The organism is Aquihabitans sp. McL0605 (assembly GCF_049993875.1).
In the GTDB taxonomy this organism is placed as follows: Bacteria; Actinomycetota; Acidimicrobiia; order Acidimicrobiales; family Iamiaceae; genus Aquihabitans.
The window spans coordinates 4,655,854-4,770,274 of the sequence record NZ_CP188252.1 but is presented as its reverse complement, the minus strand read 5'-3'; the positions used below and the strand labels follow the sequence as shown (position 1 = coordinate 4,770,274).

At 71.6% G+C, this 114,421-nt stretch carries 111 protein-coding genes (2 of these 111 running past the window's edge); 28 read left to right on the top strand and 83 right to left on the bottom strand.

Annotated features, from left to right (window positions below; translation table 11 throughout):
* The 5 genes from pyrF to ACPPVX_RS22155 all read right to left on the bottom strand — a co-directional run.
* A protein-coding gene (gene pyrF, locus ACPPVX_RS22175) for an orotidine-5'-phosphate decarboxylase (RefSeq protein ID WP_426572760.1) crosses the window boundary here: on the bottom strand, positions 1–41 show its start. The gene continues 685 nt to the left of window position 1, outside the view; only the first 41 of its 726 coding nucleotides appear in the window; the start codon lies at positions 39–41; the stop codon falls past the left edge of the window.
* Positions 19–972 carry a dihydroorotate dehydrogenase gene (locus ACPPVX_RS22170; protein WP_426572759.1) on the bottom strand — a complete coding sequence of 318 codons (954 nt, stop codon included), beginning with the start codon at positions 970–972 and terminating at the stop codon, positions 19–21. The genes pyrF and ACPPVX_RS22170 overlap by 23 nt, the downstream gene beginning before the upstream one ends.
* Before the next feature lie 2 nt (positions 973–974).
* A complete protein-coding gene (gene carB, locus ACPPVX_RS22165) occupies positions 975–4,295 on the bottom strand; it encodes a carbamoyl-phosphate synthase large subunit (protein ID WP_426572758.1) in 3,321 nt (1,106 codons plus the stop codon).
* Positions 4,295–5,416, bottom strand: coding sequence for a glutamine-hydrolyzing carbamoyl-phosphate synthase small subunit (gene carA, locus ACPPVX_RS22160; RefSeq protein ID WP_426572757.1), 1,122 nt, complete (start codon positions 5,414–5,416; stop codon positions 4,295–4,297). Before carA ends, carB begins: the two co-directional genes overlap by 1 nt.
* A gap of 294 nt (positions 5,417–5,710) precedes the next feature.
* Entirely contained in the window at positions 5,711–7,216 is a 1,506-nt protein-coding gene (locus tag ACPPVX_RS22155; RefSeq protein WP_426572756.1) for a DUF222 domain-containing protein, read from the bottom strand.
* Between the two features lie 150 nt (positions 7,217–7,366).
* Here ACPPVX_RS22155 and ACPPVX_RS22150 point away from each other — a divergent pair, with 150 nt between their 5' ends.
* Positions 7,367–8,176, top strand: coding sequence for an SDR family NAD(P)-dependent oxidoreductase (locus tag ACPPVX_RS22150; RefSeq protein WP_426572755.1), 810 nt, complete (start codon positions 7,367–7,369; stop codon positions 8,174–8,176).
* Positions 8,177–8,376: 200 nt separating this feature from the next.
* Here ACPPVX_RS22150 and ACPPVX_RS22145 read toward each other — a convergent pair whose 3' ends face one another.
* The 40 genes from ACPPVX_RS22145 to ACPPVX_RS21950 all read right to left on the bottom strand — a co-directional run bounded on the left by ACPPVX_RS22145 (position 8,377) and on the right by ACPPVX_RS21950 (position 52,995).
* Positions 8,377–9,960, bottom strand: coding sequence for a hypothetical protein (locus ACPPVX_RS22145; RefSeq protein WP_426572754.1), 1,584 nt, complete (start codon positions 9,958–9,960; stop codon positions 8,377–8,379).
* Positions 9,957–10,427: an RNA polymerase sigma factor gene (locus ACPPVX_RS22140; RefSeq protein WP_426572753.1), complete on the bottom strand. Its 471-nt coding sequence runs from the start codon at positions 10,425–10,427 to the stop codon at positions 9,957–9,959. Before ACPPVX_RS22140 ends, ACPPVX_RS22145 begins: the two co-directional genes overlap by 4 nt.
* A 160-nt stretch (positions 10,428–10,587) precedes the next feature.
* Positions 10,588–12,642 (bottom strand): DUF4185 domain-containing protein, encoded by a 2,055-nt coding sequence (locus ACPPVX_RS22135; RefSeq protein ID WP_426572752.1) that lies wholly within the window; start codon positions 12,640–12,642, stop codon positions 10,588–10,590.
* A gap of 162 nt (positions 12,643–12,804) precedes the next feature.
* Positions 12,805–14,094, bottom strand: coding sequence for a dihydroorotase (locus ACPPVX_RS22130; protein ID WP_426575071.1), 1,290 nt, complete (start codon positions 14,092–14,094; stop codon positions 12,805–12,807).
* Positions 14,081–15,109 carry an aspartate carbamoyltransferase catalytic subunit gene (locus ACPPVX_RS22125; RefSeq protein WP_426572751.1) on the bottom strand — a complete coding sequence of 343 codons (1,029 nt, stop codon included), beginning with the start codon at positions 15,107–15,109 and terminating at the stop codon, positions 14,081–14,083. Before ACPPVX_RS22125 ends, ACPPVX_RS22130 begins: the two co-directional genes overlap by 14 nt.
* On the bottom strand, positions 15,106–15,606 hold the full coding sequence (gene pyrR, locus ACPPVX_RS22120) for a bifunctional pyr operon transcriptional regulator/uracil phosphoribosyltransferase PyrR (RefSeq protein ID WP_426572750.1): 501 nt from the start codon (positions 15,604–15,606) through the stop codon (positions 15,106–15,108). The genes ACPPVX_RS22125 and pyrR overlap by 4 nt, the downstream gene beginning before the upstream one ends.
* 146 nt (positions 15,607–15,752) lie before the next feature.
* Positions 15,753–16,274, bottom strand: coding sequence for a GNAT family N-acetyltransferase (locus tag ACPPVX_RS22115; RefSeq protein WP_426572749.1), 522 nt, complete (start codon positions 16,272–16,274; stop codon positions 15,753–15,755).
* Between the two features lie 47 nt (positions 16,275–16,321).
* Positions 16,322–16,912 carry a transcription antitermination factor NusB gene (gene nusB / locus ACPPVX_RS22110; protein ID WP_426572748.1) on the bottom strand — a complete coding sequence of 197 codons (591 nt, stop codon included), beginning with the start codon at positions 16,910–16,912 and terminating at the stop codon, positions 16,322–16,324.
* 13 nt (positions 16,913–16,925) lie between these two features.
* Positions 16,926–17,486: an elongation factor P gene (efp, locus tag ACPPVX_RS22105; RefSeq protein ID WP_426572747.1), complete on the bottom strand. Its 561-nt coding sequence runs from the start codon at positions 17,484–17,486 to the stop codon at positions 16,926–16,928.
* 35 nt (positions 17,487–17,521) lie between these two features.
* Positions 17,522–18,628 (bottom strand): M24 family metallopeptidase, encoded by a 1,107-nt coding sequence (locus ACPPVX_RS22100; RefSeq protein ID WP_426572746.1) that lies wholly within the window; start codon positions 18,626–18,628, stop codon positions 17,522–17,524.
* Positions 18,625–19,071 carry a type II 3-dehydroquinate dehydratase gene (locus tag ACPPVX_RS22095; RefSeq protein WP_426572745.1) on the bottom strand — a complete coding sequence of 149 codons (447 nt, stop codon included), beginning with the start codon at positions 19,069–19,071 and terminating at the stop codon, positions 18,625–18,627. The genes ACPPVX_RS22100 and ACPPVX_RS22095 overlap by 4 nt, the downstream gene beginning before the upstream one ends.
* A 60-nt stretch (positions 19,072–19,131) precedes the next feature.
* Positions 19,132–20,133, bottom strand: coding sequence for a 3-dehydroquinate synthase family protein (locus ACPPVX_RS22090; protein ID WP_426572744.1), 1,002 nt, complete (start codon positions 20,131–20,133; stop codon positions 19,132–19,134).
* Positions 20,130–20,726, bottom strand: coding sequence for a shikimate kinase (locus ACPPVX_RS22085; RefSeq protein WP_426572743.1), 597 nt, complete (start codon positions 20,724–20,726; stop codon positions 20,130–20,132). Before ACPPVX_RS22085 ends, ACPPVX_RS22090 begins: the two co-directional genes overlap by 4 nt.
* Positions 20,719–21,903, bottom strand: a complete 1,185-nt coding sequence (gene aroC, locus ACPPVX_RS22080) for a chorismate synthase (RefSeq protein WP_426572742.1) — start codon at positions 21,901–21,903, stop codon at positions 20,719–20,721. The genes ACPPVX_RS22085 and aroC overlap by 8 nt, the downstream gene beginning before the upstream one ends.
* A gap of 10 nt (positions 21,904–21,913) precedes the next feature.
* Positions 21,914–22,768: a prepilin peptidase gene (locus ACPPVX_RS22075; RefSeq protein ID WP_426572741.1), complete on the bottom strand. Its 855-nt coding sequence runs from the start codon at positions 22,766–22,768 to the stop codon at positions 21,914–21,916.
* A 55-nt stretch (positions 22,769–22,823) separates the two neighbouring features.
* A complete protein-coding gene (locus tag ACPPVX_RS22070) occupies positions 22,824–23,954 on the bottom strand; it encodes a DUF4388 domain-containing protein (RefSeq protein WP_426572740.1) in 1,131 nt (376 codons plus the stop codon).
* A 77-nt stretch (positions 23,955–24,031) separates the two neighbouring features.
* The gene (gene aroE, locus ACPPVX_RS22065; protein ID WP_426572739.1) at positions 24,032–24,835 is read right to left on the bottom strand and encodes a shikimate dehydrogenase; all 804 of its coding nucleotides are present in this window, start codon (positions 24,833–24,835) and stop codon (positions 24,032–24,034) included.
* Positions 24,836–24,878: 43 nt separating this feature from the next.
* Positions 24,879–26,183 (bottom strand): endolytic transglycosylase MltG, encoded by a 1,305-nt coding sequence (mltG, locus tag ACPPVX_RS22060; protein WP_426572738.1) that lies wholly within the window; start codon positions 26,181–26,183, stop codon positions 24,879–24,881.
* Entirely contained in the window at positions 26,180–26,629 is a 450-nt protein-coding gene (gene ruvX, locus ACPPVX_RS22055; RefSeq protein WP_426572737.1) for a Holliday junction resolvase RuvX, read from the bottom strand. Before ruvX ends, mltG begins: the two co-directional genes overlap by 4 nt.
* A 6-nt stretch (positions 26,630–26,635) precedes the next feature.
* Complete coding sequence (alaS, locus tag ACPPVX_RS22050) at positions 26,636–29,233, bottom strand: alanine--tRNA ligase (RefSeq protein WP_426572736.1); 2,598 nt, start codon at positions 29,231–29,233, stop codon at positions 26,636–26,638.
* Positions 29,234–29,382: 149 nt separating this feature from the next.
* On the bottom strand, positions 29,383–29,586 hold the full coding sequence (locus tag ACPPVX_RS22045; RefSeq protein WP_426572735.1) for a hypothetical protein: 204 nt from the start codon (positions 29,584–29,586) through the stop codon (positions 29,383–29,385).
* 43 nt (positions 29,587–29,629) lie between these two features.
* Positions 29,630–29,998 (bottom strand): hypothetical protein, encoded by a 369-nt coding sequence (locus ACPPVX_RS22040; protein ID WP_426572734.1) that lies wholly within the window; start codon positions 29,996–29,998, stop codon positions 29,630–29,632.
* 3 nt (positions 29,999–30,001) lie between these two features.
* Entirely contained in the window at positions 30,002–30,379 is a 378-nt protein-coding gene (locus ACPPVX_RS22035) for a hypothetical protein (RefSeq protein ID WP_426572733.1), read from the bottom strand.
* Entirely contained in the window at positions 30,376–31,698 is a 1,323-nt protein-coding gene (locus tag ACPPVX_RS22030; RefSeq protein WP_426572732.1) for a replication-associated recombination protein A, read from the bottom strand. Before ACPPVX_RS22030 ends, ACPPVX_RS22035 begins: the two co-directional genes overlap by 4 nt.
* Positions 31,699–31,701: 3 nt before the next feature.
* Entirely contained in the window at positions 31,702–32,214 is a 513-nt protein-coding gene (locus tag ACPPVX_RS22025; protein ID WP_426572731.1) for a DUF1003 domain-containing protein, read from the bottom strand.
* Positions 32,215–32,326: 112 nt separating this feature from the next.
* Positions 32,327–32,725, bottom strand: coding sequence for a DUF4234 domain-containing protein (locus tag ACPPVX_RS22020; RefSeq protein WP_426572730.1), 399 nt, complete (start codon positions 32,723–32,725; stop codon positions 32,327–32,329).
* Between the two features lie 82 nt (positions 32,726–32,807).
* Positions 32,808–34,616 carry an aspartate--tRNA ligase gene (gene aspS, locus ACPPVX_RS22015; protein WP_426572729.1) on the bottom strand — a complete coding sequence of 603 codons (1,809 nt, stop codon included), beginning with the start codon at positions 34,614–34,616 and terminating at the stop codon, positions 32,808–32,810.
* Positions 34,613–35,890 carry a histidine--tRNA ligase gene (gene hisS / locus ACPPVX_RS22010; protein WP_426572728.1) on the bottom strand — a complete coding sequence of 426 codons (1,278 nt, stop codon included), beginning with the start codon at positions 35,888–35,890 and terminating at the stop codon, positions 34,613–34,615. The genes aspS and hisS overlap by 4 nt, the downstream gene beginning before the upstream one ends.
* Positions 35,891–35,940: 50 nt before the next feature.
* On the bottom strand, positions 35,941–36,858 hold the full coding sequence (locus tag ACPPVX_RS22005) for an alpha/beta fold hydrolase (protein ID WP_426572727.1): 918 nt from the start codon (positions 36,856–36,858) through the stop codon (positions 35,941–35,943).
* 67 nt (positions 36,859–36,925) lie between these two features.
* Entirely contained in the window at positions 36,926–39,151 is a 2,226-nt protein-coding gene (locus tag ACPPVX_RS22000) for a RelA/SpoT family protein (RefSeq protein WP_426572726.1), read from the bottom strand.
* 47 nt (positions 39,152–39,198) lie between these two features.
* Entirely contained in the window at positions 39,199–39,729 is a 531-nt protein-coding gene (locus ACPPVX_RS21995) for an adenine phosphoribosyltransferase (RefSeq protein ID WP_426572725.1), read from the bottom strand.
* On the bottom strand, positions 39,729–41,252 hold the full coding sequence (secF, locus tag ACPPVX_RS21990) for a protein translocase subunit SecF (RefSeq protein WP_426572724.1): 1,524 nt from the start codon (positions 41,250–41,252) through the stop codon (positions 39,729–39,731). Before secF ends, ACPPVX_RS21995 begins: the two co-directional genes overlap by 1 nt.
* On the bottom strand, positions 41,249–43,003 hold the full coding sequence (secD, locus tag ACPPVX_RS21985; RefSeq protein WP_426572723.1) for a protein translocase subunit SecD: 1,755 nt from the start codon (positions 43,001–43,003) through the stop codon (positions 41,249–41,251). The genes secF and secD overlap by 4 nt, the downstream gene beginning before the upstream one ends.
* Positions 43,000–43,362, bottom strand: a complete 363-nt coding sequence (gene yajC / locus ACPPVX_RS21980; protein ID WP_426572722.1) for a preprotein translocase subunit YajC — start codon at positions 43,360–43,362, stop codon at positions 43,000–43,002. Before yajC ends, secD begins: the two co-directional genes overlap by 4 nt.
* Before the next feature lie 68 nt (positions 43,363–43,430).
* Positions 43,431–44,552 carry a tRNA guanosine(34) transglycosylase Tgt gene (gene tgt / locus ACPPVX_RS21975; RefSeq protein ID WP_426572721.1) on the bottom strand — a complete coding sequence of 374 codons (1,122 nt, stop codon included), beginning with the start codon at positions 44,550–44,552 and terminating at the stop codon, positions 43,431–43,433.
* On the bottom strand, positions 44,549–45,580 hold the full coding sequence (gene queA / locus ACPPVX_RS21970) for a tRNA preQ1(34) S-adenosylmethionine ribosyltransferase-isomerase QueA (RefSeq protein WP_426572720.1): 1,032 nt from the start codon (positions 45,578–45,580) through the stop codon (positions 44,549–44,551). Before queA ends, tgt begins: the two co-directional genes overlap by 4 nt.
* Positions 45,581–45,614: 34 nt before the next feature.
* A complete protein-coding gene (locus tag ACPPVX_RS21965) occupies positions 45,615–46,808 on the bottom strand; it encodes an amidohydrolase (RefSeq protein WP_426572719.1) in 1,194 nt (397 codons plus the stop codon).
* Complete coding sequence (locus ACPPVX_RS21960) at positions 46,805–47,944, bottom strand: glutamate--cysteine ligase (RefSeq protein ID WP_426572718.1); 1,140 nt, start codon at positions 47,942–47,944, stop codon at positions 46,805–46,807. The genes ACPPVX_RS21965 and ACPPVX_RS21960 overlap by 4 nt, the downstream gene beginning before the upstream one ends.
* A 333-nt stretch (positions 47,945–48,277) precedes the next feature.
* Complete coding sequence (locus ACPPVX_RS21955; RefSeq protein WP_426572717.1) at positions 48,278–50,077, bottom strand: hypothetical protein; 1,800 nt, start codon at positions 50,075–50,077, stop codon at positions 48,278–48,280.
* Between the two features lie 35 nt (positions 50,078–50,112).
* The gene (locus tag ACPPVX_RS21950; RefSeq protein ID WP_426572716.1) at positions 50,113–52,995 is read right to left on the bottom strand and encodes a collagen-like triple helix repeat-containing protein; all 2,883 of its coding nucleotides are present in this window, start codon (positions 52,993–52,995) and stop codon (positions 50,113–50,115) included.
* 367 nt (positions 52,996–53,362) lie between these two features.
* Here ACPPVX_RS21950 and ACPPVX_RS21945 point away from each other — a divergent pair, with 367 nt between their 5' ends.
* The gene (locus tag ACPPVX_RS21945; RefSeq protein ID WP_426572715.1) at positions 53,363–53,665 is read left to right on the top strand and encodes a hypothetical protein; all 303 of its coding nucleotides are present in this window, start codon (positions 53,363–53,365) and stop codon (positions 53,663–53,665) included.
* A 56-nt stretch (positions 53,666–53,721) separates the two neighbouring features.
* On the opposite strand, the gene ruvB is transcribed toward ACPPVX_RS21945, so the two are convergent.
* Genes ruvB through ruvC form a run of 3 tightly spaced genes read right to left on the bottom strand, consistent with a single transcriptional unit; the run spans position 53,722 to position 55,879 of the window.
* The gene (gene ruvB / locus ACPPVX_RS21940) at positions 53,722–54,765 is read right to left on the bottom strand and encodes a Holliday junction branch migration DNA helicase RuvB (RefSeq protein WP_426575070.1); all 1,044 of its coding nucleotides are present in this window, start codon (positions 54,763–54,765) and stop codon (positions 53,722–53,724) included.
* On the bottom strand, positions 54,765–55,376 hold the full coding sequence (gene ruvA / locus ACPPVX_RS21935) for a Holliday junction branch migration protein RuvA (protein ID WP_426572714.1): 612 nt from the start codon (positions 55,374–55,376) through the stop codon (positions 54,765–54,767). Before ruvA ends, ruvB begins: the two co-directional genes overlap by 1 nt.
* Positions 55,373–55,879 (bottom strand): crossover junction endodeoxyribonuclease RuvC, encoded by a 507-nt coding sequence (gene ruvC / locus ACPPVX_RS21930; RefSeq protein WP_426572713.1) that lies wholly within the window; start codon positions 55,877–55,879, stop codon positions 55,373–55,375. The genes ruvA and ruvC overlap by 4 nt, the downstream gene beginning before the upstream one ends.
* Before the next feature lie 141 nt (positions 55,880–56,020).
* On the opposite strand from ruvC, the gene ACPPVX_RS21925 reads away from it, so the two are divergent.
* Genes ACPPVX_RS21925 through ACPPVX_RS21915 form a run of 3 tightly spaced genes read left to right on the top strand, consistent with a single transcriptional unit; the run spans position 56,021 to position 58,841 of the window.
* The gene (locus ACPPVX_RS21925; protein ID WP_426572712.1) at positions 56,021–57,118 is read left to right on the top strand and encodes an ABC transporter ATP-binding protein; all 1,098 of its coding nucleotides are present in this window, start codon (positions 56,021–56,023) and stop codon (positions 57,116–57,118) included.
* Entirely contained in the window at positions 57,115–58,008 is an 894-nt protein-coding gene (locus tag ACPPVX_RS21920; RefSeq protein ID WP_426572711.1) for an ABC transporter permease subunit, read from the top strand. Before ACPPVX_RS21925 ends, ACPPVX_RS21920 begins: the two co-directional genes overlap by 4 nt.
* Positions 58,009–58,034: 26 nt before the next feature.
* Positions 58,035–58,841 (top strand): hypothetical protein, encoded by an 807-nt coding sequence (locus tag ACPPVX_RS21915; protein WP_426572710.1) that lies wholly within the window; start codon positions 58,035–58,037, stop codon positions 58,839–58,841.
* 46 nt (positions 58,842–58,887) lie between these two features.
* On the opposite strand, the gene ACPPVX_RS21910 is transcribed toward ACPPVX_RS21915, so the two are convergent.
* Genes ACPPVX_RS21910 through ACPPVX_RS21900 form a run of 3 tightly spaced genes read right to left on the bottom strand, consistent with a single transcriptional unit; the run spans position 58,888 to position 60,501 of the window.
* A complete protein-coding gene (locus tag ACPPVX_RS21910) occupies positions 58,888–59,538 on the bottom strand; it encodes a hypothetical protein (protein ID WP_426572709.1) in 651 nt (216 codons plus the stop codon).
* On the bottom strand, positions 59,535–60,011 hold the full coding sequence (locus tag ACPPVX_RS21905; RefSeq protein ID WP_426572708.1) for a hypothetical protein: 477 nt from the start codon (positions 60,009–60,011) through the stop codon (positions 59,535–59,537). Before ACPPVX_RS21905 ends, ACPPVX_RS21910 begins: the two co-directional genes overlap by 4 nt.
* Positions 60,012–60,021: 10 nt before the next feature.
* Positions 60,022–60,501, bottom strand: coding sequence for a peroxiredoxin (locus ACPPVX_RS21900; protein ID WP_426572707.1), 480 nt, complete (start codon positions 60,499–60,501; stop codon positions 60,022–60,024).
* Between the two features lie 70 nt (positions 60,502–60,571).
* Between ACPPVX_RS21900 and ACPPVX_RS21895 the strand changes: the two genes are divergently transcribed.
* Positions 60,572–61,579 (top strand): aldo/keto reductase, encoded by a 1,008-nt coding sequence (locus tag ACPPVX_RS21895; RefSeq protein WP_426572706.1) that lies wholly within the window; start codon positions 60,572–60,574, stop codon positions 61,577–61,579.
* A 12-nt stretch (positions 61,580–61,591) separates the two neighbouring features.
* On the opposite strand, the gene ACPPVX_RS21890 is transcribed toward ACPPVX_RS21895, so the two are convergent.
* From ACPPVX_RS21890 to npdG, 15 genes are all read right to left on the bottom strand, one after another.
* Positions 61,592–62,338 (bottom strand): YebC/PmpR family DNA-binding transcriptional regulator, encoded by a 747-nt coding sequence (locus ACPPVX_RS21890; protein ID WP_426572705.1) that lies wholly within the window; start codon positions 62,336–62,338, stop codon positions 61,592–61,594.
* Positions 62,339–62,506: 168 nt separating this feature from the next.
* The gene (gene pdxT, locus ACPPVX_RS21885; RefSeq protein WP_426572704.1) at positions 62,507–63,073 is read right to left on the bottom strand and encodes a pyridoxal 5'-phosphate synthase glutaminase subunit PdxT; all 567 of its coding nucleotides are present in this window, start codon (positions 63,071–63,073) and stop codon (positions 62,507–62,509) included.
* A gap of 2 nt (positions 63,074–63,075) precedes the next feature.
* A complete protein-coding gene (gene pdxS, locus ACPPVX_RS21880) occupies positions 63,076–63,987 on the bottom strand; it encodes a pyridoxal 5'-phosphate synthase lyase subunit PdxS (RefSeq protein WP_426572703.1) in 912 nt (303 codons plus the stop codon).
* Between the two features lie 65 nt (positions 63,988–64,052).
* A complete protein-coding gene (locus ACPPVX_RS21875; protein ID WP_426572702.1) occupies positions 64,053–65,177 on the bottom strand; it encodes a DUF3048 domain-containing protein in 1,125 nt (374 codons plus the stop codon).
* 103 nt (positions 65,178–65,280) lie between these two features.
* Positions 65,281–66,189, bottom strand: coding sequence for a M48 family metallopeptidase (locus ACPPVX_RS21870; RefSeq protein WP_426572701.1), 909 nt, complete (start codon positions 66,187–66,189; stop codon positions 65,281–65,283).
* 13 nt (positions 66,190–66,202) lie between these two features.
* Positions 66,203–66,754: a LemA family protein gene (locus tag ACPPVX_RS21865; RefSeq protein ID WP_426572700.1), complete on the bottom strand. Its 552-nt coding sequence runs from the start codon at positions 66,752–66,754 to the stop codon at positions 66,203–66,205.
* A gap of 10 nt (positions 66,755–66,764) precedes the next feature.
* Positions 66,765–67,889, bottom strand: a complete 1,125-nt coding sequence (locus tag ACPPVX_RS21860; protein WP_426572699.1) for a glycosyltransferase family 4 protein — start codon at positions 67,887–67,889, stop codon at positions 66,765–66,767.
* A 2-nt stretch (positions 67,890–67,891) separates the two neighbouring features.
* A complete protein-coding gene (locus tag ACPPVX_RS21855; RefSeq protein WP_426572698.1) occupies positions 67,892–68,788 on the bottom strand; it encodes a phosphatidylinositol mannoside acyltransferase in 897 nt (298 codons plus the stop codon).
* A gap of 7 nt (positions 68,789–68,795) precedes the next feature.
* A complete protein-coding gene (locus ACPPVX_RS21850) occupies positions 68,796–69,497 on the bottom strand; it encodes a CDP-alcohol phosphatidyltransferase family protein (protein WP_426572697.1) in 702 nt (233 codons plus the stop codon).
* A gap of 135 nt (positions 69,498–69,632) precedes the next feature.
* The gene (locus ACPPVX_RS21845) at positions 69,633–70,226 is read right to left on the bottom strand and encodes a hypothetical protein (protein WP_426572696.1); all 594 of its coding nucleotides are present in this window, start codon (positions 70,224–70,226) and stop codon (positions 69,633–69,635) included.
* A gap of 55 nt (positions 70,227–70,281) precedes the next feature.
* Positions 70,282–70,836 (bottom strand): HIT family protein, encoded by a 555-nt coding sequence (locus ACPPVX_RS21840; protein ID WP_426572695.1) that lies wholly within the window; start codon positions 70,834–70,836, stop codon positions 70,282–70,284.
* On the bottom strand, positions 70,833–72,848 hold the full coding sequence (gene thrS / locus ACPPVX_RS21835) for a threonine--tRNA ligase (protein ID WP_426572694.1): 2,016 nt from the start codon (positions 72,846–72,848) through the stop codon (positions 70,833–70,835). Before thrS ends, ACPPVX_RS21840 begins: the two co-directional genes overlap by 4 nt.
* Before the next feature lie 24 nt (positions 72,849–72,872).
* Complete coding sequence (locus tag ACPPVX_RS21830) at positions 72,873–73,820, bottom strand: lysophospholipid acyltransferase family protein (protein ID WP_426572693.1); 948 nt, start codon at positions 73,818–73,820, stop codon at positions 72,873–72,875.
* Positions 73,821–73,871: 51 nt separating this feature from the next.
* Entirely contained in the window at positions 73,872–75,032 is a 1,161-nt protein-coding gene (locus tag ACPPVX_RS21825; protein ID WP_426572692.1) for a cysteine--tRNA ligase, read from the bottom strand.
* Positions 75,025–75,732 carry an NADPH-dependent F420 reductase gene (gene npdG / locus ACPPVX_RS21820; protein WP_426572691.1) on the bottom strand — a complete coding sequence of 236 codons (708 nt, stop codon included), beginning with the start codon at positions 75,730–75,732 and terminating at the stop codon, positions 75,025–75,027. The genes ACPPVX_RS21825 and npdG overlap by 8 nt, the downstream gene beginning before the upstream one ends.
* 100 nt (positions 75,733–75,832) lie before the next feature.
* Here npdG and ACPPVX_RS21815 point away from each other — a divergent pair, with 100 nt between their 5' ends.
* The gene (locus tag ACPPVX_RS21815; RefSeq protein WP_426572690.1) at positions 75,833–76,477 is read left to right on the top strand and encodes an ankyrin repeat domain-containing protein; all 645 of its coding nucleotides are present in this window, start codon (positions 75,833–75,835) and stop codon (positions 76,475–76,477) included.
* A gap of 14 nt (positions 76,478–76,491) precedes the next feature.
* Here the strand turns inward: ACPPVX_RS21815 and ACPPVX_RS21810 are convergent, their stop codons facing one another.
* From ACPPVX_RS21810 to ACPPVX_RS21780, 7 genes are read right to left on the bottom strand one after another with little or no spacing between them, the layout of a single operon-like run.
* Complete coding sequence (locus ACPPVX_RS21810) at positions 76,492–78,519, bottom strand: glycogen debranching protein (protein WP_426572689.1); 2,028 nt, start codon at positions 78,517–78,519, stop codon at positions 76,492–76,494.
* A gap of 8 nt (positions 78,520–78,527) precedes the next feature.
* A complete protein-coding gene (locus ACPPVX_RS21805) occupies positions 78,528–78,959 on the bottom strand; it encodes an SRPBCC family protein (RefSeq protein WP_426572688.1) in 432 nt (143 codons plus the stop codon).
* A gap of 42 nt (positions 78,960–79,001) precedes the next feature.
* A complete protein-coding gene (locus tag ACPPVX_RS21800) occupies positions 79,002–79,808 on the bottom strand; it encodes an ABC transporter ATP-binding protein (RefSeq protein WP_426572687.1) in 807 nt (268 codons plus the stop codon).
* 1 nt (position 79,809) lies between these two features.
* Positions 79,810–80,847, bottom strand: coding sequence for an ABC transporter substrate-binding protein (locus ACPPVX_RS21795; RefSeq protein ID WP_426572686.1), 1,038 nt, complete (start codon positions 80,845–80,847; stop codon positions 79,810–79,812).
* Positions 80,844–81,659, bottom strand: a complete 816-nt coding sequence (locus ACPPVX_RS21790) for an ABC transporter permease (RefSeq protein WP_426572685.1) — start codon at positions 81,657–81,659, stop codon at positions 80,844–80,846. The genes ACPPVX_RS21795 and ACPPVX_RS21790 overlap by 4 nt, the downstream gene beginning before the upstream one ends.
* Positions 81,660–81,672: 13 nt before the next feature.
* Positions 81,673–81,966 carry a thiamine-binding protein gene (locus tag ACPPVX_RS21785; RefSeq protein ID WP_426572684.1) on the bottom strand — a complete coding sequence of 98 codons (294 nt, stop codon included), beginning with the start codon at positions 81,964–81,966 and terminating at the stop codon, positions 81,673–81,675.
* Complete coding sequence (locus ACPPVX_RS21780; RefSeq protein WP_426572683.1) at positions 81,966–82,685, bottom strand: thiamine diphosphokinase; 720 nt, start codon at positions 82,683–82,685, stop codon at positions 81,966–81,968. Before ACPPVX_RS21780 ends, ACPPVX_RS21785 begins: the two co-directional genes overlap by 1 nt.
* Before the next feature lie 279 nt (positions 82,686–82,964).
* Between ACPPVX_RS21780 and ACPPVX_RS21775 the strand changes: the two genes are divergently transcribed.
* A complete protein-coding gene (locus ACPPVX_RS21775) occupies positions 82,965–84,269 on the top strand; it encodes an NAD(P)/FAD-dependent oxidoreductase (protein WP_426572682.1) in 1,305 nt (434 codons plus the stop codon).
* A gap of 17 nt (positions 84,270–84,286) precedes the next feature.
* Here ACPPVX_RS21775 and ACPPVX_RS21770 read toward each other — a convergent pair whose 3' ends face one another.
* Positions 84,287–85,714, bottom strand: coding sequence for a gamma-aminobutyraldehyde dehydrogenase (locus ACPPVX_RS21770; protein WP_426572681.1), 1,428 nt, complete (start codon positions 85,712–85,714; stop codon positions 84,287–84,289).
* Positions 85,715–85,916: 202 nt separating this feature from the next.
* Between ACPPVX_RS21770 and ACPPVX_RS21765 the strand changes: the two genes are divergently transcribed.
* The 8 genes from ACPPVX_RS21765 (at position 85,917) to ACPPVX_RS21730 (ending at position 94,178) form a co-directional block, all read left to right on the top strand.
* Complete coding sequence (locus ACPPVX_RS21765; protein ID WP_426572680.1) at positions 85,917–87,092, top strand: ABC transporter ATP-binding protein; 1,176 nt, start codon at positions 85,917–85,919, stop codon at positions 87,090–87,092.
* A gap of 25 nt (positions 87,093–87,117) precedes the next feature.
* Entirely contained in the window at positions 87,118–88,341 is a 1,224-nt protein-coding gene (locus ACPPVX_RS21760) for an ABC transporter substrate-binding protein (RefSeq protein WP_426572679.1), read from the top strand.
* A gap of 4 nt (positions 88,342–88,345) precedes the next feature.
* On the top strand, positions 88,346–89,236 hold the full coding sequence (locus tag ACPPVX_RS21755; RefSeq protein WP_426572678.1) for an ABC transporter permease: 891 nt from the start codon (positions 88,346–88,348) through the stop codon (positions 89,234–89,236).
* Positions 89,233–90,102, top strand: coding sequence for an ABC transporter permease (locus ACPPVX_RS21750; RefSeq protein WP_426572677.1), 870 nt, complete (start codon positions 89,233–89,235; stop codon positions 90,100–90,102). The genes ACPPVX_RS21755 and ACPPVX_RS21750 overlap by 4 nt, the downstream gene beginning before the upstream one ends.
* A gap of 140 nt (positions 90,103–90,242) precedes the next feature.
* Positions 90,243–91,631 carry an aspartate aminotransferase family protein gene (locus tag ACPPVX_RS21745; RefSeq protein WP_426575069.1) on the top strand — a complete coding sequence of 463 codons (1,389 nt, stop codon included), beginning with the start codon at positions 90,243–90,245 and terminating at the stop codon, positions 91,629–91,631.
* On the top strand, positions 91,631–92,773 hold the full coding sequence (gene ald, locus ACPPVX_RS21740; RefSeq protein ID WP_426572676.1) for an alanine dehydrogenase: 1,143 nt from the start codon (positions 91,631–91,633) through the stop codon (positions 92,771–92,773). Before ACPPVX_RS21745 ends, ald begins: the two co-directional genes overlap by 1 nt.
* A 2-nt stretch (positions 92,774–92,775) precedes the next feature.
* Entirely contained in the window at positions 92,776–93,276 is a 501-nt protein-coding gene (locus tag ACPPVX_RS21735) for an Lrp/AsnC family transcriptional regulator (RefSeq protein ID WP_426572675.1), read from the top strand.
* 125 nt (positions 93,277–93,401) lie between these two features.
* Positions 93,402–94,178: a YqjF family protein gene (locus ACPPVX_RS21730; RefSeq protein WP_426572674.1), complete on the top strand. Its 777-nt coding sequence runs from the start codon at positions 93,402–93,404 to the stop codon at positions 94,176–94,178.
* 22 nt (positions 94,179–94,200) lie between these two features.
* Here ACPPVX_RS21730 and ACPPVX_RS21725 read toward each other — a convergent pair whose 3' ends face one another.
* A complete protein-coding gene (locus tag ACPPVX_RS21725; protein WP_426572673.1) occupies positions 94,201–94,644 on the bottom strand; it encodes an N-acetyltransferase family protein in 444 nt (147 codons plus the stop codon).
* Between the two features lie 51 nt (positions 94,645–94,695).
* On the opposite strand from ACPPVX_RS21725, the gene ACPPVX_RS21720 reads away from it, so the two are divergent.
* Both ACPPVX_RS21720 and ACPPVX_RS21715 read left to right on the top strand, forming a co-directional pair.
* The gene (locus ACPPVX_RS21720; RefSeq protein WP_426572672.1) at positions 94,696–95,844 is read left to right on the top strand and encodes an acyl-CoA dehydrogenase family protein; all 1,149 of its coding nucleotides are present in this window, start codon (positions 94,696–94,698) and stop codon (positions 95,842–95,844) included.
* 74 nt (positions 95,845–95,918) lie between these two features.
* A complete protein-coding gene (locus ACPPVX_RS21715) occupies positions 95,919–97,253 on the top strand; it encodes a hypothetical protein (protein ID WP_426572671.1) in 1,335 nt (444 codons plus the stop codon).
* Positions 97,254–97,277: 24 nt separating this feature from the next.
* Here the strand turns inward: ACPPVX_RS21715 and ACPPVX_RS21710 are convergent, their stop codons facing one another.
* Positions 97,278–98,519 carry an acyl-CoA dehydrogenase family protein gene (locus ACPPVX_RS21710; RefSeq protein WP_426572670.1) on the bottom strand — a complete coding sequence of 414 codons (1,242 nt, stop codon included), beginning with the start codon at positions 98,517–98,519 and terminating at the stop codon, positions 97,278–97,280.
* A 223-nt stretch (positions 98,520–98,742) separates the two neighbouring features.
* On the opposite strand from ACPPVX_RS21710, the gene ACPPVX_RS21705 reads away from it, so the two are divergent.
* Positions 98,743–99,300, top strand: coding sequence for a hypothetical protein (locus tag ACPPVX_RS21705; protein ID WP_426572669.1), 558 nt, complete (start codon positions 98,743–98,745; stop codon positions 99,298–99,300).
* A gap of 128 nt (positions 99,301–99,428) precedes the next feature.
* On the opposite strand, the gene ACPPVX_RS21700 is transcribed toward ACPPVX_RS21705, so the two are convergent.
* Together ACPPVX_RS21700 and ACPPVX_RS21695 are read right to left on the bottom strand one after the other, a co-directional pair.
* Complete coding sequence (locus tag ACPPVX_RS21700; RefSeq protein ID WP_426572668.1) at positions 99,429–99,893, bottom strand: SRPBCC family protein; 465 nt, start codon at positions 99,891–99,893, stop codon at positions 99,429–99,431.
* A complete protein-coding gene (locus tag ACPPVX_RS21695; RefSeq protein WP_426572667.1) occupies positions 99,890–100,282 on the bottom strand; it encodes an ArsR/SmtB family transcription factor in 393 nt (130 codons plus the stop codon). The genes ACPPVX_RS21700 and ACPPVX_RS21695 overlap by 4 nt, the downstream gene beginning before the upstream one ends.
* Before the next feature lie 126 nt (positions 100,283–100,408).
* On the opposite strand from ACPPVX_RS21695, the gene ACPPVX_RS21690 reads away from it, so the two are divergent.
* The 3 genes from ACPPVX_RS21690 to ACPPVX_RS21680 are packed head-to-tail and all read left to right on the top strand — an operon-like array spanning position 100,409 to position 103,522.
* Positions 100,409–101,497, top strand: coding sequence for an HpcH/HpaI aldolase/citrate lyase family protein (locus ACPPVX_RS21690; protein WP_426572666.1), 1,089 nt, complete (start codon positions 100,409–100,411; stop codon positions 101,495–101,497).
* 2 nt (positions 101,498–101,499) lie between these two features.
* Entirely contained in the window at positions 101,500–102,375 is an 876-nt protein-coding gene (locus tag ACPPVX_RS21685; protein WP_426572665.1) for an HpcH/HpaI aldolase/citrate lyase family protein, read from the top strand.
* A gap of 25 nt (positions 102,376–102,400) precedes the next feature.
* Positions 102,401–103,522, top strand: a complete 1,122-nt coding sequence (locus tag ACPPVX_RS21680; protein WP_426572664.1) for a pyridoxal phosphate-dependent aminotransferase — start codon at positions 102,401–102,403, stop codon at positions 103,520–103,522.
* Positions 103,523–103,526: 4 nt separating this feature from the next.
* Here ACPPVX_RS21680 and ACPPVX_RS21675 read toward each other — a convergent pair whose 3' ends face one another.
* The gene (locus ACPPVX_RS21675; RefSeq protein ID WP_426572663.1) at positions 103,527–104,117 is read right to left on the bottom strand and encodes a DUF421 domain-containing protein; all 591 of its coding nucleotides are present in this window, start codon (positions 104,115–104,117) and stop codon (positions 103,527–103,529) included.
* A gap of 68 nt (positions 104,118–104,185) precedes the next feature.
* Between ACPPVX_RS21675 and ACPPVX_RS21670 the strand changes: the two genes are divergently transcribed.
* Both ACPPVX_RS21670 and ACPPVX_RS21665 read left to right on the top strand, forming a co-directional pair.
* Positions 104,186–104,656 (top strand): winged helix-turn-helix transcriptional regulator, encoded by a 471-nt coding sequence (locus ACPPVX_RS21670; RefSeq protein WP_426572662.1) that lies wholly within the window; start codon positions 104,186–104,188, stop codon positions 104,654–104,656.
* Positions 104,653–105,114, top strand: a complete 462-nt coding sequence (locus ACPPVX_RS21665) for a PaaI family thioesterase (RefSeq protein WP_426572661.1) — start codon at positions 104,653–104,655, stop codon at positions 105,112–105,114. Before ACPPVX_RS21670 ends, ACPPVX_RS21665 begins: the two co-directional genes overlap by 4 nt.
* 214 nt (positions 105,115–105,328) lie before the next feature.
* Here the strand turns inward: ACPPVX_RS21665 and ACPPVX_RS21660 are convergent, their stop codons facing one another.
* The 4 genes from ACPPVX_RS21660 to ACPPVX_RS21645 form a co-directional block, all read right to left on the bottom strand.
* The gene (locus ACPPVX_RS21660) at positions 105,329–107,428 is read right to left on the bottom strand and encodes an alpha-ketoacid dehydrogenase subunit alpha/beta (protein ID WP_426572660.1); all 2,100 of its coding nucleotides are present in this window, start codon (positions 107,426–107,428) and stop codon (positions 105,329–105,331) included.
* Positions 107,425–108,705 (bottom strand): dihydrolipoamide acetyltransferase family protein, encoded by a 1,281-nt coding sequence (locus ACPPVX_RS21655; RefSeq protein WP_426572659.1) that lies wholly within the window; start codon positions 108,703–108,705, stop codon positions 107,425–107,427. Before ACPPVX_RS21655 ends, ACPPVX_RS21660 begins: the two co-directional genes overlap by 4 nt.
* Before the next feature lie 62 nt (positions 108,706–108,767).
* On the bottom strand, positions 108,768–109,331 hold the full coding sequence (locus ACPPVX_RS21650) for an HdeD family acid-resistance protein (protein WP_426572658.1): 564 nt from the start codon (positions 109,329–109,331) through the stop codon (positions 108,768–108,770).
* A gap of 86 nt (positions 109,332–109,417) precedes the next feature.
* Positions 109,418–111,358 (bottom strand): alkyl/aryl-sulfatase, encoded by a 1,941-nt coding sequence (locus ACPPVX_RS21645; RefSeq protein WP_426572657.1) that lies wholly within the window; start codon positions 111,356–111,358, stop codon positions 109,418–109,420.
* 106 nt (positions 111,359–111,464) lie between these two features.
* On the opposite strand from ACPPVX_RS21645, the gene ACPPVX_RS21640 reads away from it, so the two are divergent.
* From ACPPVX_RS21640 to ACPPVX_RS21625, 4 genes are all read left to right on the top strand, one after another.
* Positions 111,465–112,433 (top strand): metal ABC transporter substrate-binding protein, encoded by a 969-nt coding sequence (locus ACPPVX_RS21640; RefSeq protein WP_426572656.1) that lies wholly within the window; start codon positions 111,465–111,467, stop codon positions 112,431–112,433.
* A complete protein-coding gene (locus ACPPVX_RS21635; protein ID WP_426572655.1) occupies positions 112,424–113,215 on the top strand; it encodes a metal ABC transporter ATP-binding protein in 792 nt (263 codons plus the stop codon). Before ACPPVX_RS21640 ends, ACPPVX_RS21635 begins: the two co-directional genes overlap by 10 nt.
* Positions 113,216–113,222: 7 nt before the next feature.
* Positions 113,223–114,056: a metal ABC transporter permease gene (locus tag ACPPVX_RS21630; RefSeq protein ID WP_426572654.1), complete on the top strand. Its 834-nt coding sequence runs from the start codon at positions 113,223–113,225 to the stop codon at positions 114,054–114,056.
* 61 nt (positions 114,057–114,117) lie between these two features.
* Positions 114,118–114,421: the 5' portion of a metal-dependent hydrolase gene (locus tag ACPPVX_RS21625; protein WP_426572653.1), read on the top strand. The gene runs 524 nt beyond the window's last position; the window shows 304 of its 828 coding nt (coding positions 1–304); the start codon lies at positions 114,118–114,120; the stop codon falls past the right edge of the window.

Sequence of the window (114,421 nt, the reverse complement as noted above, 5' to 3'; positions counted from 1 at the left end):
GCGTCGACCAGGGGCGCCTCAGCGTTGGCGGTCGTGTCCATGGATCGCTCCGATCAGTTCGCCCACGTCATCGATGCGATGGCGGCGGCACCAGTCAACCAGTCCTACTGCAACCTGTCCCGGGGCCCGCGGATCCGCGAACGTGGCCGTCCCGACCTGCACCGCGGATGCTCCGGCCACCAGCAGCTCGGCGGCCGTCTCGGCATCGGTGACCCCGCCTGCACCGACGATGGGCACGTGCGGCCGGGCCGCGGCGACGTCGTGGACCGCCCGCACCGCCACCGGGTGGATGGCCGGACCGGACAGGCCGCCGCCGCCGTTGCCGAGCCGGTACGTGCGGGTGGCCGGGTCGATGGCCATGCCAATGACCGTGTTCACCAGCGTGACCGCCTCGGCCCCGCCCGCCACGGCCGCGTCGACGATGGGGATCAGGTCGCCCACGTTGGGGCTGAGCTTGGCCCAGCGGGGCCGGCCGCACGCCTCCGTGACCGCCATGGCGGCCTCGGTGGCCTCGGCCGAGTGGGCGAACATGCCCGACCGGTCCTCGACGTTGGGGCAGCTGAGGTTGACCTCGACGGCCACCACCTGCGCCGGCGCCGCCGCCATGGCCTCCGCGGCCCGCCGGTAGTCGTCGACCGACCGGCCCCAGATCGACGCCACGACGGTGGCGCCGGTGGCGAGCAGGGCGGGCAGGTCGTCGGCGATCCAGGCGGCCACGCCGGGCCCCTGGAGCCCGACGGCGTTGAGCATCCCTGCTGTCGCCTCGTGGACCCGCGGCGCGGGGTTGCCCGGCCAGGGGTCGGCCGAGACCGACTTGGTGACCACGGCGCCCAGGCCGGCCAGATCGACGTAGGAGGCCAGCTCGGCGCCGTGGCCGGCGGTCCCCGATGCGGTGAGCACGGGATTGCGGAGCTCGATCGATCCGACCCGGGTGGGCAGGGCGGCGATGCGAGCGATCCGCGTGCGGGCCACGGTCAGTGGAACTCCTGCAGCGGCTTCACCTGGAGGTCGTGGGTGGCCCAGTCGGCCATGCCCTCCGCAGCGGCCAGGGCCGCGGCCGCCGTGGTGAGGCACGGGATCCCGGCCACCCCCGCGGCGGCCCGGATGTAGCCGCCGTCGGCCCGGGGGCCTCGACCCCTCGGGCTGTTGACCACCATCTGGATGTCGCCGTCGCGGATGAGGTCGACCGCGGTCTCCCCTCCCCCGTCGTCGCCCAGCTTGGCCACCCGGCGGGCCACGTCGACCCCGGCGGCCTCGAACGCGGCGGCGGTGCCCTCGGTGGCCACCACCTCGAAGCCCAGCTCCAGGAAGCCGCGGGCGGCGGTGACGCCGTTCGCCTTGTCCCGGTCGGCCAGCGAGAAGAACACCCGGCCCGACTCGGGCAGGCGGTCCCCGGCCGCGATCTGGCTCTTGGCGAACGCCAGGCCGAACGACCGGTCGATGCCCATGACCTCGCCGGTGGAGCGCATCTCCGGGCCGAGCACCCGGTCGGCGTCGGGGAAGCGGTTGAACGGGAGGACGGCCTCCTTAACGGCGACGTGGCCGTCGGTGGAGCCCGGGCGCATCAGGCCCTCGGCCCGCAGCTCGTCGAGCGTGGCGCCGACCATCACCCGGCTGGCCACCTTCACGAGCGGGACGCCGGTGGCCTTGGCCACGAACGGGACCGTGCGGCTGGCGCGCGGGTTGGCCTCGATCACGTAGACCTCGCCGTCGCGGACCGCGAACTGCACGTTGATCAGCCCGATGACGCCGAGCGCCTCGGCGATGGCCCGGGTGTGGCCCTCGATCACGCCGATGGTCTCGGGGGTGAGCGAGTAGGGCGGGATGGCGCAGGCGGAGTCGCCCGAGTGCACCCCGGCCTCCTCGACGTGCTCCATGACCCCGCCGATGATGACCTCGCCGGTGCGGTCGCGGATGGCATCGACGTCGACCTCGGTGGCGTCCTCGAGGAACCGGTCGACCAGCACCGGGCGGGAGGCCGAGAGGCCGCCCTCCTTGCCCAGGGAGCCGAACCCGGCCAGCTGGGCCATGGCGGTCTCGAGCTGGGCGTCGTCGTAGACGATCTCCATGGCCCGGCCGCCGAGCACGTACGACGGGCGCACCAGGACCGGGTACTGGATCTCGTCGGCGATGGCCTTGGCGGCCTCGTAGCTGGTGGCGGTGCCGCCGGGAGGCTGCGGGATGCCCATCTCGGTGCACAGGGCGTTCCAGCCTTCGCGGTCCTCGGCCAGGTCGATGGAGGCGGCCGAGGTGCCGAGCACCAGGCCGTCGGGCAGCAGGCCGGAGAGCTTGAGCGGCGTCTGGCCACCGAGCGACACGATCACGCCGACGAGCTCGCCCGACGCCTGCTCGCCCTCGATGACGTTCATCACGTCTTCGTAGGTGAGCGGCTCGAAGTACAGCCGGTCGGAGGTGTCGTAGTCGGTGGACACCGTCTCGGGGTTGCAGTTGACCATGATCGTCTCGAAGCCGGCGTCTCGCAGAGAGAAGCTGGCGTGGACGCAGCAGTAGTCGAACTCGATGCCCTGGCCGATGCGGTTGGGGCCCGACCCGAGGATCATGACCTTCTTGCGGTCGCTCGGCCGGACCTCGTCCTCGTCCTCGTAGGTGGAGTAGTGGTACGGGGTCTCGGCGTCGAACTCGGCGCCGCAGGTGTCGACCGTCTTGAAGGTGGCGCGCACGCCGGCGGCGAGGCGAGCGCTGCGCACCTCGGCCTCGTCGGCACCCCAGAGGTGGGCGAGCTGGGCGTCACCGAAGCCGAGCCGCTTGGCCCGCTTCCACGCCCGGGCGGTCATGGCCGCCAGGCCGGTGGCCTCGAGCTCCGCGCGCTCCTCGGTGATGAGGCTCATCTGGTCGAGGAACCACGGATCGACCCGGGTCTCGTCGTAGATGCGCTCGAGCGGGATCCCCCGCCGGATGGCGGCCTCGAGCTGGAACGGGCGCTCGGGGGTGCCGATGGACGCCGCCGCCACCAGGTCGTCGTCGCTCAGGTCGTCGTAGGCGGCCTCGGCGGGGTCGCCGTTGAGGCCCAGGCGGCCGTGCTCGAGCGAGCGCAGCGCCTTCTGGAGCGACTCGGGGAAGGTGCGGCCGATGGCCATCGCCTCTCCGACGGACTGCATCTGGGTGCCCAGGACCGCCTTCTGGCCCGGGAACTTCTCGAACGCCCAGCGGGGCACCTTGGTCACCACGTAGTCGATGACGGGCTCGAAGCTCGCCGGCGTCTTCTTGGTGATGTCGTTCGGGATCTCGTCGAGCGTGTAGCCGACGGCCAGGCGGGCGGCGATCTTGGCGATCGGGAAGCCGGTGGCCTTGGACGCCAGGGCCGACGAGCGCGAGACCCGGGGGTTCATCTCGATCACGACCATGTCGCCGTTCTCGGGGTTCAGCGCGAACTGGACGTTGGAGCCGCCGGTCTCGACGCCGACGCGGCGCAGGCAGGCGAAGGCGGCATCGCGCATCTTCTGGTACTCGACGTCGGACAGCGTCTGGGCCGGGGCGACGGTGATGGAGTCGCCGGTGTGGACGCCCATCGGGTCGACGTTCTCGATCGAGCAGATGATCACGCAGTTGTCGGCCGTGTCGCGCATGACCTCCAGCTCGTACTCCTTCCACCCCGCGATGCTCTTCTCGATGAGGATCTCGGTGATGGGGCTGGCGTCGAGGCCGTCGTGCGCCACCTTCTCGAACTCCTCGAGCGTGCTGGCGATGCCGGTGCCCTTGCCGCCCAGGATGTAGGCGGGACGGATCACGATCGGCAGGCCGATCTCGTCGACCACCTGGCGGGCCACCGTCATGGCGGCGGCGACCTGCTCGGCCTTGGGCGCCTTCTTGAGCTCGACCGGCGGAGCGGCGGTGCCCGACGACGGCACGTCGAGGCCGATGCCGATCATCGCCTCCTTGAACAGCCCGCGATCCTCGGCGGTGGCGATGGCCTCGGCGTCGGCGCCGATCAGCTCGACGTCGTAGCGGTCGAGGACCCCGGCCTCGACCAGCTCCATGGCCAGGTTGAGGGCCGTCTGGCCGCCCAGGGTGGGGAGCAGCGCGTCGGGCCGCTCCTTCTCGATGATCTTGGTGAGGATCTCGACGTCGAGCGGCTCCACGTAGGTGGCATCCGCGAAGTCGGGGTCGGTCATGATCGTGGCCGGGTTGGAGTTGGCCAGGATCACCCGGTAGCCCTCCTGCCGCAGGACGCGGCAGGCCTGGGTGCCCGAGTAGTCGAACTCGCAGGCCTGGCCGATCACGATCGGGCCGGACCCGATGAGCAGGATCGAGGAGATGTCGGTGCGCTTGGGCATCAGGCCTTGCCTCCGGCGTTGACGCTGGCCATCAGCGCCGCGAAGTCGTCGAACAGGTAGGCGGAGTCGTGGGGACCCGGCCCCGCTTCGGGATGGTGCTGCACCGAGAAGGCGGGCACGTCGAGGGCGCTGATGCCCTCGATCACGCCGTCGTTGAGGTTGACGTGGGTCACCTCGGCCCGGGCGACCGAGCCCTCGGCGACCGCGAAGTTGTGGTTCTGGCTGGTGATCTCGACCGCGCCGTCGCGCAGGCGGCGCACCGGGTGGTTCCCGCCGTGGTGGCCGAACGGCAGCTTGGTGATCGAGCCGCCGAGCGCCGTGGCCAGCAGCTGGTGCCCGAGGCAGATGCCGAAGACCGGCACCTGCCCGAGCAGCTCGCCGATGGCGTCGACGGCGTAGGGCACGGTGGCCGGGTCGCCCGGGCCGTTGGAGAGGAAGACCCCGTCGGGGCCCAGCGCCAGCACCTCGTCCGCCGTGGTGGAGGCAGGCACGACCTCGACCGTGGCCAGCCCGGAGAGGTGGCGGAGGATCGTGGTCTTGATGCCGAAGTCGTACGCGACGACCCGGTAGGGACCGCCGTCGACCGTGTAGCGGGCGTCGGTGGTGACCTGCGAGACCAGGTCGATGCCGTCGGTGCCGGGCTCGGCGACCGCCGCGGCGACCAGGGCCGCCTCGTCGACGAGCGTGCCGTCGGCGGCGGGGCCGAGCGCCCCGAACGCTCCCGGGGTGGCCCCCGAGTCGCGGATGTGGCGGGTGAGGCGACGGGTGTCGACGCCGCCGATGCCGGGCACGCCGTGGCGGGTCAGCCAGGCGTCGAGGTCTTCGGTGGCGCGCCAGTTGGACCGGCGCCGGGCCAGCTCCCGCACGACCACACCGCGGCAGAACGGGCGCCGGGACTCCTCGTCGGCGGCGTTGACGCCGTAGTTGCCGATGTGCGGGTAGGTGAAGGTGACGATCTGCCCGGCGTAGGACGGGTCCGAGAGGACCTCCTGGTAGCCGGAGAGCACCGTGTTGAACACCACCTCACCGGTGGCGATCCCACCGCTGGGCTCGGCGCCGAGCGCCTCGCCCTCGAAGATGGTGCCGTCGGAGAGCACCAGGAGCGCGTCGCGGACGGTCATCGGACCGGCCCGCCGAGGGAACCCCGGGCAAAAAGAAAGCCCCCGTCTGGGGGCTCGGGCGACGAAGTGGGTTGTGCCATTGCGTTCTCCTGTCCGTGTGGGCCTCGCTGAACCCACTTCACGGTCAGGAGGACAACGTATCAGCCGAACCAGGTGGTCTCCGACTTCGCTTTCGGTGACGGAGCCACCACGAGCCCGCGGCCCGGACGCGCGGCAGCGCCCCGCCCAAGCGGGGTGACGCCGAGCTGGGAGCGGACCGGCGATGGTCGGCTGGGGCGCCCGGGCGGACGGAGATCAGGCCGCGTCGGGGCCGGCCCGGGTGGGATCGATGGGCGTGCCCTCGGTGGGGCTGGTCGGTGCGGGTGGCACCCCTGGGGGCCGTTGCCCGGTGACGTCGGGTGGAGGTGGGACGGCATCGGGCGGCGGCTGCTCACCGGCTGAGACCTCGTCTTCGGGGCCGGGGATCAGGGGGTCGGGGTGGAGGTGGAAGCCCGAGCGATCGAGGCGTTCGCCGGTCGGTGGGACGTAGCGGTGCGGTGCGATGCCCGCCTCGGCCGCCGAGCGCTCCACGTGGGCGCTGGGGTCGGTGCCGGGTGCAGGTGGGGTGGGGACGATCGGCCGGCCGACGGCGTCGAGGGGTTGGTTCCAGGCGTTGGTGAACACGACACCGGGGACCGTGTGGCGTGGGAGGTCGGCGTTGCCTTCGATGCCCAGCGAGCCTTGGTGGTGGCTGGTGTGGTGGTGCGAGCAGAGGGTGATGAGGTTCCAGGTCTCGGTGGGCCCACCGTCTTCCCAGTGCCAGAGGTGGTGGATCTCCAGCCCGGTGGTGCGACCGCAACCCGGCACCGTGCAGCAACCGCGGTCGCGGTGCTCGATGGCGCGGCGCAGCCGCCGGTTGATGACCCGGGTCACGCGCCCTGCCCCCAACGGGGCCAGCCCGTCGCGGACGATCCCACGCAAGGAGGCGTCGCACAGGAGGTGTCGGCGCTGTCCGTCGGGGATCACGATCCCCAGGTGCGTGGCCAGCTCGAGGCCGTCGGCCCCCGCTTCGAGGTGCACGTGCACCAGGTAGCGGTCGGTCCCTGGCCGTGGTGCCTCTCCAGCTCGGAGGGCACCCTCGGCCATGGCCACGAGCGCATCGGCGGCGTACACCGGCTGCAGATCGGAACCGGTGGCGCTGGCGTCGGCCTTCGCTTGGCGCTTGAGATCCTCGTGCATCGCCTTCAAGGCTCGGTCGACGATCGCCCCGCGCGCCTCGGGCAACCGGATGTGAGCGAAGTAGCCGCGCTCGTCGTAGCCCGTGGACACGCTCCCCTGCGCCTCCAGGTCTTCGTCAGATCCAGGCTTGGGCCGGCTCGGGCTACGGGGGTCGCGGTACCACGGCAGGGCTTGGCGCAGCTGACGGACCGTGCAGCACTGCGCCACCCGCGCCGCCGACTCGTCGTAACGGGCCGGGACGTATCGGGCCACCTCGGCAACCTGGTCCAAGGTGAGCTCCCCCAACGCCAGCGCAGCCATCGTGTGCGGGAGCTCCCCGCGGCGCTTCGCCACCCGCACGATGTCCGCTGCCCGCCCCGGCGCGATCCCCGCGCGCCACTCCATCCACCTCTCCGCCGTCAGGTTCGTCCCACCCGACACCCCGATCGCGATCGCATCCGCAGCCAGCTCCATCATCCGCGCCTCGGCCACGTTGATCAGCCCTTGGGTGGCGGCCAGCTCCTCGCAGATGGCGTCGTACTCCTCGACCGACGGCCGCGGTGCTCCCGACGATGCGGGGTCGAAGCTGCGAGGCGGGGCCATGCACCTCACCCTACGGGCGATCCAGCAGCGAAGCGAACATCTGTTCGATCATTTCGATGGTTTCTGATGATCACCGAAGTCCTCCCCATCGCTCCCCGAAATACCGGACATCGACGGCCCGGCCGATCGGGGACGCATAGCGTGCAGGCCATGACCCTGCCCACCCCTGCTCCCGACCGCACCGCCGTCGTCACCGGCGCCTCCTCCGGCATCGGTGAAGCCATCGCCCGTGACCTCGCCGCCCGCGGGCACGGCGTCACGCTCGTCGCCCGCCGCGCCGACAAGCTCGCGGCCCTGGCCGCCGAGCTGCGGGGCAAGGGGGTCCGGGCCGAGGTGCTGGCCACCGACCTCACCGATCGGGCGGCCCGGGCGGCGCTGCTCGACCAGGTCACCGAGCTGGGCCTCACCCCCGACATCCTGGTCAACAACGCCGGGCTCTCCACGGTGGGGCCCGTCGCCAACGCCGATCCCGATGCCGAGATGCACATGATCGAGCTCGACGTGGTGGCCCTCGTCGACCTGTGCGTGCGCTTCCTGCCCGGCATGGTCGAGCGCGGGCGCGGCGGCATCTTGAACGTGGCATCCACGGCCGCCTTCCAGCCCCTGCCCGGCCAGGCCGGGTACGGCGGTTGCAAGGCGTTCGTCCTCTCGTACACGCGCAGCCTCGGCGGCGAGCTCAGGGGCACCGGGGTCGCCACCACCGCGCTGTGCCCCGGACCGGTCGACACGGGCTTCGTCGAGGCAGCCGGCTTCGACAAGGAGGCCGCCGAGGCGGCTCTCCCCGGCTTCATGTGGGAGCGCCCCGAGGCCGTGGCCAGGTGCGGCCTCGATGCCCTCGACAAGGGCCACCCCGTCGCCATCCCCGGCACCGCCAACCGGATCGGCGCCACGTTCGCCCACCTCGCGCCCAAGCGGCTCCTGGTCCCGCTCCTCGCGTCGAGGCACCCCACCCTCAAGTAGCCGCACCCCCCCAAGGCGAACTTGTTGCACGCAGCGCTCTCCTGAGCATCCGCTGCAACAAGTTCCCAGGGAGGGTCACCCAGCACGCATCGTCACCCCGACCCGACCCCGGAACTTGTTGCACGCAGTGCTCACCTCGACACTGGCTGCAACAAGTTCCGGGGGTGGGGGGGGTGGCAGCGGCTGCAGGTTCAGCTGCTTCAGCCGTAGGCCTGGGTGCCGTAGGCCTGTCCGGTCAGAGCGTCGGTCGTCTGCATGACCATGGCGCACGGTGCGGGGCCGAGGGTGGTCGTCGTCGCGTTCGGGGAGATCGGCCCGCCCAGGCCGGGCGACGGCGCCTCCGGGTAGAAGGTGGCCCAGACCAGACGCCCGTCGCCCGTCCACGTGCGGTGCTGGGGATCGGTCAGCACGGCCAGCTTGGTGACCGACGCCCCCATCCCGCGGTCGAGGCTCACCGCCGATCGCGGCACGGTGGCCCGGTCAGCCATCGACGGCGGGTCGAGGACGAACAGGTTCCCCCACGAGATCTGGTGGGCGAGGCGCTCGCCACCGCCGGCGGCGGGCACCGCCAGCTCCCCCGCCGTCGGCCGCTGCACCTCGGTGCACACAGGGGCCCCGCTGTCGGCGGTGGCGTTCGAGGTCGTGGTGGTCGGGGCGGCGGTGTCGAGGTCGGAGCTGCGGCTGAGGACGCTGCCGTCGGCGGCGTAGGCGACGACGTCCCACGCCGCCACCCCCGCCGGGACCACCCCGGAGAACGCCTGCGCGGCACCGAGATCCGCGGCGCCGGCGTGCCGGGCGAGCTCCACCGTCAGCCCGGAGCCTGACGGCACGTAGCTGAGCCGGACCGCCAGATCGGAGACCACGCCGAACACCACGTCCTCGTCGCCCAGCGACGCCTTGGCCGCCACCACCTGGTCGGGCCGCTCCGCGTCGAGGTCGACGGCTTCGGTGGGCTTGTTGGCCCCGCCGCTCGTGACCGACTCGAAGTCGAGGCGCTCGTGGCCGTCGGGTCCCTCCCAGGTCAGCCGGTACGAGCCGGTGGAGATCCGGTCCTGGAACACGACGGCCCCGTCGGGCGACGCGAACGGGGCGTCGCTCGCCTTGTACGTGAGCACCCGGCCGTCGGGCCCGTGCAGCACGAGGGTGTCGCCGGTGACGGCGAAGGTGGTAGCGCCCTGCTCCGACGCGCCCCGGGGCTCCGGGACGAACGGTGCCACCGTGAGGCCGCGGCACCCCACAACGGTGACCACGCCTCCGACGCCCCACATCTCGTCGCCGTCGACCCGCAGGTCGCCACCGCCCGAGTTGCACCCGTCGTAGAGCTCGAACCCGGGATGGCCCTGCCGGTCGCACTGCTCTCGGCAGTCGGTGGCCTCGTCGAAGGCGACGGTGGGCGGGTGCCGGAGGAGGCCCGAGAGGTCGACGGGACCGCCCTTCTCGGTCAGGGCCGACAGGGTCCACAGGGTGCCGTAGAGGGGACGGTCCGAGACCGCTGCGGCCGGGCCGGCGGTCGTGGTGGTGGCGTCACCGACGCGCAGGCGCTCGTCGCGCCCCGACCGGTGGAGGTGGGTGGCGCTGACGACGACGAGGACGAGCACGGCTGCGGCGGCCAGCCCGATCAGGATCGGCCGCCGACGCCCAGCGGGCCTCGTGGCGCGCACCGGGGTGGCCGCGGGACTGCCGGTCGGCAGCTCGGGGGCGGCGGGCGCTTCGCGCACCAGGGCATCGAGGCCGGCTCGGATCCGATCATCGAGCGCATCGTCAGGCGGTGGGGTCTCGGTCATGACAGCTCCCTTCGGAGGGTCTGGCGGGCGCGGGCGAGGTGCTTGCGCACGGCGCCTTCGCTGATCCCCAGCTCGTCGGCGACGGCACCGGGGGTCAGGTCCGCCCAGTAGGTGAGGAACACCGCGGCGCGCTGGCGGACCGGAAGCGCGGCGAGCGCCGCCATGATCTCGGGCACCGGATCGGCCTCGGCGGGCTCGCGGGCCGGTCCGGCGAGGCTGCGGCGCTCCCGTGCGGCCCGGCGCAGCGCCGTCCGGTGCGAGGTGCGGACCTCGTTCACCACCGCCCGGGTCAGGTACGCACCCTTGTTGGTCACCGCCGGCCAGTGGGGCGATGCCAGCACCTTGACCACCGCCGCCGCGACCACGTCGTCGGCGGCCGACGGACCGGCCAGCGCGGTGGCGAGCGCGACGAGCCGCGACGCGTGGAGCGCGTAGATCGCCGCGTCGTCCACCACCGGTTCGGTCATCACACCCATCAGACCCCACCGCGGCGCCTTCTGGGTGACAACGCGCCCCAGACGGCAGGTGCGCTGGGCCGCGAACCCACGAGGGTCCCGGCCGATCGCTCGCGCCAGCCATCGGCGGGGTGGGATCCGGCCGACCGGCCGGATCCCACCCCGCCTCAGGTCACGACACCGAGAAGCCCGAGAACGTCCCCTTGTTGAACTCGTCGCCTGACGCCTTGCTCGACGTGAACATGCCCGCATCCTGGGGATCCGCAGCGTTCGTCAGGGTCACCGAGCCGAACGGGCTGAAGGTGCCCGCAGCCCCGCTCACATCGGGTGCCCACGAGGCCACGTACGTGGATCCCGTTCGCTCCAGCCGCAACCACACCACGCCGTTGACCGCGGTGCTGCTGGCCACCGAGGCCCCCGATGTGCCGTCGAGGTCGTGATCCCCGTCAAGGTCCGCGCGGAGGACCAAGCCGCCGCCCGCCCGCTGGGCGAGGACCACATAGCCACGCCCGGGTGGGCCGTCGTAGTGGTTGTGAGCGCCGGTGAGATCATTGCGGATCACCAGGCCCGACAGTGCCGCGTCAGCTCCGGTGCCGGTGGCGGTCTGACCCTGGAGCCGCACCTGCACCGTGACCTTGTTCGGCCCGTTCACCGCGTCGGGGCTGTAGATCACCCCGTTGCGGTCCCACGCTGCGGTGGTGGCCGAGTAGGCCGGGCCGTCCTCGTACGGGCCGACGCCTTGGATGCCCGCCACATGGTTGATGTCGGTGAAGCCCTTGCTGTTGATGCGCAGCGTGGCCGTGGGGCTGTACGGGGTGTCCTGCCCGAAATAGGTCTCCGCGGAGGTGGTCCGGTACAGCGCATCGTCGTCGGAGGCGAGCGCGGCCTTCACCACGCGGAGCTCGGCGACCTTCGAGGATCCCGCAGGGATCTCCTCGGCCGAGAGCACGTGGTAGTAGGTGATGTACTGCGTCAGGCCGCCGTCCTTCGAGAACTCCGGGTGGGCGTAGGCGGCGTACGCGTTGCCGTCTTTCATCTGGGCGATCACATCGCTGCGCGACCACGGCCCTTCCAGCTGATCGGCCACGCGGTAGCGGATCTGTGCGCCTGCCGCGTAGACCTGCACCCACTTGTTGAGCGCCGGGTCCTTGAACACCGACATGCCCCCGGCGCCGCCCGTGAGCGATCCGCCGGCGTCACCGCTGCGCACCGTGCTCGCACAGCCGATCTCGGTCGTCCACCCGGGGACGACCGGGCAGCCGACGAGCACGTTGGGGTCGCTGGTGGGCGCGGCCGCCGGGGAGTTCCCGTCGCTCCAGTACCGCCACGAGTTCCGGTTGTAGATCGACCCCGCGTTGACGGCGCCGACCCTTGCGATGGTGCAACCTGCCGCGAAGCCGCCGGCGCAGCTGTACCCGTAGAAGTAGTCGTCGTCTCCGCGGACCAGACCGGACGCGAAGGCCGGGAACCCGGTCGTGTTCTGCGGATCGGTGCTCGGGTTGTACCAGAGGAGGTACGGGTTGGTGCTCAGCGAGGCGTTGGAGATCTGCTGCGGGACGAACTTGGAGCCAGGCACCGACATGTCGCGGATGGCGATGCCGTATCCCTTGTCGACCACATCGGCGTCGTGGTAGTGCTGATCCGTCTTCGGGAGCGATGGATACGGAGGCTTCACGTTCCGTCCGATGATGTGGTACATCATCACGATCCGGTGGTTCGCCGGATCGGCGACCATCATGCCGCCCCAGTTCTTGTAGCAGGTGTCGCAGTTGAGGGTGACGTTGCGGCTGGGGTACGGCGCCGGGAGGTCGACCGCCTCGATCGGCACCTGCGTCGGATTGGGCACGGTCGAGGTCGGCGAGGGCGTCACCATGTTGTCGTAGATCCACGTCGTGATGTTGTCGTCGAGATCGAAGTCGTTGGTGGCGGCGACGGAGTTCGAGATCAGGTCGTCGTGGGCGGTGCTGTGCGTCCCCGTGTCGCCGAACGACCACACGTCGACATCCGTGCTCCCACTCGTGTAGCGCACGCTCTGGCCCCGGTCGTGGCCCTTGATGTACGACGGATCCCCGAGCGCGAACTTGTCGCCCACCGACTTCACCGCCACCAGCGCCGGGGGTGGCGTCGGAGGTGGAGGGTTGACGGTGGCCGACGAGGTCGACCCGATCAGGATCACCAGGGTGGCGGTGAGGGCGATGCCCGCGTGGATCCGACGTGTGCGCTGCACAGCTGCTCCTTGGGTTCGGTGCGGAGCGCGGGTCCGCTTCGAAACCGAGGCGGCGCGCTCGTTCCCCCCGGTCGGCACCTCTCGGTGCCGACCCCGCCTCGCGAGCAGGACCCTAGCGAGCTGTCACCATCCGTGCCCGGATGACCACGGACGGCGAGCAGATCAGCGCTGGGCTTCGCCGCCGACCACGACCGGCTCGCCGGCGAGGAGGGTGTGGCGGACCCTCCCCTTCAGCTCGCGGCCCTGGTACGGGGTGTTGGTGCTGCGGCTGGCCATGGCGGCGCCGTCGACGGTCCAAGCCGCCTCGGGATCGATGACGCAGAGGTTGGCCGGGTTGCCCTCGGCCACCGGGAGGCCGTGGGTGTCGCCCACGCCGATGACCCGGGCCGGGTTCCACGACAGGGCGGCCAGGACCTGCTGGACCGGCAGGTCGAGCTCGGTCAGCGCCAGGGCCAGGGCCGTCTCGAGGCCGAGCATGCCAGGGGGCGCCTGGTCGAAGGGGAGCTCCTTCGTCTCGGCGGCGTGGGGCGCGTGGTCGGTGGCGATGATGCCGATGGTGCCGTCGGCCAGGCCGGCCTTCACGGCGGCCACGTCGTCGGCGGTGCGCAGCGGCGGGTTCACCTTGTAGAGCGGGTCGTACGAGGCGCACTCGGCGTGGGTGAGCGTGAAGTGGTGCGTGGTGGCCTCGGCGGTGACCGGGAGGCCAGCGGCGATGGCCTCGCGGATCATGGCGACCGAGCGGGTGGTGCTCATGTGCTGGAAGTGGACGCGGCACCCGGTGAGGCGGGCCAGGGCGATGTCGCGCATCACCATGAGCTCCTCGGCCTCGGCGGGCTGGCCGGGGATCCCGAGACGGGCCGACCACTCCCCCTCGTGCATGTGGCCGCCGCCGCAGAGGGCGTCGTCCTCGCAGTGCTGGGCGAGCGTGACGCCCAGGCCGGTGGCGTACTCCATGGCCCGGCGCATCATGGCGTTGCTCTGGACACCGGCGCCGTCGTCGGTGAAGAGGCGGACGCCGAGCGCGGCCATCTCGGCCATCGGCGCCAGCTGCTCCCCCGCCCGGCCCACGGTGATGGCGCCCGAGGCGTACACGTCGCACGGGGCGGTGCGGCCGAGGTCGAGGACCTGCTGCACGACCGCGGCGCTGTCCATGGCGGGCGTGGTGTTGGGCATGGCGAGGATGGCGGTGTAGCCGCCGAGGGCGGCACCGCGGGCGCCGGTCTCGACCGTCTCGGCCTCCTCCTTGCCGGGCTCGCGGAGGTGGGTGTGGATGTCGACGAGGCCGGGGGCGACGATGCAGCCGGAGGCGTCGAGGGTGCGGTCGGCGCTCAGGTCGGCGCCGACGGCGGTGATGCGCCCGTCGACGACCACCACGTCGGCCGTGCGCTCCCCGGTGGCATCGATGACGCGTCCACCCTTGATGACGATGGACGGGGACTCAGGCACGGGCAGGTTCTTCCTCGGTGACAGGGGCAAGGGCGGGGTCGGGGGCGTCGCTCGGTTCGCCGTCGGGCGCAGGCGGGGCCACCAGGCCGGTGCCCGAGCCGAGCAGGAGGTACAGCACGGCCATGCGCACGGCCACGCCGTTGCGCACCTGGTCGAGGATCACCGACCGCGGCAGGTCGGCCACCTCGGCGGCGATCTCGACCCCGCGGTTCATCGGCCCGGGGTGCATGACCAGGGCGTCGTCGCGGAGCAGCTCGACGCGGCGGTTGGTGAGCCCGTAGGTGGCCGTGTACTCGCGCAGCGACGGCAGCAGCGCCTCGCTCATGCGCTCCCGCTGCATGCGCAGCAGGTACACCACGTCGACGGTGGGCAGCACCTGGTCGATGTCGTGGCTGACCTTGACCGGCCAGCCCTCGAGGCTCGGCGGCAGCAGGGTGGGGGGCGCCACCAGCGTGACCTCGGCCCCCATGGCCGTGAACGCCGCCACGTCGGAGCGGGCGACCCGGCTGTGCTTGATGTCGCCGACGATCGCGATGTGCTGGCCGCGGAGGTCGCCGCGGTGCTGGCGGATCGTGTAGCAGTCGAGCAGGGCCTGGGTGGGGTGGGCGTGCCAGCCGTCGCCGGCGTTGATGACCGACGCGTCGACCCACTCGGCGATGCGGTGCGGGGCGCCGGCCGAGGCGTGGCGCACGACGATGGCGTCGATCCCCATGGCCTCGATGGTCCTGGCGGTGTCGCGAAGCGACTCACCCTTCTTGACCGACGAGGAGCTGACCGAGAAGTTCATGGTGTCGGCCGAGAGCCGCTTGGCCGCGGTCTCGAACGACAGCCGCGTCCGGGTGGAGTCCTCGTAGAACAGCCACGCCACCGTCTTGCCCCGCAGCGCGGGGACGCGGGCGATGGGCCGCTGCGACACCTCGACGAACGAGTCGGTGAGGCGCATGACCTCATCGATGCCCGCCCGGCCTCCGAGGTCTTCGATGTCGAGCAGGTGGCGCACGTGGGGGGACGGGGCGCTCACCTCATCATCTCCCCGAGGTCGACGCCGTCGACGTGGACGTCGACCACCTCGTCTCGTCTCGTCGGCAGGTTCTTGCCGACGTAGTCGGGGCGGATCGGGAGCTCGCGGTGCCCGCGGTCGATCATCACCGCCAGCTGCACCGCCCGGGGCCGGCCGTAGTCGGACAGCGCGTTGAGCGCGGCCCGGATGGTGCGCCCGGTGAACAGCACGTCGTCGCACAGCACGACCGTGCGCCCGTCGAGCGACCACGGGATGTGGGTGACCGCCTCGGGCAGCACGGGCCGCAGCCCGATGTCGTCGCGGTAGAACGCGACGTCGAGCGTGCCGACGGGCACCTCGACGCTGGCGATGGCGTTCAGCGCGCCGGCCAGCGCGTCGGCCATCGACACCCCGCCGGTCTGCAGGCCGATCAGGATCACGTCCTCGATGCCCTGGTTGGCCTCGATGACCTCGTGGGCCATGCGCCACACGGCCCGCTGCACGTCGGCGCTGTCCATCACGCGGGTCCGTGCCGCGAAGACGCCCCCGTAGGGGGGCGCCTGCCTGCGTTCTCTCTCAGCCATCCTGGCTCGCTTCCTGTCCGTCTGGGCCTCGCCGGACCCGCTTCACGGTCAGAGGTGGACGGTACCAGCCCGGCGGAGCGCTAGCCGGGGCGGTCGCGGACCCACACCACGGTGCCGGTCTCGAGCGCCCCCGCCTCGGTGAGCCCGCCGGCCGCGGCCACCGCGCCCGCCTTGGGGTTGTCGGGGTTGGTCCGGGCGAAGAGCCGGTTCACGGGCAGCTCGCGGAGCACCCAGTCGGCGAAGAGCAGGGCGGCGGCCCCGGCCCGGCCGGCGCCGCGGGACCCGTCGGCCAGCCAGTAGCCCATCTCGGCCCAGCGCTGCTCGGGCTCGACCATGATCAGGCCGATCTCGCCGTGGATCGTGCGGGGCTCGTCGAGCTCGGCGATCACCAGGTCCATGGCCAGCCCGCGCGAGCGGCGGATCTCCTCGCCGCGGATCCAGTTGCGGGCCGCCTCCTCGCTGGCGTCGGCGGGGACCGACGTCCAGCGGATCACCTCGGGGTCGGCCCAGCCCCGGGCCAGCGCCGCGGGATCGTCGTCGGCGGCCCCCCAGGGGCGCAGGCCGATCTTGGTGTCCAGGTCCGCGAGCGGAGGCCAGGGCAAGGGGAACACCCAGGGTTCTGCCCATCCCTCGCCGGCCATCGGTGCTCCTAGCGCAGCTCGGCGGCCAGCCGGGACAGCAGGCCGTTGACGAACGTGTGGGACTCGTCGGTGGAGTAGCGCTTGGCCAGCTCGACCGCCTCGGAGATGCACGCGCCGACCGGCACGTCGGTGTGGGCCAGCTCGAAGGTGGCGAGCCGCAGCAGCGTGCGGTCGACCGCCGGCATGCGCACGACCGTCCAGCCCACCGAGTAGCGGCCGATCAGCTCGTCGATCTCGGCGAGGTGGTCGCTGACGCCCACGACCAGCACGGCGGCGTAGGCCTCGGGGGCGACGGGCAGGTCGTCGAGGACCGCGGCGGGCGGGTCGATGCCCTTCTGCTCGGCCTCGTAGAGCAGGGCCAGGGCCCGCTCGCGCGACTCGCGCCGCGTGCCGACGCCATCGAAGCCCGAGACGCGCGGCGCGTCGGCCTCGACCACCTCGATCTCGCCGTCGTCGACGATCTCGTCGTCGGCGTCGACCGGCTCGAGGTCGGTGGTCTCGTCGATCTCGACCTCGAGCTCTTCGACGTGCTCGATGACGTCGTCGTCTCCGAGGCTGAGGCCTGGGGGGAGGAAGGGGAGTTCAGGGCTGTCGGTCACCGGGGGCACGGATCTAGGCGCGGGTGATGTAGTCGCCGGAACGGGTGTCGACCTTGAGCTTGTCGCCCACGTTGACGAACAGCGGGACCTGGATGACCTTGCCGGTCTGAAGGGTGGCGGGCTTGCGGGCACCCGACACGCGATCGCCCTGGACGCCCGGCTCGGTCTCCGAGACGGTGAGCTCCACCGAGGCCGGGAGGTCGACGCCGACGATCTCGTCGCCGTACATCTGCAGGACGGCGTTGGCCGACTCGAGCAGGTAGTCGGCGGCGCCGCCGAGCGAGGCCGGGGCCACGTGGAGCTGCTCGTAGGACTCCGTGTCCATGAACACGTAGTCGGTGCCGTCGTTGTAGAGGTACTGCATCTCCCGCTTGTCGATCATGGCCTGCTCGACCTTCTCACCGGCCCGGAAGGTCTTCTCGAGCTGGTTGCCCGTGCGCACGTTGCGCAGCGTGGTGCGCACGAAGGCGCCGCCCTTGCCCGGCTTCACGTGCTGGAACTCGACCACCTGGTAGAGGCCCTCGGAGAGGTTGAGGCTCATGCCGTTCTTCAGGTCGTTGGTGGTGATGGCCATGTGTGTTCCTTCGGGTGCAAGGTGCGAGCGCCGCGTCAGACCGCGGCAAGCTTGGGGGTGAGCGTGATGGGCGAGCAGCCGTCGGGAGTGACGACCACCGTGTCCTCGATGCGCACACCGCCGTGCTCGGGGAGGTAGACGCCCGGCTCGACGGTGACCACGCAGCGATCGACGAGCGTAGCAGTGGAGGTCTGCCCGACCCGAGGGTCCTCGTGGATGTCGAGGCCCACACCGTGGCCGGTGCCGTGGAGGAAGGCGTCGGCCCAGCCGGCCTCGGCGATGACGGCGCGGCACGCCTGGTCGACGGCCTTGGCCTCGATGCCGGCCGTGACGGCCTGCACCCCGGCGGCCTGTGATGCCAGGACCACGTCGTACATGCGCTGCTGGGTGGCCGACAGGTCGCCCACCGCCACGGTGCGGGTCATGTCGGAGTGGTATCCGTCGACGAGGGCCCCGAAGTCGATGACGACCAGGTCGCCGTCGATCACGGTGCGGTGGCCGGGACGGTGGTGGGGCATGGCGCCGTTGGGGCCCGAGGCGACGATGGTCTCGAAGCTCACGTCGTCGGCGCCCAGCCGGCGCATGGTGGCATCGAGCTCCAGGCCGAACTCGATCTCGGTGGGCCCATCGGCCAGGCGGGGGCGGACCTCGGCCAGCGCCGCGTCGGCGATGGCGGCCGCGGCGGTGAGCCGGTCGATCTCGCCCTGGTCCTTCACCAGCCGGAGCCCGGTGACGAGGCCGGTGGTGGGCACCAGCTCCAGCCCCGGGAACCAGTGCTCGGCGTAGGTGCGCTGGGCGGCCCACGTGACGGCGTCGGCCTCGAGCCCCACGGCCCCCACGCCGGCAGAGGCGACCGCCCCGGCGACCGCCTCCTTCTGCTTCGCGGAGCTGACCTCGATGGCGGCCTCGACGCCGGCCGCGCCGAGCTGGTCGGCGGCCTGCTGGCCGTACCGGCCGTCGGTCACGAACGTGAGCCGGTCGGCGGTGACCACGAGCAGGGCGGCGGAGCCGGTGAACCCGGTGAGGTACCGGATGTTGGTCAGGTTGGTGACGAGCAGCGCCGGGACCTCGGCCGTGGCCATCGCCACCTGGAGCCGCTCGGCCCGTCCCGCCACGTCCATCGGGGTCAGCTCGGGGTTCATGCCCCCAGCCTGGCCGCCACGGCCTCGATCGCCAAGCGGTACCCGTCGCCCCCCTTGCCGGCGATGGTCTCGGTGGCCACCGGCTCCACCACCGAGAGGTGGCGCCAGGGCTCCCGGGCCTTCGGGTCGGACAGGTGCAGCTCGATGATGGGCCCGGCGAACGCGTCGAGCGCATCGTGCAGCGACCAGGCGTAGTGGGTGAAGGCGCCGGGGTTGATGACGATGGCGGCGCACCGGCCCCGGGCGCCCTGGATGGCGTCGACCAGCACGCCCTCGTGGTTGGTCTGCAGGTGCTCGAGCGCCAGCCCGTGGGCGTGGGCGGCCGCGGTGGCGGTGGCGACGTGGTCGGCCAGCGTGGCCGTCCCGTAGACCGCCGGGTCGCGCTCGCCGAGCAGGTTCAGGTTGACGCCCGAGAGCAGGAGGACGAGCGGCCGTTCGGACATCGCACCATCGTGGCCGATGGCCGGGCCGCGCCCGCGGAGGCTTCTTGGCGCTGGGCGGGCTCAGGTGACGGCGTCGAAGGCGCCGAGGAGGAGCTTGCGGTCGTCGATGCGGAGGGGCTCGACGCCGTCAGGCCCGTCGAGCACGAAGGTGATGCCGTCGACGGCCTTCTTGTCGCGGGTGAACAGGTCGACGAGCTGCTCGGGGTCGAGGCCCGGCGGCACGGTCATCGGCAGGTCGTAGCCGCCCACCACCTTGCGGTGCTCGGCCACCCGTGCGGCGTCGATGCGGCCCAGGCGGCGGGCCAGCTCGGCGGCGTAGATGAGGCCGATGGCGACGGCCTCGCCGTGGCGGAGGTCGTACTGGCCGGCCGTCTCGAGGGCGTGGCCGAGGGTGTGGCCGTAGTTGAGGATGGCCCGACGGCCGGACTCGCGCTCGTCGGAGCCGACCACCTCGGCCTTGCAGCGGACGCACGCGGCCACCGCCTCGTCGAGGGGGAGGTCGGCCAGGTCCTCGACGCCCAGGAAGGCGTACTTGGCCATCTCCCCCAAGCCGTTGCGGTACTCCCGCGGCGGCAGGGTGCCCAGGACCTCGGTGTCGCACAGCACGGCCGAGGGCTGCCAGAACGACCCCACCAGGTTCTTGCCCTCGGGCAGGTTGACGCCGGTCTTGCCGCCGATGGCCGCATCGATCTGGGCCAGCAGCGTGGTGGCGACGTGCACCACGGGGATGCCCCGGTGGTAGACGGCCGCGGCGAACCCAGCGGTGTCGGTGACCACACCGCCGCCGACGGCAACCACGCAGTCGCCGCGGTTGAGGCCCCACTGCGCCCAGTCCCGGCAGAGGTCCTCGATGGTGCCGAGGTCCTTGCCGTGCTCGCCCTCGCCCATGGTGAAGACGCGGTGGTCGACACCGGGGTCGACCGTGACCGGGATCGACGCCTGGGTGACCACGGCGACCCGCTTCACGCCGACGGGGAGCAGCTCGAGCAGCCGGTGACGGGCACCGGACCCGACGAGCACCGGGTAGGAGCGGTCGCCCAGGGGGACCTCGAGCTCGATCACGGGGACACCTCGACTGTGCTCACGCGTGCGGGATCGACGACGCCGAGCTCGATCAGGTGCTCGACCGTCTGCTCGGCGAGGCGCCACTTGGGCTTCTCGCCGGCCTGGTGCGCGGGGAGCACCTCGACGACCGCATCGGCCACCTCGCGGTACCACGGGTCCCGCTCGGCGTACATCGGCGTGAGCACGCCCAGGGCGTCGTCGCCCAGCAGCGGCCGGTGGGGCTTGGCCTGCACGCGCGACGCCAGGAACTCCGGGGTGCCGTGCAGGTAGATGACCGTGACGTCGTGCTCCTGGAGGCGCTGACGGCTCGCCTCGGTGACGACCACGCCGCCACCGGCCCCGATCACCAGGGCATCGGGCCCCGAGAGCAGATCGGTGAGCAGCAGCGCCTCCTGGGTGCGGAAGGCAGCCTCGCCGTCGGTGAACCAGTCGGCCACGGAACGCCCGGTGCGGGCCTCGAGCTCGACGTCGGCGTCGACGAAGCGGTGCCCGATGAGCTTGGCCACCTTCTTGCCCACCGTGGTCTTGCCCGAGCCCATCAGCCCGACGAGGACGACGTGCGTGGGGCGGGCCACCTGCTGGTCAGGCACCGACCGGGCCCTGGCCGAGGGCCTCGACGAAGGTGCGGTGGTTGCGCGCCATCTCGTCGACGGAGTCGCCGCCGAACTTGCGGGTGGCCTCGTTGGCCAAGACCAGGGCGACCATGTGCTCGACCACCACCCCGAGCGCCGGGACCGCGGTGACGTCGGTGCGCTCCTTGAACGACACGCCGGCCTCCTTGGTGGCCGTGTCGACGGTGGCCAGCGTGGGCCGGTTGAGCGTGGCCAGCGGCTTCATGGCGGCTCGCACCACGACCGGCTCGCCGGTGGACATGCCGCCCTCGACGCCGCCCGAGAGGTTGGACGTGCGCTCGTAGCCCTGGGCATCGCTCCAGGTGACCGGATCGTGCGCTGCGCTCCCCCGCCGGCCGGCGACCTCGAAGCCGTCGCCGATCTCGACGCCCTTGACCGCCTGGATGCTCATGACCGCCTGAGCCAGGGCGCTGTCGAGCTTGCGGTCCCAGTGGACGTGGCTGCCGAGGCCGATCGGCACGCCGTAGGCGATGGCCTCGACCACGCCGCCCAGCGAGTCGCCCTCCTTGGACGCCTCCTTGATCTCGGTGACCATGGCGGCGGCGGCATCGAGGTCGAGGCAGCGGACCTCGTTCTCGTCGACGCGCGGCAGGTCGGCCGGACCGGGACGCTCGCCGTGCGAGCGGACGGGGCCCATCTGGATGACGTGCGACACGATCTCGACGCCGAGGGCGGCGAGGAGCTTCTTGGCCAGCGTGCCCGCGGCGACCCGCGCCGCCGTCTCTCGGGCCGAGGCCCGCTCGAGCACGTCTCGGGCATCGGTGAACCCGTACTTCTGCATGCCGGCGAGGTCGGCGTGGCCGGGCCGGATCTGGGTGAGGGGCGCCTCGGTGGGCCCATCGGCCGCCTCGGGGGACATCTCCCGCTGCCACTTGTCGGGGTTGCGCTCCCACTCGGTGTTGGCGATCTCGATGGCCACCGGCGAGCCGAGCGTGCGCCCGTGGCGGACGCCGCCGACGAGCGTGACCTGGTCCTGCTCGAAGCGCATCCGAGGGCCGCGGCCGTAGCCCAGGCGCCGGCGGCTGAGCTCGGCGCTCACGTCGTCGGCCGACACCTCGAGCCCGGCGGGCAGTCCCTCGATGACGACGATGAGGGCCTTGCCATGGGATTCACCGGCGGTGAGGAAGCGGATCACGTGGGCAAACCTACTGGCCTGCCACCGCCCGGAACGAAGTGCTTGCGGCGACGCCGAGCGACAGCGTGAGGTCGTCGTCGAACCCGTAGAAGCGCATGATCGGGCCCGAGAACAAGATCACGAGGATCGATCCGAGGGCGAGCCACGGGCCGAACGGGAAGGGCCGGCTCTCGCGCCGCACCACCATCACGACCACGCCGACGAGCAGGCCGATGACGCTCGACGCGATGAGCGCGATCAGCACCAGCACGGGGTCGAGCCAGCCCACCCAGAGGCCGAGGAGGACGGCGAGCTTCACGTCGCCCATCCCCATGCCCTCCTTGCGCATGATCAGCTCCCAGGCGAGCAGGACGATCAGCAAGAAGCCGGCGAAGCCGAGGCCGCCCACGACGGCGTTGCGGATGGCCAGCCCCGGGTTGTCGGCCAGCGCGAAGGACATGACCGGGATGACCACCAGCGAGGCGACGATCGATGGGTAGGTGATCCGGTTGGGGAGGATGTAGAGCTCGAGGTCGATGACCGACAGCACCAGCAGCACCGAGAACAGCACCGCGTACGGGATCACCAGGGCGGTGTCGCCGAACCGGAGCCCGGCCACCACCCAGAGCACGGCGTTCGTGAGCTCGACCAGCGGGTAGCCCACCGGGATCGGCTCCCCGCACGATCGGCACTTGCCCTTGAGGAGCAGCCAGGAGACGACCGGGATGTTGTCGCGGGTGCGGATCGGGGTCTCGCACAGCGGGCACTTCGACGGCGGCGAGACGAGCGATTCCCCGGACGGGACCCGCACGATCACGACGTTGAGGAACGAACCGATCGCCAGGCCGAAGATGGCCAAGAGCACGAGCAGCAGTGCGGTCGACATGGGCGGGGACGCTACCGGTCAGCCACGGCCGGGCGGGCCATGGCCGCGCGGGGCGTCAGGGCTTGACGCTGGAGAGGAACTTGAGCAGCGAGCCGCGCTCGCTGTCGGTCTCCGGCTGGTCGCCGAAGCCGTCGACCTCGTCGTCCTTGGTGCCGCCGGCCATCGGCTGGGCCCACGAGTCGGCCATGGGGTCGACCTCGGGCTCGCTGTCGTCGTCGTGCTCGTCGTGCTCGTCGTCGACCGCGTCGAGCTGGTCGACGGTCCCGGGGTCGGTGGGGTCGACGGCGGAGTACGGGTTCACCGATCCGAAGTGCTCGATCGTGCCCGGCTCGCCGGCCAGATCGCTCATGGCCGCTTCCTGCTCGAACGACGCCAGCGACTCGTACGGCTCGAACCGCTCGAACTCCTCGGGCGCATCGGGTGCATCGCCGACGCGGCCGTCGACGAAGCCGGTGATGGTCTCGCCCTCGTAGGCCACGCCCTCACCGGGCAGGGGCTCGGGGAGCAGCGCGTCCTCGCGCTCCTCCATGACGACCGAGCGGTCGTCGCCGTTGAGGTCTTCGAAATCGGTCATCGGCGCGGTGAACCCGGGCTCGAAGTGATCGAAGTCGTCGAGCTGGACCGCCGGGGGGACGTAGGCGTGCGATTCGCGCACCTCGACCAGCTCGAACTCCACCAGGCTCTTCACCTGACGGGAGGCGTCGAGGTCGGTGAGCTCGAGCGCAGCGGCGAGGTCGTGGACGTTGCCGCCGCCACCGATGGCGGCCAGGGCCTTCCACTCGCGGGCGGTGAGGGTGACGGTGTCGCCGTCGATCTCCGCCGCGAGCGAGATCCAGGCATCCATGCTGGGCACCACGGTCTCGACGTCGGCCCACTCGGCCACGAGGGCCTCGGCCGCGGTGATGGTCGCCTCGACGTCGGCGCCGGCGCCGGGATCGGCCACCTCGCCCTCGTCGAACACGAACGAGCCGTCCTCGAACCGGAGCAGGTCGAAGATCACGTCGGCCGGGTCGGTGGCCCGGGGGGCCGTCGACGTCGACGCGGCGCTGATCGTGCCCGCGGCGAGCATGACCTCGCCGGTGCCGCCGTCGCCCACGATCTCGAGGCGGCCGGACTTCGCGGTGCCCGCGAGCAACCGGAGGACGTCTGGAAGGGCAAAGGACTTGAGGTCACCCTGAAGGGCCACGACATCCTCCTCAGGATGAACGACGCTGATGGTCCTCCCAAGATCGGCAGGGCCCCGGGAAACTGAAGGTTTCGAGGTCAGGCCCGGGCCGCTGCGGCCATCGCCGCCACATCGGGCGCCTGGCCCGTCCAGAGCGCGATCGCCCGGGCGGCCTGGTGCACGAGCATCCCGAGCCCGTCGACCGGCCGGGCGCCGGCCGCGGCGGCCGCCACGAGCAGCGGGGTCTCCAGCGGGAGGTACACGAGGTCGACGACGGTCTGGCCCGGGCGGAGCAGCTCAGGCGGGACGGGGGTGGCTGAGGCATCGGCCGGATCGGCACCCATGCCCACCGACGTGGCGTTGATGACCAGGTCGGCGCGCTCGACGTCGGCGATCGATCCCACGCGGCCGGCCGGTCCCGCCAGCGCCGCCGCGGCCTCGGCCCGCTCGGCGGTGCGGTTCACGACCGCCACGTCGGCGGCACCGCCGCCACCGAGGGCCCGCACGACGGACCGCGCCGCGCCGCCCGCGCCGAGGACCACGCACGCGAGCCCCTCGGGCACGATCCCCTGGTCGAGCGCCAGCGCGTCGAGGAGCCCGGCGCCGTCGGTGTTGTGCCCCACCAGCGCGTCGCCGTCCCAGGCGATGCAGTTCACCGCGCCCAGCGCCTCGGCATCGGGCGCCAGCCGGTCGAGCGCCGCGATCACGTCGTACTTGTGCGGCATGGTGACCGACAGGCCGCCGAGGCCCAGGGTGCGCATGGCGTCGACCGCCGCCGCGCCCTGGCCCGGGGCCACCTCCAGGGCGACGTACGCCCAATCGAGGCCCGACGCGGCGAAGGCGGCGTTGGCCAGGGCCGGGGACCGGGAGTGGCGGACCGGCGACCCGATGACCGCCGCCACGCGCGTGGATCCCGCGATGGGGACCCGGGGCGGCGGGCCCGGCTCAGCCACAGCCGAGGCCCTGGTCGATGCACTGCTGCTTGTCCTGGAGGAACTGGTCGTAGCTCTCCGAGAAGCTGACCACCTTGGGGGCGGTCAGCACGAAGTACAGCCACGGTCCATCGGCCGGGTGCATGGCCCCTTCGAGGGCGTACTCCCCCGGCGACGAGATGGGCGTGGGCGGGAGGCCGGTGTTGGTCCGGGTGTTGTACGGCGTGTCGACCGTGTAGTCGATCGTCTCGGGCCCCTGGCCGCTCAGCCCCGCGTAGTAGATCGACGTGGAGTCGTACTGGAGGGGCATGCCCTTCTCGAGGCGGTTGTAGGTGACCGCGCCGATCTTGGGGGCGTCGGCGGGGATCGCGGCCTCGTACTGGATCATCGACGCCACCTTGACCAGGTCGTAGGGCGTCAGGTCGAGACCCCACTGCTGCTTGATGTGGGCGAGCGATGCGGCCGGGTCGAGGGCCTGGACGCGGGACTCCATCTCGGTGCTCATCTGGCTCAGCACGTCGACCGCGGTGTCGTCGGCGCCGACCCCGTAGGTGGCCGGGAACAGCAGGCCCTCGTAGGACTTCTGGTCGGCGGGCTTGATGGACGACGGCACCTGGCCGGAGTCGAGCGCGGCCTGGAGGTCGGCCACGGTGAGCCGCGGGACCTTGGCGTGGATGCGCTCGAGGATCTGGTGGACGGTGTAGCCCTCGGGGATCGTGACCTTGGTGACCTGAGCGGCCACCGGCGTCTTCGGCCCGGCGTTCAGCACGGCGATGGCCTGGTCGAAGCTCGAGTTCTTCCGGAACACGTAGTTGCCGGCCTGGACCGAGGTGAGGTCCTTGCCACCCACGTAGAAGTTGAAGACCGTCGCGCTGGAGATGACGTCCTTCTCCGCCAGGATGTCGGCGACCCCGCTGGTGGAGGCGCCCTCGGGGATCTGGACGGCCACGGCGGCGCCCTGGCCACCCGACGGGTTCACCTGGTGGCGGTACCACCACACGGCGCCGCCCCCGATGGCGACCACGAGCAGCACGATCACGAGCAGCGCGGCCAGCCACCGCGGCATCCGGCTCTCGTGGGGCATCTCGAAGTACTCGTCCTCGTCGGCGGGGCGCCGGGGACGGCGCGGCGGCGCGGTGGCCCCGGCCGCGGGGGCGCGCCCGGGCCGGCGGGGACCGGAGCGGTCTCGCCCGGGAGCAGGACGGGGGCCGGACGGACGGTCCTGCCGGTCCGAAGGAGGTGCCGATGGGGTGGGCGATCCGGCGGGGGCCTCGGACCAGACGTCCGGGTCGAGGGTGGGATCGTCTTCGTGGGTCACGTGGTCGCCCCTCCATGCGGCGCACCCGGCGCGGTGCCGTGGTCGAGCCAATCCTGCAGGATCACCGCCGCCGCCACCTGATCGACCAGGTCACGGCGGGCCCGGCTGTCGAGATCGCCCCGTTCGCGCAGCTTGCCATCGGCGATCCGGGTGGTCATGCGCTCGTCGTGCACCTCGATCGGCACCCCGACGACCGCAGCCAGCTCGTCGCGCTCGGCCAGCACGGCCGTGGCCGCGGGACCGATCGAGCCGTCGAGGGCGATGGGCAGGCCCAGGAGCAGCAGCCCGGCGTCCCACTCGGCCACCAGCTCGGCGATCTCGCGGTGGAGCCGCGGCCGGTCGCCGTGGCGCGCCAGGGTGGCGATGGGCGTGGCGACGGTGCCGCCGTCGTCGGACACGGCGACGCCGATCCGCTTCGATCCCAGGTCGAGGGCCAACACGCGCATGGGCCGCTAGGCGATGCCGGCGGCGGTGCGGGCCTGATCGAGCGCCTCGTCGATCTTCGACGCATCCTTGCCGCCGGCGACGGCCAGCTCCGGGTGCTTGCCTCCGCCGCCGCCCACCGTGCGCGCCGCGACCGAGATGAGCTCGCCTGCGTCGAGGCCGCCGTCGGCGGTGGTGGCCGACACGAGGGCCACCCCGCCGGCGTCGGGGGCACCGATCAGCACGACGCCGCGGATGCCCGGCTGGTCGCGCACCGCGACGCCGAGGCTGCGCAGGTCGTCCCGGCCCAGGCCGTCGACCCGGGCGACCACGACGCCGTCGACGGCCGCCGAGGCCAGGTCGGAGGCGCCGCCCGAAGCCAGCTTGGAGCGCAGGGACTTCACCTCGGCCCGCAGGTCGCGCAGCTCGGCGAGGCGCTTGTCGATGCCGTCGAGCAGCTCGGACTGGGGCACGCCGATCCGGTCGGCCACGGCGGCCAGCTCGGCCTCCTCCTTGCGGAGGCGATCGATGGGCCCGGTGCCGGTGACCGCCTCGAGGCGGCGGAGGTTGGAGCCGATGGACGACTCCGACACGATCTTGACCGGACCGATGTCACCGGTGCGGCGCACGTGGGTGCCGCCGCACAGCTCGGTGGAGTGCGGCCCGGCTTCGAGCACGCGCACGATCTCGCCGTACTTCTCGCCGAAGAAGGCGATGGCGCCCAGCTCGGTGGCCTCGGCCTTGGTGGTCTCGAAGTGGCGGACCGGGGTGTTCGCCAGGACGTCTCGGTTCACGAGGTCCTCGATGGCCTGGATCTGCTCGGGCGTGACCGCCTCGTAGTGGCTGAAGTCGAACCGGAGCCGATCGGGCGCGACCATCGAGCCCTGCTGCTTCACGTGGGTGCCGAGCACCTCGCGGAGGGCCCAGTGGAGCAGGTGGGTGCCGGTGTGGTTGCGGCGGATGGCGTCGCGCCGGTCGACGTCGATCGCGGCCTGCACCAGGTCGCCAGGAGCGAGCAGGCCGTCGGTGAGGCGCACCACGTGCCGGTGCAGGCCGGGCAGGGCCTGGAGCGTGTCGAGCACCTCGCCGCTCCCCTGCGGTCCCGTGATGGTGCCGGTGTCGCCCACCTGGCCGCCGGACTCGGCGTAGAAGGGGGTGCGGTCGAGGAAGACGCTCACGGTGCCATCGGTGCCGGGGACGACGGCCAGGACCGTGGCCTCGATGTCGAACACCTCGCGGCCGACGAACTCGGTGGTGCCGCGCTCGTCGAGGACCGCCTGGAACGCGTCGACCTCGTCGCCGACGGTGAGGCCGCCCTTCTTGCCGCCCTTGCGGGCGCGGTCGCGCTGGTCGGCCATGGCCGCGTCGAACCCGGGACGGTCGACCACGAAGCCGCGTCCCTCGGCGATCTCGGTGGTCACCTCGAGCGGGAAGCCGTAGGTGTCGTGCAGCTGGAAGGCGACGACGCCGGGCAGCTCACCGCCTTCGGGCACCCCCGCGAGGGCGGTGTCGAGGATGCTCAGGCCGCTGCGCAGCGTGCGCCGGAACTGCTCCTCCTCGCGACCGAGGATCCCGAGGATGGTGTCGGCGTTGGCGGTCAGCTGCGGGTAGGCCTCGGCCATCAGCTCGATGGTCTCGGTGGCCATCAGCGGGGTGATCGGCTTCTCGACGCCGAGCAGGTAGGCGAAGCGGATGGCCCGGCGGATGATCCGGCGCAGGACGTAGCCGCGGTCTTCGTTGGACGGGATGACGCCGTCGCTCACCAGGAACGTCATGGTGCGGGCGTGGTCGGCGAGCAGCTTGAGGGCCACATCGGACTCGGGATCGGCCCCGAGCCGCACGCCGGTGGCCTGCTCGGCGGCCGACACCAGGTGGCGCAGCTCGTCGGTGGCGAACACGTCGGGCGAACCGATGGTGACCCCGAGGATGCGCTCGAGGCCGGCGCCGGTGTCGATGTTCTTGGTCTCGAGCGGCCTGAGCACGCCGTCGGCGCCGCGGAAGTACTGCTGGAACACCAGGTTCCAGAACTCGACGTAGCGCTCCTCGGACGCGGGGTTGGCCGGGCCGCCCTCGGGCCCGTACTCGGGGCCGAAGTCCCAGAACAGCTCGGACGACGGGCCGCAGGGACCGGTGTCGCCCATCTCCCAGAAGTTGTCCTTGTCGAGGCGCTGGATCCGCTCGAGCGGGAAGCCGACCTCGTCGACCCACAGGGCCACGGCCTCGTCGTCGTCGACGTGGCAGGTGACCCAGATGCGCTCGGGATCGAGGCCGAGGACCTCGGTGGAGAACTCCCACGCCCAGCGGATGGCGTCGGCCTTGAAGTAGTCGCCGAAGCTGAAGTTGCCCAGCATCTCGAAGAAGCTCAGGTGCCGCAGCGAGCGCCCGATGGCGTCGAGGTCGTTGTGCTTGCCGCCGGCGCGGACGCAGGTCTGCACCGAGGTGGCGCGCGGCGGCCGGAACGGCGCCTGCTCCTCCCCGATGAAGTACGGGACGAACGGCATCATCCCCGAGTTGGTGAACATGGGGGCCGACGGGTGCAGCGGGATGAGCCCGCTGGTGGGGACGTCGGTGTGCTGCCTGGCCACCCAGAAGTCGGTCCAGACCCGGCGTAGCTCCTGTGCCTTCATGCAGTTCGCCCCCTCTCTCGCGCGGTGCCCGGCTGCGGCGGGCGCAGCGAGCCAAGGTCGGACCACCCTACTGGTCGTCCCCCACCGGCCACGACGCAGATCCCACCCGCTGCCACCTCGGCGTCGGCCGGTCGCGACCAGCCGTTCGATCAGGCCGAGGGGCGCCGGCGGAAGCACCACCAGGCCAATCCGGCCCCCACCAGCAGCGGGACGATCGCCAGGGCATCGCCTTCGTGGATCCCGTGGGTCTGGGTCAGGCCTTCGAGCTCGGGACCGTCCCACGGGTGGTGGCCCGCCACCATCATGGTGGCGGCGAGCAGCCCGAGCCCGAGCGCGGTGAGGGCCGCCAGCACGGAGGCCCAACCCGGTGCGGGCCGCTCCGCTGGAGTCACGTGGTCAGCGCCGGGAGCGGCGGCGACCGGCCGGACCGGCGCCGGCCTGGGTGGCGGTGCGGCTCGACCGTCGAGCACCCGCAGCAGTCGGCGGCACCGCCTTCGGCTGGTCCTTGACCGGCCCGTCGCCGACGAACGTGCGCGCCTCGACCCGTGCCCGCAGCTCTGCCTCGGTGCTGCGCATGGCCTCACGGCCCTCGCTGGCGGCCTGGCGCACCGTCTCGCCCAGCCCCTTGGCCGAGGTGGCCGCCCGGGCCGCCACCTGCTCGGGCAGGTACAGCTCGACGGTCTGCTCGACCTTGCGCTTGGCCCAGAAGGCGCCGCCGGCGCCCACGGCCATGCCGGTCCCCATCCAGAAGATCCGCTTGAACACGAGCTACTCCCTCCGCATCCGGCGGGCGGCGCGGGTGGCACCGGACCGGATGGCGACCGTCTTGATCACCGGGGCCGACAGCGCCCGGTAGGCCAGCTTCGACGTGGCGTCGACCGTGGCCGAGATCGATTCGGCGCTGCCCACCAGGCGGTCGACCCGGGCCAGCTCCTCGTTGGCCTCGGCCAGGCTGTCGGCCAGCTCCTCGATGAGCGGCAGGGCCTGGGCGTTGAGCTCGTCGAGCGTGCGGGTGACCCGGCGCACGGCGATCAGGATCCGCTGGAGCGCGAACAGGACCGCCACCACGGCCACGATGCTGCAGCCGGTCACGATGACCATCGCGAGGTCGGACGCCGACATCTCGGCCAGCACGGCAGCGGTCACGACGGATCCTCGGTGGTCTGGCGCAAGCGGGCCATGCGGTCTGCGATCTCCCGTTCTCGACCGTGCTGCGACGGCTGGTAGTAGCGGCGATCGGCCACCTCCGGAGGGAGGTACGACTGATCGACCCAGCCGCGCGGGTCGTCATGAGGGTACTCGTAGCCGGCACCGTGGCCGATCGTCTTGGCCCCCTGGTAGTGGGCGTCGCGCAGGTGGGGCGGCACCCCCGATGAGGGCCGCTCGCGCACGTCGGCCCGCGCCGCGGCGATGGCGGTGTAGGCCCGGTTCGACTTGGGCGCGGTGGCGAGGTGGACCACGGCCTGGGCCAGGTTGAGCTGGGCCTCGGGCAGGCCCACGTACTCGACGGCCTGGGCCGCGGCGGTGGCCACGAGCAGCGAGAGCGGGTCGGCCTCGCCCACGTCCTCGGAGGCCAGGATCACCAGGCGCCGAGCGATGAAGCGGGCGTCCTCGCCTGCTTCGAGCATGGTGGCGAGCCAGTAGAGGCCGGCGTCGGGATCGGAGCCGCGGATGCTCTTGATGAAGGCCGAGATCACGTCGTAGTGGTCGTCGCGGCCGTACCGGAGCGCCTTGGTGCCGAGGGCGGCCTCGGCATCGGCGAGCGTGATGGTCGCCGCTCCCCCGGCGGTGCCCGACCGCTGCTGGGCCAGGGCGACCGCCACCTCCAGGCTGGTGAGGGTGTGGCGGCCGTCGCCGTTGGCCCGGGCGGCCAGGTGCTCGACGGCATCGTCGTCGGCACCGACCCCCTCGGACTGCAGGGCCTTGGCGATCAGCTTCCGCGCCGCGGCATCGTCGAGGGCGTTGAGGCGGAACAGCGTCGATCGGCTGAGCAGCGGCGGGTTGACCTCGAAGTACGGGTTCTCGGTGGTGGCCCCGATGAGGATGATCAGCCCGCTCTCCACCGACGGGAGCAGGGCGTCCTGCTGGGCCTTGTTGAAGCGGTGGACCTCGTCGAGGAAGAGGATCGTGCCCTGCTGGCGCTCGCCCAGCCGCTGCTGGGCGCGGCCGGTGACGTCTCGCACGTCCTTCACGCCGGCGGTCACCGCCGACAGGGTCTCGAACGCCTTCGACGTGTGCCCGGCGATCACCCGGGCCAGGGTGGTCTTGCCCGTGCCGGGCGGGCCCCAGAGGATCACCGACGACAGGCGGTCGGCCTCGATGAGCACCCGCAGCGGCTGGCCGGGCCCGATCAGGTGGTCCTGGCCGACGATGTCGTCGAGCGTGCGGGGCCGGAGCCGGTCGGCCAGCGGCGCCCGCCGGGCCAGCTGGTCCTCGACCGAGGAGGAGAAGAGATCGTCAGCCACGGGTCACGACGCGCCGTCGTCGGCCCTGGCCTCTTTGCCCTCGGTGAGCCCGAGCAGGCGGTCCAGCTTGGCCTCCACCCGGGCGAGGTCGTCGGAGTCGACCACCCGCAGGCGCAGGCTGGCCATCTCGCGCGCCAAGAAGTCGAGGTCGGCCTTGACCTCGGCGCCTCGGCGGCGGTCCTCGGCCGCCTCGGACCGGTCGCGATCGGCCTGGCGCGTCTCGGCCAGCAGGATCAGCGGCGCCGCGTAGGCGGCCTGGGTCGAGAACATGAGGTTCAGCAGGATGAACGGGTAGACGTCGATCGTCCACCCGTCCGGAGCGAGCAGGTTCCAGGTGATCCAGCCGATGACGAAGACCGTCTGGATGACCAAAAACCGGGCCGTGCCCATGGTGTGGGCGATGCGCTCGCTGAAGCGACCGAAGCCCTCCGGGTCGTAGTACGACCCGAACCGATCCCCGTGGCGGGGCGTCGAGAGGTCTCGCTTGGACCCACGGCGGCTGACGGTCGTTTGCACGCGAAGACGCTACCGCCTGGTCCGGTGGTACCGGGGATGGGTATCGCAGCCGGTCACCGGGCGCGACGGTGCCGGGGCGCGAGCCCCCGGCACCACTCGGAGAACCCTGGGTTCAGACGGCCGGAGCGGGCGGCGCGGGCGGGGTGGCGAAGCCCTCGGTCAGCGGCGGGGCGGAGTCCCAGAAGTCGTTGAGGCGGCCCTGGACCTTGAAGAGCCAGACGAACGCGCCGATGATCGGGAGCAGGATCCAGAGGCCGGTGAGCGCCGACAGGGGCGGCTCCTTGCCCTGGCGCTGGTACAGCTGGCCCGCCTCGTGGGGCATGACGAAGACGTTCACGAACGGCAGGAAGATCGCCAGGACCAAGCCGATGCCGCCGCCGATGCCCTGTCCGGAGTTCTCCTTCATCTCCTTGAACGTGGCGTACTGCCAGTACAGGCTGTAGATGCCGAGCGTGATGATGCTCAGACCGATGATCGCCCAGGGCGACCGCGTCTTGCCAACGGGTCCCATCTGATTCCCACCTTCTGTGTCGCTGGAGTGCGTGCGCGCACTCTACGTGACCATCGCCACGGAACGAGGTGACCGGGTGGGATCAGGCCGGGGCAGGCGCGGCGACCGTGGCGGCCGCCACCGGCTCCGGCACGAAGTCGACGCCCGCTTCCTTGCGCTGGGCGGGCGTGATCGGCGCCGGCGCGCTGGTCAGCGGGTCGAAGCCGCCACCGGTCTTGGGGAAGGCGATGACCTCCCGGATCGACGACGCGCCCGTGAGGAGGGCGCAGATGCGGTCCCACCCGAAGGCGATGCCGCCGTGGGGCGGCGCGCCGTACTTGAACGCCTCCAGCAGGAAGCCGAACTTCTCCTCGGCCTCTTCCGGCCCGAGGCCCATGACCTCGAAGACCCGCGACTGGACGTCGCGGCGATGGATCCTGATGGAGCCGCCGCCGATCTCGTTGCCGTTGCAGACGATGTCGTAGGCGTAGGCCAGGGCCGAGGCCGGGTCGGTGTCGAACATGTCGAGGTGCTCGGCCTTGGGCGACGTGAACGCGTGGTGCACGGCGGTCCAGGCCCCCGAGCCGACCGCCACGTCGTCGGTCTCGCCGACGGGCTCGAACATCGGGGCGTCGACCACCCAGGTGAACGCCCAGGCGTCGTCGTCGATGAGGTCGCTGCGGCGCCCGATCTCGAGGCGGGCGGCACCGAGCAGGGCCTTCGCCGACCGCTCGGTCCCGGCGCCGAAGAAGATGCAGTCGCCGGGCTCGGCGCCGCAGTGCGCGGCCAGGCCGGCCCGCTCGGCGTCGGAGATGTTCTTGGCCACCGGGCCCTTCAGCTCGCCGTCGTCGCCGACCAGGACGTAGGCGAGGCCGCGAGCGCCGCGCGCCTTGGCCCAGTCCTGCCAGGCGTCGAGCACCTTGCGGGTCTGCGAGGCGCCGCCCGGCATGACCACGGCGCCGACGTGCTCCGACTGGAACACGCCGAACTCGGTGCCGGAGAAGTACTCGGTGCAGTCGACCAGCTCCACGCCGAAGCGCAGGTCGGGCTTGTCGGAGCCGTAGCGGCGCATGGCCTCGGCGTAGGTGATGCGCGGGATCGGGAGCGGGATCTCGTAGCCGATCAACGACCACAGCGCGGCCACGATGCGCTCGCCGAGGGCGATCACGTCGTCCTCCTCCACGAAGCTCATCTCGACGTCGAGCTGCGTGAACTCGGGCTGGCGGTCGGCCCGGAAGTCCTCGTCGCGGTAGCAGCGGGCGATCTGGAAGTACCGCTCCAGACCGGCCACCATCAGCAGCTGCTTGAACAGCTGCGGGCTCTGGGGCAGGGCGTACCAGGCGCCGGGCTGCAGGCGGGCCGGGACGACGAAGTCGCGGGCGCCTTCCGGCGTGGAGCGGGTGAGCGTGGGCGTCTCGACCTCGACGAAGCCATCGCCCAGCAGCACGGACCGGGCGGCCTGGTTGACGTCGCTGCGCAGGCGGATGGCCGCCGCGGACTCGGCGCGGCGCAGGTCGAGGTAGCGGTACTTGTAGCGGATCTCGTCGGAGACCGGTGTGGCCTCGTGCTCCTCGATCGGGAACGGCAGGACGGCCGCCTCGCTCAGGACCTCGACCGTGGACGCCTCGACCTCGATCGTGCCCGTGGCCAGGTTGGGGTTGTCGTTGCCCTCCGGGCGGTGCGTCACCGTGCCCACGATGCGCAGGCAGAACTCGGAGCGCAGGGGGTGGGCGACGGCCTCGTCGTGGATGACGACCTGCACCACACCGCTGGCGTCGCGCAGGTCGATGAAGGCCACCCCGCCGTGGTCGCGGCGCTTGGCCACCCATCCGCAAAGGATGACCTCGTCGCCGATGCTCTCCTCGGTCAGCTCCCCGGATCGGTGGGTGCGCAGGCCTACGGCGGTGGTCATGAGGGGTCCTTGGTGAGCAGGGTGGAGAGGTGGAAGATCAGGTCGTCGCGGTCGACCGCGTCCTGGTGGTCGCCGAACTCGGCGCGGAGGGGGCGGATGGTCGCGGTGCCGTCGGCCAGCTCCTGCTCGCCGACGATCACGGCGTGGCTGGCGCCCGAGCGGTCGGCCGCCTTCATCTGGGCCCGCATGCCCTTGGCGTCGAACGTGCGGTCGCAGCGGATGCCGGCGGCCCGGAGCGCGGCGGTGATCGGACCGGCCTGGGCCTGTCCGGTGACGTCGACCACGAACACGTCGACGCGGGCGGTGGGCCCGGGGAACACCTCCTCGGCGTCGCAGGCGATGAGCAGGCGCTCGATGCCCGAGCCGAAGCCAATGCCCGGCGTGGGCGGGCCACCGAGCTCCTCGACCAGCCCGTCGTAGCGGCCGCCGCCGAGGATGGTGGACTGGGCACTGTCGACGAGCGCAGGGACCAGCTCGAAGGTGGTGTGGGTGTAGTAGTCGAAGCCGCGGACCAGCCGGGGGGCCAGGACGAACGGGATGCCCGCAGCACCGAGGCCCGCCTTCACCCGGTCGAAGTGCTCGGCGCTCTCGGGCGAGAGGTGGTCGGCGATGGCCGGCGCGTCGGCGGTGGCGCGCCGGGTCTCGGTGCGCTTGGAGTCGAGGACCCGCATGGGGTGGCGCTCGACCTTCTCGCGGTCCTCCTCGGCGAGGTCGCCGATGCGGTCCTGGAGGAACGCCCGGAGCACCTCGACGTACCGGATCCGGTCATCGGCGGTGCCCATGGTGTTGAGCAGGAGGTCGACCCGGCGCAGGCCGAGGGCCTGGAGGAACTCCCAGGCCACGGTGATGACCTCGACGTCGACCTCGGGGTCGGCGGAGCCGAGCACCTCGAGGCCCACCTGGTGGTGCTGGCGGTACCGGCCCGACTGGACGTTCTCGTAGCGGAACGCCGGTGTGGCGTACCAGACCTTCCACGGGGCGGCGGGCTGGTGCTGGACGAACGCCCGCACGATCGACGCCGTGCCCTCGGGGCGCAGGGCGATGCGGCGGCCACCCTTGTCGTCGAAGTCGTACATCTCCTTGCGGACCGCGTCGGCCCCCTCGGACTCGCGCTGGAAGACCCCGATCTCCTCGAACATCGGCGACTGGACCAGGCCGTAGCCGGCCCGCTCGACGGTCTGCGCATAGGTGGCGAGCAGGCGTTCCCACCGGGCTGAGACCGGAGGGAGGACGTCTTGGGTCCCCTTCGGTGCCTGGAACTTCGCTCGTGCCATGAGGAGTCGAGGCTACCGCCCGCCCCTGACCAGCCCGAAACGTGATCGCGCTAGCGGCGCTGCGGCGTGGAGTGGTCCCAGTCGGCGAGCAGCGTCCGCACCGCCATGGTCACGAGCAGCGGCTGGTCGAGCATCCCGTGGTGGCCGGCCTCGGGGATCTCGATCACAGGCGCGCTCCGGCCCAGCATCTCGTACATGGAGTCGCCGATGTCGTGGGTGACGAGGCCGAACTCGGCGCGCAGCAGCGCGAACCGGCAGGCCACCCGCGGCAGGTACGGCAGCGCCACGGCGCGGATGCTCTCCTTGAACGCGCCGAACACGTTGTGGTCGAACTTCCAGCTGTAGCCGCCGGGCACCTCGTGGAGGGAGCGGAACGCGACGTGCTTGATGATGTACGGCAGCGAGTCGTCCTGCGGCGGGATGGTGCGGAAGCGCGCCAGCGCCTCTTCCGCCGTGGGGTACACCCGCGGCACGCCGAACGCCTGCTTGGCGTTGGCGACACCGATCTCGTGGGCCGGCTCGGCCACCGGCGAGTCGAGGACGATCACGCCGGCCAGATCGTCGGGGTACAGCGCGCCCGTGGCGATGCTCACGAACCCGCCCATGCTGTGGCCCACCACGACCGGGGCGCCGTCGATGCCCGCATCGGCGGCGACGGCGACCACCTCCGAGGCCCACTGCTCGAGCGAGTACTCGGGCCGGTGCTCGCTGTCGCCGTGGCCCGACAGGTCGATGGCGACCACGCGGTACTGGCGCGAGAAGCTGGCCGCCACGTGGGTCCACCAGTGGGCGTGAGCGGCCCCGCCGTGCACGAACACCAGGCCCCGGCGGCCCGGCTCGCCCCAGGCCAGGTAGTGGATCTGGGCCCCGTCGACCTCGACGTGCTCGTCGAAGAAGGGGGTGTGCAGCGCTCGCCGGAACCAGCTCGGGGCGTCGTCGGCGATCAAGAAGTCCACGTCGGCAACCATGGTCGGACCGTAGACCAGCGCTCCCGGAGCGGCTCAGTTCCCGGCGCCTCGCGGGGCCGAGCGGTGGTCAGGGCGTGGTGCCGGCGCCGGGCAGCACCCGGTAGCTCTGGTACACGCCGTCGATCCCGCGGATGCGGCCGAGCACGGCGTCGAGGTGGGACGGATCGCCCAGCTCGCAATCGAAGCGCATCGACGCCATCCGGTCCCGATCGGTCTTCATGTTGCAGGCGATGATGTTGACCTTGTGCTCGGCCAGCACGCCCGAGACGTCGCCGAGCAGGCCGGGCCGGTCGAGGGAGCGGACCTCGATGGAGGCCACGAAGATGCCCCCCGACAGGTCGCTGTCCCACTCGACCTCCATGAGGCGGTCTCGCTGGCCGGCCTGGAGCGACGCGGCGTTGGCGCAGTCGGCGCGGTGGACCGACACGCCCCGCCCCCGCGTGACGAAGCCGATGATCTCGTCGCCCGGCACCGGGGTGCAGCACCGCGAGAGCCGGACCATCACGTCGTCGAGCCCCTCGACGTGGACGCCGGCGCCCGTGCGGTTGGTCCGCATGGTGGAGGTGCGGGTGACCGAGGTGGGCAGCTGCTCCTCGCGCTCGGGATCGCCCGAGCGCAGCAGCCGGCTGACCCGGGCCACCACCGCTTCGGGCGAGACGTGGTGCTCGCCGATGGCCGTGTAGAGCGCGTCGACGTCGACGTAGTTGAGGTCGATCGCCGCCTCCTCGAGCACGCCGTGCGGGAGCTTCTGCGTGGGCAAGCCCTCCTTGCGCAGCTGCTTCTGGAAGTCTTCGCGGCCGGTCTCCTTGGCGTCCTCCCGGCGCTCCCGGGAGAACCACTGGCGGATCTTGTTGGCCGCCCGCGGCGTCTGCACGATCTGCAGCCAGTCGCGGCTGGGACCGGAGCCCTCGACCTTGGAGGTGAAGATCTCGCAGGTGTCGCCGGACGTGAGCTGGTGGCTCAGCGAGACCAGCCGGCCGTTGACCCGGGCGCCGACGCACGCGTGCCCCACCTCGGTGTGGACCGCGTAGGCGAAGTCGATGGGCGTGGCGCCCTTGGCCATGGTGACCACGCGGCCCTTGGGCGTGAAGACGTAGACCTCGTCCTGCTCGAGGTCGACCTTGAGGGTCTCCATGAACTGCTCGGGGTCCGACGTCTCCTGCTCCCAGTCGACGATGCGGTTGAGCCACGCCAGCTCGTCGGACGGCGTGCCCCGCTTGTAGGCGAAGTGGGCGGCGACGCCGAACTCGGCGCGCTGGTGCATCTCGTTGGTGCGCAGCTGCACCTCGAGGGGCTTGCCCTGGGGCCCGATCACCGTGGTGTGCAGCGACTGGTACAGGTTGAACTTGGGCATGGCCACGTAGTCCTTGAACCGTCCCTGCACCGGGCGCCAGGTGGCGTGGATCGATCCGAGGGCGGCGTAGCAGTCGCGCACCGAGTCGACCTGGACCCGGATGCCGACGAGGTCGTAGATGTCGTCGAACTGGCGGCCCTTCACGACCATCTTCTCGTAGATGCTCCAGAGGTGCTTCGGCCGGCCGCTGACATCGGCCTCGACGCCCAGCTCGGCGAGGCGCTGGCGCACCTCCTCGAGGACCTGCTCGAGATACAGCTCGCGCTCAGGCGACCGGGTGGTGACCATGTAGTCGATCTCGGCGTACTGCTTGGGGTGGAGCGTGGCGAAGCTGAGGTCCTCGAGCTGCTGCTTGAGGTCCTGCATGCCGAGGCGGTGGGCCAGCGGCGCGTACACGTCGAGCGTCTCGCGGGCGATGCGGGCCTGCTTCTCCGGCGGCATGGCCCCGAGCGTGCGCATGTTGTGGAGCCGGTCGGCCAGCTTGATCATGAGGACCCGCAGGTCCTTGGCCATGGCGACGAGCATCTTGCGCATCGACGCCGCCTGCTGGGCGGCCTTGGAGTCGAACTGGACCCGATCGAGCTTGGTGACGCCGTCGACGATGCCGGCCACCTCGTCACCGAACTGGGCCGCCACCTGCTCGAGCGTGACGCCCGTGTCCTCGACGGAGTCGTGCAGCAGGGCCGCCGCCACGGTCACGTCGTCGAGCCCGAGGTCGGCCACGATCCGCGCCACGGACAGCGGGTGGTGGATGTAGGGCTCGCCGCTCTTGCGGGACTGGCCCTCGTGGGCCGCCGCCGCCAGCTCGTAGGCCTGGGCGATCAGGACGGTGGACGTCTTGGGGTGGTGGCTCCGGAACGTGGCCAGCAGGGGCGCGAGCTCGACCGAGGCCGGGGCGCTCGATCGGCGCCAGGGAAGCACCCTGCTGACGGTGGACATGGCCTCAGCCTACGGGTGGCAGCAACCCGTCATCGCGGTGCCCCGGCTCAGGAGTAGGTGATGAGCGAGGTGATGGCGGCGTCGCCCAGGGGGGCCCGACCGCCGAGGAAGGCGAGCTCGATGACGAAGGCGAAGGCCACGACCGACGCGCCGCACTGCGCGAGCAGCTTCTCGGTGGCGGCTGCGGTGCCGCCGGTGGCCAGCACGTCGTCGACGATCAGGACCCGATCGTCGGCGCTCACCGCGTCCTGGTGGATCTCGAGCAGGTCGGTCCCGTACTCGAGCTCGTAGGACTGGCGGTTGACCTGCCACGGCAGCTTGCCGGCCTTGCGCACGGGCACGAACCCGGCACCCAGGCCGACCGCCACGGGGGCAGCGAAGATGAACCCGCGCGCTTCCATGCCCACCACCTTGGTGATGCCCAGCTCGGCGAACGGGGTGCAGAGGCCGTCGACCGCGGCCGCCAGCGCCGACGCGTCGGCGAGCAGCGGCGTGATGTCCTTGAAGCCGACACCCGGCTTGGGGAAGTCGGGGATGTCGCGCACGAAGTCGGTGAGCACGACCGCGGGGTGCGTCATCAGCGCTTCTTGCCCTGCTTGCGGGCCTTGGGGACGACGCCACCGTCGCCCGCCACCGTGCGTCCGCCCGCCTCCGCGCCCGTGGTGGCGAACGCCGCCACCAGGTCGGCCTCGGTGGACGCGTGCTTGTCGACCCGCTCGCGCAGCTCGCGGTAGCGGGGCTCGCGCTCCTTCAGGATCGCCAGCATCGGGGTGGCGATGAAGATCGACGAGTAGGCACCCGACAGCAGACCGAGGAACAGGGCCAAGCCGAACTCCTCGAGCGTGGTGGCACCCAGGACGAACGAGCCCAGCACCAGCACGGTGAAGATCGGGAGCAGGGCCGTGATCGAGGTGTTGAGCGACCGCATCAGCACCTGGTTGAGCGACATGTTCGCCATCTCGGAGTAGGTCATCTTGGCCTTGCGCCCGAGCAGCTTGGTGTTCTCGTCGACGCGGTCGAACACCACGATGCCGTCATAGATCGAGAAGCCCAAGATGGTGAGCAGCGCGATCACGGTGGCCGGTGTGACCGGGAACTGGAAGATGGCGTAGATGCCCACCACGATCAGCAGGTCGTGCACCAGGGCCGCCAGGGTGGCCATGGCCATCCGGAACTCGAACCGCAGCGTGATGTAGAGGCTGATCACGATCAGGAACACGATCAGCGCCGTGCGGGCCTTGGCGGAGATCTGCTGGCCCCACGACGGGCCCACGGTGTCGACCGTGACGTCCTTGACGTTGGACCCGGTGAGCGAGGCCAGCTCCTTGGTGACGGCCTGCCCCACCCGCTCGACCTCTGCCTGCTCGAGGGCGTCGAGGGCACTCACCTGCTTCTGCATGTCGGCGGTGGACGCCGTCACGACCTTGTCGGTGGCCTTGCCGTCGCTGACGCTCTTGGAGAGGTCGTCGATCTGGCTCTGGAGGGTCTTGAGCGGCGTCGGGACGGCCTCCTTGAACGGCCCGTCGACGCTGTCGAGGTTGGCCTGCACGGCGTCGACCTTCGACTTCGACTCGCCCTTGAGCTTCGACTTGATCGAGCTGAGGTCGGACGAGGCCTGGTCGAGCGCCTTGGTGGTGGCCTTGTCGGGGCTGGACGAGGCCTCGGCCTCGACGCGCAGGAGCTTCTTCTCACCCGACCCGGTGCCCTGGGTGACCAGCTGGACCTGGACGTCGTTGTAGCCGAGGTCGCCCATGGCCTTGGTGACCTCGGCGACGTCGGCCTTGCCGGCCGGGACCTCCCAGACCGTGCCGCCGGTGAAGTCGATGCCGAGGTTGAGGCCGTTGCCGACCAGCGCGACCAGGCCGATGAGCAAGAAGACGGCGGAGATGCCGAACCAGAGCTTCCACCGGCCGATGAAGTTGATGTTGGTCTCGCCGTGGTACAGCCGCGAGAAGCCGCTCCGGTGCCGGACCGGGATGGCCGCGATGGCCTCGAGGTCGGCGACCGAGTCGACCTCGTCCTCGACGGGCTCGGTCTCGGTCGGGGCTTCGGTGGGCTCGTTCACGGCGTCTTCGGTGCCGTCGATGTCGTCGTTGCTCACGCCTTGGCTCCCGCCTGCTCGATGGCTCGTTGCTGCGAGCTGTCCATGCCGAGGAACCGCGATTCGGACATCCGCTTGTTGCGGCTCAGCAGGGCCACGACCGGGCGGGTGAAGAAGTAGGCGACGAACAGGTCGAGGACGACCGAGATGCCGAGGAAGAAGGCGAAGCCGCGCACGGGGCCGACCGTGAGCCACCAGAGCAGGAACGCACCGAGGAACGAGGCCACGTCGGCGGTGATGATGGTCCGGATGGCGCTGTTGAAGCCCCGTTCCGTGGAGCTCCGGACGCTGCGCCCGGATCTCACCTCATCGCGCATTCGCTCGAAGTACACGACGTACGAGTCGACGGTGGTGCCCACGGACACGACGATGCCGATGATGCCCGACAACGTGAGCGCGAGCCCCTGGCTCGCGGACAGCCAGCACACCAGGCCGTACATGAAGCCACCCCACACGGTGAGGCCGGCGATGACCACCAGGCCGAGGCCCCGGTAGTAGAGGAGCATGTAGACGGCCACGAGGGCGATGCCCACGGCGCCGGCCAGCAGGCCGGCGTGCAGCGAGTCGGTGCCGAGCGTGGCCGAGACCTGCTGCAGCGCGACCTGGTCGAACTCGACGGGGAGCGAGCCGTAGCGCAGGACGAGGGCCAGCTCCTTGGCCTCGCTCTGGGTGAAGCTCCCGCTGATCGTGAAGTTGTTGCTGGCCAGGTCGGAGCCCTGGACCGCCGGCGCCGACAGCACCTGGCCGTCGAGGACGATGGCCACGGCGCCGTTCGTGCCGTCGCCGGCCGACGCCGGACAGGTGGCCGCGCCGTCGTGGCAGGCGTTGAACGTCTGGTTGGCCAGGGTCTGCTTCGACCCCTTGACCGAGACGTTGACCGCCCACGCCTCCTGCAGGGCCGCCTCGGCCTTGCTCAGGGCGTCACCGGTGAACCCGACCGGGCCCAGCGTGTAGAGCGTCTGGCCGTCCTTGGACGGGACGACCTCGGTGCCGGGGGCGAGCGGGGCCGTGGTGGTGGCGCTCGAGCCGCCGCCGGAGGCCGCACCCGACTTGCAGCCGGCCGCCGGCGAGCTGCTGTTGGTGGTGGCGTCGCCCGCAGCCGTGGTGGTGGTGGCGCTCGGGGCCGTCGTGGTGGTGGCCGGCGGGGCCGTGGTGGTGGTGGGCGGCGCCGTCGTGGTCGTGGTGGTGGGGGCGAACTGGCCGGGCAGCGCGCCCTCGCCCGCGCTCAGGCCGACCGCGCCGGCGCCCGTCTCGCCCGTGCCATCGCCCGAGGTCGTGGTGGTGGCGCCGGTCGTGGTGGTGGACTTGGAGCCGGCCTTCGTGGTGGTCGTGGTCTTGGGCGACGTGGTGGTGGTCTCGCCCGGGAGCGGCGGCGCGTCGGGGTTCGCCTCGCGCGACAGCACGGGCCGGAACTCGAGCTTGGCGGTGCAGCCCACCACCTGCTCGGCCTTGGCCCGATCGGTCACGCCAGGGAGCTGCACGATGACCGTGCGGCCCTGGCGGACGATCTCGGGCTCGGCGACGCCGAGGCCGTCGACGCGCTGGCGGATGATGTCCTTGGCCTTCTCGACGCTCTCCTCGGAGGGGAGCTGGCCGTTGACCTCGCGGGCCTGGAGGACCACGGAGAACCCGCCCTGCAGGTCGAGGCCCAGCGTCGGCGTGGTGTCGGTCAGGTGGGCGGCCAGGACCGCGCTGAAGGAGGCGAGGACCGTGAGGATCAGCGAGATCCACAGGTTCCGGCGGCTGCTCACGACTGCTCTCCTTCGATCGTTGCGGTCGCCTCGTCGGCGCCGTCCGTCGACCCGGTCAGCTGCTGGTCCACGTCGTCATCCTGTTCATCGTCGCCTTCGCCATCTTCATCGTCTTCCAGCCGGGTGGAGATGGCCAACCGGGCCATCGTCAGTACCACTCCGTCCGCCACTTCGATTCGCACGGTCTCATCGCCGACCTCGACGAGGGTTCCGTGGATCCCGCTGAACGCTTCGACCCGATCGCCCGCGACGAGCGAGTCCACCAGCATCGCATGGACTCGCTGGCGCTTCTGTTGGGGTCGCACGATCAACGCCCAGAAGACGGGGATCAGCAGGAGCGTCAGGATCAGGGCGGGCAACGAAGGGTCCGTTCACGTACGGGAAAAAGCCTCGGGAACCCTAGTGCGCGCCGCATGCACCACCGGCTTCATCCCCACACATCCAGCACGGCCCGGCGGGCCTGGTCGAACCGGCCCTCGCGAACGGCCGCCCGCAGGCCCACGACCAGGTCGGACAGCCAGGCCACGTTGTGGATGGTGAGCAGGCGCGCCGCGGTGGGCTCACCCAGGCGGTGGAGGTGCCGGAGGTAGGCGCGCGACCAGCGGGCGCACACGCGGCAGCCGCACGACGGGTCGAGCGGGCCCTCGTCGCGCTCGTGCACCAGGTTCTTGATGTAGAGGCGGCCCTGGGAGGTGAGCACGGTGCCGTGACGGGCGTGCCTGGTGGGCAGGACGCAGTCGAACAGGTCGACGCCGAGGCCGACGGCTTCGACGATGCTGGCCGGATCGCCCACGCCCATGAGGTAGCGGGGCTGGTCTGCCGGCAGGTGCTCCAGCGCGGCGGCGAGGGCCGGGAGCATCTCCTCGCGGGGCTCCCCCACGGACAGGCCGCCGATGGCGTAGCCGTCGAAGCCGGTCTCCACCGTGCGCTGTGCGCTCTCGACCCGCAGGGTGAGATCGGTCCCACCCTGCACGATGCCGAACTGGGCCTGGTCGAGCCCGCGGTCGGTGCGCCACCCGGCCCCGTCGAGGAACGCCGCCCGCCCCCGCCGCCCCCAGGCGTGGGTGCGGTCGACCGCGGCCTTGATGACCCGCGGGGCCGAGGGCAGCGGAGGGCACACGTCGAGCACCATCTGGATGTCGGCACCCAGCTTCGACTGGATCTGGGCGGCCGACTCCGGCGTGAGCCGGTGCGTCGAGCCGTCGTAGGTCGATCGGAACGTGGCGCCCTCGTCGGTGACCTTCGGTTCGAGCGAGAAGATCTGGTAGCCGCCCGAGTCGGTGAGGACGTGGCCGCCCCAGTCCATGAACCGGTGGAGGCCGCCGAGGTCGGCCACCAGGTCGGCACCGGGCCGCAGCATCAGGTGGTACGTGTTGGCGAGGATCAGCGGGATCCCCATGGCCTCGAGGTCGGCGGCGTCGAGCGCCTTGACCGAGGCCCGCGTGCCCACGGGCATGAACAGCGGCGTGGGCAGCACGCCGCGCGCCGAGGTGATGGTGCCGGTCCTGGCGGCGCCGTCGGTGGCTTCGATGTCGATGGTGAGCTTCACGAGACCCCGTCCCGGCGGTCGAGCAGCATGGCATCGCCGAACGAGAGGAACCGGTAGCCCTCGTCGAGCGCCGAACGGTACAGGTCCTTCCAGCGCGGCCCGACGAACGACTCGACGAGCGCGAGCAGCGACGATCGGGGCACGTGGAAGTTGGTCAGGAGCCGGTCGACCACCTGGAAGCGGAAGTCGTCGCGGATGAACAGGCTGGTGCTGTCGGTGGCGGCGCCGGTGAGGGCCCACGCCTCCAGGGCCCGGGTCACGGTGGTGCCCACCGCCACCACCTGGCCGGTCACCGCGTCGAGGGCGGCGAGCGTGTCGTCGGGGATCCGGTAGCGCTCCGCGTGCATCGGGTGGTCCTCGACCCGGTCGGCGGTGATGGGCCGGAACGTGCCCAGGCCCACCTGGAGGTCGACGGTGGCCACCCGCACGCCCTTGCGACGGCAGGCGTCCAGCACGGCATCGGTGAGGTGCAGGCCCGCGGTGGGGGCGGCCACCGAGCCCGGGCGCTGGGCGTAGACGGTCTGGTAGCGGTCGGGGTCGGCCAGGGGCTCGTGGATGTACGGAGGCAGCGGCACCTCCCCCACCCTGGCCAGCACGGCGAGATCGTCGTCGGTGCCGCCGTGGACGGTGACGGCCCGGCGGCCGTCGTCGCCGAGCACCGGCCCCACCTCGACGGTGAGGTCGTCGCCCACCGGCGCATCGGGGACCAGGACGGTGCCGTCGGGCACGCGCCGGCTGGGCCGGACCAGCGCCTCCCAGTGGCCCTCGGGCCGCCGCTCGAGGAGCAGCACCTCGACCGCGCCCCCCGTGGGCTTGCGCAGGTGCAGCCGCGCCGGGATGACCCGGGTGTCGTTGACCACGAGCAGGTCCCCGGGGTCGAGCAGACCGGGCAGGTCGGCCACGGTGCGGTGCTGCACGGCCCCCGACGGGGCGCCCGCCACCAGGAGCCGGGCCGAGTCCCGGGGCTCCACCGGAGCCTGGGCGATGGCCGACGCCGGCAGCTCGTAGTCCAGCTCGGTGGTGTCCATCGGGCCGGTGAGCGTATCGGGCCGGTGGGGCGGGTCAGGAAGAGGCCAGGTCGGCCAGCGCCCGCAGCGCGGCCGAGGCCAGCACCTGAGCGCCCAAGCCGATGGCCTGTTCGTGCAGGTCGAAGCCCCCCGCATGGAGGTCGACGCGGAGCCGGGCCGGGTCCCACACGCCGAGGCGGAAGTAGCCCAGGCGCGCGTGGTCGCCGTACCAGGAGAAGTCCTCGCCGCCGGCGCTCTGCTCGGTGGGGCCGACGTGGTCGTCGCCCAGCACCCCCATCGCGGCCTGGCGGATCATGTCGACCGCCCACGGGTCGTTGACGATCGGTGGTGCGCCGGTCTGGTGGTCGAGCTCCCAGGTGGCGCCGAGCGGCTCGACGATGGCGGGCAGGAGGCGGGCGATGTGGTGCGGGGCGGCCTCCCACGCGCCGCGGCCCGACGCGCGGAGCGAGCCGAGCAGGCGGGCCTCGGTGGCGATCACGTTCGGGGCGTCGCCCACCTGGATCGACCCGAAGGTGAGGTTCAGCCCGTCGCGCGGATCGGACAGGCGGCCGAGGCTCATGGGCAGGTCGACCACCACGCGCGCCGCGATGTGGGCCAGGTCGGCGGTCTGGTGGGGGCGGCCGGTGTGGCCGCCCGGGCCGAAGAGGCGGATCTCGACCTGATCGGCCGCCGACGTGATGGCACCGGCGCTGACCCCGACGTCGCCCACCGGACGGGAGGGGTCGGCGTGCAGGGCGAACACGGTGTGGACGTCGTCGACCACGCCGGCGGCCACCAGGGCGGTGGCGCCGCCGGGCACCGACTCCTCGGCCGGCTGCAGGATGATCCGGACCCGACCGGTGGCGCCGGGCTGCCCGAGCTCGTGGTGCAGGGCGATGGCGGCGCCGACCACGGACGAGGCGTGCAGGTCGTGGCCGCACGAGTGGCAGAGCCCGTCGACCGTGGACCGGTACGGCACCTCCTTCGTGTCCTGCATCCGCAGGGCGTCGATGTCGCCGCGGATGGCGACGAGCGGACCATCGGTGCCGATGTCGCAGATGACGCCCGTGCCGGTGGGACCCACGCGGGCCGGGAGCCCCGCGGCCTGGAGCACGTCGAGCAGCCGCGCCGTGGTGCGGTGCTCCTCCCACGACGGCTCGGGATGGGCGTGGAGGTCTCGGCGCAGCGCGATCAGCTCGGGCTCGAGCGCGCTGACCGCGGCGACGACGCGCTCCTCGGACCCGCTCATGGCGCCATCTCGTCGGACGCCAGCTCGCGCGCCAGCTGGTCGACGACGGCCCACAGGTTCTTGCCCCCGTCGGACGCCGCGCGCTGGCGCTGGTAGCTCGGCCCGTGCTCGAGGATCCGGCGGATGTCGGCCAGCTCGTCGGCGCACCCCAGCTGCTCGGCCTGGGGCGTCACCAGTGCGACCAGCCGATCGATGTCGACCCGGGCGGGCGCCACCGTGCCCTTCTCATCGACGATGAAGCCCGCCTCGATCCCGTAGCGGCCGGCCCGCCACTTGTTCTCCCGGAGGATCCACGGGCGCTGGCGGCCGGGGGCGAGGTCGTCGTCGTGGAGGCCGTCGAGGTGCAGCACCAGGCTCTGGGCCAGGGCGGCCACGGCCGCGATCTCCGTCATGGTGGCCATCCCGTCGCACATCCGGAGCTCGACCGTGCCGAAGTCGGGGTGCGGCCGGATGTCCCACCACACCTCGCGGACCGTGGAGATGGCCTCGGCGGCGACCAGCGTGGACATGTACTCCTCGAAGTCGGCCCAGGTCTCGATGTCGGCCGGGAGCCCGGCGGTGGGCAGCCCCTCGAACACCTTCGAGCGGCTCGAGGCAAGCCCGGTGTCGTGGCCCTCCCAGTAGGGGCTCGACGCCGACAGGGCGAGGAAGTGCGGGATGTACGCGGACAGCCCGTTCGTGATGGCCACCGCCTTCTCGGCCGACCGCACCCCGACGTGCACGTGCACGCCGAAGATCTGCAGCCGCCGGGCCATCCACTGCATCTCGTCGACGAGGCGGTCGTAGCGCTCGCTCGGGCTGACCCGCTGCTCGCCCGGCAGCGAGAACGGGTGGCTCCCCGAGCACACCACCGTCAGCCCCCGGGCGGTGGCGGCGGCGCGGACCTCGCCCAACGTGGCCTCGAGGTCGGCGCGGGCCTCGGCCACGGTGGTGCACACCCCGGTGATGATCTCGATGCAGCACTCGAACAGCTCGTGCTTGGCCTTGGGGTGCTCGCCACCGGGATGGCCGGCACCGAGCTCGGCCAGGATCTCCGACGCCGCCGACGCAAGCTCGCCCGTGCGCACGTCGATCAGCTCGAGCTCCACCTCGATGCCCAGGCTCGGCCCCGGAGAGGCGTTGAACTCGATCTGCACCTCCGAAGGCTAACGGCGCCTGGTGGCTGGTCGGGACGAGACCGAGCTCCATCCCCTAGCTGAATCGGACATGGCATGACAGGGGCGGAAGCAGCGCTCGGCTGTCAGACCCCCTTCGTACGACTTGTCTCGCGCGTTGATTGCGCAGAAACAAGGGGTATGGCACGGGCACACGATGTAGAGGTGGCCCGTTGTGCCACGGCGTGTCGCAGGTCGACCAACGCGCATCCGGGACACACGAGCGGCGGGACTTCCGGTAATCCCGGCCTCAGATGCCGAGGTGCCAGGAGCCTCCTGCCCTACTCGCTTGCGCGGCTGACGACCTGCGGCCGGCTACCTCTCAGGGAACATCTCGCCGGCCGAGTGCTGCTCATGTTCTTGCTCGCGGCGGTCGCGTTCAGCAAACTCGGTGAGGTCGCTGTGCTGTTCTTCGAGCCGGTCCGCTCTCTCGTCGGCTGCGGCCGTCTCCGCCTCAGCTTCGGTGACCGCCTCCTCCCACGCACGTTCAGCTTCCGGTTCCTGCGGCTGGTGGGCTTGTAGCTGCGCTAGGTCTTGAGCCCGCTGGACGGCCGCGGTGCGCGCCTCTGCCCACTCCGCGTTGACCTTCTCGACGTCGAGCACCTTCACCTGGGCGGCGAGCACCTGCATGTCCATTGCGGCCCGGAGCGCCCCGTCAGGTGCTAGCAGCGGCGCGGTCACCTGCTCGTGGAACGACAAGTTGGCGATGTTGGAGAACTGCTCGATCGTCCGGGGGTCGGTGGTGATGGTCGCCAGCTCATCGAAGAGCGAGTCGGTCACCGGATCAAGCAGGTGCGCTGCTACCGAGGCCCGAACCGCCGCGGCGCTGGCCGGGTCGTTGAGGAGCCCGCTGAGCAGTTCGCTGCGTGAACGTCTGCCGACGTCAGCGCCGAGCGAAGCGGCAGCGATGCTGAGGACGTCATCGCGCACTCGGTCCCAGGCTTGCTGGGAACGCGTGTAGCGGGTGAGGTCGGTGACGAGGTCTGGGATCCGGTCGGCCCCGGGCGGCCCGATGGGAGGGCCGAACACGGCATCGACATGGGTTTGAGCGATGCCGTCCACCGTGATCCCCGCAGCTGCAGCGGGAGGCAGGCCGGCGGTCTTCCAGTCCTCGAGTTCGCCTGCGACGAGGCGCTCGAGGGCTTCGCCGTTGACGGTGCAGCGGTCGACGGCAGTGTTCGAGCCCCAGTGGTTCTCCCGCATCGACGCAGCCAGCGGGGAGACCAGGTCGCCGCCGGCCAGCAGAAGCCCGTACGCGTACACCTTCGGGTCGGTCACCACCCCCAGGTCCCCGGGGGTGACGTTCTCGCCGCGGGCGCGGGCATCGAGGTGGTACAGGCCGGCGCTGTTGCACTGCCAGTGCAGCAGCCCGCCGCCTTTGACGTTCAGGCCATCGAGGTCGTACCAGGCGTGCTTGCCGACCTGCACGCCGAGCATCGTCCTGATTCCGGTCGCCGGGTCGAACCGTTCCGCCCACGCGAACGCTCCGTCGAAGACGTGCCACGACGTCGTCTGCGGATGCCAGAGGGTCAGGAGCGACCCGTCGGGCAGGACGCGCTGCTCATGCTGGACGAGCTGCACGCAGGATCCGTTGCCGAGCGCGAAGAACCAGCCGGCGAAGCTGGTAGGTGGGCTGTCCAGGTCGAACGCTCGAGCTTGGACGGCGTCGACATCGCGGCGGTTCTCATTGAGCCATGCAGGCTTGTCCGGGGCGGCGAGGAAGGCGGTCCCGAGCTCAGGGGTGAGCGCGATCGTCCCGTTCGGGAACGCTGAGAACGTACCCCAAAGCGGGGACCTCAGGTCGGTGACGAGCTTCCTACCTGGGCCGTCGACCATGTGCTGCCCGAAGATCACGTTCGCGTGCCCGTCGCCGCTCCAGCGCGGGTCGTGAACGGCAGTTCCGAACGGAAGCGGTGAGGTCGGGATGGTCTCCATCAGCTTGAAGGTGTCCGCGGGGCGGGCACGCATCTGCGCGGGCACGTCCGCCCACCTTCCCGGGAAGATCGTGCTGATGTGGTCGGTGAGACCGGGGCGGACCGACAGCGGGGAGCGCGCAAACGGTGTCCCTGTGCTCATCATCCGGGCGACGGCCGGCCGCAGCAGGTCGGCGCGCATGAAGGCAAAGTGCAGAGCCCGGGATGCGGTTGGCATCAGGACGTCTTCGGCTGGGCGGGGGCAGTCGCTGATGCGGCGCCGTTCACGGGTGCAGCGGCGGCGGAACCCGGGGCGTTGAGCGCCGTGGTGGCGGGGGTGGCCTGGGCGCGGTAGACGACATCGAACTCGAGGGAGACCTCGCTCACCTTGCTGACATCGAGGGTCCGGTCGTCGACTTGGAGGCGCCACAGCGCGAACAAGGGCATCAACGGGGCCGTCATGGCGTCCACGTCGCTGGTTCCCCACCGCATCGCCATCTCGTCGACGAGCGCGGACGAGAGGTCGGTCCGCTTGCCGTTGTCGTAGGAGAAGATGTTGCTGTACGCCATCTCGGGGACATCGAACTCCAAGAGCGTCTGATCCGGGGCATAGGCCTGCACGTCCGCTACTCCGCCCGAGTCGACGTCGACGTTGATCCGGTCGCCGTCGGTCCCAGCGCCGACCACGTACCCGCGGACTGCCTTGACCCGGATGTCGAACAGGCCGGCGAGCTCGTTGGTGGGCATGAAGTTGGTCGCGGTGGTCGGTTGGAGCACGAACGTCGTCTGCCAGCCGGTCTGCACGCTCTGCACGTGCCGGGCCGTAGTCGGATCTGTGGCCTGGGCCGTGAACACCAGCTTCGTCGTGGTCGGCATGCTGGGCTGGTCTTGCTGGAACGCCACCAGTTCGGCGTTGAGGGTGTCGAGGCAGACACCCAGAGCGTCCGAGTCGACCCCGGCGAGCGTCCCGAGTCCGGCGAGCACGCTGAGCGCGTCCGACGGCGTGAGCGTCAGGCACTCGTAGGCCCGGCCGGCTTGGTAGAGAGCCAGGAGCACGGCTTGCATCTGGTGCGTGTACGCGTAGGTGGCGAGGCGCGACAGCTGCAGGAGCCCGGGTGCGTCGAGCGCCTCGAGGTTGCTTCCGAGGGTTGCGGTCGCTTCCTGTTCGTGGACGCTGTCAGCGAGTGCACCCAGGTAGTCGACGACAGCGTTGTTGTAGCTGACGACGAGGGCGTTCTGCGCTTGGACGGCGTCCATGAACGCGTCGACAGCGTCGAGGAGGCCGCCGTCATCGGGGAAGGTCTGCGTGACGAACGTGTCGAGGCTTTGGCGCTCGGCCAGCAGAAGGGTGAGGTTCCCGTTGGGTTGCAGGAGACCTTGGCCGGTGACGCCTGTCCACCCGGCTTGCAGCCCTGCCAGGGTGGCTTCGACCTGCTTGGTCTGGGCGATCAGGAGGTCGCTGCTGACGTTCCCGGCACCGAGGTTGATGGTGCCGGTGTTGAGCGACGAGACCCCGGACAGGGCTCCTCCGGCCATGAACGCGAGGCCGGCAGACTCCGGGTTGTACATCGCCAGCGTCGACCCGAGCGATGCGAGCAGGGAGTCCGGATCCCAGGATCCGGCGGCTGCGGCGAGCTCCTCGGTGAACTGCTGGTTCAGGGTCTTGGCGGCGGCTTGGACAGCTGCTTCTGCGGTGGTGATCTCGTCGCGCAGCTTGCTGAGCGTCGCGTTGTCGGTGCCCTCCTGGGCCACGTCGGCGTTGAACTTGTCGGCGAGGAGGGTGAACTGCGCTTGCACGTCCGCACCGCGCTGGTCGTAGTCGGCGACGGCGTCTTGGAGCGTCTGGTGCCACGTCTCCGTGCTCTGCAGGGCAGCGAGCTCGGCCCCGAGCGCGCTGACGTCGCACGCGAGCGTCGGGACGGCGTTGACCTTGTGTCCGTAGAAGTCGAGGCCCTGCTGAATCTTCAGCCGAAGGTCGTCGAGCACGGCCCGGACCGAGGTCCACGCCGGGGTGGCTCCCGGCCCGCCCGCTACGGGGATGAACAAGTCCCAGAACTCCACGTCGGCTCCGAGCGCTTCGAGCTGCGCCTGTGCGTCCGTGTCGCTCGCGGCCGGGTTCACGAGGGTCTGGCAGACCAGGTACGTGAACTGCATCCGAGCGAGCACCAGGCCGACCTGGTCGGCGCTGAACGCCTGCTGCAGGAACCCCCACGGGGCCGGGTAGGTGAGCGGTGCAGCTGGGTAGCCGACGGGTCCGTTCTGACCAGCTTGAGGCGGAGGTTGGGAGCTTGCCTGGTTCCCCTGGGCGCCGCCGCCGTCGCCGTCGTAGCCGGGAGGGCCCCCGACTCCGGGGGTGCCGTCGGCACCGTTGGTGCCAGCCTGGCCACCGGCGACGTTCACCTTGGCCGGATCGACGAACAGGTTGGCTGCGATGGTGACCGCCCCACCGTTGCCGCCGTTCCCGCCTGCCCCGCCGGGCCCGGCGTCACCCCCGGCTCCGCCTTGACCGTTCCAGGGGTTCCAGTCCTGGCCGCCGAGGGAGCGAGCGGGGGGTTTCGACGGCGGTGAGGTCATCCCGACGGGCACTTCCTCGGGCCCCTCGTCGCCACCCTGGCCGCCGTCTTGCCCATCTTGACCGTCGAACGCGTTGGAGCCGTTTCCTCCGGCGGCGCTGACGTCGAGCAGCAGCATGCCGAGCACCCAGGCGGTGACGATCGTGATGGACCCGGCGTCTTGGCCGGGGTTGCCGTCGGCGCCAGCTACGCCTGCCTGCCCAGCTACGCCCTCGGCGCCCTTGCCTCCGGCGGGACCCTGGTCTGCTTGAGGCGGTGGCCCAGGGGCCACCGGTGTCTGCGTCTCTGGCGGGAGCCCGTCCGCACCCGAGACGGTCAGCACCGCGTACTCCCCGTTCGCGGAGGTCATTCCGAGCTGGCGGGCGACGATCGTCACCGCCTTCCCGGGCCACGAGTACGTCGCACCCGACTGCAGGTACAGGATGTCGGCGTAGATGACGGTCTGGTCGGCGGTGTCCGCACCGAGGTCGATCGGCAGGGGCTGACCGATCACGGTGGCGTCGCCATCGACACCCTGCAGCGTCGCTTCGCGGTAGCCGGTGGCCACCGTGTGCACGGTCGTCGCAATGCCCCCATTCGTCTCCGTGACGGTCTGCCTCCACAGCAGCGGGTCCCTTGGGACCTCGGGGGTAGCGGTCGTAGCGGTCGTAGCGGTCGCCGCCGGGGCGTCAGCATGCACGGGGTCAGTCATGAACCCTCCTGTCGTGATCCTTGAGTGCGGCGGAGCCATGCCGTCCCTCCGCCGGGTCACGCCAGCCCGTGTTCGCGGGCCCTCTACGTTCCCCGCCGCACAGATGAGCGCCGCCTTCGCAGGGAGGCTACATGCCGGGCCTCGCGCCCAACGCGGACCCGAGGGCGCCTCGCTGCGCAGGTCAACGTGCTGGGCACGATTGCGGGCCCGCAGACATCACAGGTTGGGGCTCGCACGATGTTGGCGCGAGCCAGTCCTCCGCCTGGGGCCCGGGCAGCTCGATGCCGCTGGCTACGGGGCTCGCCGCGGCGTCTCCGCCGTCCGCCACCACCCCCGCAACGAACCCGTCGACTCCCTCGCCTCCGCCGGCCGAGCCCCCGCCATCTGCGCCTGGCTCAACACGCATGACGAGCAAGTCGACGCCGAGAGCCACACCCCTCAGGCCTCCACGTACCGCTGCGGCACCCACCGCGACGCCAGCGGCCGCTGGCACACCCACCGCCCCGACGGCACCGAGATCCCCTGACCCGACGCGCCCTCAGGAAGCAACGGTCCACGAGAGCCAGCCGCCGCGGTGACCAGCTAGCCGAAGAGGCCGGGGGGCGCGGCCTGGTCGGGCGACGAGGGCGGCGCCACCAGGCCGAGGTGCTCCCACGCGGCGGGCATGGCCACGCGCCCGCGCGGGGTGCGCATGAGCATGCCCTCGCGGATCAGGAACGGCTCGTACACGTCTTCGACCGTCTCGGTGGGCTCGGACACGCTGATGGCCAGGGTGGACAACCCGACGGGGCCACCGTTGAACCGTTGGCAGAGCGCGGCGAGCAGGGCGCGGTCGACCTTGTCGAGGCCGCGCTCGTCGACCCCGAACACCTTGAGGCCGGCCCGGGCGGCGGCGGCATCGACGACGCCGTTGCCTCGCACCTCGGCGAAGTCTCGGACCCGGCGCAGGAGCCGGTTGGCGATGCGGGGGGTGCCCCGGGCGCGCCGGGCGATCTCCCGGCAGCCCTCGCTGTCGACCGGCACCTCGAGGATGCCGGCCGCCCGCACGACGATGGACTCCAGGTCGGCGGGCTCGTAGTAGTCGAGCCGGGCCACGAGGCCGAACCGGTCTCGCAGCGGCCCGGTGATGAGGCCGGTGCGGGTGGTGGCGCCCACGAGCGTGAACCGCGGGACGTCCATGCGGATCGAGCGAGCCGCGGGTCCCTTGCCCAGGACGATGTCGAGCTGGAAGTCCTCGATGGCCGGGTACAGCACCTCTTCGACGGCGCGCGACAGGCGGTGGATCTCGTCGATGAAGAGCACGTCGCCCTCGGACAGCTGCGAGAGGATCGACGCGAGGTCTCCTCCCCGCTCGAGCGCCGGCCCCGAGGTGATGTGGATGTCGGCGTCCATCTCGGTGGCGACGATCCCCGCAAGGGTGGTCTTGCCCAGGCCCGGCGGACCGGCGAACAAGAGGTGGTCGGCCGCCTGGTTCCGGAGGCGAGCCGCTTCCAAGATGATCGACAGGTGCTCCTTGAGCTCCGCCTGGCCCACGAAGTCTTCGAGTGTGCGCGGCCGGAGGCTGACCTCGTCGGACAGCTCCTGGGGCTCGAGGGGCTCGGGGGTGAGCAGCTCTTCGCGCACGATCAGCGGGCTCCGGCGAGGCGCCGCAGCGCCTCCTTGAGCAGCACGCCGGCGTCGCCCTCGGGCAGCTCGCGGGTGGCCTCGGCGATCTCCTCGGGCAGGTACCCGAGCTCGGCGAGGGCGCCGCGCACGTCGGCCCGGATGGCGATGGCGCTGCCGGCGGGAGCATCGATGGCCCCACCGCCCGAGGGGGCACCATCGCCCAACGGGATGTCGAGCTTGGTCTTGAGCTCGATGAGCAGCCGCTGGGCGGTCTTCTTGCCCACGCCGGGAACGAGGCAGAGGGCGGCGACGTCGTCGTCGGCCAGGACGCGGGCCAGGTTGACCGGCGGGTGGACCGACAAGATGGCCATGGCCAGGGCGGGCCCGACGCCGTGGGCGCCGAGCAGCGCCTCGAACGCGTCGCGCTCGTCCTTCGACGCGAACCCGTACAGCGTGTCGGCATCCTCGCGGACGTGGTGGTGGACCCAGGCGAACACCTCGGCCCCCACATCGCCGAGCCGGGCCGAGGTGGCCGGGCCGGCCTGCACCCGGTACCCGACCCCGTTGACCTCGATCAGGATCTCGCCGGTGAGCGACCGGTCGAGCAGCGTGCCGCGCAGGGAGCCGATCACCGCTTGGCCCCCGCCGCGGCCAGCCGGGCCTGGACGGGCGCGTGCGCCAGGTGGCACAGCGCCAGCGCGGCCGCATCGGCAGCGTCGGCCGGCTTGGGCGCGGTGGCCAGCCCGAGCAGGCGCTGCACCATCACCTGCACCTGCTGCTTGTCGGCGGCGCCGTCGCCGGTGACGGCGAGCTTCACCTCGTTGGGCGAGTACTGGGCGACCTGGCAGCCGGCGGCCACCGCCTCGGCCATGGCCAGGCCGCTGGCCTGGCCGACCGACATGGCGGTGCGCACGTTGTTCTGGAAGAAGATGCGCTCCACCGCGACCACATCGGGCCGCAGCTCCGCGAACAGGGCGCGGAGCTCGCCCTGCAGCTCGGCGAGCCGCTCGGGCAGCGGGTCCTGGGGCGACGTGCGGATCACGCCGATGGCGCGGGCCTGCAGGCCGCCGGGCCCGCTGTGGACCGCGCCGTAGCCGCAACGGGAGAGACCGGGATCGATGCCGACGACGAACACCTGTACGACTGTAGCCAGACCCGTCGGATCGCAGGCGGACCCGGTGGCACCAGGGCCGAGGCCCCGTGCCAGGACCCCATCGTGGCCCACGCAGCCCCTGCGGCGGGGTCAAGAACGGGTCGGGCCGGCCGATGGGCAGGGGTGACCGACACCTCCACCGCCGCGCCCCTGGTCGCCCCCGTCGTCGAGCTCGAGGGCGTCCGCCGCCGGTTCGGCGAGGTGGACGCCCTCGCTGGGCTCGACCTCGTCGTCCCGGCCAACCAGATCACGGTGCTGCTCGGCCCGAACGGCGCCGGCAAGACCACGGCGATCCGCATGATCACCGGGGCCCTCGACCCGCACGCCGGCGTGGTGAAGACCTTCGGCCTCGACCCCTCGGCCTACGGCGAGGAGGTCCGGCGCCGCTGCGGGGTCGTGTCGGCCAAGCCGGCGCTGTACGACCGCCTCGACGGCCACGCCAACCTCGCCTACTCCGCCGAGCTCTACGGCCTCGGCCGCGGCGACCACATCGATCGCCGCATCCGCGACGCGGCCGCCCGCTTCGGCATCGAGCACGCGCTCGACAAGCGCGTCGGCGGCTTCTCGACCGGCATGAAGACCCGGCTGGCGCTCGCCCGCTCGATCCTCCACGAGCCCGATCTGCTGCTCTTCGACGAGCCCACCTCGGGCCTCGACCCGGAGTCGAGCCACGCCGTGCTCGACATGATCCGGGAGATGACCGACGACGGCCGCACCGTCGTGATGTGCACGCACCTCCTGCTCGAGGCCGAGGGCCTGGCGGACAAGGTCATCGTGATGGAGGACGGCAAGGACCTCATCTCCGGCACGCCGATCGACCTCACCCGCCAGTTCTGGCCCGGCACCGTCGTGCTCGTCGGCGCCGAGGCCCCGATCGACCCCGAACCGCTGCGGACCATCCCGGGCGTGCGCCAGCTCGAGCCCGACAGCGAGCCGAACCGTATCCGCGTCCACCTCGACGGCGACCACCGCGTGCCGGACCTGATCGTGGCCCTGGCCGCCGCGGGCATCCGGCTGACCCGGGTCGAGCCGATCAGCCCGACCCTCGAGGACCTCTACTTCGCCGTGCGCACCAAGAAGGCGATCGCCGCCGACGGGGGCCGCCAGCTGAGCAGCGACGACACCGCCGGCCCCGAAGCCGACGACGCCCCGCCCCTGACCGATCGCAACCGCCAGGTCGCCGCCCTCACCGGGTGGCCCGGCTCGGAAGGATCCCGATGACCGCCCCCTCCACGCCCGCACCCGGCGCGTCCGCGCCTGCCGCGCCCCGCAACGGCTGGCTCGACCTGAGCTGGCACCGGGTCAAGATCGTCGCCCGGTCCGACATGCGCCAGCTGCTCGAGGACAAGGGCTTCTGGATGCCGATGGTGTTCCTCGGCGCCATCTTCTTCCTCATCATCCCCACCGTGCTGCTGCTGACGATCACCAAGATCGGCGATGTGTCGGTGGTGAACCAGATGTCGCAGACCCTCAAGGTCCTGCCGCCCGCCGCCCAGGAGCAGATCCAAGGTCAGTCTCCCGAGGGCAAGACCGCGTACGCGCTCGCCGTCTTCCTCCTGGCGCCCATCGCGATCGTGGTGCCGCTGACCATCTCCACCGCGATCGGCGCGTCGACCATCGTCGGCGAGCGCGAACGGGGCACCGGGGAGTTCCTCGCCCACTCCCCTGCCCACGAGAAGGAGATCTACCTCGGCAAGCTGATCGCCAGCCTCGTGCCCGGGTACGCCACCACCCTCATCGGGTTCGGGGTGTACTCGATCATCGTGAACCTGCTCGTCGGCCCCGAGGTGGGCGGCTGGTTCTTCCCCACCAGCTCGTGGTGGACCCTGATGCTGTGGGTGGTCCCGCCGTTCCTGGCCCTCACCCTCTCGATCGTCCTGCGCCTGTCGGCCCGGGTGAAGAGCACCGCCGCGGCGCAGCAGGCCGCCGGCCTCGTCACGCTGCCGATGATCGCCATCGCGTACAGCCAGAGCACCGGGGCGCTGTTCGGCGCCTCGTCCGCCGGGCTGTTCATCGGCCTGATCGCCTGGGTGCTGGCCATCATCGGCCTGTCGCGCGGCATGCGGGCCGTGAGCCGGTCGCGCCTGCTCGGCGTCAACGACGGCGTCTGACCCCTGGCTCTGCTAGCCCGTCACCCGTGATCCACCTCCGCGACGAGACCACCACACCCCCCGTCGACGTCGCCACGCTCGCGGCCGCCATCCCGCTGCTGCTCGACCAGCACCGATCGCTGGACATCGACGCCGACGGCGTCCTGCCCCGGCCCGGGCCGCCGCGCCGCGCCGGGCTCCGCGTCCTGAGGGGCACCCATCCCCACCCCGGCACCACCTACCAGCTGGTGGGCCGCCACACGTGGGAGCACGAGGGCAAGGTCCAGCAGCGCGTCACCCTCACCGACATCGAGCTCCTCGCCGACTCCGCCGAGCTCGTGCAGCTCCGAGGCCGCGAGGTGGGCCTGAAGACGACGGTCCTGGCCAGCCTGGTCCCGGGGATCGAGCCCCGCACCCTGACCATCGAGCTGAGCGGTCCCGTCGACATCACCGTCGAGATCGACCTCGGCCTCGTCGATCGGCCTGTCCCCCAGGTCGAAGCCACGCTGCTGCACCGGTGGGCTGCGGCCGAGGCGGCCGTGGCCATCGCCGTCGCGCCCGACGGCCGCTGGCGCTGGGACGTCCGCGTCGATGCCCGCGGCCGGTCCCTCGCCCGCCCGGTGGCGGCGGTCGGCGCCCTGGTGGCCCGCCGCCGCATCCGCGCCGAGTTCCGCCGAGCCGTCATCGACGCGATCTCCGAGGCGGTCGACGCGCTGGGCCAGCTGCTCGCGCAGATCAGCGAGCCGGGCGCCACCCCCGAGGCGAACGCCCGCATGGTGGTCGACGCCCTGGTGGCCGGGCTCCCGCTCGAGGTGCCGCCGCCCCCGGACCTGCTGAACGGCCCGGCCACCTGACCGGCCGGCGGCTCGACCGGCGCGGGTCGGCTCGGATCGGAGCCCGTCAGGCCTGAGGCGGCGGGCCCCAGCCGCCGAGCGGGATCTGCGGTCCGTCGCCCTGGCCCCCCACGTCGGGGTTCCACGTGCCGGCGGGCTCGGGCTCGTCACCCACGTCGCGGGCCTCGCCCAGCGTGGAGAACGCGCACCAGGCGACGTAGCCGGCCAGGACCGCGCCGGCCGCGAGCACCGATGCCAGCCCCAGGCGGGCACCGAGGCCCAGCGCGCTCCCCATCATGTTGGCGGCCCGGGCCTTGTCGGGCAGGTTGGCGGCGAGGCTGACCGCAGCGAACCCGACCAGCCCGGCCACGACAAGGCCGACCACGACCACCGCCTGCAGGGTGGCGACGCCCATCCGGCTGATCGACCGACCCGGTCCCAAGGTGACCAGGAGGAGGGCCACCAGCACGGTGCCGGCGCCGAGGAGGCCGACCTGCTGACCGGCCTGCTGGCCGACCCAGATCCAGTCGGTGGTCCCCGCGCCCGATCCGAACCGACCGGATTGCTCGTGGGCGATGACGAGCGCCGAGACCACCCCCACGGCGGCGACGACGACCAGCAGCGCGCCGAGCGCCTCGAGGCGCGCCTGCCACGGTTCGACCGCGTGGCCGGGCGCGGCGGCGAGCGGCACGGTGGTGGCGACGGACGGATCGGTCACGATCGGACCCCTTCTCGGCGAGTGATGAGCAGACGGATCGCGGCGATGACGACGCCGGCGCACACCGCGGCGATGGCGACCGCCTGGAGCGTCACCGCGGCGCGGGTGGCGCGGTACGAGCTGTCGGCGCCGGCCTGCTCGAACATGCCGGTCGACGCGGCCAGCTCGACCGCCAGGTCGAGGTGGGCGATGGCGAACACCGTGCCGGTCACGGCGACGACGACCGCCGTCGCCAGGCGGGTGGTGCTCGGGCGGGTGGTGCCGCTCCGGTCGGTCACGACGATGGCGATCGCCCCGACGAGGAACAGCGAGCCGAGCAGGCCGTTGCCGGTGGCGCCCACCAGGGAGCGGCGCACCAGCCCGACGCCCGGGACGCCGACGCGGGCGTACTCGCTCGCTCCCGAGGCCGCAGCCGCCAGCGCGCCCAGGGCCGTGAGGAGCGCCAGGACCGCCCGCCGTTCCGCCGTGATCATCGTCGGGAAGCTAATCCAGCGCCGCGGAGCGGGCCTGGCGGATGGCCTCGACCAGTTCGTCGGTGGTGCGGAACGTGGAGCCGGCATAGCCCCGGTGCACGTAGGCGAGGCGGCCGTTGCCGTCGATCACGAACACGCAGCGCCGGTAGAAGCCCACCGGACCGAGGACGCCGTAGGCCGTGGCCAGCTCCTTGTCGACGTCGGCGAGCAGCGGGAAGGCGAACCCGCCCTGGTGGTCCGCGAACCCCTGGTGGCTGTCGAGGTCTTCGGGGCTCACGGCCAGCAGCTGCGCATCGAGGGACAGGAACTGGTCGATGTCGTCGGTGTAGCTGTTGAGCTGGCGGGTGCACACGGGCGTGTTGTCGCCCGGGTAGAAGATCAGCACCACGGGCCGGCCCGCGAACTCGCTGAGCGTGTAGGTGCGCCGGGCGCCGTCGTGGACGCCCGGCAGCGAGAACGGGGGCGCCGGATCTCCGGCGGTGACTGCCATGGCCCGACCCTAGGTCGCGAGTCGCGCTCCGACGCGACGGTCTTCCAGGGAGCGCCCTATCGTCACGCCCATGACCCTTCCCACCCGCACCCTCGGACGCTCCGGCCTCTCGGCCGGCGCCATCGGTCTCGGCTGCATGAGCTTCAGCCCCATCTACGGCGGGTTCGACGGCACCGACCCGGACGAGGTGATCGGCCGCGCCCTCGACCTGGGCGTCACCCTGCTCGACACGGCCGACATCTACGGGCCGCACACCAGCGAGGAGGTCGTGGGACGCGCCATCGCCGCCCGGCGCGACGAGGTGGTGCTCGCCACCAAGTTCGGCCTCGTGTACGACCCCGACTCCCCCACCCTGCTGGGGGTCGACGGCTCTCCGGAGCACGTGAACCGCTCGATCGACGGTTCGCTCGCCCGGCTCGGCACCGACCACGTCGACCTGTACTACCTGCACCGCCCGTCGGGTCAGATCCCGATCGAGGAGACCGTCGGCGCCATGGCCGAGCTGGTCACCGCCGGGAAGGTCCGCCACCTGGGGCTGTCCGAGGCCTCCGCCGACACGGTCCGTCGGGCCGTCGCCGTGCACCCGATCGCTGCCCTCCAGACCGAGTACTCCCTGTGGAGCCGCGACATCGAAGGCGACATCATTGACACGTGCCGGGAGCTCGGCGTCGGCCTGGTCCCCTACAGCCCGCTCGGCCGCGGCTACCTCACCGGCACCATCACCTCGCTCGACCAGCTCGCCGACAACGACTTCCGCCGACGCAACCCTCGCTTCGCCGCCGACCAGCTCGATGCCAACCAGGCGGTCGCCGACCTGGTGCGCTCGGTGGCCGACGGCTACGGCGCCACGCCCGGGCAGGTGGCGCTGGCCTGGATCCTGGCCCAGGGCGACGACATCATCCCGATCCCCGGCACCAAGCGCGTGGCCTACCTCGAGGACAACGCCGGGGGCGCCTCGGTGCAGCTCACCCCCGCCGACCTCAGCGCGCTGGACTCCGCCGCCGAGCTGGTGAACGCCCCGCGGTACGACCCCGCCACCGGGTGGACCAACCGCGACACCCCCGCCCAGGCCGACTGAGCGGCCGGACCGCTACTCGAGGGTGGCGAGGATCTCGTCGGAGATGTCGAAGTTGCCGTAGACGTCCTGGACGTCGTCGAGGTCCTCGAGCGCATCGATCAGGTCGAGCACCTTCTTGGCCGACCCGCTGTCCTCGATGGCGACGAGGTTCTGGGCGACCATCGCCAGATCGCCCGACTCCACCTTGAACCCACCCTCTTCGAGGGCGGCGCGCACGGCGTGGAGGTCGTGGGGATCGGTGGTGACGCGCCAGAGGTCGCCCTCCTTGACGATGTCCTCGGCGCCGGCCTCGATGGCGGCCTCCATGAGGGCGTCCTCGTCGATGGCGCCGTCGAGCGTCATGACGCCCTTGCGGTCGAACTGCCAGGCCACGGCGCCCGGCTCGGCCATGGAGCCGCCGCGCTTCGAGAACGCCGAGCGGATGTCGGAGCCCGAGCGGTTGCGGTTGTCGGTGAGCACCTCGATCAGCAGCGCCACGCCGCCGGGGGCGTAGCCCTCGTAGGTGATCTGCTCGTAGTTGACGCCCTCGAGACCACCGGTGGCCCGCTTGATGGCCTGCTTGATGGTGTCGAGCGGCACCGACGAGTCACGCGCCTTCTGGAACATCGTGCGCAGCGAGGGGTTCATGTCGGGGTCGGGGCCGCCCTCGCGCGCGGCCACCTCGACCTGGCGGATCAGCTTGGCGAACACCTTGGCCCGCTTGGCGTCGGTGGCGCCCTTCTTGTGCTTGATCGTGGCCCACTTGGAATGCCCGGACATGCGATCTCCTCGTCGAGTTCGTTCGTTCGATCGTTCGTGCTGGCGGACCCAGCGGCCGCCTGACGACCCGTTTCTACGCCATTTCTCCCACCGGCTCCCACCCCACGAAGTTTTCGTGGAGTCGGTGGACCTGCCGCCACGATCGCGAGAAGTTCGACCGGGCGACGGTCAGACGAGCGTCAGGAACAGCTCGTGCAGGCGGCGGTCGGCGGTGAGCTCGGGGTGGAACGCCGACACCAGCACGGCGCCCTGGCGGCACAGCACGGGATGCCCGTCCACCGCCGCCAGCACGTCCACGCCGTCGCCCACCTGCTCGACGAACGGGGCCCGGATGAACACCGCGTGGAGCGGGGCATCGAGGCCGTCGACGGCGAGGTCGGCTTCGAACGAGTCGACCTGGCGGCCGAAGGCGTTGCGGCGCACGGTGATGTCGATGGCGTCGTAGGAGTTCTGGTCGGCGCGGCCGTCGAGGACCGTGCGGGCCAGCACGATCATCCCGGCGCAGGTGCCGAACGTGGGCAGGCCCGCGGCCAGGCGGTCGCGCAGCGGCTGGGCCAGGCCCGACGTGTCGAGCAGCTTGGAGATGGTGGTGGACTCGCCGCCAGGGATGATCAGCGCATCGACGTCGGCCAGCTGGGCCGGCGTGCGCACCTCGACGGGCACGGCACCCAGCTCCCGGAGCGCGTCGGCGTGGGGACCGATGGCGCCCTGGAGGGCGAGGAGGCCGACCTTCACGGCTACCAGCCGCGGTCGGCGTAGGTGGTCTCGAGCTTGGAGATCTCGAGGCCCGGGATGGCCGCACCGAGCCCACGGCTGACCTTGGCCAGGATGGCCGGGTCGTTGAAGTGGGTGGTGGCCTCGACGATAGCCTTGGCCCGCAGCGAGGGGTTGTCGGACTTGAAGATGCCCGAGCCGACGAACACCGACTCGGCGCCGAGCTGCATGGCGAGGGCGGCGTCGGCCGGGGTGGCCAGGCCGCCGGCGCAGAACAGCGGCACCGGGAGCTTGCCGGTCTGGTGGATCTCCTGGACCAGCGGCAGCGGGGCCTGGAGGCGCTTGGCCCACTCGAACAGCTCCGGGCCGTCGGCCTGGGTGATCTTACGGATGTCGCCCAGGATCGACCGCAGGTGGCGGACGGCCTCGACCACGTTGCCGGTGCCGGCCTCGCCCTTCGAGCGGATCATGCACGCACCTTCGGAGATGCGGCGGAGGGCCTCGCCCAGGTTGGTGGCGCCGCACACGAACGGCACCGTGAAGGCCCACTTGTCGATGTGGTGGGCCTCGTCGGCCGGGGTGAGGACCTCGGACTCGTCGATGTAGTCGACGCCGAGCGCCTCGAGGATCTGCGCCTCGACGAAGTGGCCGATGCGGGCCTTCGCCATGACGGGGATGGTGCAGACGGCCTGGATGCCCTCGATCATCTCCGGGTCGGACATGCGGGCGACGCCGCCGTCTCGGCGGATGTCCGACGGCACCCGCTCGAGGGCCATGACCGCCACGGCCCCGGCGTCTTCGGCGATCTTGGCCTGGTCGGGGTCGACCACGTCCATGATGACGCCGCCCTTGAGCATCTCGGCGAGTCCTCGCTTCACCAGCTGCGTGCCGGTGGCGGGGGTGGTGCTGGACGAGGAGGCGGGCGACTCGGACATGTCGTCAGTCTAGAGAAGCACCCACGAGAACCCGAAGCCGGTTGCCGGGCCGCCCGCCACCTGGCCTACGGGACGACCGTGGTGCCGCCGGCCTTGGGCAGCTCGACCCAGGTGTTGCCGGGCGTGAGCAGGATCGGGGCGCCCTTGTCGTCGGTGAGCGTGGCCGGCTTGGCGATGTCGGGCCGGTTCCAGGTGCCGTGGATGACGGCACCGTTGGTGAACACGAACACCTCACCGGACCCGACGGTGTGGGCCTCGGGCGAGCGGAGGTCGGCCGGGCTCTGGCCGTACTCGGTCACCTGGACCACCACGTTCTTGGCGGTGAGCTGGGCGCCGCTGGCGTCGAGGTGGGGCCGGTTGCGCTGGTTGCGGACGTAGGCGCGGGCCTTGGGGTCCCAGCGCCACGAGGCGGGGGTGCCGGCCATGCCGCTCCCCCACACGATGTCGACGCCCTGCGCCGAGGTGCCGGTGGACGGGTTGGCCTGCCCCGGCTTGCGGTACGAGAACAGCGGGGCCGGGGCCGGGGTGCCGGCGGGTGCCTTGGCCCACAGCTGATCGGTGGCGGCGTACAGGTTGTGCGGGGCCTTGCGGCTGTAGTCGCGGGAGAAGGCGCTCGGCACGGCATCGGCACCGACGTTGATGATGTAGGGGCTGGCCGCCACGGCGGCGACGACGCCGCCGTTGCCACCCGACCAGGCGAGCAGCGGGCGCCCGAGGATCGGGAGGAGCTCGACGTCGGTGGTGCGGGCCGACCGGACCGGTCCGACCTTGCCCGGCTGCTGCGACTGGAAGATGCCGACCAGGCGGGTGATGTCGCCCTCGACGATCTCCTCGTAGACCACGTCGGTCTGGGGCAGGCCCGTCTGGGGCACCGCCGACTGGCTCGGGTTGTCGAGGTTGTCGATCTTCACGGCCAGGGCGGGGCGCTTGATCAGGTTGGCATCGGCGGGCAGCCCGGTCAGGGGCGCGACGGGGCCGGTGGCGGGCGCCGTGGTGCTGGTGCTGGTGCTCGTGGAGGTGCTCGACGCCGTCGTGCTGGTGGTGGGCTGGGGCTTGGCGGCGGACTTCTCGCCGCCTCCGAGGGCCATGGTGGCGACCAGGCCGATGGCGAGCACGCCGACGCCTCCGCCGACGACGCCGCGCCGTGCGTTGGGCGAGAGCCCGGACCAGAGCTGGGACAAACGGGACATGGGGAAAGCCTTCTTCCTCGACCGCCGTCAGGGGTGGATGGGGGTGGACCAGGCGCGATGGAGCGCCTGGGGGCGGAGCGCAGGGCGCTCCGAGCTGGAGCCGCTAGAGCTCCTGGAGGGCGGCGATGCGCTCCTCCAGCGGTGGGTGGGTGTCGAAGAGCTTGTTCCACTTCGACATCCGACCCTCCTCCTCGTCTCGGGCGACGGGCGCCTCGATCCAGAGGTGGGCGGTGGCCCGGGAGGCCGAGTGGACGACGGTGGTGTCGTCACGCAGCTTCTCGAGCGCCGAGATGAGGCCCGGTGGGTACCGGGTCATCTCGATGGCCGACACGTCGGCCAGGGACTCACGCGAACGGCTGACCGCCATCTGCATGAGCTTGGCCAGCAACGGCGACAGCACCAAGATGGCGATGCCGAAGATGGCCAGGAAGGGGGCGGCGCCGCCGTCGCGGTCGCTGTCTCGCCCGCGTCGTCCGCCGTTCCACCACATCATCCGCACGCTGATGTCGGCGGCGAGGGTGACGATGCCCACCATGGTGACGGCGAGGGTGGAGACCAAGATGTCGTCGTTCTTGATGTGGCTCAGCTCGTGGGCCAAGACGCCCTCGAGCTCCACCCGGGTCATCATGTCGAGCAGGCCGGTGGTGACCGCGATGGCGGCGTGCTTGGGGTTGCGGCCGGTGGCGAAGGCGTTGGGCGCCGGGTCGTCGACGATGTAGATCCGCGGCTTGGGCAGCCCCGAGGCGATGCACAGCCCCTCGACCAGGTTGTGGAGCCGGGCGTAGGTGTGCTCGTCGGCGGGGACGGCGCGGCTCATCTTGAGGGCGATGACGTCGGACTTCCAGTACGCGGCCCAGGCCGAGGCGATGGCCACGACCGCCGCGATGGCGACGCCGACGAAGCCGAAGTTGAGCAGCCACAGGATCACGGCGATCACCAGCGTCGTGAACAGCACGAAGGCCACCACGATCGCGGCGGAGCGCCGCTTGTTCTGCTTTACCTGGTCGTACACGAGGTCAGCGTGTTCAGAACTGCACGGAGACGGGGCCCCGGGCCTCGCCTGCGGCTTCGAAGTACTCGCGGGGGGCGTAGTTGAGCATCCCGGCGATGACGTTGGACGGAAGCGTCTGGATCTTGGTGTTGTACTTGTTCACGGTGTCGTTGTAGAACTGCCGCGCGTAGGCGATCTTGTCCTCGGTGGCCGTGAGCTCCTCCTGGAGGGCGAGGAAGTTCGTGTTGGCCTTGAGGTCCGGGTACGCCTCCGAGAGGGCGAACACGCTCTTGAGGGCACCGGTCAGCATGTTGTCGGCGGCGGCCGCCTCTTGCGGGCCGCTGGCCGACTGGGCCGCGTTGCGGGCCCGGATGACGGCGTCGAGCGTGTCCTTCTCGTGGGCGGCGTAGCCCTTGACCGTCTCGACGAGGTTGGGGATCAGCTCGGAGCGCCGGGTGAGCTGCACGTCGATCTGGGCCCAGGCCGCCTCGACCTTGTTCTTGAGCGCGACGAGGCCGTTGTACAGGACGACGAAGATCAGCCCGACGACGATGACCAGGACGATGAGGACCACGAGGACAGCCACGGGCGACACCCTACGGCCTACGGCCCGCCGATCGGGATCGCTTCCACCCGCGCGGCTGCGGTGCGGGGCTGCAGACGCGCTCGTAGAGGGCCAGGTAGTGGTCCGCGAGCTGGTCCATCGAGAACGACGTCGCCCGTTCCGTGGCACTTGTCACCAGCTCGGCGCGACGGACCGGATCGGCGAGCACGAGGTTCAGGGCGTCGGCCAGCGCCTGGGGGTCGCCCGGGGCCACGAGCAGGCCATCGAGGTCGGGGCGGGCGACGAGGCGGTAGCCGCTCAGATCGGAGGCGACGATGGCGGCGCCGGCGGCCATCGCCTCCAGCAGCACCACGCCGAACGACTCGCCGCGCAGCGACGGCGCGCAGAAGATGTCGGCGGCCTTGAGACGGCGGCGCTTCTCCTCGTCGGAGAGGCGGCCGAGCCAGTGGATCCGCGGGTCGCCGGCATGGCGGACGCGGAGCCGCTCGGTGTCGGGGCCGTCGGAACCGATCCACACGGTGATGTCGGCGGGGAGGAGCGGTAGCGCCGCCAGCAGCACGTCGAGGCCCTTTCGGGGCTCGTGGCGGCCGAGGAAGAACAGGGTGCGGCCCTCGGTGGGCCACGGCTCTGCGTCGGCGAACCGATCGATCTCGATGCCGTTGAACAGGTGCTCGTAGGTGCCGCCGATGTGATCGACCGCCAGGGCCTCGGCCTCGGCCGACACCACCACCCGCACGTCGAGGCGCCCGGCCAGCCACCGCAGCGCCGGCGACAGGTACTGGTACGACGCGCTGGTGCCGGCGGCGTGGAACGTGCCGACGAGCGGCGTGGGCTTGATCAGCGCGGCGGTCATGCACGCACCCGGGACCATCGGCTCGTGGAGGTGGAGGACGTCGAAGCCCTCGTCGCGCACGGCGCGGATCAGCCGGAGCTGCGCCGACGGGTCGGGGGCGATGGGCGCCACCGAGCCGTTGGCGGCCGTGGGGATCGAGTTGCCGAGCGGCGTGACCCAGCCATCTGGAGGCGGACCGTCGGACGGCGCCAGGATGCGCGTGGGGTGGCCCTTGGCGCGCAGCGAGCGCGACAGGCCGAGCACCTGCTCCTGGACCCCGCCCGGCACGCTGATGCTGTACGGGCAGACCATCCCGATGCGCACCGCTAGGTGCTCTTCTCGTGGAGGGCGTGGTCGCTGGGCCAGTTGGGCTGCAGCAGGTGCCACTGCTCGGGTGCGAGCCGGATCAGCTCCTCGAGCTCGTGGGCCAGCACCTGGGTGACCCGGGCCACGTCTTCGCGCAGCTTGCCCTGGCGGGTGGTGTCGATGGGCGGGCGCACGACGCCGCGGTGGGTGTCGCCGTCGAAGTAGCAGGTGGCGGCCATGAGCGGTGCACCCGAGCGCAGGGCGAGCGTGGCCGGCCCCGCGGGCAGCGTGGTGCGCTCGCCGAAGAACTCGACCTCGATGCCGGTGCCGGCGATGTCTCGGTCGCACACCAGCGACAGCAGGCGGCCGGCGCTCAGCGCCCTGGCCACGCGGGCGCCCGAGTCGGGTCCGAGCGGCACGATCTCCATGCCCAGCTGCTCGCGGAGGTCGACGAACCAGGAGGCCAGCTCGGGCGGCTCGATGGGCTCGACCACGGTGGTGACGTCGATGTGCTGGCACGCCGTCAGCCAGAACGCAGCCCACTCCCACGCGCCCAGGTGGGGCATGGCCGTGATGACGCCGTGGCCGGCGTCGTACGCAGCGCGGACGTGCTCGAAGCCCTCGGTGTGCATGCGCGCCTCGAGGACCGAGGCCGGCGTGCCCGGCAGGCGGAACGACTCGATCCAGTAGTCGGAGTACGAGGCGAAGACCTGGTCGACGGCACGGTTCAGCTCGGCGGGCGTGAGGTCGGGGCGGACGCGGAGCTGGTGGCGCTCCACCATCTCGCGCCGGCCGTCCATGACCCGCGCGGCCACCCAGCCGGCGCCTTCGCCGAAGGGGCCCAGCACCGGAGAGGGCAGCAGCCGCGCGATCGCGCTGCCGACGCGGTACGCCGCGTAGCTCTTGTCGGGCAGCACGGTGGGGTCAGCGAGGAGGGCGGAGCTGCGAGCGGCGCCGCACCTGGCGCTCGGTCGAGCGAGCCACGCGACGGTCGGTCTGGCGGCGCGTGCGGGTGCGCTCGCGGATGGTGGGCCGCGTGGGCACGTCGTTGCTGGCCTGCTTCCAGACCTTGACGAAGCGCTGGCCGGCGGTGACCAGCGTGAGGGCGAGCATCACCCACAGGATCGGGACCAGCAGCTGGTTGAACAGCAGGCCGAACCCGAGCGCGATCAGGCGCTCGGCCCGCTCCATGATCCCGCCCTTGGCGTTGTAGCCCAGGGCCTCGGCCTTGGCCCGCTCGTAGGAGATCAGCATGGAGGCGCCGAGCACGGCCATCGGCAGCAGCGCCAGGCGCCCGGGCTGCGTGGTGGAGAGGTACCAGGCGACGCCCAGCAGCAGCAGGGCGTCGGTGAAGCGGTCGGCCACGGAGTCGAAGAACGCGCCGCGCGGCGATGCGGTGCCGGAGGCCTTGGCCACTGCGCCGTCGAGCACGTCGGGCAGGGCCGTGAGGATGAGCAGGACCAGGCCGAGGCGCAGCGCGCCGTTGCCGATGGCGATGGCCGCGGCCGCCGCCATGGCGATGCCGGTCAGGGTGAGGTGATCCGCAGTGATGCCGGTGCGCTTGATCTGGGCCCCGACGGGCTTCAGCGTGCGCTCGGCCTCGGCGCGGAATCGGCCGTCGAACATGGGGATTGTCTCCTCGGTGGGACCAGGACGGTCTCGGTGCTTGCAGAAGTTAGCACTTCGGTCGATGTACGGGTAGGTCTGATGGATCAGACCCGGCGCCGCACTCGTCCCCTACCCACAACAGCGTAGGAGCAATCAGCCCGTTCCGAGCGACCCGTCGAGGTCGCTCCAGTCCTCGGGGTTGTCCTCGGTGAAGCTCGCCACGATCTCGCCGTCGACGCCATCGACGAGGACCAGGCCCCGTCGGGTGGGCGGGTTCTCGGCCGAGTACAGCAGGATCCGCCACGTCGGACGGCTGGCCAGGCCGCGCCAGCCGAGCTGAGCCGACGCGTGGCCCACCGGGAACGCCACCCGCTCCGTGGCCGCCACCAGCGCGTCGCGCTCGTCGACGTCGAGGTTCCACCCGGCCAGCAGGTGGTAGGCGCCGATGAGGATGAGGCTGATGCCGGCGGCGAGGAAGCCCACGTTGACCAGCACCCCGTCGGACCCGCCGACGAGCCAGGTGATGATGCAGGCGACACCGATCAGGAGGTAGAGGTAGCCCGGGACCCGGCGGCGGTTGTTGTTCGGGAAGACGTAGGGCCCGACGAACTCCGACACGTTGAGGTCCTCGGGGAGCGCGTCGCGCACCTCGGCGTCGCCGACCACGGGGGCATCGACCGCCGCATCGCCGACCTCGGCATCGCCGACCACCTCGTCGGGAGCGGGCGCCTGCTCGTCGTCGACCATGGGCCCGACGGTAGCGGCACGCCTCCCCCGCCCTCCAACCCCCGGGCGGTGGGCGTCAGGAGGGCCAGGCGTCGGTGATCTTGGTCCAGCTGACGGCGAGCGGCTCGTTGAGCACCCGGGTCTCCCCCACGGTGGTGATGAAGTTGGTGTCGCCGCTCCACCGGGGCAGGCAGTGGACGTGCAGGTGATCGGGGATCCCGGCGCCGGCACCGGCGCCGAGGTTGATCCCCACGTTGACCCCGTCGGGTGCGTAGGCGGCGCGGATGGCGGCCACGCCGGCCTGCACGCCGACCCACAGCTCGGCCGCCACCTCGGGGGCGAGGTCGCCCAGGTCGGCGGCGGCCGCGTTGGGGAGCACCATCAGGTGGCCCGAGCCGTACGGGAAGGCGTTGAGCACGGCGAAGCAGCCGCTCCCCCGCCACACGATGTACGTCTCGTCGTCGGGGAGGCCCGAGTGCAAGATGCGCTCGAAGAGCGAGCGGCCGGCGTCGTCGGGGCGGACCTCGGCGTGGTCGTTCGTGATGCGGGTGATGTAGCTCGACCGCCAGCCCGCCCAGAGCCGGGCCAGGGCAGGCGACGGACCGCCGCCTGCTTCGGCTGCGGTGGTCACGAGATGTGGGACTGGTCGTCGACCTCGTCGACGAGCCGCTGGGCGAACGCGTCGACCGACACGCCGCGCTCGACCTCGCCGCCGCGGGGGTTGACGCCGACGGTGCGGGCCGACACGTCGTCGTCGCCGACCACGAGCACGTACGGCAGCTTCTCGTTCTTGGCCTTGCGGATGCGGTTGCCGAGCTTCTCGCTGGCGTCGACGACGTCGGCCCGCAGGCCGAGCGAGGTCAGCTCGTCGACCACCTCCTGGGCGTAGGCGTGGTGATCGTCGCGGACGGGCAGCACCCGGACCTGCACCGGGGCGAGCCAGGCCGGGAAGGCCCCGGCGTAGTGCTCGAGGAGCACGCCGAAGAAGCGCTCGATCGAGCCGAACAGGGCCCGGTGGAGCATGACCGGCGTGTGGCGGGCGCCATCGTCGCCCACGTACTCGAGGCCCATGCGCTCGGCCATGTTGAAGTCGTACTGGATGGTGGACAGCTGCCAGGTGCGGCCGATGGCGTCGCGGACCTTCACGTCGATCTTCGGGCCGTAGAAGGCGCCGCCGCCCTCGTCGACCTCGTAGTCGAGGCCCTCGGCCTCGAGTGCGGCCCGCAGGTTCTCGGTGGCCGAGGCCCAGCCCTCGTCGGTTCCCACCGTCTCGGCCTTGGCCGGGCGGGTGGAGAGGCTGGCTTCGAACTCGTCGAACCCGAAGGCGCGCAGGACCGACAGCACGAAGCCGAGGAGGCTGCGGATCTCGTCGTGGGCCTGCTCGGGCGTGCAGTAGATGTGGCTGTCGTCCTGCGTGAAGCCCCGGATGCGCATGAGGCCGTGCAGGGTGCCGGACTTCTCGTAGCGGTAGACCGTGCCCAGCTCGAACAGGCGCAGCGGGAGCTCCCGGTAGGAGCGCTGGCGGGCGCCGAAGATGAGGTTGTGCCCCGGGCAGTTCATGGGCTTGGGGTAGTACTCGCCGTTGTCCATCTCCATGGGCGGGTACATCCCGTCCTTGTAGAAGCCGAGGTGGCCAGAGGCTTCGAACAGCTTTCCGTTGGCGATGTTGGGCGTGTACACGAACTCGTAGCCGCCCTTGGCGTGACGGTCGCGCGAGTAGTCCTCCATGAGCTTGCGGACGATGCCGCCCCTGGGGTGCCAGACCGCCAGGCCGCCGCCGAGCTCCTCGGGGAAGCTCAGCAGGTCGAGGTCGGTGGCCAGGCGGCGGTGGTCGCGCTTGGCGGCCTCCTCCAGCTGGGTGAGGTGGTCGTCGAGCTCCTGCTTGGTGGCCCAGGCCGTGCCGTAGATGCGCTGGAGCATCGGGTTCTTCTCGTCGCCGCGCCAGTAGGCACCTGCCACGCGCATCAGCTTGAAGTGGCCGAGGAACGTCTTGGTGCTGGGCACGTGGGGGCCGCGGCACAGGTCGATGAAGCCGGGGTAGCCCACGAACGGCGGGTGGGCCGATGGCGTGGCCGGCGGGTTCTCGTAGGTGCGCACCAGGCCCGACTCGGTGGCCGAGGTGGGGTCGTCGGCCTCGCCGTCGATGATCTCGAGCTTGAAGCGGTGACCGGCGAACACCTCGCGGGCGCGCTCGCTGGTGAGCTCGTCGCGCACGAACGGCTGCGACTCGGCGAGGATCTCGCGCATGCGCGCCTCGATGCGCTCGAGGTCTTCGGGCACGAAGGTGCCGGGCTTCCCGTCGGGGCCGGGAGGCAGCTCGAAGTCGTAGTAGAAGCCGTTCTCGACCGGCGGGCCGATGGCGAACGTGGCCCCGGGGAACAGGTCGAGCACGGCCTGGGCCATCACGTGCGTGGTGGAGTGGCGGATCGTGAACAGCCCTCGCTCCGAGTCGGCCGTGATGATGGCCACGGCGTCCCCGTCGGCCAGCTCCCAGTTGAGGTCTCGCTCGGTGCCGTTGACCGACCCGATCACGGCCTTCTTGGCCAGGCCCCGGGCGATGGCCGCCGCGAGCCCGCCCACGGTGGTGCCGACGGGAACCTCTCGCGCGCTTCCGTCGGGCAGCTTGATCGTGATGTCGGACATGGGGGCGAGCGTAGGCGAGCGCCCTCAGACGGGAGAACGGCGAATCGGCCGCTTGAGCGCATCGGCCGAGGACCGTGGCGTGGTGCTCTCGACGAACGCGCTGTCGTCGGGCCGGCTCTCCCCTGCGGGCTCGGCGCCCGGGGCAGCCGCCGGCTCCGCGACCGCGCCGTGCCCGTTCGACGAGCCGTTCGCCCCCACGGGCGCCGATCCGTTCACGGCCGTCGGCGCCTCGGCCGCCGCGGTCCCGGCATCGGGCGCGGCCGGCGCAGGCGTCGCCTCGGCAGGAGCAGGCGCGGCGGCGTGCTTCTTCTTGTTGGCGTACTCGTCGACGTACTCCTGGCCCGAGAGCTCGCGGATCTCGTACATGACCTCGTCGATGATCTGGCGCAGCACCATGCGGTCCTGGCCCCGGTCCTGGTAGCGGTCGACCGTGATGGGCTTGCCGAACCGGATGGTGACCGGCAGGCGCAGCGTGGGGAACTTGGCCTCCGGTGGCATCACCTCACGGGCGCCGGTGATGCCGATCGGGATGATCGGGGCCCCCGTGCGCAGGGCGAGGCGGGCCGGGCCGGTGTGGCCGCGGTAGAGCCGTCCGTCTCGGCTGCGGGTGCCCTCGGGGTAGATGCCGAACAGCTGGCCCTGCTCGAGCAGGCGCTGGGCCGTGGCGAGGGCGCGCTCGCCGGCGTCGCCCCCCTCCCGATCGATGGGGATCATGCCGAGCGCCGGGAAGAGCTTGCGGGTCTTCCAGTCGTCCATGTACTCGGCCTTGCCCACGTAGCTGACGCGCCGTGGGAGCAGCGCCGGCACGAAGAACGAGTCGAGGACCGAGGTGTGGTTGGGGCAGAGGATCGCTCCGCCCGACGCCGGGATGTTCTCGAGGCCCTGCAGGTCAAACCTCCAGCCCGCGCGGAACAGGGGGGTCAGGATCGCCTTGGCGACCGGATAGAGCTTGCCGACCTCGTCCGTGGCCATCGCCCTTGATCATGCCCCACCGGCAGGGGTCGCCGCGCCGGTCCGTCCAGGTCAGGAACGGGACAGGTCGACGCCGAGGAGCGCGGCGGCCGCGCTGACCCCGTGACCGGCCGCAGCAGCCTGGTCGATGGCCGCGATGGCAGCCGGGGTGTCGAGGTCGTCGTCGAGCGCGGCCCGGGCCTCGCCGAGCCCGCCATCGCCCTGGCCGGCGACGAGCCAGCCCTTCAGCCGGGTCGCAGCCGTCGGCATGATCTGGTCGTTCCACTCCCACGGGGTGCGGTAGTGGTGGGCCAGCGCCGCGAGGCGGATGGCGCGGGTGTCCCACTCCTTGCGGAGCTCGCTCACGAACACCAGGTTCCCGAGCGACTTCGACATCTTCTCGCCGTCCATGCGGACCATGGCCTGGTGCATCCAGTGGCGGACGAACGGCTCGCCGGTGGCGGCCTCCGACTGCGCCGACTCGCACTCGTGGTGCGGGAAGATCAGGTCGCTGCCGCCGCCGTGGAGGTCGATGGTGGTGCCCAGCTCGCGGAGGGCGAGGGCGGAGCACTCGATGTGCCAGCCCGGTCGGCCGGGGCCCCACAGCGACTCCCAGAACGGCTCGTCGGGCGCCGACGGCTGCCACAGGACGAAGTCGAGCGGGTCTCGCTTGTTGGGATCGTCGACGTTGCCGCCGCGCTCGGCCGCGAACGCCAGCATCTCGTCGCGCGAGTAGTGGCTGATCTCGCCGAAGGTCTTCCAGCTGCCGACGTCGAAGTACACGGAGCCGCCGGCCTCGTAGGCGTGGCCCCGGTCGAGCACCATGCCGATGAAGCCCCGGATGTCGGCGATGGCCGAAGTGGCGCGGGGCTCGCTGAAGCTGGGGAGCATCTCGAGCGCCTCGATGTCGGCGTCGAAGCGGGCGATCTCGCCGGCCGCCAGGTCGAGGTAGTGGACGCCGAGCTCGCGGGCCTTGCGCAGCAGGTCGTCGTCGACGTCGGTGATGTTGCGCACGCAGCGGGTCTCGTGGCCCCGGTCGCGCAGGCGGCGCTGCAGCACGTCGTAGGTCAGGTAGGTGGCCGCGTGGCCGAAGTGCGTGGCGTCGTAGGGCGTGATGCCGCACGTGTACATGGTGACGAGCGGACCCGGCTCGAAGGGCACGATGGCCTGGCGAGCCGTGTCGTAGAGGCGCATCGGGGACGACACGGCCGGCACGTCGGTGGTCTCAGGCACCGGAGTCGTCGGCCTCGGCCTCGGGCTCGGGCGCCGCCGCGACGAGCTCCGGGATGCCGGTGAACTTGACCGCCACCCGGGTCTTGTAGTGCACGTTCAGCTGGAGCAGGACCGCCGTGAACGACTCGATGGGGGTGGCCTGCGAGAGGCCGCCGGCGTCGAGCGGACGGAGGTTCGGGATGCTCGAGACGATCTGCGAGGTGACCTCGGTGGCCCGAGGGTGATCGGAGCAGATCAGCACGTCGGACTCGATGGGGTGGTCGAGGTCGCCCAGCTCCTTGGCCGGCACGTGGTGGAAGCCGGCGGCGACCATGCAGTGCGGCACCGCGGCCTGCACGCTGGCGGCCACCGAGCCCCGAGGCGGGACCAGCGGCTGGAACTCCTTGCCGATGCGGGTGAGGGCGTTGGCCATGCAGATGACGACCTTGCCCTCGAGCTGATCGGCGACGGAGGTGGCGGTGCCGTAGGCGCCGTCCCACGGCGTGGCGATCACCACGACATCGGCCGAGGCGGCGGCCAGGTTGTCACCGGCGACGATGCCGAGCTCCCGTCCGCCCCACTCCGCCTGGAGCTTGTCGACCGTCTCCATGGCCCGGTACTTGGACCGGGACCCGATGATGGTCTCGTAGCCGACTGATGCCAGGCGGGCCGCGAGCGCGCTCCCGGCCGGTCCGGTTCCTCCGAGGATGCCGATCTGCACGGCGACACCCTACGAGGCCGCGCTGCTGCCAGGGCAAATGTCCACCTGACGAGCCGTCAGCTCGATTGGCCTAGCCTTCGGCCATCTGGGAAGGGGACCCTTGACCACCACTGACCAACTGTTCTCGGCGATCACCGATGGAGACGCCATCGTGATCGAGCGGATCCTGCGGGCCGAGCCGTCGCTCGCCGACGCGAGCCGCGACGGGATCACCCCGCTGCGCGCCGCGGCCTACGCCGGCCACGCCGATCTGGCCCAGCGGCTCGAGCTCCTCGGCGCCCGTCCCGACGCGTTCGACGCCGCCGCGCTGGGCGACGTCGACCGGCTGCGCGAGCTGATCGACATCGACCCCGACCTGCCCAAGGCCGTGGCCGGCGACGGGTTCACCGCCCTGCACCTGGCGGCCTGGTTCGGCCACCCGAAGGCAGCCGAGCTCCTCCTCGCCAAGAACGCCGATCCCGAGCGGATGGCGGCCAACGGCACCAACCTGCGGCCGCTCCACAGCGCTGCCGCGGGCGGCCATGCGGTCATCGCCCACCTGCTGCTCGACCGCGGCGCCGACATCGAAGCGGTCCAGGCCGGCGGCATCCGCCCGCTCCACTCGGCCGCCCACCGCAACGACGCGCCGATGGTCCGCCTCCTCCTCGATCGCGGCGCCGACCCCCGGGCCGCCACCGACGACGGCCGCACCCCCCGAGACCTCGCCACCGACCCCGACGTCCTCGCCCTCCTCCCCACCACCTGACCCCTCGGGGTGGGTCAGGGACGGTCGAGCAGGAGGACGAAGCCCGGGGCGTCGACGTGGAAGGAGCCCGTGACGGGCTTGGAGGCGGCTCCGCCTCGGGGGTCGGACGCGTCGAGCGCCGGCCACCAGGGGCCCTCGGGGAGGACGAAGTCGGCGGGGTCGGTGACGGCGAGCAGCACCAGCGCGGTGGCGTCGCCCTCGTCGGGGCCGGCGAGCAGCACCTGCATGCCGGGCTGGGCGGCATCGGTCCAGGCGCCGTCGTCGAACACGGAGCCGTCGGCCGTCAACCAGGTGATCTGGGGGTCGTCGGGTGCCACCCAGCCCGGGCGGCGGAGCGCGGCGTGGCGGGCGCGCAGCGAGACGGCCGATGCGGTCCACGCTGCGAGGTCCCAGTCGGCCTCGGGCCAGGGCAGGCCCCACTCGGCCGGCTCGAGGGTGTAGCCGTCGGCCACGCCGTCCTGGGAGCGACCGATCTCGTCGCCGCTGTTGATCATCGGCACGCCCTGGGCGCAGAGCAGGGTGCCGAGCAGCGCCCGCTGCCGGCGCCGCCGGCGCTGGGACACCTCGGGGTCGGCGGTGGGGCCCTCGAGGCCCGAGTTGGACGAGCGCTGGCCGTGCCCGCCGCCGATCGGGTCGGCGTAGGTGACGAGGTCGGCGAGGGTGAAGCCGTCGTGCGTGGCGATGGCGGTGACGCTCGCCGTGGCGTCTCGGTCCGGGCCCACAGACGCGCCGTCGTCGGGGCTCGTGGGCGGTTGGTGGCGGAACAGGTCGGCGCTGCCGGTGAGGCGGGCGGCGAGGCGCGGCCACCGGCCCGGCTCGCCGCGCCAGACGTCGCGGACGTCGTCGCGGAAGCGGTCGTTCCACTCGCGCCACGGCCCCGGGAACCGGCCGACGGCGTAGCCGCCCAGCCCGGTGTCCCACGGCTCGGCGATCAGGCGCGTGCCGGCCAGGCGCTCGTCGGCCGCCAGCTCGGCCAGGAACGGCGACGCCGGGCTGGGCCCGTCGTCCTCGCGGATCAACGTGGCCGCCAGATCGAACCGGAACCCGTCGATGCCGTACTCGGCGACCCAGCGGGCGAGCAGCTCGCGGACGAGGCGGCGCACCATCGGCGACCGGGTGTCGACCGCGTTGCCGCACCCGGTGACGTCGTCGTCGACCAGGCCTCCCTTGCCCTCGATGAGCCGGTACGTGCCCCGGTTGTCGAAGCCCCGCCACGACAGGATCGGCCCGCGACCCAGGCTGCCCTCGCACGTGTGGTTGAACACCACGTCGAGCCACACCTCGATCCCGGCCTCGTGCAGCGCGGCGACCGCTGACCGGAGCTCTCCGACCGGGCTCTCCCCCGCCGACGAGTAGCCGGCGTGGGGCGCGCCCCAGGCGAGCGGGTTGTAGCCCCACACGTTGCGCTGGCCCGCCGCCACCAGGCCCGACTCGCTGACGAAGTGCTGCACGGGCAGCAGCTCCACCGCGGTGGCGCCGAGCCGCTGGAGGTGGTCGATGACGACGGGCGCGGCCAGGCCCGGGTACCGGCCGCGGTGCTCGGCCCGCACCAGCGGGTGGCGGGCGGTGAGGTGACCGACGTGGGCCTCGTAGGCCACCGTCTCGGCCCAGTCGCGGCGCACGGCGACGGGCACCGGAGGAGCGGCGGGAGGGGCCACCACGACCGAACGGGGCACGAGCGGGGCCGAGTCGACGCCCGGGGTGACCAGCTCCTTGGTCCAGCGCAGCTCGCCCGTGACCCGTCGCGCCGCCGGGTCGACCAGGAGCTTGGCCGGATCGCAGGCGTGCCCCTCGGCGGGCTGGCCCGGTCCGTGGACCCGGAACCCGTAGCGCTGGCCGGCGCCGGCGCCGCCCACGACCGCGGTCCAGAGCCCGCCGTCGCCGGCGGTGAGGTCGACGCGATCGTGCTCGGTGCCGTCGCCGTCGAAGAGGCAGAGCTCGATGCGCTCGGCGACGCCGGACGCCACCACGAACCGCACGCCATCGGCCCCGACCGTGGCCCCGAGCACCTCGTCGCCCTCCCCTGCTGCTGCTCCACCCATGGAGGCCGCTACCCGGCGTCCGCGGTGACGAGACCCTGGAGGCGCAGACGGGAGCGCTCGATCTCGTCGCGCAGCACCCGCTCGATCAGCGGCTCGAACAGGCCCCCGCCGTAGTGCAGCTGCATCACCAGCGACGACTGGTCACCCTCGGACGAGACGTCGGCGGTGAGGCGCCACGGGCTGTGCTGGCGGCCGTCGAGCTCGGCCCGCTCGAACACCACCCGCTGCGGCTCCACCAGCTCCGTGCGCACCATGCGGAGCCGCTTCGTGCGCGCCAGCGGGCCCATGCGGCCGCGCAGATCGATCGACCACGACCCGTCGTCGTCGGCCTGGGCCTGGGTCACGATCTCGAGCCACTCGGGGTACGAGCTCAGGTCCTTGACCCAGGCGAAGATCGCGTCGGGCGGGCACGTGGCGGTGAGCTCGGCCTGGATGTCCACCTCGCCAGTGTGGTGCGTGGCGCCGAGGGCCCGAAACCACGGTCAGGCGCCGAGCAGGCCCAGCAGCTCCGAGCGCAGCGCCACGAACTCGGGGGCGGCCACCAGGTCGGGCGGACGAGGGCGGGCGAAGGTGACGGGGACGTCGGCGGTGAACCGGCCCGGTCGGGGCGACATGACCACGACGCGGTCGCCGAGCAGGAGCGCCTCCTCGACGTCGTGGGTGACCAGCAGCACCGTGCGCGCGCCGCCACCCGCGCCGGTCCCGGAGCCATCGACGGCCATCCACACCTCCTGGAGCCATGCCTGCATCTGTCGGCGGGTGAGGGCGTCGAGCGCCCCGAACGGCTCGTCGAGCAGCAGGACGGGCGCGGGGGTGAGGAAGGTGCGCAGCACCGCCACCCGCTGGCGCATGCCACCGGAGAGCTCCGTCGGCCACGCGTCCTCGACCCCCGCCAGGCCGAACCGTGACAGCAGGTGGCGGGCCTCGGCCTCGGCCTGGGCGCGGGGCACGCCCCCCACCTCGGCGCCGAGCGTGGCGTTGCCGAGCACGCGGCGCCACGGGAGCAGGTTGTCGCGCTGCGGGAGCCAGGCGCACGACCCCGGCGCGCCGGCCACGTCGATCCCGTCGACCGAGGCCGTCCCGGCATCGGGCACGAGCAGGCCCGCGAGGACGCGCAGCAGCGTGCTCTTCCCGCAGCCGCTCGGGCCCACGATGCTCACGATGGAGCCGGCCTCCACCGCGAGGTCGATGCCGTCGACCGCAGTGCCCGGATCGTCGCCGCTCGGCCACGCCACGGTGAGACCGGCCACCTCGACCGTCCCCGGCGGCCCGGGGACGGCACCGGTCACGTCACGACCCCGGCAGGTAGTCGTCGGTCCACGCCGCGCCGACATCGATCTGCTTGTCGATCAGGCCGGCCTCGAGGAGGAACGCCGAGAAGTCGTCCCAGACCTTCGCCTGCTGCTGGCCCCACGCCTTCGGGTCGTCGGCGTACCGGGTGGAGAGGTACGTCGAGCTGGCCTTCACCAGCTTGGGGTCGAGGTCGTGGGTCTGGGCGAGCAGGGCGGCGGAGGCCGCGTCGGGGTCGGCCATGGCCTCGCGGTAGCCGCGGGCGGTGGCCGCCATGAACGCCTTCAGATCGTCGGGACGCGACTGCTCGACCTTGGTGGAGGTGGCGAGCAGCGGGGTGTACCAGTCGGGGATGCAGTCGGTGTGGTCGATGAAGGGGATGGTGTTGGTCTTCACGCCCTGCTGCTGGAGGTGGATGCCGTCCCAGCCGTCGAAGATCCACACCGCGTCGTACTGGTTGCGCTCGAGGCCGACGCGGTAGTCGGACTCCCCGACGTCGACCGACTTCACCTTCTTGGGGTCGCCGCCGTCGCAGCGCACGAGCTTGTCGAGCAGCGCCGTCTCGAGCTGGCCGCCGTAGCCGCCGTAGGTCTTGCCCTCGAGGTCCTTCGGACGGGTGATGCCGTCGGACGCGAGCGACACCAGGCTCGACGTGTTGTGCTGGAGGATCGCAGCGATCGACTGGACCGGCAGGCCGGCCGCCCGGGCCGGGATGAGCTCCTCCTGGACCGAGACCGCCACATCGGCCTTGCCGCCCGCGAGCACCTGCAGGCTCCCGGCATCGCCCGGCTCGAGGAACGTCACGTCGAGCCCGGCATCGGCGTACCACCCCTTCTCCTTGGCCAGGTACATGCCGTTGTGGTTGGTGTTCGGCGACCAGTCGAGCACCACCTTGAACGAGTCGAGGGCGGCCTTCGATCCGTCGCCGGAGCCCGACGCGCCGGTGGCGGCGTCGCTCGAGCAGGCGGCCAGGCCACCGGCGGCGAGGGCGCCGAGCACGGCGATCACGGCGAGGGATCGACGACGGGTGCGGTTCATGGGGTCTCCTTGGGGGCAGGGCGGACGGTGGCGCGGCGGGGCCGCTCCCAGGGCACGGCGAGGCGGCCCAGGGCATCGACGGCGACGAAGAACAGGCCGCTGAAGATGGCGATGAGGACGACGGCCACGAAGAGCTGATCGATGGCGAACGACGTCTTGGCGTGGATGATCGTCTTGCCCAGCCCCTCGTCGGCGGCGCCTCCGCCGAGGTACTCGGCGATCACGGCGCCGCCCACGGCGTACGTGGCCGCGATGCGCAGGCCGCTGAAGAAGGCGGGCCGGGCGGCGGGGAGCTGGACGGTGCGCAGGACCGTGCGGGGCGATCCGCCCATCGAGCGCACCAGGTCGACCATGTCGTGCGGCGCCTCGTCGATGCCGTCGAGCGTGGCCACCAGCACCGGGAACAAGACGATGAGCACGACGAGCAGCACCTTGGGCATCGAGCCGTACCCGAACCACACGACCAGCAGCGGGGCCAGCACGACCAGGGGGACGGTCTGCGTCATGGCGACGAGCGGGTAGAGCACCTGGCGGGCGGGGCGGACCCGCGCCAGGAGCACGGCGAGCAGCACGCCGACGACGGCGCCGATCGCCAGCCCCAGCAGCGCGACCCACAGCGTGGGCCACGCCTTGCCCGGCAGCTGCGGTGCCTCGTCGACCGCCGCCGACCAGACGCGCACCGGCCCCGGCAGCAGGTAGGGCGCGGTGTGGCGGATCGACACCGCCGCCTGCCACAGCGCGACGAGCGCGGCGAACCCGAGCGCTGGCGGGAGCCAGCGCTTCCAGCGCGGGACGGGGCGGACGGCGGGCACGGCGAGCGCTCGGTCAGCCGCGGAACTTGCGGGTGAGGCGGTCCATGGTGGGGCCGCCGTCGTCGACGCCCTCGGCCAGCTTCACGATGCTGATCGTGAACTGGGCGCCGACGGCCAGCGTGGCCTCGTGCGCGGCGCGCAGCGCGGCCCAGACCTGGTCGGGGGTGCCCTCGAACGTGGTGCCCAGCGCGCTCACCTCGTGGTGGACGCCGCTGGCCTCGATGGCGGCGATGGCGGCATCGACGTGGGCGTGCGGGTCGTCGTCGGTACCGCTGGGACGGGGCAGGACCTGGAGCTCGGCGATCATCAGAGGGTTCCTTCGGGTGCTCGTGGGGTGGGGTCGTAGGGCGTGGTGCGGGGATCGATCGGCGGGGCGATCGTGGCGGGCTGGATGGCGGCCAGGACGCCGTCTCCGACCTGGACGACGGCGGTGCGCTCCACCAGCTCGTTGCTCATGGCCCGCGTGGTGCCGGCGACGAGGTCGGCCCCGGTGAGGGCCCAGCGGAGCCCTTCGGTGGTCACGCCGCGGGCGGGCCCGTGGGCGGGGAGCAGCGACACCTGCTCCCCCGGCGTGCCGGTCAGGACCCGCTCCTCGCCGGGCCGGACGACGCTCACCGTGGCGGCGCCGAGGAGGGCGGTCACGCGGAGGTGGCTGAGGTCTGGCGCGGTGAGCGCCAGCACGTCGGCGAGCAGGTGGTCGAGGCGACCGCCGCCCGAGCCGACGACGAGCAGGTCGTGGAGCAGCGCATCCGGTGCGAGCCGCTCGCTGATCAGCCGCAGCGCCAGCTCGATGTCGGTGGCGTCCTTGTCGGCGGGGTGCCGGTGGATCGTGGCGCCGGCCGCCTCCGCGTGGCGCAGGGCGTCGGCGGTGACGGAGTCGAGGTCGCCCACCACGTGGTGGGCGGTGATGCCCGCGGCCACGAGGCGGTCGAGGCCGGAGTCGGCCGCGACCACCACCGACCCGGGCGGGAGCGCACCGGGCAGGCGGACGGGCGCGGCCGGATCCCCGCCGATGGCGAGCAACACGAAGGGTTGTGGTGGCACGGGGCCAGGGCTGGTCATCGCATCCCTCCGCCGGCATTACCCGGGTCAGGTTCACGGGTCGGTGGCGGCACCTTTCGGTGACGGCCACCCTCTCAGCCCGACTCCTCGAGCTCCCCGGCGTGGTTCGTTGGGGTGCATCGTAGCGAGGGATCGCACGCGCTTGGACGAGGGACGGCGGCCCGGCGGCGGTCGGCACGGCCGGAGGGAGGCTCCGCACGGTCGGCGCCGGTCGACGCGGTCACGGCCCCGTACCATCACCCCATGGCTCCCCCGCCCGATGCTCCTGCCGATGCGGTGCTCTGGCAGGAGCAGGTCGAGCTCCCCGTGCTCGCCACGGCCCGCGCCGACGCGCCGCTCAGCGCACGGGTCGACGTCGCCGTGGTGGGAGGCGGCTACGCCGGGCTCGCCGCCGCGATCGAGATCGCCCGCGGAGGGCGATCGGTGCGGGTGTACGAGAAGGGGGAGCTCGGCTGGGGCGCGCACTCGCGCAACGGGGGCATGGCCATCCCCGAGCTCAAGGCCGGCCCGGCGTCGCTGCAGGCCAAGTACGGCGACCTGGGCCTGCGCATGCACCGCGAGGTCAACGAGGCGTTCGACCACCTCGAGGGCTTCATCGCCGACGAGCTGATCGACTGCGACTACGAGCGGACCGGCCAGCTCTACCTCGCCCACAGCCCTCGGCTCGTCCCGTACCTCCGCGACCTGGCGCAGGAGCACGCGGTCGGCTTCGGGGAGCCGGTCCACTTCGTCGAGCGCGATGCGCTCGTCGACGAGATCGGCTCCACCGCGTTCCACGGCGCCGTGGTCTACGAGCGCACCGGCGGCCTCCACCCGGCCAAGCTGCACGCCGGGCTGGTGGCGGCGGCGCTCGGATCCGGGGTCGAGATCGTCGACCGCTGCGCGGCGACCCACCTCGACGACCGGGGCAGCGGCACCCCGGGCGGCCGGTTCGGGCTGGCCACCGAGCGCGGCCCCGTCCACGCCGACCACGTGATCATCACCACCAACGCCTACGCCGACGGCCTGGTCCCTGAGCTGGCCAAGCGGGTCCTGCCCATCGGCAGCTTCATCGTGGCCACCGAGCCCCTCAGCGCAGAGGTGGCGGCTGCGGTCAGCCCGCGTCACCGCATGTTCGTCAACACGAAGAACCTGCTCTTCTACTGGCGGCTCTCCCCCGACGGCCGGATGCTGTTCGGCGGTCGGCGCAGCCTCCAGCACGCCACGGTCGCCGAGGCGGCCGACTACCTCGCCGCCTCCATGCGCGAGATCCACCCGCAGCTGGCCGAGGTGGCCGTCACCCACCGCTGGGGCGGCAACGTGGCGGTCACCCTCGACCGCATGCCCCACGTGGGCCAGGTCCGCGGCGCCTGGTACGCCACCGGGTGCAACGGGTCCGGCGTGGCCCTCAACACGTGGCTCGGCCACCGGCTCGGTCTGGTGGTGCTGGGCCACGCGCCGCCCCCCTCGTTCGCCGAGCTCAAGCACCGGCCGATCCCGGTGCACCGGGCCCGCAAGGCGTACCTGCCGCTCGTCGGCCAGTGGTTCCGCTACCAGGACCGCCCCTGACGCACGGAGCCGGGCTCCTAGAGCTTGATCATCACGTGCTTGAGCTCGGTGTAGTGCTCGATCGCGTGGATCGACATGTCCTTGCCGTAGCCCGAGTGCTTGAACCCGCCGTGGGGCATCTCCGAGACGATCGGGATGTGGTCGTTCACCCACACGGTGCCGAACTTCAGGTCCCGGGCCATGCGCATCGCGCGGCCCACGTCGCTCGTCCAGACCGATGCGGCGAGGCCGTAGTCGACGTCGTTGGCCCAGGCGAGCGCCTGGTCCTCGTCGGCGAAGCGCTGCACGGAGATGACCGGGCCGAACACCTCGCGCTGCACGATCTCGCTGCGCTGGTCGGCCCCCGCCAAGACGGTGGGGGCGTAGAACCAGCCGTCGCCGGCGACGGCGCGCCCACCGGCCACGACCTCGGCACCGTCGGCCACGGCGCGGTCGACCATGCCCACGATCCGGTCGCGCTGCTCCGACGACACGACGGGCCCGACCGCGGTGGCCGGGTCGAACGGGTCGCCGGTGAGCAGCGAGCCGGCCGCGTCGCCCAGCCGGGCGACCAGGTCGTCGTAGAGACCGGGGCCGGCCACCACGCGGCACGGGGCGGTGCAGTCCTGGCCGGAGTTGTAGTAGCCGGCTTCGGCCAGGGTGGCGACGACGGCGTCGAGGTCGGCGTCGTCGAACACCACCACCGGCGCCTTGCCGCCCAGCTCGAGGTGCACCCGCTTGAGCGATTCGGCGGCGTTGCGGGCGATGAGCTTGCCGGTGCCGACATCGCCGGTGAGCGACAGCATCGCCACGTCGGGGTGCTTGACCAGCCGGTCGCCGGCCGTCTCGCCCTGCCCGCACACCACGTTGAACACGCCGGGAGGGAAGATGTCGGCGGCCAGCTCGGCCAGGCGCAGGGCGGTGAGCGGTGTGAGCTCCGACGGCTTGAGGATGAACGTGTTCCCGGCGGCGAGCGCCGGGCCCAGCTTCCAGGTGGCCATGTTCAGCGGGTAGTTCCAGGGCGCGATGCCGGCCACCACCCCGAGCGGGTCGCGCCGGAGCATCGACGTGTGATCGGGCAGGTACTCCCCCGCCGCCGCGCCGGCGTCGAGGCACCGCGCTGCGCCGGCGAAGAAGCGGAGGTTGTCGACCGTGAGGTCGAACTCGAAGTCGACGATCGACGCGGGCTTGCCGACGTTGACCATCTCCAGGCGCTTCAGCTCGGGCAGATCGGCCTCCACCGCGGCGGCGAGGGCGAGCAGGTGCTCGCTCCGCTCGCGGGGAGTGGTCCGTCCCCAGGCGACGAACGCTTCCGCGGCCGCGGCGACCGCGGCGTCGATGTCGGCGGCCCCGCCGGACGGGACCGTGGCGACCACCTCGCCCGTGGCCGGGTTGACCACCTCGTCGGTCGCACCGTCCAGGGCGGGTTGCCACGCCCCGCCGATGTAGTGCTGGCCGTCCACCATCGCTGCGTGCCTCCAAGGCCGAGAAGTCGTCCGGCCATCCTGCGCGCTCGACGCGCCCATGGCAAGGGATTCCGTTGCGAAACACAATGGAAACGATTGATTCCTTGCCATGCCGGATGATCCGTGGAATGGTGCTCCCCATGCCTGGACGCGTGACCCACGCCACAGGATCCTGGACCGCCCGCCGCAACCGAGGACGCCCATGACGCTCGCCACCGCAGCCGAACCCGCCGTGGCCGCCGGCCCGAAGCCGGTCATCGAGATCGACGACGTGTCGAAGGTGTTCGCCGACTTCACCGCGGTCGACCGGGCCAACTTCACCATCGCCGAGGGCGAGTTCTTCTCGATGCTCGGCCCTTCGGGCTGCGGGAAGACCACCACCCTCCGGATGATCGCCGGCTTCGAGACCCCCACCTCCGGCTCCATCCGCCTCGAGGGCCAGGACGTCTCGAAGACGCCGCCCCACAAGCGCGACGTCAACACCGTCTTCCAGCAGTACGCCCTGTTCCCGCACATGAACGTGTGGGACAACGTGGCCTACGGCCCGCGGGCCCGCAAGGTGCCCAAGGACGAGGTCGCCCGCCGGGTCGACGAGCTCCTCGCCGTCGTGAAGCTGACCGACTTCTCCAAGCGCCGCCCCTCCCAGCTCTCCGGCGGCCAGCAGCAGCGAGTGGCGCTGGCTCGGGCCCTGGTCAACTTCCCGAAGGCGCTCCTGCTCGACGAGCCCCTCGGCGCCCTCGACCTGAAGCTGCGCCAGAGCATGCAGCTGGAGCTCAAGCGCATCCAGCGCGAGGTCGGGATCACGTTCATCTTCGTGACCCACGACCAAGAGGAAGCGCTCACCATGAGCGACCGGATCGCCGTCATGAACAAGGGCCGCGTCGAGCAGATCGGCACGCCCCGGGAGATCTACGACCGGCCCACCACCGTGTTCGTCGCCGGGTTCATCGGCCAGGCCAACCTGTGGCCGGCCCTGGTGAAGTCCAAGCAGGGCTCCACCACCACCGTCGAGGTGGCGGGCCGCCAGCTGCACGTCACCGACGACACCAGCGGCCTCCAGGTCGGCGACAGCGGCACCTTCATGGTCCGCCCCGAGCGCATGTACGTCGAACCGCAGCTCTCCGACCCCGATCGGTGGACCGTCGACGCGGTCGTCACCGAGACCGTCTTCCAGGGCCCGATCGTCCGCTACGAGCTGCGCCTGCCCGACGACTCGCTCGCCGTGGCCGCCGTGCCCGCCCGCCGAGACGGGCTTCCGATCCCGGGCGACACCGTCCAGGCCTCGTGGTCCGACGAGGCCTCGGTCCTGCTGCCCGGCAGCCCTGCCGATGCACCCTCCCCCACCCCCGTGGTGACCCCTACCCCCGACGCCGGCTGACCCCGCCAACCGAAGGAGCCCTTCCATGCCAGATCGACCCATCGACCCGGAGCTCGCCGCGGCCGTCGAGTTCACCAAGGGGCTCTCGCGCCGTCGCCTGCTGGCCTCGAGCGGCCTGGCCCTGGGTGCCGCCGCCCTCGGTCCCACGCTGCTGTCCGCGTGCGGCTCCAGCAGCAGCGGCTCCAAGGGCGACACGGGCCCGAACACCACGCCCACCAAGAAGCTGGTGATCAGCAACTGGGACGCCTACATCGACGAGGACGCCAACGGCGACGTCGCCGGGCCCGGCACCACCATCTCGAACTTCGAGAAGGAGACGGGCATCAAGGTCACGTACCGCAAGGACTTCAACGACAACGACGAGTACTTCAACAAGATCTACCTGCCGGTCCTCGGCAAGGGGAAGACCATCTCCGCCGACATCACGGTCCCCACCCAGTGGATGGCCGCCCGCATCATCGGGCTCGGCTGGATCGAGGAGCTGCTCCTCGACGAGATCCCCAACCACAAGAACCTCAACAAGGCCTACCTGAACCTGCCGTGGGATCCGGGGGCCAAGCACTTCATGCCGTGGCAGGCGGGCATCACCGGCATCGCCTACAACCCCAAGCTCACCGGGCGGGCGCTCAACAGCGCCAACGACCTCTACGACCCGGCGTTCAAGGGCAAGGTCACCTTCCTCACCGAGCTCCACGACGCCGTCGGCCTGACGATGTTCGGCCAGGGCAACAACCCCAAGGACGCCAAGCTCGACGACGTCAACAAGGCCCTCGCCAAGATCAAGGGCGCCGCCAACAGCGGCCAGATCCTCAAGTTCACCGGCAACGAGTACCTGCGCTCGCTCGAGAACGGCGACGTGGCCGTGGCCATGGCCTGGTCGGGCGACATCGCCCAGCTCGACCCCAAGCTCGGCATCAAGTTCATCATCCCCGACGAGGGCGGCATGCAGTGGTTCGACGCCATGACCGTCGCCAAGGGCGCCCCCAACTCCGTGGCCGCGGCCAAGTGGATGAACTACGTGTACGACCCCGAGAACGCGGCCCAGATCACCGAGTTCGTCCAGTACATCTCGCCGGTCGACGGTGTGAAGGAAGCGCTCGAGAAGAAGGGCGGCGACGCCGCCAAGCTGGCCTCCAACCCGCTGGTGTTCCCCGACGCCGAGACCCTCTCCCGGGTCGTCGTGTTCGGCGACCAGCCGCAGGCCGAGCAGATCGCCACCCAAAAAGCCTTCAACGACATCACCGGCTGATCCGATGGCCAGCAGCGGGCTCCGCAAGCGCAGGTTCCTCCCCTACGGGCTCATCACCCCGGGGATGCTCTGGCTGATCCTCTTCTTCCTGGTGCCCATGTGGACCCTGCTGAAGATCGCGCTGTCCACGAAGCCCAACGCGTTCCTGCCCGAGTACGACCTGACGTGGCGGTGGGCCAACTTCTCCGACGCCACCAGCCGCTTCCAGCCCGAGCTGATCCGGTCGTTCGCCTATGCCGGGATCGCCACCGTGCTGTGCATCATCATCGGCTACCCGCTCGCCTACTTCTTGGCCTTCCGGGCCGGGAGGTGGCGAGCGGCGCTGCTCGGCATGGTGATGATCCCGTTCTTCATCTCGTTCCTGATCCGCACCATCGCCTGGCAGACCATCCTCGGCCAGCAGGGGCCGGCGCTGTGGTTCGTGCACACCACCCACACCACCGGGGTCACCAACTTCCTGCGCATCACCGAGAACGGGACCTTCTTGAACACGCCCCAAGCGGTGGTGTTCGGCCTGGCCTACAACTTCGTGCCGTTCATGATCCTGCCGATCTACGTGAGCCTCGAGAAGATCGACCCGGGCCTGATCAGCGCCGCCCAGGACCTCTACTCCACCCCGGCCAAGGCGTTCCGCAAGATCGTGCTGCCGCTGTCTCTGCCGGGCGTGTTCGCCGGCACCCTGCTCACCTTCATCCCCGCCGCCGGCGACTACATCAACGCCGAGCTGCTGGGCAACGTGCGCACCGGGATGATCGGGTCGCAGATCTCCAAGCTGTTCCTGAAGGAGAGCAACTACCCGGAGGCCGCCGCCCTGTCGTTCATCTTCATGACCATCATCACCGTCGGCGTGCTGATCTACGCCAAGGTGCTCGGGACCGATGAGCTGAGCGCATGACCGCCACCGTCGCTCCCGAGACCACCTCGCCCGTGCCGTCGGCGCCCGTTCCCGATCTCAAGGACCGCAAGGACCGCCGTCCGCTGCGGTCGTACTGGCTCGCGGTCTGGGCCGCCGTCGTCTACGCCTGGCTGTTCGCCCCGATCATCGTCGTGGTCCTGTTCTCGTTCAACGACCCGGTCGGCAAGTTCAACACCCAGTGGAACCGGTTCACGCTCGACAACTGGGCCCACCCCTTCCGCAAGGCCGACTACACGCAGGCGCTCGTCACCAGCCTCAAGGTGGCGTTCGTCGCCTGCTTGGTGGCCACCGTGCTCGGCGGGCTCATGGCCCTGGCCATCTCCCGCTACCAGTTCCGGGGCAAGGGCCTCGTCAACATCATCCTGGTCCTGCCCCTGACCACGCCCGAGATCGTCATGGGCTCGTCGCTGTTCACGCTCTTCTTCGCCCAGAACGCCAACTTCGGGTTCACCACCGTCGTCATCGCCCACATCCTCTTCTGCCTGAGCTTCGTCGCGCTCACCGTGCAAGCGCGCGTCCGAGGTCTCGACTGGAACCTGGAGGATGCGGCGATGGACCTGGGATCGCCCCCGTGGCGGACCTTCCGGACCGTCACGTTCCCGCTGATCCTCCCGGGCATCGCCGCCGCCGGCCTGCTCTCGTTCGCCCTGTCGATCGACGACTACATCATCACGTCGTTCGTGGCCGGCGACTCCACCACGACGTTCCCGATGCGCATCTTCAACGCCAACAAGACCGAGATCCCCCCGCAGGTCCACGTGATCGCCTCGGCGATCCTCATCGTGACCTTCGGCCTCATCACCATCGGTGCCGCGCGGACCTTGCGGCGATCACGGCCAGGGTGACAAGTGATTCCGTCGTCATTTCTTCAGTCCACAACAGATTCACTTGCTGATCGGGATCTCATCGCCGACAATCGTTGCAACCGTTCTCTTCCCTGGAGGCTCCCGTGAGCGCCACCCCTTCCCCAGCAGACCTGCAGACCATGGCCAAGGAGCACCTGTGGGGGCACTTCTCCAAGCTGACCCCCGAGGACGACGGCAACGTCACCATCATCGAGCGCGGTGACGGCTGCTACGTCTGGGACACCAACGGCAAGCGCTACCTCGACGGCCTGGCCGGGCTGTTCACCGTCCAGGCGGGCCACGGCCGCCACGAGCTGGCCAAGGTGATGTCGGAGCAGGCCGAGAAGCTGGCCTACTTCCCGGTCTGGACCTACGCCCACCCCACCGCGGTCGAGCTGGCCGCCCGGCTGGCAGCCCTCGCCCCCGGCGACCTCAACCGCGCGTTCTTCACCACCGGTGGCGGCGAGGCCGTCGAGTCGGCGTGGAAGCTGGCGCGGCAGTACCACGTCGCCATGGGCCAGACCGGCCGCCACAAGGTGATCTCGCGCCACCTCGCCTACCACGGCGCCACCATCGGGGCCCTCTCGATCACCGGCCTCGACGCCATCAAGGACGTCTTCGCCCCGCTGCTCCCCCAGGGCAACATCAAGGTCCCCAACACCAACTCCTACCGCTACACCGACACGTCGCCCGAGGCGCTGCTCATGCCGGCCGAGGCCATCGAGGCCGCCATCATCGAGGCCGGCCCCGAGACCGTCGCCGCCGTGTACCTCGAGCCGGTCCAGAACTCCGGCGGCTGCTTCACGCCGCCCGACGGCTACTTCGCCCGGGTCCGCGAGATCTGCGACACCCACGGCGTCCTGCTCGTCAGCGACGAGGTCATCTGCGCGTTCGGCCGCCTGGGATCGATGTTCGGCGCCGACCGCCTGGGCTACCAGCCCGACATGATCACGATGGCCAAGGGCCTCACGTCGGGCTACTCCCCCCTCGGAGGCGTGATGGTGTCGGACCGCATCGCCGAGCCGTTCATCGAGAACGACGAGATCTTCCTCCACGGCATCACCTTCGGCGGCCACCCCGTCAGCTGTGCGGTCGCCCTCGCCAACCTCGACATCCTCGAAGGCGAGAACCTCATCGGGAACGTCCAGACCAACGAGGACCTGTTCCGCAGCACGCTCGAGGACCTGCGCGACCTCCCGATCGTCGGCGACGTCCGGGGCATGGGCTACTTCTACGGCATCGAGCTGGTGAAGGACACCGCCACCAAGGAGACCTTCACCGACGCCGAGGCCGACCACCTCCTCCGAGACAAGCTCACGCCAACCCTCATCGCCAACGGGCTGCTCTGCCGGGCCGACGACCGAGGCGAGCCCGTCATCCAGCTGTCGCCGCCCCTCACCGCCGGGCCCGAGGAGTTCGAGGAGATGGCGCGCGTGATCCGGATCGCGCTCCTCGACGCCATGGACGAGATGGAGCGCACCCGAACGATCGCCGTCTCCTCGCCCGCGCACGAGACGAAGCTCCCCTGATGCCCGCACCGCTGCTGGTGGGCGTCCCCACCGAGATCAAGGCCGACGAAGGGCGCGTGGCCCTCACCCCCGACGGCGTGCGCGAGCTGCACGGGCACGGGGTCGACGTCGTCATCCAGGCGGGGGCCGGCAACGGCGCCTCGATCCCCGACGACGACTTCAAGGCCGTCGGTGCCGAGATCGTGGCCACGGCCGACGAGGTCTGGGAGCGCGCCGGCCTCATCTGCAAGGTCAAGGAGCCCCAGGCGTCGGAGCTGGCGTACCTGCGAGCCGACCAGGTGCTGTTCACGTACCTGCACCTCGCCGCCTACCCCAAGGTGGCCGAGGCCCTGATCGAGGCCGGGACCACCGGGATCGCCTACGAGACGGTGCAGACCGCCGACGGACTGCTCCCCCTCCTCGCCCCGATGAGCGAGGTGGCGGGCCGCATGTCGATCCAGGTCGGCGCCCACTTCCTCGAGCGCCACAACGGCGGGCGCGGCGTCCTGCTCGGCGGCGTGCCCGGCGTCCGACCGGCGAGCGTCTGCGTGCTCGGCGCCGGCAACGTCGGCTGGAACGCGGCGTGGATGGCCGCCGGGCTCGAGGCCGAGGTCGACGTGCTCGACAAGAACGTCGACCGGCTCCGCCACGTCGACCAGATCCAGATGGGCCGCGTCACCACGCTCACGTCCAACCGCGGCATGGTCGAGCGGGTCGTCACCCAAGCCGACCTCGTCATCGGCGCCGTGCTCGTCGCCGGCGGCCGCGCCCCCGTGGTGGTCGACGAGGACCTGGTCCGGGCCATGAAGCCCGGCGCCGTGGTGGTCGACATCGCCATCGACCAGGGCGGCTGCATCGCCACGTCGCACGAGACCAGCCACCACGACCCGGTCTTCGAGAAGCACGGCGTCATCCACTACGCCGTGGGGAACATGCCCGGCGCGGTGCCGCACACCTCCACCTACGCGCTCACCAACGTCACCCTCCCCTACCTGGCCGAGCTGGCGTCGCTCGGCGTCGCCGGCGCGGTGGAGAAGGACCCGGCGCTGGCCCTCGGGGTCAACACCATGGGCGGCCAGGTCGTGAACGAGTCGGTCGCCGAGGCCATCGGCAAGGCCGGCCGACCCCTGTCCGACGCGCTCGCCGCCGCCGGGACCGTCTGACGATGGGCTCCGGCGCGGGACCCCGCCGCAACGGGCGCGCGGCCGTGGCCGCCGCGCCCGCGCTCGACGAGATCGACAAGGCCATCATCCGGGCGCTGCAGGTCGATGGGCGCATGAGCTACGCCAAGCTCGGCCCCGAGGTGGGCCTGTCGCAGGCTGCGGTCCGCCAGCGGGTGCAGCGCCTCACCGACTCCGGCGTGATGCAGGTGGTGGCGGTCACCGACCCCCTGTCGGTGGGCTTCACGGTCCAGGCCATGATCGGCGTGCGCGCCGAGGGCGACCTGCGCGTGCTGGCCGCCAACCTCGGCGCCATCACCGAGATCGACTACGTGGTGATCGCCTCGGGCGCCTACGACCTGCTGCTCGAGGTGGTGTGCGAGGACACCGACCACCTCCTCGCCCTCGTCAACGACGTCATCCGCGCCACCCCCGGAGTGCGCAGCGCCGAGGTCTTCACCTACCTCGACCTGGTCAAGCAGACCTACACCTGGGGCACCCGCTAGCGCGGCGCCTCCACCGGTCCCCCCAACGACGGGTCGGGATGGCCGCAGGCCCCCCGCCAGCGCCACCCGACCCGTCACCTTCGCGTTCATCCCCAGGTGACGGCCCCGCTCGGTACCGTGACCGGGTGGAGCTGCTGCCGGCGGAAGACGTCACGCCCTCGTGCGCTCGGCCGGTGCGGCGGGCGATCATGCTCCAGGGGTGGCACGACCTGGCCTCGATCCACTGGCGCTACGACCCGGCGGTGGTGCAGGCGCTGCTGCCCGACGGGTTCCGGGTCGACACGTTCGACGGCTCGGCGTGGGTGGGTGTGCTGCCGTTCCAGATGGATCGGGTGCGGTTCCCGCGCCTGCCGGCGTTCGGGCCGCTGTCGACGTTCCCCGAGACGAACGTGCGCACCTACCTGACCGATCCGGCCGGTCGACGGGCGGTGTGGTTCTGCAGCCTCGACATCACCCGGCTGATCACCGCGCTGGTCGCCCGGGCCAGCTACCGGCTCCCCTACTGCTGGGCGACGATGACGATCGAGGGCTCGGCGGCCGCCACCGGGCGCCCCGTGGTGCCCGGCGCCGTGGTCTCGTACCGCTCACGTCGACGGTGGCCAGCGGCGGACGCGTCCACCGACATCTCGGTGCGCGTCGGTGAGGCCATCGCCCCCGCCGACGCCAGCGACCTCGACCACTTCCTCAGCGCCCGCTGGGCGCTCGGCACCACGTTCGGCCGTCGGCTGATGTGGGCCGATGTCGAACATCCCCCATGGCCGCTGCACCGCGCCGAGCTCCTGCGCGGCGACGAGACCCTGGTGACCGCGGCCGGCCTGCCGGCCCCCGAGGGCGACCCCTACGTGCTGTGGTCGCCCGGCGTCGACGTGCGCATCGCCGTCCCCCGACGGGTCCGGACCTGAGCGCGCCTCCACCCAGGGGCGGTCAGAGGTCGCGCTCGTAGACGATGTCGCCGACGTGGGTGGCCACCTGGTCGTAGAGGGCCCGGGCGGTGGCGTTCGAGGTGCGGGTGTGCCAGTAGAGCTTCTCGGCGCCCGCGGCCCGGGCGGCGTCGGCGGTGGCCTCGATGAGCGCCCGACCCGCCCCCGACCCCCGCGAGTCGGGCGAGACGAACAGGTCCTCCAGGTAGCAGTACGGCGCGACGCCCCAGGTGGAGCGGTGGAACAGGTGGTGGCAGAACCCGATGAGGTTGCCGTCGACGAACGCCCCGATGGCGGCCATCGGCTCCGCCGAGTCGAAGAACCGCCCCCAGGTGAGGTCGGTCGTGCTGTCGGGCAGCTCGGTCTCGTAGAAGACCAGGTAGCCCTGCCACAGCGGGTCCCACGCATCTCGGTCGGCGGGCACGAGCGGTCGGATCGAGAGCGTCACCCACCCAGCATCGCACCCGCACCCCTCGGGTGGGCTGGCAGGATGGCCGGCATGCAGCGCACCATCTTCACCGACGAGCACGACATGTTCCGGGAGGCGTTCCGCCAGTTCGTCGACAAGGAGATCGTGCCGGGGTTCCTCCAGTGGGAGCACGACGGGATCGTCCCCCGTGAGCTGTTCGCGGCGGCCGGTGCGTCGGGGTTCCTGGGCATGGACGTGCCCGAGGCGCTCGGTGGCGGCGGCGTCGACGACTTCCGCTACAACCTCATCATCGGCGAGGAGCTCCAGCGCTCCGGCACCGGTGGCGCCGGCCTCGGCATCACGCTCCACAACGACATCTGCCTGCCGTACTTCACCTCCCTGTGCACCGACGAGCAGAAGGAGCGGTGGCTTCCGGGCATCTGCTCGGGCGAGCTGATCACGGCCATCGCCATGACCGAGCCGGGCATCGGTTCCGACCTGGCGTCGATGGGCACCACCGCCATCCGCGACGGCGACAGCTACGTCGTCAACGGATCGAAGACGTTCATCACCAACGGCATCAACGCCGACCTCGTGATCACCGCGGTCAAGACCGACCCCTCCCAGCGCCACAAGGGGATGAGCCTCGTCGTCCTCGAGCGCGGCATGGAGGGCTTCGAGCGGGGCCGCAACCTCGACAAGGTCGGCCTCCACAGCCAGGACACCGCCGAGCTGTTCTTCACCGACGTGCACGTCCCCGTGGCCAACCTGCTCGGCACCGAGGGCCAGGGGTTCGTGCACCTGGTCCGCAACCTGCCCCAGGAGCGCCTGTCGATCGCCGCCTCCGCGGTGGCCGCCGCCGAGGCCGCGCTCGGGTGGACGCTCGAGTACGTCAAGGAGCGCAAGGCGTTCAACCAGCCCGTCGGCTCGTTCCAGAACAGCCGCTTCAAGCTGGCCGAGATGCGCACCGAGATCGACATCGCCCAGGCGTTCGTCGACCGCTGCATCCAGGGGCTCAACGACGGGACGCTGACCGCCGAGGAGGCCGCCGAGGCCAAGTGGTGGTGCACCGAGCTCCAGAAGCGCACCGTCGACACCTGCGTCCAGCTGCACGGCGGCTACGGCTACATGCTCGAGTACCCCATCGCCCGGGCCTACACCGATGCCCGCATCACCACCATCTACGGCGGCACCACCGAGATCATGAAGGAGATCATCGGCCGCTCCCTCGGCGTCTGACCGAGCCCCGCCGCGGGCACCACCCCGCCGCCACGGGCTCAGGTCGGGGCGCCACCCGACCCTAGAGTCGCGCCGTGCCCCGGCGACTGTGGAACGAGGACCGCTGGGCCCTGGGCATCGTCGCGGTGGCGACCGCCGTGCACGCCGTCGCCTGGGGCTTCCGGACCGCACCGATGGGCGACTCCGCCCAGTACCGCGCTGATGGCCTGAGCATCGTCGGCGGGTGGCACCACCTCACCGACCGCGCACCGGGCTATCCGTTGGTCCTGTGGGCCACCGGCTCCCTGCACCGTGAGACCGTCCTGCTGTTCGTGCTCCAGGCGATCCTGCACGCCGGATCGGTGCTGCTCGTGGTCGACGTCGCCTGGCGGCTCGGCGTGTCGAGGGTCGGTCGTGCCGTCGTGGCCGGCCTGCTCGTGGTGCTGCCCGCCATGGTCCTCGTCCGCTCGAGCGGCAGCGAGGCCATCTCCCAGTTCCTGGTCGTGGTCGCGGTGTGGGCCGTGGTGCGGTGGCTCGACGACCGGTCCTCGCGCCTGCTCGTGGTCGCCGGCGCCGCCAGCGCGGCGGGCGTCTGGGTGCGGCCATCGATGGCGCTGGTCCCCCTGGTCCTCGCGGTCGCGGTGACCGTGAGCCTCCCCGCCCGCCGTTCCGGCCCGGCCGGCGCCCCGCCCCGGCGACCACGCGTCCGGGCTGCTGCGCTCGTCCTCGGCCCTGCCGTGCTGGCCTTCGTCCTGCTGGTGGGGATCGACGCCGTCCGCTTCGACCGACCCGAGGCCAGCCCGCTGACCGGGTGGTACCTCTCGTCCCGCACCAGCACGTTCGTCGACGAGCTCCCCCCGCGCTACGAGCCGGGTCGGAGCATCCTGGTGGCCGAGCGCGACCGCCAGCTGCTGCTGGGCGATCGCTACGACGCCCCGAACTACGCGTTCTCAGTCCGCGATGACCTGGGCGCCGCGCTCGGCCGGGACCGAGCCGGGACGGACCGGTGGATGCTCGATGCCAACCTGTACCTGATCACGCACCATCCGCTCGAGTACGTCGCCTCCATCGGGCCCGCGGTGATCCGCTTCACCGACATCGACTCGCAACCGGCGGTGCAGGGCCTCGGGACGGCCGCGACCTGGGTGCTCCAGATCGGGCACCTCCTGCTCCTCTCGGCGTTCGCCCTCCAGGCGGTGCTCGCGCCCGGGATCCTGCTCAGCGAGCGCGGTCGTCCGGGCGTCCGCCGGCGGGCCGCCGGCCTGGCCCTGTGCGTGCTCGTCGTGGCTGCGGTCGCGGCCCCGGCCGTGCTGCTCGAGACCGGGGCGGCCCGGCTGCGCTCGCCCGTCGATCCGCTCCTGGCCCTGCTGCTCGTGGCGGGCTGGGAGATCGTCGGGCGCGCCATCCGGCGGCCCGTCCCGCCGACGTAGCCCTCGCCCGCCCCCGGCATCCGCTCAGCGGCGGAGGAGGTCCTTGGCGATGTGGGTGATCTGGATCTCGTCGGTGCCCGCGTAGATCTGCAGGACCTTGGAGTCGCGGGCGAGCTGCTCGACGCGGAACTCGCTCATGTAGCCGTTGCCGCCGAAGATCTGGACGGCTTCGAGCGCCACCTCGGTGGCGGCGCGGGCGGAGTAGAGCTTCATGGCGCTGGCCTCGGCCAGGGTCATGGAGTGGCCGGCCGCGCTCATCTCGATGGTGCGGAACACCAGGTTCTCGACGTTGAGGCGGGCGACCTCCATCCGGGCGAGCTTGTCCTGGATGAGCTGGAAGTTGCCGATGGGCTCACCGAACTGCACGCGGTCCTTGGCGTACTGGACCGAGAGGGTGAGGCACTCCTCGATGATGCCGAGCGCCATGGCGGCCACGCCGGAGCGCTCCTGCATGAAGGTGGCCTTGGCGCCCTCGCGGCCACCGCTGGCCACGTCCTCGGTCTCGCCGATGAGCTGGTCGATGCCGACGCGCACGTCGTCGACGAACAGCTCGCCGGTGGGCGACGAGTGCATGCCCATCTTGCGCAGCGGCTTGCTCTGCTCGAGGCCGGGCGTGCCCGACTCGATCACGAACGAGAGGATCTTGCGGTCGGCGGGGGCGTTGCCCTCGTCGAGCTTGCAGACGAAGACGATGGTCTCGGCGTAGGGGCCGTTGGTGATGAAGGTCTTCGAGCCGTTGAGCACGTACTCGTCGCCGTCCTTGCGGGCGGTGGACTTCATCGATCCGAAGGCGTCGGAGCCGGAGCCGGGCTCGGTGATGGCCCAGGCGCCCACCTTGGCCATGCTGAGCAGGTCGGGCACCCACCGCTCCTTCTGGGCGATGGTGCCCTTGGAGCTGATGGCGGCCGAGGTGAGACCCATCGACACGCCCATGGCGGTGACCATCCCCGGGCAGACCTTGCAGAGCTCGATGATGGGGATGAGCGTGAGCGACGACGCGCCGCCGTCGCCGTCGCGCTTGGGCTTCTCGGGCGGGGTCTCGCCGGCGGCCACCGCGGCTTCGACGGCCCGCTCGAACTCCATCTGCTTGGCGAAGCGGTCCCGGGCGGACACGTCCATGCCGAAGTCCTTGAACAGCTTGCGCAGGACGTCGTAGGGCGGGGTGTCGCCGTGCTCGAACTCCTCGATCCGCGGGCGGATCTCCTTGTCGATGAACTGCCGGACAGCGCCTCGCACCATCTCCTGCTCTTCGGTCCACTGGTACATGGCGGTTTCCCCTCGTCCGGTCCGCGGGCACGGGCCCGCTGGTGCTGCCACGCTACCCACCCACTTGACCGCACGGTCAAGTTGGTGCGGTCCCGCTCGCCCGGAGCGTCCGCTGATCGGCTCGAGCGCCGCTGACCAGGGCGTCAGCCTCGTTCCGCGGGGCGAGGCGAGATCAGCCGGGTTGACCACGACGCCGGGCCGGTCCGTTTGGGACAATGGCCCGATGGGCATGAAGCGCAACGGTCGGGCGCTCGGGGCCGCGTGGGCGGCCGACGAGCTCGTCCTGCTCCGGCGCAACATCTGGAAGGCCGACATCCTCGAAGGCTTCGTCGTGGACCTCGACGACGGCTGGACGGTGATCAACGTGGTCTACGACGTCGGCCTCAACGGCTGGTCGGTCGTCCGGCTCAGCACCCTCCGCGAGGTGGAGCGCCAGCCCCCCACCTCGTTCCTCTCCCGTGCCCTGGTCCGGTTCGGCGAGCAGCCCGAGCCGCTCGACGCCGACCTGTCGTCGTGCGAGGCCGTGATCCGTTCGCTGGCGGTGTCGTTCCCGCTGCTGACGATCTTCACGGAGGCCGACGACCCCAGGGTGTGCGCCGTGGGCCGTCCGGTGCGGCTGACCAAGTCGGCGGTCCACCTGCTCGACATCAGCGCCGAGGGGACCTGGGACGAGACCAAGCCCCGCCGGTTCCGCTACGACGACATCACGCGGATCGACGTCGGCGGGCGCTACGAGACTGCCCTCCACGAGCTCGGCGGGTACCCACCCGTCTCCGGGTGAAGCCCGCCGCGGGGCGCTGACGCGGCCCGGCCCGCGGGCACCACCTGGTGGTGGCGGCCGCGGGCCGGCTCGGAGGCGTTCGCACCCCGGGTGCGCTCGGTGTCAGCCCAGCGTGTCAGCCCAGGGTGTCAACCCAGGGTGGAGAGGTAGGCGCCGAGCTGGTCGACGATGCCGTTCGTCCCCTCCTCACGACCGACCGGGTCGTGGTGGCCGTCGAGGAACGCACCGTGCTCGGTGTGGACGTAGCGGGTGCCGCCGTCGGCGGTGGGCTCGAGCTCGATGGTGGTGACCGAGAGCGAGGCGCGCTCGGGGCCGTTGGTCATGTCGTACGAGTAGACCATGCGCTCGTTCGGCACGATGTCGTAGTAGTGGAGGTAGAAGCCGACCTCGATGCCCTCGGGCGAACGGCTGACCTCGGTCTCGCCTCCTCCGGGGCGGAAGTCGAAGGAGCTCTCGAGCTGCTCCCAGTCGCCTCCGCCGAACCACTTGGCCTTCTCGGCTGGGTCGGCGAACGCCTGGAAGACGCGCTCGGGTGAGGCGGCGAACGTGCGCTCGATGGTGAACGAGGCATGGATGGTGGAACGGTCGGTCATGGGTCTGTCCTTGCTTGGTGGTGGTTCGGGTGGGTGGTGTCGGTGTCGGTGGCGTCGGGGGTGTCGGTGGTCGGGTCGAGGAACGCCTCGAGCCGGTCGAGGCGGCGCTCGGTCGGGGTGCGGCGCTCGTGGAGCCACGCCTCGGTGCGGCGGAGCCCGTCACTGTCGACCTGGAAGGTGCGGACCCGGCCGAGCTTCTCGGAGCGGACCAGACCGGCCGCCTCGAGGACCGTGAGGTGCTGGACGACGGCCGACATGGTCATCTCCAGCGGCTCGTGGAGCTGGGTGACCGACGCCGGTCCGGCGATCAGGCGATCGACGAGCTGGCGCCGGGTCGGATCCGCCAGCGCCTGGAAGGCCAGGCTCAGCGGATCCGAATGCTTAAGCATGTACTTAAGTAATCACACCCAGCCTTCTCCGTCAACCCCTCTCTCCTCGACGGGTGGCATTGGGGGTGGTGGGCGGCCGATACCTAGGGTTGGGGTACTGCCCGCTGCTCGTCTTCTGGAGACTCGATGCGCAATCCCAAGGACTTCTTCAAGCCCCTCGCCGCCGGTGCACCCCTGCCCGTGCGCGAGATCCCGTTCCGCCCGTCGCGGATGATCCACTTCTTCGATCCGAGCAACGAGAAGATGGCGGCGAAGGTGCCCGACCTCGCCAAGAAGGTCGACATCATCCTGGGGAACCTGGAAGACGCCATCAAGGCCGAGAACAAGGAAGCCGCTCGGCTCGGCCTGGTGAAGATCGCCCAGAACACCGACTTCGGCGACACCCAGCTGTGGACCCGGGTCAACAGCCTCGACTCGCCGTGGGTCCTCGACGACCTCACCACCCTCGTCACCGAGATCGGCGACAAGCTCGACGTGATCATGGTCCCCAAGGTCGAGGGGGCCGAAGACATCCACTACGTCGACCGGCTCCTCGCCCAGCTCGAGGCCCGCGCCGGCATCCAGAAGCCGATCCTCGTGCACGCGCTGCTCGAGACCGCCCGCGGCGTCGCCAACGTCGAGGAGATCTGCGCCGCCAGCCCGCGCATGCAGGGCCTGTCGCTCGGCCCCGCCGACCTGGCCGCCGACCGCCGCATGAAGACCACCCGCGTGGGCGGCGGCCACCCCGGGTACCTGGTCCGCCAGGACCCGATCGACGGCGACATCGAGGGCACCACCAACGCCCGCACCACCTACCAGCAGGACCTCTGGCACTACACGATCGCCCGCATGGTCGATGCCTGCCAGGCCAACGGGATCTTCGCCTTCTACGGCCCGTTCGGCGACATCAAGGACGTCGTGGCCTGCGAGGACCAGTTCCGCAACGCCTTCCTGCTCGGCTGCGTCGGCGCCTGGAGCTTGCACCCCGTGCAGATCGACATCGCCAAGCGCGTCTTCTCGCCCGACCCCAAGGACGTCGAGCACGCCCTCCACGTCATCGCCGAGATGGGCGACGGCACCGGCGCCGTCATGATCGACGGGAAGATGGAGGACGACGCCTCCGTCAAGCAGTGCCACGTGATGGTCGACCTGGCCAAGCAGCTCGCCGAGCGCGACCCCGAGCTGGGGGTCCTCTACGGGTTCACCTCGGCCGCCGCCGCGGGCTCGGGGGTCTGATCATGAGCGAGGAGATCCTCCCCCGCCGCTCCGTCCTCTACATGCCCGGCGCCAACGAGCGCGCCCTCGAGAAGGCCAAGGGCATCGATGCCGACGCCTTGATCCTCGACCTCGAGGACGCCGTCGCCCCCGACGCCAAGGCCGAGGCCCGCGACCGGGTCTGCGCCGCGGCCGCCTCCGGCGAGTACGGGCGCAAGGAGGTCATGATCCGGGTCAACGGGCTCGACACCGAGTGGCACGCCAGCGACATCGCCGCTGCCGCTGCGGCCGGCCCTGCCGGCGTGGTGGTGCCCAAGGTCGACTCCGTCGCCGACGTCCACGCCATCGAGAAGTCGCTCGAGGCCGGCGGCGCCCCCGACCACACCAAGATCTGGGCGATGCTCGAGACGCCGGTCGCCATCCTGCACGCCGAGGAGATCGCGGCCGCCAGCGACCGCCTGACCGTGCTGGTGATGGGCACCAACGACCTCGCCAAGGAGCTGCACGCGGTGCAGATCCCCGGCCGCGAGCCGATGCTCACCGCCCTGTCGATCGCGGTGCTGGCTGCCCGGGCCGCCGGCAAGGTGATCCTCGACGGCGTCTACAACGACATCAAGGACCCCGACGGCTTCCACGCCGAGTGCGTGCAGGGCCGCCACATGGGCTTCGACGGCAAGACCCTGATCCACCCCAGCCAGGTCGACGTGGCCAACACCATCTGGGCCCCGTCCGAGGCCGCCATCACCGAGGCCCGCGAGCTCATCGCCACCTTCGATGCGGCCATCGCCGAGGGCAAGGGCGTGGTCACGTTCAACGGTCGCATGATCGAGAACCTCCACGTCGCCAACGCCCAGCGCATCCTCGCCGTCGCCGACGCCATCGCTGCCCGCCAGGGCTGACCCGACCATGTGACAGGCTCGGCGGATGCGCTACCGCCGGATGCCGATCGAGGTGGAGTCTCCCGAGGAGCTCGGGTACGACACCATCACCAACAACCTGTCGGAGAGCTCGGTCGCCGACCGGAAGCTGTCCGATCTGGGGCTCGACCTCGACCTCGACGAGCTGGTCCTCTGCTACGGCGACCACCTCGGCGACCCCCTGCTGCGCGAGTCGGTGGCGGCCGGAGGAGCCGGCCTCTCCCCCGAGCACGTCACCGTGACCCCCGGCGCCGCCACCGCGCTGTTCGCGGTGGCCACGTCGCTGCTCGACCGGGGCGATCACGCCGTGGTCGTCCGCACCAACTACGCCACCAACCTCGAGACGCCGAGAGCCATCGGCGCCGACCTCGACATCGTCGACCTCTCCTACGACAAGGGCTGGAAGCTCGACCTCGACGAGGTGGCCGACAAGGTGAAGCCCGGCACCACCCGGCTCATCAGCATCACCTGCCCGCACAACCCCACCGGGACGATGATCGGGCTCGACGACCTCAAGCGGCTCGTCGGCCTGGCCGAGCGGGCCGAGGCGGTGCTGCTCGTCGACGAGACCTACCGCGACCTCACCCACACCGGTGACCGCATCCCGCTCGCCGCCACCCTCTCCCCCAACGTCGTCAGCGTCAGCTCGATGAGCAAGGCCTACGGGCTCCCTGGCATCCGCATCGGCTGGGCGGTCACCACCGACCCGATGCTGGGCGAGACGCTGCTGGCGGCCAAGGAGCAGATGGTGATCTGCGGGTCGACCATCGACGAGCACATCGCCGGCCGCGTCCTCGCCGACCGCAAGCGGGTGCTCACGCCGATCATGGCCGACGTCCGCGAGCGCCTGGCGATCGTCGACGGGTGGATGGCCGCGCAGGACACGTTCGAGTGGATCCGCCCGAGCGGCGGCGTGGTGGGCCTGGTGCGGTTCCGCGAGTCGGTCGAGGTCGACGAGGCCGCCTTCCACCACAAGCTGCTCGCCGACCACGGCACGTACGTGGGCCCCGGCCACTGGTTCGAGGTCAGCGACCGCTACTTCCGCCTCGGCTTCGGCTGGCCCACCCACGACGAGCTGCGCACCGGGCTCGACGCCCTCCTGGCCGCCGCGGGCGACGCCGCCCGCTGACGGATCAGGCGGGGCCGGCAGCAGGCCCGCGACCACCGAGCAGCTCGGCGACCATCGCCTCCAGGCGCTTGATGTCGCCCTTGGTGGCGTTCTCGTCGTCGGGGCGCAAGGTGACGGTGATGGTCCCGTCGGGGGCGAGCGTGGCCTCCTGCACCTCCGCCATGCTGCTGGCGCCCTGGCGGCGCACGGCGGCCGCCAGCTCCTCGGTCCGCAGCCCGAGCTTCGCCAGCTCGGCCTCGTCGGGCGTGCCGTCGGTGACGAGCGTGCTCGCCGTGCCCTCCACCACCCGGGCGAACGCGTCCGACCGCCGGGCGAGGTGGACGACGCAGAAGTTGACCCCGAGCAGCACCACCACCCCCAGCAGCCCGCCGATGAGCGAGTCGTCGGGACCGATGATGGCGTTCTGCACCACGTTCGAGAGCAGCAGCAGGACCACCAGGTCGAACGAGTTGAGCTGCGCGAGGTCGCGCTTGCCGACGAGGCGCAGGACGAACAGCAGGCCGAGGTAGACGGCCACGGTGCGGAGGACCTTCTCGAGGATCGAGGTGTCGATCGAGAACAGGTGCGTGGAGAGCTGCGAAGCGAGGAGCATCATCGCCCCAGTCCACACCTCGCCCGCCGGAGGCCGTTGAGTTTCATCACGCAACCCAGTACGCTGCAGCCATGAAGCGCGCCAGCCTCGACAACCTCGACTGCTCGGTCGCCCACACGCTCGAGATCATCGGCGAGTGGTGGACGCCACTGATCCTGCGGGACGCCTTCCTGGGCGTCACCCGCTTCAGCGACTTCCAGGAGCGCCTCGGCATCGCCAAGAACGTGCTGACCACGCGGCTCGACACGCTGGTCGACCACGAGGTCCTGAAGAAGGTGCCGTACCAGGACAACCCCACCCGGTACGACTACAAGCTCACCGCCAAGGGCCGCGACCTGTGGCTCGTGGTGGCCGCCCTGCGCGAGTGGGGCGACAAGTGGGAGTCGCCCGACGGCCCGCCCGTCGAGATGGTCCACAAGCCGTGCAGGCACGTCACCCACATCGTGCCCACCTGCGCCGAGTGCGGCGAAGCCCTCAGCCCGTTCGACATCAAGCTCCAGCGCGGACCCGGCGCCGGCGTGAACACCCCGGTGGTCGCATGACCGCCACCCAAGCCACCCAAGCCACCCAAGCCACCACGCCAGCCACCGGCGGCCTGCGCGCCGAGGCCGGCTCGCTCACCGAGCCCGGCGCCTTCGTGCGCGAAGCGGGCTTCCAGCCCGACGAGATCACCGGCACCCGCGTGACCGGCCACATCGACATCGACGAGCGCCACCACACCCCCTGGGGCATCGTCCACGGCGGCGTCTACGCCACGGTCATCGAGTCGGCCGCCAGCATCGGTGCCACCACGGCCGTGAGCGACCAGGGCCAGGTGGCGGTCGGGCTCACCAACACCACGCACTTCCTGCGCTCGATCACCCACGGACGGGTCAGCGTCGAGGCCGACGCGCTCAACCAGGGGCGCAGCCAGCAGCTCTGGAAGGTCGACGTGCGCGACGACCGCGGCCGCCTCCTCGCCCACGGCGAGGTCCGCCTCCAGAACCTCACTCCCGGATAGATCTCGTCACTCGTTCGCTTCGCTCACTCCGTTCCTCGAACTTGAGGACCTCCTGACGTCGCCGTCTTCGCTCAGGGGCACGACTGCTTCGCACCCCTTCGGCTTGAAGGGGCTCCGCACGCTCCGCCCCCTCAACCTCCCCGCGCTCGCTTCGCTCGAACCCCAAACCCCCGACCGGTCGAGCGCAGCGGAGTGAACGAGTGACGAGGAAACCTCACCAGGTGGCGAGGTCGGTGAGGGCGGCGACCAGGTCGACGACCTGCGGGAGGATGGCGTCCTCGAGGGTGGGCTCGTAGGCCACCGGAGTGTCGGTGGCACCGATCCGGCGGACGGGAGCGTCGAGGTCGGCGAAGCAGTGCTCGGCCACCCACGCGGCGATCTCGCCGCCGAACCCGCCGGTGAGCGTGTCCTCGTGCACCACGAGCACCCGGCCGGTGCGAGCCGCGCTCTCGGCGACGAGCTCCTGGTCCCACGGCAGGATCGTGCGGAGGTCGATCACCTCCGCCTCGATGCCGTCGCGCTCGGCCACCTGCTCGGCCGCCTCGATCGCCTTGGCCACGGTGGCGCCCCACGTGACCACCGTGACGTCGTCGCCCGGGCGGCGGACCTCCCCCACCCCGAACGGCAGCACCCAGTCGGCGGGCGGGAACGGGTCGACGGTGCTGGGCTGGCGCAGCAGGTGCTTGTGCTCCAGGAACAGCACCGGGTCGTCGCACCGGAACGCGTAGCGGAGGAGGCCGGCCGCGTCCCGGGCCCGGCTCGGCATGGCGATCGACAGGCCGGGGATGTGGGCGAAGATCGACTCGCCGCACTGGCTGTGCCAGATGCTCCCGCCGGTGAGGTACCCGCCGATCGGGACCCGCACGACCATCGGGCAGGTGAACGCCCCGTTCGACCGCCAGCGCACGGTGGCCGCCTCGCTGCGGAGCTGGGTCATGGCGGGCCAGATGTAGTCGAAGAACTGGATCTCGGGGGCCGGCCGCAGCCCTCGCAGCGCCTGGCCGACGGCGCGCCCGATGATGTTGGCCTCCGACAGCGGCGTGTTGTAGCAGCGGGCCTGGCCGAACGCCCGCTGGAGGCCGTGGGTGGTGCCGAACACCCCGCCCTTGCCCTCGACCCCCGCCAGCACCTGCTCGCGGGCATCGGCCACGTCCTCGCCGAACACCCGGATGCGCTCGTCGGCCTCCATCACCTCGTGGAGGGTGCGCTTGATGGCCTCGCCGAGCGGCACCGCGTCGGCCGGCTCGCCGTCGGCTGCCGCCGGGGGTGGCCCGGGATCGGCGAGGACCGGCAGCGCCACCACCTGGTCGAGGATCGACGCGGGATCGGGCCGACGACCGGCCAGCGCCGCCGCGGCCGCGTCGGCCACCTCCTCGCGCGCCTCGGCGCGCAGGTCGGCCACCTCGGCCTCGGTGAGCACGCCGCCCTCCACCAGGTCGTGGGCGAACCGGTCGAGCGGGTCGTGGGCGGCCTCTTCGGTGAGCTCCTCGAGCGATCGGTACTTGCTCTGGGTGTCGGCGGCGGAGTGCGAGTAGGGGCGGACCACGTCGGCGTGGACCAGCGCCGGCCCCACCCCCGCCCGGATGTGGGCGACGATCGACTCGGCGGCGTCGCGCACCCCGAAGTAGTCGGTGCCGTCGAGGTGGTGGACCTCCAAGCCGCGGAACCCCCGGACCAGCTCGTGGACGGGCGCGGGGTGCTGGTCGCTCGCCGGGACGGAGATGGCGAAGCCGTTGTCGGGCACCACGTAGAGCACGGGCAGGTGCAGGTTGCACGCAGTGTTGAGGCTCTCCCAGAACTCCCCCTCGCTGCACGCCCCCTCGCCCAGGCTGACGTACGTGAGCTCGTCGCCGTGGGCCGCCGAGGCGCCGAGGTCGGTGGTGAGGTGGGGGCGTCGGACGAGGTAGCGGCCGGCCTCGGCACACCCCACCGCCGGGATGCACTGGCTCCCGGTGGGGCTGGACTGGGTGACGATGTTGTGGGCGGCGTGGCCCCAGTGCGACGGCATCTGCCGGCCGCCGCTCGACGGGTCGTCGGCCGAGCCCACCGCCTGGAGGAGCACCTCGGTGGGCGTCACCCCCAGGCCGAGCACCAGCGCCTGGTCCCGGTAGTACGGGAAGAACCAGTCGAAGCCGGGGCGCAGGTGCCGGGCGAGGGCCAGGCCGATGGCCTCGTGGCCGGCGCCCGAGATCTGGAAGTACACCCGGCTCTGCTTCTGCATGGCGATCTGGCGGTCGTCGATGGCGCGCGACACGTACGCCAGGCGCAGGTCGTCGACGAGCTCCTTCTCGGGGTAGCCGCGGAACTCGCTCACCGGACCACCTCGGCCGCCCAGTCGCGGCCTTGGAGGGTGCTGCGGACGTCGGCGAGGAAGGCGGCTGCGTAGGCGCCGTCCACGGCCCGGTGGTCGAAGCTGAGGCTCAGGTTCCCGACGGGCCGCACGGCGACGCCCCAACCTCCCCCGCGCTCGTCGGGCACCGCGACCGGGCGCATGGCGATGCCGTCGGTGGACAGGATCGCCACCTGCGGCTGGTCGATGATCGGCGCCGCGAGCACCGTGCCGTAGGCACCGACGTTGGTGAGGGTGAACGTGGCGCCGTCGAGCGCACCGCCGGGGAGGCGGTGGCGACGGGCCAGGTCGGCCACCTCGGCCACCGCCTCGCCGAGAGCGTGGAGGCGCAGCTCGTGGGCGTCGCGCACCACCGGGACGAGCAGCGCCTCGTCGGCCACGTCGACGGCGATGCCGAGGTGGATGCGGCGGTGGACCACCAGCCGGTCGCCGGCGAACGTGGCGTTGAGGTGCGGGAAGCGGCGGAGGGCGTCGACCACCGCACGGGCCGCGAACGGCAGGTAGCTCAGCCCGGTCCCGGACCGGACCGCATCGACCGCGCCCCAGTCGACCTCGACCACCACCAGCGCGTGCGCCGCGGTCTGGACCGATCGGTGGAGGTGCTCCGCAGTGGCCAGGCGGGCCCGCGACAGGGGGACCACCTCATCGTCGGGCCCCACGACGGGCTCGGGAGCGGCGGGGGTCGCGGGGCTCGCTGGCCCCGGGGCTGGCATCGGAGCCGGAGCCGAGGGCCGGGTCCGCTGCGCGGCCGCGGCCAGCACGTCGTTGCGGGTGATGCGGCCGTCGCGGCCCGAGCCGACGACCTCGGCGGCGTCGAGCCCGTGCTCGGCCAGCAGCCGACGGACGGCGGGCGTGCGCACCGAACCGCCTGCCAAGGGGACGGCAGCGATCGCAGGTGTGCCGGCCGGACCGGATCCGTTGGCGGCCGGGCCGGCGGTCCTCGGCTCGGGTTCCCTCGGGGCTGCCGGTGCCGGCCCGGGGGCGGGCGGGTCGAACGGGTCGTCGGCGCCGGCGGTGATGACGGCGACGGGCGTGCCGATGGGCACCGTGGCGCCCTCGTCCACCAGGAGTGCCCGCAGGTATCCCGACACGGCCGAGGGGACCTCGGTGTCGACCTTCTCGGTGGACACCTCGAACAAGGTGTCGTCGATCGCGACGGGGTCACCCACCTGCTTCGCCCAGGCGGTGATGGTGCCCTCGACGACGGTCTCGCCCAGCTGCGGCATCACGACCACATCCATGACCGGGACCCTACGGACCGGTGCCTCGTCCTGCTACGAGGACGCGCGGAGCTGACACCGGGTCAGATGTCGATGACCTCGACCTTGACCTTCGACACCTGGCGACCGGTCCACAGGAAGACCAGGCCGGTGAGCACCAGCACGGCCCCCACCACGAACGCGACCACGTTCACGGTGGCGTGGGGCCAGACCATGATCACGATGCCGAAGATGATGGTGACGATCGATCGCGTGGTGGTCCCCCGCTGGTACTCGGGCGCCATCTGGCCCCGCACCAGCAGGCCGAGGGCCCCGGCGATGACCAGGTCGAGACCGACGAGCCAGACGAGGACACCGACGGTGGGACCGGGCCAGAACAGCAGGACGGCGCCGAACCCGATGTTGATGACGGCCCGCAGCAGCAGCAGGCCCCAGTACGACATGCCGCGGTGGTTGCGGACGGTCTCGATGAGGTCGCCGATGCCGGCGATGAGGAGGAGCAGGCCGGCGAGGCGGGCCACCACGGTGATGGTCCGGTCGGGCCAGAACAGCAGGACGATCCCGGCCGCGAGGGTGACGGCGCCCACCGTGTAGGCGAGCATCTTGGACTCGCGCACCACATCGACGGCAGATCGGTTGTCAGCCACGGTCGGCTCCTCGCGTTGGTCGCCCGGCGGGGCCTCGTCGCCCCTGACGCGACGCTACTTCCGCGTCGCCGACCCCAGGTCGACCCTCAGGGGGTGACGATGGGGAACATCAGGCTGAACGCGTCGAGCGTGGCGAGGAAGGCGTCGAGCACGGCGCGGTCGCCGCGGACGCCCACCAGGCCGTCGCCCACCAGCGCCGCCAGCTCGTCGGCGGGGGTCGACGAGAACAGCAGGCTCGCGAGGTGCTCGTGGTCCGTGTCGACGGTGACCTCGGCGGCGGTCTTCGCCGACACCCCGTCGGCGGTGCGGGTGGCGTGGAGCGCACCGCGTTCGACGCCGACGCGCCACCGCTCCGAGCGGTCCCGCACCACCACGTCGATGGCCCAGGTGCGCTCGGCCGCGGCGAGGCCGTCGATGCGCACCCCGAGGTAGTCGAACAGCATCTCGGTGGTCATCGCGGCCACGGTGTCGCGCCCGGCGGTCGAGGTGATGGTCATGTCGGGGTGGCCGGCCCGCAGCTCCTGGGCACCGGTCAGGTAGAAGTCGCGCCACGGCCCCGACTCGGCCTGGTAGCCGAGCTGCTCGAGCGCATCGGCTTCGAGGGCGCGCGCCGCCATGTTGCCGGGATCGGCGAAGACGACGTGGCTGACCACCTCGGCCACCCAGCGGTAGTCGCCGTCGTCGAACGACTGCTGCGCCTTCTCCAGCACCGCGTCGGCGCCGCCCATGAACTCGACGTAGCGCTCACCGGCGGCGGTCGGCGGGTGCGGGTGCAGGTGGGCCGGGTTGCCGTCGAACCACCCCAGGTAGCGCTGGTAGACGGCCTTGGCGTTGTGGTTGACGGTGCCGTAGTAGCCGCGGCTCGCCGGCTCGGCCTCGAGCTCGGCGGGGAGGCGGAGCACCTCGGCGATCTCAGCGGAGGTGTGCCCGTGGTTGGCCAGCCGAAGGGTCTGGTCGTGCAGGAACCGGTAGGTGTCGCGCTGGCGGGCGAGGTGGCCGACGATCTCCTCGTGGCCCCAGCGCGGCCAGTGGTGGCTGGCGAAGCACACGTCGGTGAGGTCGCCGTAGAGGTCGATGGCCTCTTGCAGGTACTTGCTCCACGCCAGGGCGTCGCGCACCTGGGCGCCGCGCGGCGTGTACAGGTTGTGCATCGTGCAGGTGCAGTTCTCGGCCATGCACAGGACGCGGTGGTCGGGGAAGTGGAAGTTCATCTCGCTGGGCGCCTCGGTGTTGGGCGTCACCTGGAACACGATCCGGACGCCATCGACCACCAGCTCGGTGCCGGTCAGGTCGACCTCCTCGGTGGGCGCGATCAGGCCCTGGTCGGCGAGCGTGGGCACGCCCTTGCCGAGGCCGGCGTCGACGTGGCCCTGCGGCCCCCGAGGGAGCAGGGCGCCGTACATGTAGCTGCCGCGCCGGGTCATCACGTTCCCGGCCACCACGTTCTCGCTCACCGCCGCCTCCAGGAACCCGGCCGGCGCGATCACGCGCACCTTCCCGGCGCGCACGTCGGCCTCGTCGATCACGCCGCGCACGCCGGCGAAGTGATCGACGTGGCTGTGCGTGTAGATCACCGCGGTCACGGGTCGGGCGCCGAGGTGCTCCTCGACGAGGGCCATCGCGGCCTGGGCGGTCTGCACCGACGTGAGCGGGTCGATGACGATGCGCCCGACCGTGCCCTCGATGACCGTGAGGTTGGCCAGGTCGAGGCCGCGGACCTGGTGGAAGCCAGGGGCGATCTCGAACAGGCCGGCCTCGTTGTTGAGCTGCGCCTGGCGCCAGAGGCTCGGGTTGACCTCGGCCGGAGCGTCGCCGTCGAGGAACCGGTAGGTGTCGAGGTCCCAGACGGCCCAGCCCGCCGGGTGCGGCACCTGCGGCGACGCCGGGCGCGCCACGAGGCCGCGGGTGGCTCGCTCGTGGTCGGCGCCGTCACCGTCGGTCAGGAACGGCAGCTCGGCCACGGCCTCGTTGTGCGCCGTCGTCGTCGCGGACGCCGGCTTCGGGCTCAGATCTGGTGCATCAGCCATGCCGGGAGTCTGTCCCATCACCCGCCCGGGCGTCGGCGAAGTCCCAGGCCACCGCCGCCCTTCATGCGAGATTGACAATCATTCTCATTTTGGTCACGATGTCGAGGTGCCCGCCGAGCCCTCGTCCCACCGACCTCCCGCGCCGGCGCCGCGCGGGGCGGCTCGACTGGCGGCCCTGGCCGCCGCCGTGCTCCTGGCCGGTTCGGTGCTGGCGGGGTGCGGGAGCTCAGGCGACGGCGCCGCTCCCGGGCAGCTGCGCGTCGTGGCGTCGTTCTACCCCCTGCAGTGGATGGCCGAGCAGGTGGGTGGTGACCACGTCCACGTCACCAGCCTCACCAAGCCGGGGGCCGAGCCGCACGACCTGGAGCTCAGCCCCCGAGACGTCGGCGCCGTCCAGGACGCCGACGTGATCGCCTACCTGTCGGGGTTCCAGCCCTCCGTCGACACCGCGGTGGCCGACGCCGGCAGCGGCACGATCTTCGACGCCAAGGAGGCCGCCGACCTCGACCTCACCTTCAACCCGATCGAGGACGGCCAGCGGTCCGAGACCGGCACCACCGACCCGCACTTCTGGCTCGACCCGATCCGGATGAGCAAGGTCACCGGCGCCTTCGCCGCCGCCATGGCCGGCGCCGACCCGGTCCACGCCGCCGACTACCGGACGAACGCCAAGGTGCTCGACGCCCGGCTCGCCGACCTCGATCACGATCTGGAGACGGGGCTGGCCGACTGCGCGAGCAAGGACCTCGTCACCAGCCACAACGCCTTCGGGTACCTGGCCCGCCGCTACGGCCTGGAGCAGGTGCCGGTCACCGGGCTGACCCCCGAGGAGGAGCCATCGCCCAGCGACCTGGCTACCGTCAGCGACTTCGTGGCCGCCCATGACGTCAAGACGATCTACTTCGAGACCCTGATCAGCCCCGACATCGCCAAGACGGTGGCCCGGGAGACCGGCGCGCGCACCGACGTGCTCGACCCGATCGAGGGCTTGAACGACCGGTCGCAGGGCTCCGACTACCTCGAGGTCATGCAGGCCAACCTCCGGAACCTGCGCAAGGGCCAGCCGTGCCGGTGACCGACGACGCCGCCACCGCTGCGGTCGTCGAGTTCCGCGGCTGCGACATCGGGTACGAGGGGCGCGCCGTCGTGAACGGCCTCGACCTGACGATCCGGTCCGGTGAGGTGCTCGGCGTCCTGGGGGCCAACGGCTCGGGGAAGTCGACGATGATCCGCGGCCTCCTCGGCCTCGCTCCCCTGCTGGCCGGCGACATCCGCCTGTTCGGGACCCCCCGCTCCCAGTTCCACGCCTGGAACCGCCTCGGCTACGTGCCCCAGCGCCAGACCGTCGCCGGCGGCATCCCCTCGACGGTGGCCGAGGTGGTCGGCTCCGGTCGGCTGAGCGCCCTGCGACCCTGGAAGCGCTTCGGCCCCGCCGACCGCATTGCGGTGGACGAGGCCATCGAAGCGGTGGGCCTGGGCGGCCACGAGAAGCACTCGATGACCGAGCTGTCCGGTGGCCAGCAGCGGCGCGTCCTCATCGCCCGCGCCCTGGCGACCGGCCCCGACCTGCTGGTGCTCGACGAGCCCACCGCCGGTGTCGACCACGCCAACCAGGAGGCGCTGGCCCACGCGCTCGCCCGCCTGGTCGAGCGCGGCACCACGATCGTGCTCATCACCCACGAGCTGGGACCGGTGGAGCCCCTGATCACGCGGGCGATCGTGCTCCGCGACGGGCTCGTGGTCCACGACGGACCGCCCCTCGACCACGAGTTCCACCACGAGCACGACGACGAGTGGCACCACCACCACGGCGAGCCGCCCACCCGACGACCCGGCCTCGGCCTCGGCCTGGACTGAGGGAACCGTGTCGCTCCTCCACTACACGTTCATGCAGCGGGCCCTCATCGCCTCCGTGCTCATCGGCCTGTCGGCGCCGTCGGTCGGCGTCTACCTCGTGCAGCGCCGGCTCTCGCTCATCGGCGACGGCCTCGGCCACGTCGCCCTCGCCGGCGTGGCCGCCGGGGTGCTCACGTCCACCTCCCCGGTGTGGACCGCCCTGATCGCAGCCGTCGCCGGCGCCGTCGCCATCGAGGTCATCCGCGCCCGCGGGCGCACGAGCGGCGACGTCGCCCTGGCCGTGCTGTTCTACGGGGGCATCGCCGGCGGGGTGGTGCTCATCTCGCAGGCGCCCGGCGGCACGCCCGGCAACCTGAACGCCTACCTCTTCGGCGCCATCACCACCACGAGCCGGTCCGACCTCATCGTGTTCGCGGTGCTGTCGGCGATCGTGCTGGCGGTGACCCACGGCCTGGGCCGCTACCTGTTCGCCGTCAGCAACGACGAGGAGTACGCCACCGCCTCGGGTCTCCCCGTGCTCACGCTCAACCTGCTGCTCGCCGTGGTCACGGCCGTCACGGTCGTCGTGTCGATGCGGGTGGTCGGGCTGCTGCTCATCAGCGCCCTCATGATCGTGCCCATCGCCACCGCCCAGCTGCTGGCGGGCAGCTTCCGGGCCACCGTGGCGCTCGGCACCCTGATCGGCGTCGTGGTCTCCGTGGCCGGGGTGACGACGTCGTTCTACAGCGACACGCCGTCGGGCGGGACGATCGTGCTGTTCGCGATCGGCCTGTTCCTGCTGGTCGCAGGGGGTACGGCCGTGCGTGACCGCTCGCGCGAACGGTCGGCGCGCCACGCCTGAGCCCCGCCCATCCGGCGGGGCGCACCGCTCCCGATCCGCTCGCCCGTGCCGATGGGTACCGGTGTCAGACCAGCTCCCCCTCCGGCGCGTCCGCTTCCAGTGGCCCGACGACCTCGATCCGGTGTGGACGCCGAGGGTGCCCGAGCTGGCCATCGCCGCCAACGCCGTGTCGATGCTGATGCCCCACGCCGAGCCGTACGTGGTGGCCTCGACCCGGGCCGCGATCGGGCACGGGATGATCGAGGACCGGGCGCTGGCGGAGGACGCTCACACGTACCTGAGCCAGGAGGCGCAGCACCACGCGCAGCACCGCCGGCTCAACGACCTGCTGATCGCCCGCTACCCGCGCCTGCGCCGGATGGACG

Coding starts and splice junctions, on each gene's coding strand:
- ACPPVX_RS21670 (WP_426572662.1), top strand. CDS start 104,186: ATGAAGCGCGCCAGCCTCGACAACCTCGACTGCTCGGTCGCCCACACG.
- ACPPVX_RS22000 (WP_426572726.1), bottom strand. CDS start 39,151: ATGTCCACCGTCAGCAGGGTGCTTCCCTGGCGCCGATCGAGCGCCCCG.
- ACPPVX_RS21785 (WP_426572684.1), bottom strand. CDS start 81,966: ATGATCGCCGAGCTCCAGGTCCTGCCCCGTCCCAGCGGTACCGACGAC.
- ruvX (WP_426572737.1), bottom strand. CDS start 26,629: ATGCGCGTGTTGGCCCTCGACCTGGGATCGAAGCGGATCGGCGTCGCC.
- ACPPVX_RS22155 (WP_426572756.1), bottom strand. CDS start 7,216: ATGGCCCCGCCTCGCAGCTTCGACCCCGCATCGTCGGGAGCACCGCGG.
- ACPPVX_RS21875 (WP_426572702.1), bottom strand. CDS start 65,177: ATGTCCCGTTTGTCCCAGCTCTGGTCCGGGCTCTCGCCCAACGCACGG.
- ACPPVX_RS21955 (WP_426572717.1), bottom strand. CDS start 50,077: ATGCGCGCCGACCTGCTGCGGCCGGCCGTCGCCCGGATGATGAGCACA.
- ACPPVX_RS21890 (WP_426572705.1), bottom strand. CDS start 62,338: ATGTCCGGGCATTCCAAGTGGGCCACGATCAAGCACAAGAAGGGCGCC.
- ACPPVX_RS21775 (WP_426572682.1), top strand. CDS start 82,965: ATGGCTCCCCCGCCCGATGCTCCTGCCGATGCGGTGCTCTGGCAGGAG.
- ACPPVX_RS21810 (WP_426572689.1), bottom strand. CDS start 78,519: ATGGGTGGAGCAGCAGCAGGGGAGGGCGACGAGGTGCTCGGGGCCACG.
- ACPPVX_RS21965 (WP_426572719.1), bottom strand. CDS start 46,808: ATGAGCGGGTCCGAGGAGCGCGTCGTCGCCGCGGTCAGCGCGCTCGAG.
- ACPPVX_RS21920 (WP_426572711.1), top strand. CDS start 57,115: ATGACCGCCCCCTCCACGCCCGCACCCGGCGCGTCCGCGCCTGCCGCG.
- ACPPVX_RS21645 (WP_426572657.1), bottom strand. CDS start 111,358: ATGGCTGATGCACCAGATCTGAGCCCGAAGCCGGCGTCCGCGACGACG.
- ACPPVX_RS21845 (WP_426572696.1), bottom strand. CDS start 70,226: ATGGTCGACGACGAGCAGGCGCCCGCTCCCGACGAGGTGGTCGGCGAT.
- pyrR (WP_426572750.1), bottom strand. CDS start 15,606: ATGGACAGCGCCGACGTGCAGCGGGCCGTGTGGCGCATGGCCCACGAG.
- ACPPVX_RS21695 (WP_426572667.1), bottom strand. CDS start 100,282: ATGCTTAAGCATTCGGATCCGCTGAGCCTGGCCTTCCAGGCGCTGGCG.
- ACPPVX_RS22075 (WP_426572741.1), bottom strand. CDS start 22,768: ATGTCGACCGCACTGCTGCTCGTGCTCTTGGCCATCTTCGGCCTGGCG.
- pdxS (WP_426572703.1), bottom strand. CDS start 63,987: ATGTCCGAGTCGCCCGCCTCCTCGTCCAGCACCACCCCCGCCACCGGC.
- ACPPVX_RS22140 (WP_426572753.1), bottom strand. CDS start 10,427: ATGACCGAACCGGTGGTGGACGACGCGGCGATCTACGCGCTCCACGCG.
- alaS (WP_426572736.1), bottom strand. CDS start 29,233: ATGAAGGCACAGGAGCTACGCCGGGTCTGGACCGACTTCTGGGTGGCC.
- ACPPVX_RS21900 (WP_426572707.1), bottom strand. CDS start 60,501: ATGGCAGTCACCGCCGGAGATCCGGCGCCCCCGTTCTCGCTGCCGGGC.
- ACPPVX_RS21685 (WP_426572665.1), top strand. CDS start 101,500: ATGAGCGAGGAGATCCTCCCCCGCCGCTCCGTCCTCTACATGCCCGGC.
- ACPPVX_RS22095 (WP_426572745.1), bottom strand. CDS start 19,071: ATGTCCGAACGGCCGCTCGTCCTCCTGCTCTCGGGCGTCAACCTGAAC.
- ACPPVX_RS21850 (WP_426572697.1), bottom strand. CDS start 69,497: ATGTTCGACGGCCGATTCCGCGCCGAGGCCGAGCGCACGCTGAAGCCC.
- efp (WP_426572747.1), bottom strand. CDS start 17,486: ATGGCCATCACCACCAACGACCTGAAGAACGGCATGAGCCTCAACCTC.
- thrS (WP_426572694.1), bottom strand. CDS start 72,848: ATGTCCGACATCACGATCAAGCTGCCCGACGGAAGCGCGCGAGAGGTT.
- carB (WP_426572758.1), bottom strand. CDS start 4,295: ATGCCCAAGCGCACCGACATCTCCTCGATCCTGCTCATCGGGTCCGGC.
- ACPPVX_RS21895 (WP_426572706.1), top strand. CDS start 60,572: ATGACCCTTCCCACCCGCACCCTCGGACGCTCCGGCCTCTCGGCCGGC.
- ACPPVX_RS21700 (WP_426572668.1), bottom strand. CDS start 99,893: ATGACCGACCGTTCCACCATCCATGCCTCGTTCACCATCGAGCGCACG.
- ACPPVX_RS21680 (WP_426572664.1), top strand. CDS start 102,401: ATGCGCTACCGCCGGATGCCGATCGAGGTGGAGTCTCCCGAGGAGCTC.
- ACPPVX_RS21690 (WP_426572666.1), top strand. CDS start 100,409: ATGCGCAATCCCAAGGACTTCTTCAAGCCCCTCGCCGCCGGTGCACCC.
- ACPPVX_RS21655 (WP_426572659.1), bottom strand. CDS start 108,705: ATGGATGTGGTCGTGATGCCGCAGCTGGGCGAGACCGTCGTCGAGGGC.
- queA (WP_426572720.1), bottom strand. CDS start 45,580: ATGGACACCACCGAGCTGGACTACGAGCTGCCGGCGTCGGCCATCGCC.
- carA (WP_426572757.1), bottom strand. CDS start 5,416: ATGACCGTCCGCGACGCGCTCCTGGTGCTCTCCGACGGCACCATCTTC.
- ACPPVX_RS21830 (WP_426572693.1), bottom strand. CDS start 73,820: ATGGCCACGGACGAGGTCGGCAAGCTCTATCCGGTCGCCAAGGCGATC.
- ACPPVX_RS21765 (WP_426572680.1), top strand. CDS start 85,917: ATGACGCTCGCCACCGCAGCCGAACCCGCCGTGGCCGCCGGCCCGAAG.
- ACPPVX_RS22150 (WP_426572755.1), top strand. CDS start 7,367: ATGACCCTGCCCACCCCTGCTCCCGACCGCACCGCCGTCGTCACCGGC.
- ACPPVX_RS22005 (WP_426572727.1), bottom strand. CDS start 36,858: ATGGTTGCCGACGTGGACTTCTTGATCGCCGACGACGCCCCGAGCTGG.
- ald (WP_426572676.1), top strand. CDS start 91,631: ATGCCCGCACCGCTGCTGGTGGGCGTCCCCACCGAGATCAAGGCCGAC.
- ACPPVX_RS21755 (WP_426572678.1), top strand. CDS start 88,346: ATGGCCAGCAGCGGGCTCCGCAAGCGCAGGTTCCTCCCCTACGGGCTC.
- ACPPVX_RS21675 (WP_426572663.1), bottom strand. CDS start 104,117: ATGATGCTCCTCGCTTCGCAGCTCTCCACGCACCTGTTCTCGATCGAC.
- ACPPVX_RS22145 (WP_426572754.1), bottom strand. CDS start 9,960: ATGACCGAGACCCCACCGCCTGACGATGCGCTCGATGATCGGATCCGA.
- ACPPVX_RS21745 (WP_426575069.1), top strand. CDS start 90,243: ATGGCCAAGGAGCACCTGTGGGGGCACTTCTCCAAGCTGACCCCCGAG.
- aspS (WP_426572729.1), bottom strand. CDS start 34,616: ATGACCACCGCCGTAGGCCTGCGCACCCACCGATCCGGGGAGCTGACC.
- ACPPVX_RS21750 (WP_426572677.1), top strand. CDS start 89,233: ATGACCGCCACCGTCGCTCCCGAGACCACCTCGCCCGTGCCGTCGGCG.
- ACPPVX_RS22020 (WP_426572730.1), bottom strand. CDS start 32,725: ATGGGACCCGTTGGCAAGACGCGGTCGCCCTGGGCGATCATCGGTCTG.
- hisS (WP_426572728.1), bottom strand. CDS start 35,890: ATGGCACGAGCGAAGTTCCAGGCACCGAAGGGGACCCAAGACGTCCTC.
- ACPPVX_RS21735 (WP_426572675.1), top strand. CDS start 92,776: ATGGGCTCCGGCGCGGGACCCCGCCGCAACGGGCGCGCGGCCGTGGCC.
- ACPPVX_RS21760 (WP_426572679.1), top strand. CDS start 87,118: ATGCCAGATCGACCCATCGACCCGGAGCTCGCCGCGGCCGTCGAGTTC.
- ACPPVX_RS21770 (WP_426572681.1), bottom strand. CDS start 85,714: ATGGTGGACGGCCAGCACTACATCGGCGGGGCGTGGCAACCCGCCCTG.
- ACPPVX_RS21710 (WP_426572670.1), bottom strand. CDS start 98,519: ATGTACCAGTGGACCGAAGAGCAGGAGATGGTGCGAGGCGCTGTCCGG.
- ACPPVX_RS21705 (WP_426572669.1), top strand. CDS start 98,743: ATGGGCATGAAGCGCAACGGTCGGGCGCTCGGGGCCGCGTGGGCGGCC.
- ACPPVX_RS21795 (WP_426572686.1), bottom strand. CDS start 80,847: ATGAACCGCACCCGTCGTCGATCCCTCGCCGTGATCGCCGTGCTCGGC.
- ACPPVX_RS21665 (WP_426572661.1), top strand. CDS start 104,653: ATGACCGCCACCCAAGCCACCCAAGCCACCCAAGCCACCACGCCAGCC.
- ACPPVX_RS21720 (WP_426572672.1), top strand. CDS start 94,696: ATGCAGCGCACCATCTTCACCGACGAGCACGACATGTTCCGGGAGGCG.
- ACPPVX_RS21995 (WP_426572725.1), bottom strand. CDS start 39,729: ATGACGCACCCCGCGGTCGTGCTCACCGACTTCGTGCGCGACATCCCC.
- ACPPVX_RS22100 (WP_426572746.1), bottom strand. CDS start 18,628: ATGAACCCCGAGCTGACCCCGATGGACGTGGCGGGACGGGCCGAGCGG.
- ACPPVX_RS21905 (WP_426572708.1), bottom strand. CDS start 60,011: ATGATCACGGCGGAACGGCGGGCGGTCCTGGCGCTCCTCACGGCCCTG.